This is a genomic window from Chryseobacterium jejuense (genome assembly GCF_900100075.1).
Lineage (GTDB): Bacteria > Bacteroidota > Bacteroidia > Flavobacteriales > Weeksellaceae > Chryseobacterium > Chryseobacterium jejuense.
The window spans coordinates 1-115,343 of sequence record NZ_FNEG01000005.1 but is presented as its reverse complement, the minus strand read 5'-3'; the positions used below and the strand labels follow the sequence as shown (position 1 = coordinate 115,343).

The window sequence follows — 115,343 nt, the reverse complement described above, 5'->3', positions numbered from 1 at the left end:
GGTTTTATGGTAAATATGTCCTTGATTTCGTAATTCAGATTAAGTCCCGGATTGAAGTTATAAGCTCTGCTTTTAAAGGCTTCTCCATTAATAAAACCATTATTATAAGTATAATTCATGCTGAACCTTGGAGCAATTCTCAGTTTATGATCATTCCATTTAAAAGTCTTGGTTAGTCCCGCACTGAAACTGAAGTTTTTATTTCCACTTATATTGCTGTAGGTGATAATCTGCCTTCCGGAATTATCATATTTGGAATAATTGATCACATCATTATTTCTATAAGTAAACGCAGCTGTAACATGATAGTTTAAATTCTTGACCATGTTATAACTATTGAAAGTAAGATTGGTTTCATTGATCCAAGTATTTTTAAGATCAGGATTTCCGGTATTGGTAACTAAAGGATTAGATTCATCTTTATATGGAACCAGCTTTCCAGCATCAGGAATAGTGAAACTGGAAGAGTTGGACAAGATCAATGACTTACGATCCGTAAAAGAATATCGGAAATTGGTTGAATATTTAGGAAGAACAAAATTTTTCTGAAGGTTATACAGTTGTCCGTTAAAGACTGAATTTACATTCATATCTGAAATATCAGCATTGATATTAGCCCAGATTCCGAATTTCTTTTTATAAAGATAATAAGATATCTCAGGAGTAAACTGATTAATTCTTTGATCCATACTGTTGGAAAGACGGGTGTTATATTGAGAATATTGTCCTGTAACAGGATCAAAATCATTAAAATCTCTTATCTCTCTGGTTAATTTTGAGTTGTATTGCAGACTAATACCTATTGTTGCGGAATCTGAGATAGGTTCCGTATATCTGGCCATAAAGCCATAATTATTATCCTGAGAACGGGTTTTCTGCAACTGATTACGATTGTCGCTAGTCATCCCGGATTCCTTATAAAAAGTATTTAGTGACTGATTGATATTATCATTATTAGATTCCGTAATAGAACTATTGATCATTGCCATGATTGCTCTATTCTTTTTCCTAAAGTTTTTGAAAAAATTAATATTGGGGCTGAAAGTATTGGTTTCTCCTTTGGTTTGAGTGGTGTTTTTACTTTCATTCAAAAGTTTATCATCCTTTAATGTAGAAGATATGGATTGCCCTGAACCAAATGTTTCTGATTTTGAAAATGAAGGGGCTATATAAATATTGGTCAGTGAATCCAGTTTTATACCTACTGAACTGTTAAAATTATATTGCCTTGATTCATTTTCATTACTGCTCTCAGAATCTGTTTTTAGGGTAGAATCTGGAAGAAATGTGGTCCTTGAGGCTTTCGAACGGGTTTCATTGTTAGAATTGGTATATTGTAGGCTTAAGTTGTCAAGATTGGCATCATTTCCAAGTTTGTCATTGTAATTCAGTCCAAAACTGTTGAACCTTTGAATCCCACCTCCTTGCTGGCCTGTGCTGCCACGTCCCATCGTATCAAAAATCTGATCTCCTGAACTGCTTTTTGAATTGATATTATTGGCAGATGCCAAAACACTGATTTTGGTGTCTCCTTTAAAATAATTTAAGAATACATTTCCTTCATAACGCTTATCAGAACCATAGCCTGCCAGTATTTTTGACATAAGGCCTTTGTTTTTCTTCTCATCAATATTGAAATTGATGGTGGTACTTTGAGATTTTGGAGCTCTTTTGGTTAATTCTTCTTCCTTAGTTTTGGTTGTGGTAAATTGAATGTTTTTAATAATGTCCGCAGGAAGATTTTGCAGTGCTGTTTTTCCTTCCTTATCAAAAAAAGGTTTCCCATTAACCATGATTTGATCTACGGATTTCCCATTGACCGTAATTTTTCCATCATTGCCGATTTCTACTCCCGGGATCTGTTTCAAAAGTTCATCAATTTGACTGTCAGGCCGCACTTTAAGGGCAGAAGCATTGAATTCTATAGTGTCATTTTTCACCTTCACAGGAGAAACGGTGATTTTCACCTCATCAATATCAATGATTTTCTTTTTTTCAAGCTCTATATCACCAAGAGATAATGATTGAACAATTTTATCAAGTGCCTTGGAATAAGATAATTTTTCGGCATCAATTTTTAAGAAGGAAGGTTCTTTTACCTCATCGGTCTGCAATGAAAATTTACCTTCTTTATTGGTTGCGGTATAATTGATAATAGTTGAATCTTTCGCCTTTAGCAGATATATGGTAGCATTTTCTACAGGTTTCTTTTCCGGATCCGATACTTTTCCATCAATATGCAGCCTTTGGGCATGTACAATCAGTAAATTGCATATCAAAAACAGGAATAATAAGATTTTCTTCATTGAGCTTTCAAAGCGTAAAAATAAAAAAACATCCCAATAATAGGGATGTTCCTTAAGAATATTTCAAAAATTATTTTTAATGAAATTATGCTTTCAAATATCTTGAATAAGCATATCCTTCCTGACCATCGGCAGTTTTTACTTTCCACCAATCATCAGAAGTCTGCTCAATTAAAGTAACTGCAGAACCTTTTGCTGCTTTACCTACTACAGCAGCTTCTGTAGAAGGCTCCTGTCTGATATTCAGGTTAGATTCATCGGTAGCCACAGTAAGAGAAGCTCCTGAAGCAAGACCTGCAACCTGTACATCAATATTGATATCTGAGGCAGAATACGTAGAATCAATAACTCCTAAAGCATTCCAAACTGCATCTTTTGCAGCGGTATTGGAAGCATCTCCAGAAACATATAAAATTCCATCTTGTTCCTGAACCTGTAGATTTGAAATCCCAGCAGACTGAGCTGCTGAAACTACGCTTGAATATTTATCTTGTAATGTACTCATCTTAGTTTAAATTATTTTACGGTGTAGTTAAATTTTACTTTACCAACTTTTAAAGCATCAACAGACTGCTTGATTTTTTTAGCTTGCTCTTTAGAAACATTTCCTGTAAGCGTAAGTTCGTCATTGATTACTTCCACTTTTACCGTAGGGAAATCTTTCACAGCATCCTGTACTTTTTTCTGAACAGCAGGATCTACAGCAGATTTAGTTTCAACAGGTGCTACAGCAGGAGTTACTTCAACTTTAGACATATCCATTACGTCTTTTACGCCTTTGATTGCTTTTAATTGTGTAATCATAGCATCTTTAGAGGCTTGATCCGCGAAAGTTCCGCTTAAGTGAGCTACACCTTCTTTTACTTCAACAGAAGCATTGGGATTAGAAGTTACTACAGTAGTAGCCTGAGTCTGAAGATCGGCATCAGAAACTTTCTTTTTGCAAGAAACTGCCCCGAAAGATACAGCTACAGCTAATGCAGCCATTGCGATAGTTTTTTTCATATTGTATATTTATTAATGTTGTTATACAATCAAATGTAATAATAAAATTTGTACCAAAAGAATAAAAATTCAATAAATGTTTCTTAATTTTTTTACAATATTTTATGAACCAACGATTTAATTTTTATGTTTCAAAAACTTAATAGGGCCTTAACGTGATTAGAATAAAATATTCTGTCAATTCAAAAACCATTATATTTGCGCAAATTGAACTATATATATGAAAGGACAGAATAAACTTTTTATAGCAATTATCATCGCGCTTCTCCTGGGAGTAGGAATTGGAGGAATTGTACACGTACAGTATCCGGAAAGCGCAGAACCTTTTTCCAAGAATATAAAACTATTGGGAACGGTTTTCATCAGATTGGTACAGATGATTATTGCGCCTTTGGTCTTTACTACCCTTGTGGTGGGAATTGCCAAAATGAGTGATATCAAAATGATCGGAAGAGTAGGAACAAAAGCAATGCTTTGGTTTATCTCCGCTTCTTTGATTTCTCTTTTTATCGGATTAATCCTTGTTAACTGGCTGGAGCCGGGACATGTGACTAAATTACCGATTCAGGACGTTGCTTCAGCAGACGAACTTTTGAAAAGCAGTAAAAGCTTTTCTTTAGAAGACTTTGTAAAGCATATGATTCCTAAAAGTTTATTTGAAGCCTTTGCAACCAACGAAGTATTGCAGATTGTAGTATTTGCCATTATGTTCGGAGTTGCTTTAGCTAATTTAGGAGAAGAATATTCTAAACCGGTTGTAAAACTTTTTGATATTATCGCGCATGGTATTCTTAAAATGGTAGGATATATCATGTGGTTTGCCCCTCTGGGAGTATTGGGAGCCATTGCAGCTGTGGTAGCAACCAATGGTTTTGAAATCTTTAAAGTATATGCCATCTATCTGAGAGACTTCTTCTTTGCATTGGGTGTACTTTGGCTGGTTCTTCTGTTGGTAGGATATTTTATCTTAGGAAACAGACTATTTGATTTATTAAAAAGAATCAAAGAACCATTATTGATTGCATTCTCTACAACCAGTTCAGAAGCGGTATTCCCGAAATTGGTAGAAGAGCTTGAGAAATTCGGATGCAACAGCAGAGTAGTATCTTTCATTCTGCCTTTAGGATATTCCTTTAACCTGGATGGAAGTATGATGTATATGACATTTGCTTCTATTTTTATTGCTCAGATCTACGGAATAGAAATGACAATCGGACAACAAATCACAATGCTTTTAGTATTGATGCTTACTTCAAAAGGGATTGCCGGAGTTCCGAGAGCGTCTTTGGTTATCATTGTAGCAACTTGTTCAATGTTTGGTATTCCACCGGAAGGTATTGCTTTAATCTTACCAATTGACCACTTCTGTGATATGGGAAGAAGTATGACTAACGTATTAGGAAATACACTGGCTACTTCAGCAGTATCGAAATGGGAAGGACAGCTAACCGAACCTTTAGACAAAATTTAAATAATGAGTTTAAAAGACTTATCAACATACAAAAGCCATATTGAAAAATATGGCTTTTCAGTTATTAATGAAGTATTTTCCGATGCTGAGGTGGTTGAGATCATCGATGTTCTGAACAATATAGATACTTCAAAAGAGAACTTCAGGAAATCAGAAGATCTGTTTGCTATCAGACAGTTTTTAAAAGAAGTTCCGGAAATTAAAGACTTCATCTTTAATGATAATATTAAAAAGATCATCAGAGAAATTTTTGGTGACCGATATTTTGTGGTTAAAAGCATCTATTTTGATAAACCTGAAACCTCAAATTGGTATGTAGCCTATCATCAGGACCTGACTATTTCTGTGGATAAAAAGCTGGAATTATCTGGTTTTGGCCCATGGACAACAAAACAAAATCAATTTGCTGTACAACCTCCATTGAATATTTTAGAAAATATTTATACGATCAGAATCCATTTGGATGAAACGGATGAACATAACGGAGCTTTAAAAGTTGTTCCTGAATCCCATTCTAAGGGTATTTACAGACCGGAAACCATAGACTGGACGGTAGAAACTGAAGAAACCTGTAAGGTAGATAAAGGAGGTGTAATGCTGATGAAACCTCTTACACTACATGGTTCAAACAGAACTACTAACGGAAAGAAAAGAAGAGTGATTCACATTGAATTTTCTGATAGGGAACTACCAGAAGTTTTGCAATGGGCAGAAAGAATGAATTAAGATATTCTCAGAATAAAAAATAGCCTCTTCAAAAGTGAAGAGGCTATTTTTTATTACCAGGAGTCAGATATTACTTCTCTGTTTGGAATATTAATGTTTTGTTTATTGTAGAAAAGGAGTATTAAATATTCTTTTTTCTTCGAAGTGTCTCTAAACATTGGTGTTTCAACTCTTATGTTTCTTTTCATGATCCCTTCAATTATTTTGTCTTTGCTGCCAAAGCCTATAATAGGTGACATTTCTTTAATTTTGAAAGAATCATCTAGCTTTACTTTGTATATAGCAAACGGTTGCTTAGGATTGAAATTATTAATTCTTGAAAGTTCAGATTTAGGATTATCTCCCTGTTTTTCATCGTAGTAATAAGAAAATTGAGCACCTTTAAATTTTAATTTATTTTTCTCTAAATATGAAAAAGCTTTGCTTAATTTCTCAAGTTGGGCCTCTTCATCTTTTGTAGGCTGGACATTTAGGCTGGACATAGCAGAGCAGTGTGAAACTGTGAAACTGTTGTTAGAACCATTTAGTAGGACCAAAAATCTTTGATTAGGTATTATATCTCTTTCACATGCAGCTGAAGATGATTTTCCAATTAATCCCCTCACATTTAATGTGGTGAATTTTGTCCCTTTGTATATTTTTTCAAATTCCACATCAGCTTTATAGGTTCTTTGATCAGGATTTTCATCATATACTTTCAGGATTTTTATAACCCCAACCACATTAGCTTCTAAATAGTTTTCAGCTAAAGTACCCTTGGCACAGCTGCAAGCTGATACTTTTAAAATACCTAATAGTAAGAAGAGAAATAATGATAATTTTTTCATAGTTAGTAATCGTTTTTATTTGACAGAAATTTCATCCACAAAGATATACGTTTCACCACCGGTTTTCTGATGCCATCCGGGAAGTTTTCCAACATAATAAGCCTTTACTTTAAGATATCTTGCTTCGGTAGGAAGAACTTCAGTGGTAAAATCTTTGGTTTGAACTTTTTCATCTTTGGGATCAATATCATTCTCGATTGTATCTAACAGAAAATAATCTTTAGCGTTCATAGAAGCATAGTATTCCACTTTTTTAGGCATCAGGATCAATGATTTGTTATCCTGAAGATAAGTAGAAGTGATTTGAGTGATTTGCAGAGGCGACTGAAAGTCAATTACGGTTTCGAAATTCTGTCCCAGATATCCCTGCCAGTCTCCTTTTTTCCAGTCGATATCCCCTCTTATTCCATCAATTAATGCAAATTTTCCAGTGGCTATATATTGAGGATTGACTTTTGAAAGGGTAGTGACTTCCCAATAATTAGGTCTTCTATTGAAATTTGCAGTTACCACTGAGCTTTTTTCTCTTTTTCTTTCTGTATAAGCTTGAACTTGTGTTGTTTTGCTAATGGTAAAAGGTTTTTTGTAAACAGCGAATTTCTTTTTCTTGTTGACATCACCGGCATCCAGCGTCATATAGTAGATTTTATCACCGGGATTCTGCGGAGTGATCTCAACTTTGGTAGAGAAATCAAAAATTCTGTCTGCTTTAATGATTGGAGAAGCAATGGTCTCCTGAGAAATAGGGGTATGATCTTCGGTTCCTCTCAAAGGTTCCATATGTTGAGAATGATTTTGAGCATCCATAATCTGGAGCATTAGTAAAGACAATACAAGCAGCCCTTTTTTCATGTTTGATAGTATAAGGTGAGGATAAATCAAGTACAGTACCAAATAGAGATTTTTGGGAAGAAAATTAGGGATTAGGGGCGGAGGTACTATCAGGTTATGGAGAAGTTGTAGCGAATTGATTATAGATGAATTCACAAGTTATTAAATCTGATTAAAAAATGCTATTGGTTTACCGGATTCAATAGTATCATCCATCTTCCTTTCTTTTTCAAATGTAATAAAAACAAATACCTGCTTGTCTTATATAAAACTATGATTATCAAATTACATGAAGAAGATTTTACTTTCAGCAATTATTTTGTTACCAGCCGCCCTTTTTTCTCAAACGATCACAGGGAAAATTACTAAAACAGGGAACGCTGTTTCTTATATTGAAGTGATAGCGGTTAAGGATCAGAAAAAACAAACTGTCATTTCTGATGAAAAAGGAAATTACTTTCTGAAACTTTCTGAGAACGGAAAATATAATATTAAACTGATACAGGACGGAACGGAAGTTTCTGCTACAGATGTTACCGTACAGGGTGATGTAAAGCATGATTTTTTCATTGAGGAGAAAAAGGAAAAGCAAATTGAGGGAGTAACACTCACTGCCAGAAAAAAACTGATTGAAAGAAAAGCTGACAGGTTGGTTTTCAATGTTGCCAATTCAGTGGCTTCTCAGGGAATGGATGGTGCAGATGCACTTGCCACAACACCATTAGTAAAAGTAGATGAAAATGCCGGAGTTTCTATTGCCGGAAAAAGTGGAGTATCGGTGATGATTAATGACAGGATACTCAACCTTTCTTCAACAGAGCTTGTTACCTATCTTAAGAGTCTGAGATCCGAGAATATTGAAAAAATTGAAGTTATTACGGCTCCCCCTTCAAAATATGAAGCTCAGGGGAATAGTGGACTCATCAATATTGTTCTGAAGAAAAATCAAAACCTTGGCTGGAGCGGAAGTCTTACGACGAGCTTTCAGCAGCAGACTTATTCAGGGTTTTCCAACAGTGCGACGATTAATTATCAGAATGAAAAACTACGTTCTTCTTTGAAATTAAGACAAAGCAAATACGAAAAACATTCTTTTGAAAATTATAGAATGACAGGAATAGAGGGACTTAAAAGTCATGATAACAGAAGAGATTTTGGAGATGGCCTTGGAGCGAATTTAAGTGTGGATTATCAATTGGGAAAGAAGTCTAACATAGGATTTATTTATGATTATGGATTTGGGCATTCTAATATGGACATTGAAAATACGTCGGATTATTTTCAGAATGATACTTATACCAATACTTTATCCACTTATGCCGAGCACAGAGGAAAATCCACCCAGCAGACGATAAGCGCTTATTATGATGTTAAATTTGGAAAACAGGATAATAAATTAAGTATTACAGGGAATTATTTTTCTAATCTTCCTAAGACTACTATTGATTTTACAACGATAGAAAATTCCGGAGAAGAATTTATTGTAAGATCACCATCGGTAGTGGATTATAAGATCTATTCAGGGCAGGCAGACCTTACTTTACCTTATGAGTTTGCAAAAACAGAAGCAGGAGTGAAGTTTACTAATTTTGATAATAATTCCAGTATTTTTTATCAGAATCTTGAAAATGGAAATTATGTGACGGATGCTTCAAAGAGCAACGAATTTAAATACAATGAAAAAAATTATGCGGCTTATTTCAGCCTTGAAAAATCCTTTGATGAAAAGTGGTCTGCAAAAGCCGGACTTCGCTATGAATATTCTACAGTCAATGGAAATTCTCTGACTTCCGGGCAACAGTCGGAAAGCTCTTACGGGAAATTTTTCCCAACAGCGTATGTGATGTACAAAAGCAATGAGAGTAATACTTTCAGTTTAAATTATTCCAAAAGGATCAACAGACCGGGATTTCGTGCCATCAATCCTTATCGCTGGTACATCAATGTAAATTCTTATTTCACCGGAAATCCTTTTTTACAGCCTTCCATCAATCATAATTTTGAATTTTCTCATGTGTATAAAGGGAAATTATCAACTACATTCTATTTCCAGAGAACATTGGACGGATTCGGTCAATTGGCTAGTCTATCTGGAGAGAGCAGAACCAGTACTTTTTTCAATTATTATCATCAAAACAGCATAGGGGCTACCATAAATTATTCGGATACCTTTTTCAAACGTTGGGAAACCAATTATTCTGCAGACTTATCTTATACGGATATGGGCGTTTTCACTACCGATGCTTCTTCTAAAAAAGGCTATGGTTATGATTTTGATATTCAGAATAATATATCACTCAATGACAAAAAAACAGTTCAATTCATTGCCAATTACTGGTTCCGTCTGCCGTCCAATTCAGGAAATATACGTTGGGATTTTGTAGGAAACTTTACGGCCGGGGTAAAGATGAATCTGATGGATAAAAATCTGCAGGTTAATGTCATTGTTTCAGATATTTTTAAACAGGCAAGAAGTAAGGGTGAAATATATTATACCACAGGATCTCATTATTTTAATAATTATTATGATGCCAGAAGACTTACTGTATCGGCAACCTATACCTTTGGAAATAAAAAGATAAAAGGAGTGAACCGTAATGTAAACTTTGATGAAAAAAACAGAGCAAATTAAGGCGGGAAGCTGAAAGTTAATGAATAATAGTGTAATGGCTCTATTGATTCAATTTAAATTTAACGCAAAGGTTTTTATACTATTATTGTGATATTTTGAGGAAGCAAAGAGTGGAATCAATTTCATTGATTCTTTTGAAGCGGATGCATATCCATACAGCTTCATAAGTGACTATGTCGCTGCCTTGGCTCCCTTAGAAATAATACATAATCTAAATAAGACCTTTGCGTTTAAAAAAATGTAATGTAGGATTATGTAACATTTTTATAGTCATTTAGTTAATTGAAAGGTTAAACATAACTTCCAGCTTCCTTACTCCTAAACCTCACCCTCAAACAAGTCATTAAGATATTCCACTTTATGGCTTTCCTGTCTTGCAGTTCCCAGGTATTTTTTCCATGCCTGGGACTCATGGTAAACAATGCCCATTTCCCAGATGCAGTAAGTAGGGAGGTGGGTTTTATTTCTGTCCCAGATCTCGAATTTGCCGGTTCCGTCATAATAAACACTTTCCCATAATTCGTTTTCACTTCGCCAGGTACAGACTAAAAGAAGATAATTTTCGCCACATCGATGCATAATTACAAATCCGAGATCTTCGATATTCTGAAAATTTTCTTTGGCATTTTCAATACACGTTTTAGCATTCTGAATATCTTGCGTGGAAACTTCTGCAGGATCTTTAGCCAAATCATACCATTTGAACCTGGTTTTTCCTACAATAAATATTTCTTTTGGTAATGCATATTTAGATGGGTAAGCAATAGTTTCCATAGATTTTGTTTTGGTAGCGCAGGATAGTTCATGATGAAAAAATAGGATAAACAAAATTTTTAACGATCTGATTTATCACCTGATATTATAGATTTTATTGATTCTAAATTACCAAAAAAAAACGTAAATTTGTAAACAATTTATATTTATATGTTGACGAAAGAAAAGGTTCAGGAATTCCTTAAAGAAATAGAAGTAGACGACTTGGTGAATAATCTTCAGATTGTGGGTAATGATGTTTATATTGACATGACCGCTCATTCACCAGCAATGCATGAAAAGAAAAAGCTGGAAGCTGCTATGAAGCAGGCTTTTGCTAGTGAATTTGGAGAAGAAGTTCATTTAAAACTTAAAATTGTTTCTCCGGAACCTAGTGAAATTCAGCAAAGTCAGATCAAAGGAAAACAAATTCCTGGAATTCAAAATATTATCGCTATTGCTTCCGGTAAAGGAGGAGTAGGGAAGTCTACCGTTTCTGCAAATATGGCAGTAACGTTGGCTAAAATGGGTTTTAAAGTAGGATTGCTGGATGCCGATATCTACGGACCATCAGTTCCTACCATGTTCGATACAGAAGGTGCAAAACCAATTTCTGTAGAAGTGGACGGAAAGAATATGATGAAGCCTATCGAAAATTATGGAGTGAAAATGCTTTCTATTGGGTATTTCTCAGGAGCTAACCAAGCGGTAGTTTGGAGAGGACCAATGGCTTCAAAAGCATTAAACCAAATGATTAGAGATGCTGCATGGGGTGAATTGGATTTCTTATTAATCGACCTTCCTCCAGGAACAGGTGATATTCACTTATCCATTATTCAGGAAGTGCCTGTAACAGGAGCTGTGATTGTAAGTACACCTCAGCACGTTGCTTTGGCAGATGTAAGAAAGGGGATTGCTATGTTCCAGATGGAAAGCATCAATATTCCGGTTCTTGGATTAATCGAAAATATGGCGTATTTTACACCGGATGAACTTCCTGAGAATAAATATTATATCTTTGGAAATCAGGGAGCACAATATTTGGCAGAAGATCTTGGAATTCCGGTATTGGGAGAGATTCCATTGATCCAAAGCATCAGAGAAGCAGGAGATGTAGGAAGACCGGCAGCCCTTCAGGAAAATTCTAAAATTTCAGAGATTTATACTGAAACGGCAAGAAGAATGGTAGAAAGCCTTGTAGAGAGAAATAAAAGCCTTCCTCCAACTGAGGCGGTGAAGATTTCCACTATGGCAGGTTGCTCGCCAAAAGCAAAATAATAATAACTTTCAATCACATTTGAAAAAACCGAATTGAACTGAAAAAATATGGAAACAAACATAACGCACGAAGATACAGTAACAAGAGTAATGGAAGCTCTGGAAAGCATCAGACCGTTTTTAAATAAAGACGGTGGTGACATTGAGCTTATTGATGTGAAGGATAATCAGGTTTTTGTAAAACTTCTTGGTAACTGTTCCGGATGCTCGTTGAATTTTTCAACCTTAAAATTAGGGGTGGAAAATACAATCAAGCAACATGCACCGGAAATTGAGAAAGTAGTAAACGTAGAGTAAGACTATATCTGAGATATTAAAAAGACAGGCTTTTGTATAAGGCCTGTCTTTTTTGTTTCCAGTTAAAAAAGAGCTTGATAACCCTGAGTTACCAAGCTCTAAAACAATTAATCTAAAAAATATAATTATGAATTCTGAGCGAGGAATTTGCTGTAATTCACTTTATTTACTTATTTGAGTTATATATTGTGATTTTTTAAAACGCAAAGAAAAAAATCATTTATCCTATTAATAAGGAAGCTAAGAAGGCGGCTTTGTCGCTGATGAAACCATGTAGTTATACGTCCGCTTTAAAAGAATCAATAAAATTGATTCCACTCTTTGCTCCCTTACATATATAACGGTATAAGAATAAAAACTTTGCGTTCCATTTAAATTACTTTGGTACAAACAATATTATACTAATTATTCAGCAAATAATCAGGAGAATATAATTATGAATTCTGAGCGAGAAACTTATTGTAACTCTCTTCATTTTCAAAATAAGCCACTTCTCCTTCATCACTGATCATCACAATATAAGCATCTGCTTTATCTACTGTTTTTCCACTGTACGGATCAATAGCTTCTCGGGCTGTTTTATCTGTCGGAATGCGCTTTACACACATTTCACAGCAGCCATAGTAAGTTTTACCATTGTGAGGAACCTCTATCTGTTTCTTTCCCATATACGCATTATTCACCATACAGACTGTTTCTGTGGGAACATGGCTTCCTTTTACAAACTTTCCGGAAGAGGCTGTAGGTTGAGGTTTCTGAACGGTTACAGGTTCTGGACTTTTGGGTGTTTCTTTATTACAGGCATATAAAACGGTTGCACTGAAAAGAATAATACACGTGTTTCTGAATATTGTTTTCATATTGATATTATTTAATTAAACTTCCTTCTAAGATTTCTTCACTTCCTTTTTTAATAATCTGATCACCTTCTGACAATTCTCCGAAAACTTCAATAGTATCATTGAGAATTCTTCCTTTTTTTATGGGAATGAATTTCGCCTTTCCGTTTTCTTTTTTAATGATGTAAATTCCCATATTACTTTCCACCAGGGTTGATCTGGGAATAAAAAATGTAGCTTCTTTATTTTGTAAAGGAATCATAGATTCTGCAATCATAAAAGGTTTTAATTCTCTGGAATGATTGATAAAATCCGCTTCTATTTTCTCCGAACGCAGCTTAAGGTCTAATGATCCTGACTTTCTGGATATTCTGGCTTTAAAACTTTTTTCAGGGAGTGCATGAACTCTGAATGAGATAGTATCTCCCACGTTGAGGTAAGGAACATTCGCTTCTGAAACAGATAAACTAAGTCGAAGCTTCGAGGTATTTTGAATAACCATCAAAGGAGTTCCTCCCATGGGACCTACATATGCTCCAAGATCTACATTTCTTTCTGTAATCACGCCACTAAAAGGAGCGCGGATGACTAGATAGCGATTAATATCCTGAAGTTCATGATACGCTGATCTTGCCGCATTCACCTGTGCTTCATCCGAAAGCTTGCGGGCTGTGATCTGATCCAGAGCATCTTTTGCAATAGCTCCTTTTGTTTCATTGGCTTTGTACATTCTGTTATAACTTGATTTTGTAGAGGCATAAATAGCTTCTTGCGCCTGCCACTTCGCTTTGGCATTAGCCGCTTGAGATTGAATTTCAGGAGCTTCCAACACCATAAGAACCTGTCCGGCACTCACATAAGTACCAATATCAACATTGATCTTTTTTACATAGCTCTGTACTTTAGCAAATAAAGCAGTTTCCTGATCAGGAACCAGTTCACCCGGAAGTTTGAGTTCTACTTTGGGATTACTTTTTTTAATAGTTACAGTTTCCATGCTGGCCATCATCATAGGTTTGACTTCTTGTTTGGAATCTGTTTTTTCTTTGCTGCAGGAAGCCGGGATAATAATAAGACTCAGGATGACAGCTGTATATAATATGTTTTTCATTGAATGTAAAATTTATGATTTTGAATGAGAATAATGGATGCTTTCTTCATCTTCAGGATCTAAAGAAGGAGAAATAATACTTGCATTTTTTTGCATCCATCCAAAAACTAAAGGAAGAATAACCAATACTGAGAATGTAGAGAAAATAAGTCCGCCAATTACGGCACGGCCTAATGGAGAAACCTGATCTCCACCTTCTCCAAAACCTATAGCCATTGGCAACATTCCGGCTGCCATAGCCAGCGTGGTCATAATGATGGGGCGAATACGAAGTTTAGCTGCTTCAAGAGCTGCATTTAAAGCGTCTCCGGTTGATTTTCGAATGGTTTCCGCATTGCTTATCAATAAAACGGCATTGGCGATAGACACTCCAACAGACATAATCAATCCCATATAAGACTGAAGATTCAACGTAGAACCTGTCAATTTCAATAATGTCAGTGATCCTACAATAACAAAAGGAACTGTTGTTAAAATAACCAAGGAAACACGAAACGACTGAAAAGTAGCAGCAAGCATCAGAAAAATGACAGCCACAGCAATAAGAAGTCCTGAGGAAAGGCTGCTCATAGTTTCATTTAATACAGGAGCCATTCCAGAAACTTCAATATTAACCCCTTTTGGAAGCTCACCAAGAGATTCAATGGCTTTTTTTACATCTTTGGAAGCCTGTTCCAGATCGGTTTTGTGGAGATTAGCAGTAACAGTAGTATAACCCATGGTTCCGAGATTGTAACTTTCTCCTAGTTCTTTTGCCGAACTTATGGTTGCTACATCTCCCAATACAGGTCTGTCAGAGTTTTTAGATAGCGGAATATTAGCCAGTTCCTCCTTGCTGTTAAGGATATTCTGAGGAGTCTGCACCTGTACATCATAGGCAATTCCCATCATTCCGCCTACCCAGAAATTTTTGTTGGTATAGCGGGTAGAAGCTGTAGCTGTTACCAGTGATTTGGCAATATCCTGCGCATCCAATCCTAATTGAGCAGCTTTCACTCGGTCAATATTAATCTGTAAAGCAGGATAGTTCATGGATTGTGGGATTTGCTGATCGCGCATGTATTCAATTTCTTTCAACTTGGCTAAAAGTTTCTCCGCATACATTCGGTTCATCTTTTTCATCATTCCTGAAATTCTTATCTCAACAGGAGTGTTGGTTCCCTGGCTTAATATCTTTTCAGTAAGTTCAATAGGCTCAAATGAAATTTGAATATCCGGCATTTTTTCCTTGTAATACTTTCGCAATTCATCCTTCAGTTCATCAGAATTTCCATTAAATTCTTTTAAGGCAACCTGCATTAAAGCTTCATGTGGACCTGCATTATAAAGATAAATAGGACTAACCGCGAATGTTGAGGGATGCTGACCGATGAATACAGATGAAATAGCGATATTATCTTTTCCCACCTTATTTTTAAGATGTTCCAGAAATTTTTTAACCTTTATTTCAGTAACTTCAATACGGGTTCCCTCTGCAGTCTTTATACGAACCTGAAACTGTCGGGAGTTTACGGAAGGTAATACATCTTTTCCCGTTATCTGATAAAGTCCGATTCCTAAACAGAAAACAGCTGCAAGACTTATACTTACAATGATTTTTCTACGCTTCATCAAAGAAGATAAAAATACAGTGAAACGATCACGGAAGCGGGTAAACCAATTTGGTTTATGATTTTCACACGTTTTAGGATCATGCTTCATCAGCCAGTTGGCCATCACCGGAACAAAAGTTTGTGATAATATAAAAGAAACAATCATTGAAAACCCTATGGCCATTGCTAAAGGCATAAATAAAGATCCGGGAATACCACTCATCATAAATGCAGGAGCGAATACTGCTAAAATACAAAGCATGATAAGCAGTTTCGGGAAGGCAATTTCTTTACACGCATCCCAAATGGCTTGTGCACGGCTCTTTCCCATGGCAAAATGCTGATGAATATTTTCAATGGTAACCGTACTTTCATCCACCAATATTCCTATCGCGAGAGCAAGACCGGATAAAGACATAATATTAATAGATTGTCCGAATAATTTCAGAAATAATACGCCTGAAATAATAGAAATCGGAATGGTCATAATTACAATAAGGGCTGCTCTTCGGTCATTCAGGAAAAGCATCACCATCAATCCGGTCAGTAAAGCACCCAAAATCCCTTCCACGGCTAAACTTTTCAATGCATTTGAAATATAAACGGATTGATCGAATTCATAAGAAATCTCTACATCATCCGGCATATTTCGCTGGATTTTCGGGAGAGATTCCTTTAATTTATTGACGACTTCCAGCGTAGAAGCGTTGCTGGCTTTGGCAATATTGATGTACACAGAACGTTTTCCGTCTATGAGTGCATATCCGGTAGCTATATCAGCTCCATCCTTCACTGTGGCAACATCCTTGACATAAACATTGTCAGCAGTCCCTTTAAATAGTGGAATATCTCCCAATTCTTCCACCTTTTTTACCGTATTGTTGGTGGGAGTGAGATAATTAGTCTCGCCTATATAAACATTTCCTGATGGTGAGGTGATATTATTTCTGCTGATGGCTTCTACAATCTGCTCAGGTGATAATTGATGTGCTCGTAGTTTGACAGGATCCACATTCACCTCAATGGTACGTGGACTTCCCCCAAACGGTGGAGCAGTAGTAAGCCCCGGAATGGCAATAAGAAAAGGCCGGGCATTGAAATTGGCAATATCCTGAAGTTCATTGTTTGTTTTGGTATTACTTCGGAAGACCAATTGTCCTACCGGTTGTGATGAAGAATCAAAACGGATAATGAAAGGCGGCGGTGCACCGGGCGGTAAAAATACCTGTGAACGGGTAGACAGCGCATTGATTTGTGCAATGGCTTCTCCCATATTGGTTCCTTCATAGAAATTAACCTTCATCAAGGTAAGTCCCTGGGTATTTTTAGATTCGATACTTTTAATACCATTCGTAAATAAAAGCATATTCACATACATTTTGGTAAAATATCCTTCCATCTGTTGTGGAGTATATCCATTAAAAGAATGGGCAACATACACTACAGGAAGATTCATCTCAGGAAGAATATCTACTTTTACTTCTTTAGCGGCTTTGATTCCGAAAAACAACAGCCCCAATACCAATACCATTACAGATATTGGCCTGCGTAATGCAAACTTTATAAGATTCATGTTTAAATTTTTGAATTAATGGGCAATTGCTTTGGTAATCATTGATATATCTCCCTTGGAAGCGGCCATCAATACAACAGCCTGCCAGGAATTGTTCTGGGCAATTTCATAATTGATCTCAGCCCGGTTCAGAAGATATAATGCCTGAGTAAAGTCTACGATAGTGGTCAATCCGTTTTCGTACAATGCTTTTTGTTGATTAAATGCATCGGTAGCAGCCTGTAACTGGATTTTGGATTCAGTAACTTTAGACAAAGCGTTTTTATATTTCAGATCCGAAAGATTCTGCTGATTGTGAAGTTCCTGCTGTAGGAGCTGATAATCCAGATCTAAAGTCTTTGTAATAAGCTTCTGTTCGTTGATTCTGGAACTGTTTCTGTAAAAATCGGTAAGATTCCAGCTGAGATTAAGCCCTACAATATAATTCATCCTGTCTATGCCAATACCTTTCAGATAAGAAGGGGAGTAAGCAGCATTGTCCTGCACATAATTCCAGTCGAAACCAGAGCCACGCCCTTGAAATGTCCCAAAAAGAGAAAGAGAAGGCAGGCTTGAGGTATTCAGATAATTTTCCTGTTGCTTGCTTTTATTAATTTTTTGAGCAACAAAAAGCGTAGTGGGATGGTTGTCAAAAAATGAGGTTTCCTTCATTAAAACAGGGGCGTTTTTACTGAAATAATGATCTAACTGATACTCACTAAAATTCTCTGCCAAAAGATCAGATAACTTTTGATTATAGTCCAGAACATGATCGTTTGCATTGATGATCGCAGTCTGTGCACTGGACATTTCTGCTTTTGCCAGCGATGCATCTACTTCTGGAATTAACCCACTGTTGGCTCTAGCCTGAGCAATCATATAAATAACTTCTGAACGTTTGTGGTTTTCCTGCTGTACATTTTCAAGACGTTGGCTTACAAGAAGGTTGAAATAAGTCGCGGCAGCCTTTATCTGATGTTGAAAAACTTCCTGTTTCAGATCTGCTTTTTGAAGCTCTACATCGGCAATTTCTATATTTTCTTTAGTTTTAAGTTTCCCAAAAGTATAGACATTCCAGTTGACGTTCGCGAGATACAAACTTCCAAAAGCAGCATTCCAGTTTTGTTCTGCCAAAGGCATGGAAGTAGACGAAATACCTGAACCTCCCATATTATACATTGGACCATTTTGAGCATTGATGGTTCCGAAACTCTGCTGAACAGCCAATGTCACTTCCGGCAAATAATACGTTTTCTGAAGCTTAAGTCTTTCTTGTGAAGCCTGTATCTTGATTGTTTTCTTTTGAATGGACTGATAATTCTTTTCCGCCCTGAGAAGTACTTCCTCTAAACTCGTAAACTGAGCAAAGGACAGTGCAGGGCAACTCAGCCATAAGATAAGTGCTCTGAATGATAAATTCATAGAATATTTTTAGAATTAAAATTGAAAAATAGTTGTCCCGATTGGGATCACGGAATGATTCAATGTATTCTAAATTCTATAAACACAGTGAAGAATGAAAAGGGGTGGAGAATTGAGATGGTATTTTGAAGGATCAAAATAAGAAGTATGGTTTTCAGGATCAATAGTTGATCCCAGTTCAAATACAGCGCCCAGATTGTAATACGGAATGGATGCTGATAAAAACTTTACAGGAGTATTTTTGTAAGAATGTGGAAGGTTGTCTTCTTTGCAGATTTTCTTTACTTCCAGTTTACAACATCCGTTATGATTTTTCTCTTTATTGGCCTTGCATTTCGAGCAATCCAGATCAGAGAGTTTTTTCAGACCTACATGTATTTCACTTGCATTTCCTTTACATACGTGTCTGCTTGTGGTAAATCCTGAAGAAACCACGATGTACAGAAGGATAAACAGTATGTGAAAGACTCTTTTCATTTCGTGGGATAAAATTAAAATGAATAAAAGTCTTGGTGTTATATAATTATGGAAGAAGTTTATACTTTAAGGGATATATACCTTTTCTATGGACAATAATTTTTTTTGAATACTTACAATTTTGCACTGATTCCATTATCTCCTTATACTGATTGTGTCATTCTGAATACAGACTAAAGGTCTGCGAACGTAGTTCAGGAGTGAAATGAAGAATCTAAGTTATAAATCAGATTCCTCCCTCGTCGGAATGACAATGGCATAAAATTGTATATAGAGTTAGCTTATTTTTTATTTCAATCATTAAAAAAGACTCAAAGATATCTCTGAGTCCTAATTGCTTGTTTATAATTATATAGATTAATTATTGCTTCACAACCTTATTTCCCACTCCGGTAAGAGAGGCATTAGGTTTTCCTGATTTTGTTCCTGAACTTCTGTAGTATACGGTATTGCTACCCCCTTCTATGGCAACGTTATCTACTTTATCAATGTATATTTTGTTACCGGTTCCAGATACTGAAACTTTTCTGGCACTTCCTTTAACATTTACTGTATTATCACCACCGGAAACCTCTACATTTCCGCCATTAAGAGTATAATTTAGGGTATGCCCAACACCGTCTACCTGTATTGTTTTCCCATTAGACTGTTCCACTCCTTTTATGGATTCTGTTTTTCTGGACTGAGAAAATGCTGTACCTGTCCCAAGTAACAGAATAGCTAAAATACCTGCTGTTTTAATACTTTTCATATTGAATTTGGTTTTTGTTGAGGGTAAATATAAGTACAAAATTATTTTCTCATAGTTAATCAAAAGTTAAATGATTGCTTTTTTGAAGATGAAGCAAGTCTATATTAAAAGTGGGGTCAAGGGAAGATTCTTAGAAAATATCCTTGGATATCCTTGTCAAGGTTTTAAACCTTGACAAGGATGCTATTAGATTCAACTTCTCTTCCTTAAGTTAAAATCATAAGTAAAAAAGCCCCTAAAAATAGAGGCTTCAATCAAATCGTAACATGTAGATTACTTGATAATAATTCTTTTAAGATGTCCTTCTGAAGTTTTCACAAGGTAGACCCCTGTTGAAAGATTGGATGTATTTATTGTTAAGGCATTTCTTTCTTTTCCAATCAGTTTTCCGGACATATCATATAATTCGTAGTCCTGTTTTCTATTGAAATATAAAGTGTTTCCTTTATTGACAGGGTTCGGGAATATATTGAATGTCGCTTTTTCGGATTTTACTTCATCGGTTGCCAAAGTAGGCGGTAGGGCTACTTCATACATAGATAAAGTTCCGCTGATCTCGTTGGCAATAATAACATATCCTTTATTGGTAGTGGTATTTTCAGGAGCAATATAAATGATTCCTTCAGGGCCGTTGTCTCCACCATATGCTGAGGTAGAACGGGAGTGTTTATAATCCGTAAAAGTAGGATTGTTTGGATTGGTGATGTTGTAAACCATTACACCGCCTTTTCTTTCCAGCGTAATGAAAGCGTAGGTTTGTCCGTTGATGGTTCCGAGAGCAACGCCTTCCGGTTCAGGACCTTTTGCACGGCTTCTGCTTTTAACGGCATTGGATTCATTATCTGCATTGAAGATTAATGGATGCTTAGCGGCAATATATCTTTCAAACTGATCTCCGCTGTCATACACTTGCTGTTTGGTATCTGCATTGAAAATGGAAAACGAACGGGCTCCTAACGCTGCAATTTCTTCAAAATCTGAATCGCCATCCGTATTTCCTGTAGCTGATGACACTCTGAATCTTCCCAGATTGTGAGAAGCCTTTAATATATTGGCATTAGGGAAAATTGCAGGGTCTAAAGTATAATTGTTAGCGCCTACAGTAGTTCTTTCACTGTATCCTGAAAGATCTTTTTCATCACCTTCATTAGCTGTTACAATATAGTTGGTGTTTCCTACCTTATAATTTTGTACTGCATCCGGAAGGTAATACGCTTTTACAGGCCAGTTGGCAATAAGAATTTCACCATTGTTGTCTGAAGCATCAAAGCCATTCCCCGGAAGACTCATATCTTTTTTACCCAAGCCCCAGATTCCGGTGATATTCTTAGTAGTAAGGTCAACCTCAGCAATCGCATTGTTTTCCTGAAGGGTTACCCATGCTTTTTGGCTGTCTGAGCTAATGGTGACATATTCAGGTTCCAGATCCTGAGATAAAGTATTGTTGGTTCTCACCTTTCTTAAACCTGTAGCAGTTAAAGCAGCAACTTGAGAATCAAAATTATTAAAGTTCAAAGTAGTTACATTACTTTGTACAAGATTACCAATACCTCCAGAAATATCAATGATGCTGATAGTTCCCTCAGGATCTACAGTGTAAGCATCATTAGGTTCTCCTTCATTAGCTGTAATCACTTTTGTTCCGTCTGGAGTAAAGGTTACCATATCCGGTAAAGCTCCTACCGTTACCTGTTTCAGGAAATTTCCATTAATATCAAAAAAGACTACAGAACCGTTTTGTTGTGGATTGGTATTTGGAGATGCTGCTGCAATAATTCCGTTTTTTACAGCAATGCTTGTAATTCCGCCATAAGAAGCCATATTGATGGTATTAACCACTGTTGGAATGTTAGGATTACTGAAATCAATAATATCAAAAACATCTGTAAGAGAACTGATGGTAAATAATCGTTGAGTTGCTGTATCATGAACAACAATCTCTGTTGAACTGTTGTTATTGCCGGATGGATCAAAACTTCCGATATAATTCAACTGAATTTCATTAGAAGGAACCGGTGCCGGTTTATCATTATCTACAATATAAATAGTGGCAGAGTTATCTCCCGAAATTGTTGCTCCTATTGGGTTTTCAAGACTTACCACAAAATATTCAGCCTTTTGTTCTTCCAAGGTATCATCAATAATAGGAATATTGACTGTATAGCTGGTTGTGGAAGGTGTTATATTGATGGTTTGATTGGTTAAAGTAAAATCATTGCTGTCAGCTGTACTGTAAGGCGCAGGTTTTACAACAAGATTTACGGTTGCTGCGGAAGGATTCACTATATTAATTTTAAAAGCAAGTGTTCCCGCATTTTCATCTACCTTGATGAAATTTTTCTCAAGAGAAATAGAGGTTCCGGCAGTGGTAAATGTAGAAGAAGTGACAGTGGTTACGACATTATCACTGAAATCTTCAACAGTATTGGGTTTTAGAGCCAGATAATATGTTTGGCCCGGCACCAAGCCGGAAGTTGGGAGGATGGTGATAATGTTGTTGCTGAAAGCCGTTGTAAAGGGAACCTGAGCGCCTGTAGCAGTTCCAAGACGGAATTCTACAAGATTTTGTGCATTAGAATCGTTTATCGTGGAGTTATCGGTCAATCTTACATTTTCATTAAAGGAAATAGTAGGATTAACAGTGGTTGAAGCATTATTGGTATTGTTAGCAGGAAGATAAGTGGTTGTAGGTGGAGTAGTATCAACACCGCCTGTTGGTGTTGCATCCACTGTAAAGTTATCAAAACGGTTGTTACCGCCTGTTCCACCTCCTGTTGAAGAAAATTCAACCTTTAATTTAAAGTTGGGATTATTAGATACCCCCGCCACTGCAGAAAAATCAAAATTAATTAATTGTGGGTTGGCATCCTGAGGAGTAACGGTCTGATAGGGAATAAAAGTAGTTCCGTCTGTTGTATAAGACCAGGTTTGTGTTCCTGCTCCCTGTGCTGACCTTCTCGTTGTAAATTTTATAACGACGTTATTATATCCTGTTGTTGGCAGATTAAACTGTAAGCCACCACCAATAGGATTGTTGAATCTTAAATGCGTTCCGGATGCATCTCCATTTCGGGCATTTAAATTGTCAGTATTAAAATTTTGTCCGGTACCGCCCGCAAAATCTATCACACTTGTTCCTCCAGCTATGGAGGTAAGAGAACCATTAACCAACGTAGATGAAGGCGTAGTGATAGAAGTTTGGGAAGTATTATTATTAAAATTCCAGTAATGGATAAGTGTCTGTCCGAAAAGCCCAGTCTGAAAAAAGAATGCGGCAATGACAGACCCTTTTAAAAGGTAGTTGTTGATCATTTTTGACTTCAATTAGATAAATACAAAAATGAACTTTATGTTTGGCAACTATTTTAATGGAATTTTAAGAAATGTTTAAAAAATAGGTCTGTTTCTGATAAAAGATAAAATGATGTGTTTTAAGATTCAGTTACTTTGAAGGCTTTCCGGAAAAATTTAGCATTGTTCCTGATTTAGCTCCTTCCAAAGGATGTTTTTGCATATACAAAAATCCTGAAACTGCACTCAGCAGCAAGAGTACAAAAATAACCAGAACAATTCTTTTTAACATGTCTCTCATATCGCTAAATTTTTAATATCTCGAATTTCTAAAGTTGAAGAAGGATACCCTTTTTTTACGGTATTGATCATCGCTTTCCCAACTTCATGTAAAGTTAGTGATTTTGATGGTAAAAAAATAGGAAAAATCCAAATAAAAGGTTTGAAGAACCATTTTACATTGATCTGACCATCAACAGGTTTCATAAATCCAGGTCTGAAATTATAAACCCCTTTAAAATTCATCTTTTTTAAAGTATTTTCTGTTCTGCCCTTTACCCTTGCCCACATTAGTTTTCCACTTTCTGTGCTGTCAGTACTAGCTCCGGATACATAGCTGAATACCATTTCTGGATTTTGGTGTAAAACAGCCTCTGCAAAATGAATGGTGGTATCATAAGTGATTTTGGTGTAATCCTCTTCATTCATCCCCACACTACTGATTCCGGCACAAAAGAAACAGGCATCATAGCCTTTGAGGCTTTCGTCATTACTATCGATGGATAAAAAGTCCGGAACAAGATATTCCTTTAGTTTAGGGTGCTTTTTTCCAGATGGTTTTCTGCTGATACTCAGAATTTCAGAAACATTTGGGTTTTCAAGACATTCCATTAAAACACCTTCGCCTACCATACCTGTGGCTCCTGTAAGAATTATTTTGATTGAGTTCATTGTTTTGCTATTGATAGTTGTATGACGGATGAGTGTGGAAAATTACTTTATTTCTTTTAGATAAAAGATAAAAGATAAAAGATAAAAGATAAAAGATAAAAGATAAAAGATAAAAGATAAAAGATCTTGTTGTTAAACAACTATTATCCGTACATATATCCATGCGGATATCAACATCAATAGGGGCGGGCTTTAGCCCGGCCGCTCAATAAATAAAATAATCAAAGTCCATTGGCTTTAGCCAAAACCTAGAAATGGACGGTTTTATTTGAAAATTGTTGTTTGTTGGGGTGATGAGATTGCTTCGCTGCGATCGCAATGACAGTGTGAAAAAGAAAACCGGACACTTTTTGTCCGGTTTTGAATGTAACTATTCTTTGAAAAATTATTTCTTATGCTGTAACTGGCTGTAAATATTCTGGATCAAGCCGTCTGCTACGGAAATTTTCGGAACAAAAATTTTATTGATATCCGACCAGGCCATTACATTGTTGAAAATGCTTAAAGCGTGAACCAATACATCGGCTCTGTCTTCTCTAAGACTATGTTTTGTCATTCTTTCCTCTACAGAAAGTTCATTGAACTCTTTATGTACTTTTTTCAGATGAGCTAATGACATGGGTTTCCCGTCTTTGGTTTTGCTCATGGAGAATACTTTATTGATGTTTCCTCCCGAACCAATAGCCACAATGGGTCTTTTGCTGACAATATTATTTTTGATCTCTTCCTTCATTTCTTTCCAGTTATCCAGGGTAACAAGATTGTTGAGAAGACGGATGGTTCCAATATTGAAAGATCTTTCATATACCATTTTACCATTTTCATAGAATGTAAGCTCTGTGGAACCTCCTCCTACGTCAATGTATAAATAGGCAAATTCTTTGTCAAGACCTTCAGCAACATGGTTTTCATAAATTAGGGTAGCTTCTTCATCTCCGGAAATAATCTCAATATTGATACCGGAAGCCTCCTGTACTTGTCTGATAATTTCATCACCATTAGCGGCATCACGCATGGCACTGGTTGCACAGGCTCTGTAGTGATCTACTTTGTAAATCTTCATCAGATCACTGAATATCTTCATAGAATCGATGACCATTTTTTCTCTTTCGGGACCTATTTTTCCGATGGTGAATACATCCATACCCAATCTCAGAGGGATTCTCAGAAGGTTCAGTTTGATGAATTCCGGTTTTTTATTGTTTATCTTTACTTCATTAATGAGAAGTCTGGCGGCATTACTTCCTATGTCTATTGCTGCGATCTTCATTTTTTGCTTGTTTTAGCTTTTAAATATTTATAAGTTTCTATTTGTGAACGACATTCTTTTTTATCGTTTCTGATGTATTCGTTACTCAGTTTTTTATCTAAAATTCTAGCTTTTACATTGTCTCTAAGCTGAATGTCAAGAATGTCTTTTACTTCTTTTTTAAGGTTCTTGTCAGTTATTTTGGCTGCTGCTTCAATTCTGTAATCAAGGTTTCTGGTCATCCAGTCGGCAGAGGAAATATACAGATCTTCTGCTCCTTTATTGTAGAAATACATTACTCTGGCATGTTCCAGATATTCGTCTACAATACTAATCGCCTTAATTTTTTCTTTAAATTCCTTTTGATTAACGGCACAGTAAATTCCTCTTACGATCAGTCTGATGGTTACTCCTACTGTGGCAGCATCATATAATTTTTCAATTAATAATCTGTCACTCAGTGAATTTGCTTTAACAATAATCTCTGCTTTTCTTCCTGCTTTAGCTTCTTCAATCTCCTTATCAATATGGTGAACAATCTTTTCACGCATAAATTGGGGGCAAACTAATAAATTTTTACAAGTTTTCAAAACCGGAATGTAATCATCTTTTGGTTTTTTCAGTACATTGAATACTTTATTGATGTCGGCCATAATGCCACGGTCAGAAGTCAGAAGCAGATGATCACCGTAAATTCTTGCTGTTTTTTCATTGAAGTTCCCGGTACTTACAAATCCATATTGAATGGTTTTATTATGGGCTCTCTTTTTGATAACACAAAGCTTGGCATGAACTTTTTTATTCGGAAGTCCTACCAGAACAGTAATTCCTTCCGGTTCCAGCATATCTTTCCACTCCAGGTTGGATTCTTCATCAAATCTAGCCTGAAGTTCAAGCATTATGGTTACTTCTTTACCATTTCTGGCCGCGTAGATCAATGCATTGATGATCTTTGAGTTGCTTGCCATTCTGTAAGCCGTAATCTGTATCGATTTCACATCTGGATCCATAGCAGCCTCACGCAGAAGATCAATCACCGGGTTATATTTATGATAGGGGAAAGTAAGCAGTACATCTTCCTTCATAATAACATCCGTCACCCTTTCTCCATGTTCAAAGGCTTGATGGGTGAAAGACGTTCTTTCTACAGGTCTTGCATAGGTTTCAAAAACATCAGGAAAATCCATGAAATGTTTGAAATTATGAATCTTTCCTCCCGGAATAATGCTGTCTTTCTTTGTTAGGTTCAGTTTTCTGATAAGGAGCTCCAGCAGCGCTTTATCCATATCTTTATCGAAAACAAATCGGGTAGGTTTTCCTTTTCTACGATTCTTAAGTCCTTTTTCTATTTTTTCTGCAAAGTTGGTACGGATGTCGTTATCCAGATCCAATTCTGCATCCTTGGTTACTTTAAAAGCATTGGCTGCAAATTCATCATACCCGAAATACGAGAAAATATGGGGTAAGTTGAAGGTGATTATATCTTCCAGAAGCATTACATTTTTTTCTTCCGGATCCTCAGTAGGAAGCAATAAAAATCGGCCTACAAACCGGGACGGAATTTCAATGATGGCATAGTTACTGGAATACTGCCAGTCTTTTTTCCTCATGGCAACCCCAAGATAGAGACTTTTATCTCTCAGGTAAGGCATTGGTGTATTTTCATGAAGAAGAATAGGGATTACATTAGATTCCACCACCTCATCAAAGTATTTTCTGACAAACTCTTTTTGTGGAGCTGTCAGGTTTTTAGAATTTTTGATGAAAACCTTATGGTCAGCCATTTCTTCCTGAATTTTTTTCCAGGTTTTATCGAAATTCAGCTGTTGCCTCATCACAATCTCATTGATGCGCTGGAGGATTTTGGATGGTGGCTGATAAAAGGACTCGGCAATTACCTTTTCCTTAAAATCCATGGCACGCTTTAATCCGGCAACACGCACTCGGAAGAACTCATCCAGATTGTTGGAGAATATTCCGAGGAAACGTATTCTTAAATGTAAAGGAACTTTTTCATCCATGGCTTCCTGTAAAACCCTTTCATTAAAGGCTAACCATGTAATATCTCGTGGATTAAAGTGTAATGACATTCTAAATGTGTATATTTTATCAAAAATAATAATTCGTCCAGTTTCTGCCTCTATTTCTTAGGTTAAACTTTGATTAATTTTAACAATCTTATTCTTGTAGTTTTAGTCTCCACTATTCCTATAGATTTTAATGTGGGTTTTTCTATCGGTTTGAAGGTGTTTTGACCTTTATTATATATTAAATTGTATAGAAGATTATGTCTGAAAATAATATCGAAATCAGATTTACATGAAAAAATTTCAGTATTAAAAGAATAAAAAGCCTGATTATTTCAGGGTTTTTGTCTTGTTTGTGTCATTTTGTCACAAAACGGGATATGGTACAAATGTTGTGAAATAGTGATTGTAAATTAAATATAAAAATTAGAAAAAATAAAAATATTATGAGTAAAATAATTGGAATTGACTTAGGAACAACCAACTCTTGTGTTGCTGTTATGGAGGGTAAAGACCCTGTTGTTATTCCTAACGCAGAAGGAAAAAGAACGACTCCTTCTATTGTAGCATTTACAGAAGACGGAGAAAGAAAAGTAGGAGATCCTGCAAAAAGACAGGCTGTAACGAATCCAACTAAGACAGTTTACTCTATCAAAAGATTTATCGGAACACACTTCAAAGAAGATGCTAAGGAAATTTCAAGAGTACCTTACAAAGTGGTTTCAGGTCCAAATGATACAGTAAAAGTAAAAATTGACGATAGAGAATATACTCCACAGGAAATTTCTGCAATGACTCTTCAGAAAATGAAGAAAACTGCTGAAGATTATCTTGGACAGGAAGTAACAAGAGCGGTAATTACTGTTCCTGCATACTTCAACGATGCTCAAAGACAAGCTACTAAAGAAGCTGGAGAAATCGCAGGTCTTAAAGTAGAAAGAATTATCAACGAACCTACTGCTGCAGCGTTAGCTTACGGTCTTGATAAAAACCATAAAGATCAGAAAATCGCAGTATATGACCTTGGTGGTGGTACTTTCGATATCTCTATCCTTGATTTAGGAGATGGTGTATTCGAAGTATTATCTACAAACGGTGATACTCACTTAGGAGGTGATGACTTTGATGATGTGATCATCAACTGGATGGCAGACGAGTTCAAAGCTGAAGAAGGAGTAGATTTAAAATCTGATGCAATTGCACTTCAGAGATTAAAAGAAGCTGCTGAAAAAGCAAAAATCGAGTTATCTTCTTCTCCACAGACTGAGATCAACTTACCATATATCACAGCTACAGCTACAGGTCCTAAACACTTAGTGAAGACTTTAACTAAAGCTAAATTTGAGCAATTATCTGCAGACCTAGTAAGAAGATCTATGGAGCCGGTTGCTAAAGCATTAAAAGATGCAGGTTTATCAACTTCTGATATCGATGAGGTAATCTTGGTAGGAGGTTCTACAAGAATCCCAATCATCCAGGAAGAAGTAGAAAAATTCTTCGGTAAAAAACCATCTAAAGGAGTTAACCCGGATGAGGTTGTAGCGATTGGTGCAGCTATCCAGGGAGGTGTATTAACAGGAGACGTAAAAGACGTATTACTTCTTGACGTTACGCCACTTTCTTTAGGTATCGAAACTATGGGTTCTGTGTTCACTAAATTAATTGAAGCGAATACTACAATCCCAACTAAAAAATCTGAAGTATTCTCTACAGCTTCTGACAACCAGCCAGCAGTAAGCATCAGAGTAGGACAAGGTGAAAGATCTATGTTCAACGATAACAAAGAAATCGGTAGATTTGATCTTCAGGATATCCCACCAGCACCAAGAGGAGTTCCTCAAATTGAAGTAACTTTCGATATTGATGCTAACGGTATTCTAAGTGTATCTGCTAAAGATAAAGGAACAGGTAAAGAGCAGACTATCAAAATCCAGGCTTCTTCAGGTCTTTCTGACGAAGAAATCGAAAGAATGAAGAAAGAAGCTCAGGAAAACTCTGCAGCGGATGCTAAGAGAAAAGAAGAAGTTGAAGTTTTCAACAAAGCTGACGGATTGATCTTCCAAACTGAAAAGCAATTGAAAGAATTCGGTGAAAAACTTTCTGCTGACAAAAAAGCAGCAATTGAAGCAGCTCACGCAGAATTAAAAACTGCTTTCGAAGCTAAAAATGTTGATGACGTAAAAGCTAAAACTGAAGCGTTAGATGCAGCATGGATGGCCGCTTCTGAAGAATTATATGCAGCTGGTCAACAGCCAGGTGCTGATGCAGGTGCTCAAAATGCAGGTGGAAACGCCGGAGCTGAAGATGTACAGGATGCAGACTTCGAAGAAGTAAAATAATTATTGATTAATACTAATTAATAAAACATATAAAACCGCTATAGACACCTGTCTATAGCGGTTTTTCTTTTTTGATATTTGCTGTCTTATGTTTTTATTGTTGTCTATCTACAGACAGGCTTACAACTCTTTTTTAAAAAGGTAATTCTTTCGTTTTTCAAATTATAAATTTCTAAAAGCAGTCGGTTAATAAAAATTGATAATAAATAGTATATTTGATCAGTATTTTAATAAGAAAACATACATATGAAAATAAAATTTATCTTTTTTTCTTTATTGTTGTTCAGTTTTGTGAATGCTCAGGTTATTTCTGGGAAAATTATTTCTAGTGAAAATAACCAAGTGATTCCTTATGCAAGAATTGGAGTTGAAAATGAAAATATAGGAGCACTTACAGATGAAAATGGAAATTACAGCATTGATTTATCTACTATTGATCAATCTAAAAAAATCATTGTTCAATTAGGGGGATATAATTCTTTTGAACAAAATATCAAAGACTTTATCCATTCAAATAATCATACTATTATTCTTAAAGAAAAAGTTAACGAAATTGCTGAATTAAAAATAGCTCCAAAAACTTTTGAAAGTAAAAATATCGGAGTCAAATCAAAAGCAAAGAATATGCTGTATGGGTTTAGCTCGAATGGTTCTAATCAAACAGCTTATAGGGAATTTGCAATCCCATTTTCAAATAAAAAAAGATTGAAAATTGAGAAAATACATCTTAATATAGCAAAGTTTAAAACAGATAAGCCTATAGTTCTCAACTTCAATATTTATTCTAATAAAAATAAACAACCTGGAGAGTCTATTCTTTTAGAAAATCTCACTACAGAACTCACTGCAGATAAAATCATAGACGGGACATTTACTTTTGACTTAAATGATTATTCTGTTTGGATTGATAAAGAAGATTTTTATGTATCTGTACAGGTTATGAGTGGATTTAAAGGTGATTTTGGTTTTAGCGCCGCATTATTAAGAACTGTTTTTGAAAGAACTTTTTACAGCAATTGGGAAAAAATAATTGCAGGAAGTCCAGCAATTAATATTGATGTGAAAATTGAAAAAGAAAAGCGGTCTACAACATAGTATGGTAGAAAATTGTTAGGTTATCAGTCATAGTGAACTATCTGCGACTAAAAAAAATATACACTGATATCTGATATGATTTAAATTTCTCCAGCAGTTTAAGTGATATTTTTGTATAATTGTTTACTCTAATTATAAGTAGTAAATGAAATTAAAATTATCTTGTGTTTTGATTGTATTTTTTATAATAATCAAGGCACAATCAAAAAATGATTTAAATTCTGAAGAGAAAGAATATATTTCAAAGTTTATATATCCAATAAAAACTTTTAATCCGGACGAAAGTGATACTAGTGATTTGTTGATCTTAAACAAACTCATTGGAAATTCTAACATAGTAGGATTAGGAGAATCTACTCACGGTTCGAGTGAAGTATATCAAATGAAATATAGAATAAGTGAATATTTGATTGCTAATAAAAATTTCAATGTCTTTTCGTTAGAAGCCAATATGCCTGAAAGCTTTTTAATGAATCAATATATTCAGGAAGAAAAAGGAGATCCTAAAGATATTCTAAAGGGAATGTATTTTTGGCTGTGGCAAACCCAAGAAACTTTAGCTTTTGTTGAATGGTTAAAAAAATACAATGAAAATCATAATCCAAAAGTTTTTTTTGACGGTTTCGATATGCAGTTTGCAAAAGGAGCAATAGATCAAATAAGAAAAACATATCAAGAAAATCACTTGTCTGAACAAGAGATTAATGACCTGGAAATAGCCTTAAAAGAAAACAACAGAGGCTTCAGAACGTACACTAAAAAAGGTCAAAAAATTATAGCTGAGTACCTGGTTTTAATAAAACAAAAATCTATCTCAATAAAAAATCCAGAAGAAAAATTACGCTTCCTGCAAAATGTAGATATTGTCAGACAATATAGCCAACTCAAATTTATTAGGAGAGACCCATTTATGGCGGAGAATATTAAATGGTTAAAAGAAAACTATTTGAATTCTAAAGTAATAGTCTCAGCTCATAATTATCACGTTTCAAAATTAAAATCTGATAGAATGGGGTATTGGCTCAATGAAATGTATGATAAAGATTTTGTGAATTTTGGATTTGCCTTTTATGAAGGTACTTATTCTGCAAGTATGGATGGGAAGCTTGGTACCTATAATTCAGAAAAAGCCGGTCCCAGATCATTAGAATATAAGCTTAACTCACTTAATATTCCCATTTTTATTTTGGATCTGAAAGCAATCAAAAAAGATGGCAACAAACTTGGCCATTGGATCTTGGAAGATATTCTGTTTCGAAAAACAGGATCGGGTACGGATAAAAATGAATTTACAAAAACCAATGTGGCTAACTCTTTTGATTATTTGATATTCATAAATAAGTCAACAAATTCAAAGCTTTTAAATGTTAAATCAAAATAAAGAAATGACAGTACTATAAAATAATCTTGTGGTAGACAGAGTTTACCGCGCGGGTTTATCTTTATCAGATAGTTTATTTTACAGTTATTTGTGTTAATATTAGATCGTTGAAAAAAGTAAAAGGATAACGTATGCAGAAAGATAGCTTTAATTGATATAGATTGATTATAACCATCACTACCATGAAAAAAAATCTTTTAAAAAAAGAAGCTGCAGATTTCATTATTGCGAGAGTGAAGAACTTATCAGTAACTCATCAACCCCAATGGGGAATAATGACAGCTAGTGAAATGCTCTTTCACTGCAATTCTTGTAACCGACAAATCTTAGAAGAAGGAAGGGAAAATAAAAAGACTCAGGTAAAACAATATCTGTTGAGAATTCTTGCCCTTTATATTGCTCCTAGCTTTAAAAAGAATATTCAGGGTGAGCCGGAACATCATACCAAAGGGAAAACCAATGATCTTGATTTTGCGAAATATAAAGAAGAATTTGTTGGTTTAATTAACCAATTTCCTCTTACTACTCGTTCTTTAACCCTTTCTCATCCTGCTTTTGGAAATATTTCAACTGAGGAATGGGGAATAGCAGCTTACAAACACATGGATCATCATCTGAGACAATTTGGGTTGTAAATTTCTATTTGAAAAATCAGTTTTTCACCTTTTTGCAATCATTCATTTTTACTGTATATTGTCAGTAAAAATGAATTTCTTACAAGTATTTATACAGACTTCGGATATCATAATAGGGATTGTCTTAATAGGAGCGCTGGGGTTTATCATTGGAGGCGGTATTGTTACATTGATTACCTATCTAATGACTCCGAAAACATTACCTAAGAGTAAATCTTACTATAGAAATGTATTTTTAATTGCAGGCCTAATGAGTTTTTTTCCCATTTGTATTCTAATACTATATTTTTTGAGCCTGTAGGATTAAAGAAATTTTTCATAAGAGCTATATAGGTTTGAAGAATGATGAGAGAATAATTTCTTTTTTTATTGTTTATTTGCAAAAACTATTTTGCAGATCATGAATGATACTAAGAGCAAATTCATTGCTTACTCTTCTTTACTGACCCTTTTATTAGGAATACTTACCAGTATTATTTTTTATAATTTTTATAATGGTACAACAATCAGCAGCTGGATCTCTTACTTTTATCTGCTGAAGCCTCTATCTCTGTATGTAACGCATTCAGAGGGTCCTTTTAATTTGTGGGAAACCATTATTTATTTTATTCTGTTTCTGGGAACTGTTTTTTTCCTGAAAACCAAAGGAAAAGAAAAAAGACTGCTTGGATTTGTTTTTTCAGTAGTACTGATAAATAATATCATGCTAGTGCTTTTTGGAATATTTAACTGGGTATATTTTTCTTTTAATCCTCCGTCAGGAATTGCTTTAGAAGCTCAACCCACGCCAATAACTTCAATAATGAAACTTTTGATTCAAGCATTTTATATCATAATGAGTTTCCTGGTTCTTAAAAAGATCAAACAGGAAAATGAAAAAAAAGTGACAATTGCTGCTAAGGAATTAAAATATACTGTTCAATGGCAAAGAGGGTTACATTTATTAATTGATAGCCTGGTAATCGTTGGAGTATTTACCAATTTTGCTTGGATGTTTTCTCATTCTTTACAAGGCAATCACATTTTCCAAAGTTACTTTAACAACTATTTCGGTTTAGTGATTATCATTGTTTTGATCAGATTGATTTTCTATCCTGTCTTTGAATTTTATTTCGGATCAACTCCTGCAAAATTTTTAACAGAGTCAAGAGTGGTGGATAAGCATAATAACCAGCCAGGACTTAAGACTATTTTTAAAAGAAGCCTTTATAGAAGTATCCCTTTTGATGGGCTCTCTTTCTTTGGCAAAAATGGATGGCATGATTCTCTATCTGAAACTTATGTGATAAAAGAAGAAACAGAAGGAATCCATTCAAAGCACTTTTTATGGATTTTGGTTTTTGTGGTTCCGCTTCTTTCCTATAATTATTTCATTAAGGGAGCAATAAGTGATCACCAATACTCAAAATCTTTAGAAAAAGAAGAAGGATATGATGTACAATGGTACAATAACAGCAGAATGAATATTAATACCAACCAATTTTATGTGGTTCAGGCTATTGATTATGCTCCTGATAATAATGTTTTAGGCTTAAAAGTAGAAGAAATCAAGGGAGATGCTGTAAAAGTAAAAAAGATAAAGCTGATGGGGGGCTTTAGCAATGATTTTTGGGGAGTGAAAATGGATTATGACCGTCAGATAGATAGCGCTCAGGTATATACCATATCCCGTATGAACTTGGAAAATATGTTTCCACAAAATAAGATAGAAAAGCTTCAAGGAACTCATGCGCAGGATCTTTTCAATAATGGAATAAAATATAATTTTAACAATGTGTATGAAGTAAATGTTCCCTATTTTGATCTGGGGAATACCTTTTATGATACCCAGCAGGAAACACGAAATAATAGTGGTAAATTTATTATTGGAAACAGAGGAAAAAGCGGAAAAGTGATTTCTGTGAAAAATATAAAAGGGGACATGATCTGGAAAGATCGTTTTCCTATAGTTTTTGGTGCTGCAAAAGGGAGTACTGAAGAAAAAGTTGTATTGAAGACCAATTATTCAGCAGAAATTAAAAATAATACCTCTGAAATCACTGTGGCAGATTCACTGAATAACCAGCAAAATTATATTCTGGAAATTAATGAAGGGGCTTTCAAAATATATCGAATTAAATAGTGAAACTTTAGCTTGTTTATACTTTGGTTTAACAATAATAAGAATCCAATAGTCCCGATTTTATCATATTGCTGTATATTTATCCCTTTAATTTTATCATCGGAAATACAAAATATATGAAAAATATCATTGGGATAATAGGGCTGCTGGCAGTGTTGACAGGTTGTAACAATTCTGATCGTAAAGTACAGCAAAAAGATGAACTGAAAGAACAGTCTCTATCCAAAGAAAAAGAATCTCACTCCAAAGAATCAGAAGTTTCTAAAGACAGAATTTCTAAAGAGGAAGCCGTAAAGCTGGCCATGAAACAATTTGATGCCTATTTACCTAAGATTCTTAAAACCTATGATGATGGAGTGATTGATCTTCAAGATCCTCATGTTGGAGATTTTACCGGTGATGGGATAGAAGATGTAGCTATTTACTGGAATATTGCACCCGAAGGAGGCAATGCATTGATAGGACAGGGATTATCATTATACAAAAATGATGGGCATACCGTTAAAGTGATTGCAGGATATGAACCGGATTATCTGTTTGCTTTTGATACCATCAAAAATGGGAAAATCATTGTAGAAAAACTGGAATATACGGAAGAAGATGGAAGATGCTGCCCTTCAATAAAAACTAAACATGCCCTTACCATCAAGGGAAGTAAAGTATATTAAATTGAACTAACATCTTAAAAATCTGAGCAGTCTTTCAAATTTTTAAGATGTTATTTTGTTTTTCAGAATATTTTTCCCCCATTCATTGATGTTATCCAGCAACGGAATGAATGATGTTCCCAACTCAGATAAACTGTAAACAACTTTCACAGGAGGTTTTGTTCCGAAAACAGTTCTGGTAATCAGCCCGTCTCTTTCCAATTGCCTCAACTGAAGACTTAGCGTTGTCTCCGTGATAAAAGAAAGCTCTTTTTTGAGTTCTCCAAACCGTTTATCTCCATTTTTAAGGTGACATAAAATGACACCCTTCCATCTTCCGCCAATAAGATCCATTACAAAACTTACTGCACAAGGATAGGATTTTTCACCAATATTAATATAGGAAGTTTCACATTCTTTTTCCATCTTTTTTATAGTATCTAAATTGATAGTTATTTCATGCTAATGCTGCAGAGTCTATTTTTACACAATAATAGACATAAAACAGTAAATAATAAAATGTATCAGTTAGCACAGATTAACGTAGCCAAGATGATTGGAGCGAATATTGAAGATCCGGTAATGAAAGAATTTGTAGAGCATTTTGACTCAGTGAATCAATTGGCAGAGGAAAGTAATGGCTTTGTCTGGAGATTAAAAGACGAAGATAATAATGCCACCGGTTTTAATCCGTTTAATGATGAGCAGATTATCATCAATCTCTCAGTATGGAAAGACAAAGAATCATTGGAGGACTTTACTTATAAGACCTTTCATGTTGATTTTTTAAGAAGAAGAAAAGAGTGGTTTCAAAAATATGGGAAAGCGTATTATGTGCTGTGGTGGATTAAAGACGGTCAATATCCAAGTGTAGAAGAAGCGCTGGAAAGATTAGATTATCTTCAGAAGAATGGACCCTCCGAATATGCTTTCAATTTTCAAACAGCATTTCAGAAACCAGGATTAAATATTGAATATTAAGATTCTAAATTTTGTATCTTGTCCTTTTATTACCAATCAAAAATTTTAATACGATGCATAAACTGAAGTTTCTCTTTTTAATACTAAGCTTTTCATTTTTATTTCAATCATGTCAAAGCCAGGGTTTTGATTTAGAGAAGATGGTACTTCCTGTTAAGCAGACAGAATTAAAAACATTGGGTTTGAAATCGTATGGAACCGGAGTAGGAACAGAAGCTGTTCAATATTCTATATACAAAGCGGATGTTGTTAATGATGGTAAGTTTCCTATTAATTTTGGTGGAATTAAGATTAAAGATGCTCCGGATTCAGAATTCTATACTCCGGGTATGCTTTCTTTTTATGGGAAAAATGAAGGAAGTAACTGTGAAGGATTTAAACTTAATCTTGAAAATCCTGATAATTTTCAAAAAGTATTGGACCATCTGTTGAATAAAAAAGATAAGTTCAAATTGGTTTTTGATAACGGAAAAGATACTGTGGACAGAGCCAGAGTTTTCAGTGGTAAACAGAATAATATTACGTATCTGGTTTTGTCAATGTTAAATGAGAAAGGTAAGAAAGTTGGTTATCTGGAAGCGATTAGTGCCAAAGAAACCCCTTTGCTAACTTCCAGATTGGGAGGAGTGTTCCAATATTACAATGATTATCTGGAATACCGCAAAAATAAAGCGGCTAATTTCAGTTATCTTGATTTTCTCAGGGAAACGGATGATAAATTCTATAAAGAAAATAATAATCTGAAGTAGAAAATAAATTGCTATGAGAAGTATTCTGGTTTTAATATGTGGTCTTTTATTCTCAGTATCTATCTACGGACAAGCGAAGAACTCTGCTGATGAAATCTCAGCTCAGGATAAGATTCTTTTGCAAAAATTCTGGAAAGATTTTACAGAAGCTGTTATCAAAAATGATAAAGCCAAATTAGAAACGCTCTGTGAATTTCCTTTCTATTGCAGACCCTGTATTGATTATACAGAATATAAAAATGGTAATCCTGTTACTGTGAAGGTAACCAAGCAATTATTTCATAAAAAACATTATAAAATCTTTTTTGAACAAGAACTAAAAGCTGAAGTTAAAAAACAGCAGAAGTTTAATGTAAAGTTCTTTCATCCTTATTTTAACCAGGAAGTGAAGATACATGGCATTTCGTTTTTATATACCAAAGTGCCTCCTTCGGACCATTGGGAAGGTGTTCAGGGGATGATTAGCCTGAAAAAAAAAGATGGCAAATTTAAAATAACGGGAATTGAAACTATTCCATAATTTAATCTAAGTTCTGGATAAAAATAGTTTGAAGTAAGAAACTAAAATTAGGAATTATCACGCTCCTTTTATAGCAGTCATTCATGATATAGCTAAAAGCAACTTCCAGTTTTCCTCTTCCAGCCTTCTCATAGACGATGCTGATGAGGCCAGGGCTTACCTTTTCCTGTTTCACAAAGCAATTTCAAACTTCTCAGAAACTGTCCCCAGGTATAATTGCATTCAGCAAACATAGGCGAGTAAGTATCCCAGCCTTTGTGATGAAAAATCAATAAAGTTCCGCTGTCATATACTAATTGCTCAATTTGGCCTTCCATTTCCGGATGCATTCTGCGCAAAGTTTCCTTGTCTCCCGATAAAAGATGAAAAGAAATTTCAGTTCCTATCCACTCATGAGTGCCTGAGACACAATGCCATTGAATTTCTTCAAAAGGGCTAAGCTTTACGAGTTTCATTTCCTTAAAATAATCCGGGCCAAAAGAGAATCGGGCAATACTGCCCATTTCAGCACTGGTTTTGGTTTGTGGTGTCCACCATGCAGATAATCCTGACTGGCTGCTGATGGCGTGATACACTTTTTCCCTTGAGGCTCCAATCAGTAAAGAATGATAAATATTCAGCATGTTCAATGATGAGTTATAATGGTTTGGTTTTTAATTGAATACTAAAAATACAAAATAAATATAAATCATAAGATGAAAGAAATGAAAATAAGAGGTAATAGTATTCTAATAGACTGTTTTTTGTACTTTAGTACAGATAAATAAAACGATTTTGGTTGAGGACAAAATAACCTTTGCTTCTGAATCAGAGCATTTCACACCATGTAAGCAAAATTAATGTATGAGGTATTTTTCTATTGTACTTGTTATCATTCTATTGCAGGCCTGCAATAAGAAAAAAGAGGAACAATTAACCGTGTCATCTAAAACTGAGCTGAAAGAAAGTAAGGGGAAAGTAGATTCAACGGGACATAATTCAAAAGAGATTTCAGAGGAAGTAAAAGACGGGCAGGATGATGTCATGTTGGCAGAAGACATACGGTTCAATGGTAAGACAAAAAGGATTTTTGATCTCAGAGATTTCGAAAAAGTTTTTGGAAAACCGGACAGTATCAGGCTAATGGCTGATGAGAATCCTTGTGCTTATATCTTTGATGAAGGGACTCTGGAAGACAAATACCTGTATAAAAACGGATCTTGTTTTGAAAACAGTGAAGAGAAGGTTGGTGTCAATGAATTTAGATTTCTCAACGGAAATTTTATTCTGTACAAAGGAGAAAGAATAGATGCTAAAACTACGTTGGATGATATCAGAAAGATCTTTCCCAATTCAGTACGAAATATAGAGAAACTGGAACGTCCCGGAGAAGGAGAGCTTCCGGTTATCAGATTAAGAGAGGATAAAGCGGGAATTTCTGACGGACACATTAATATATACTTTAAAAATAACAGAGTACATTCAATCTGGTGGTGGTTTCCTTGTTAAAGAATAGGATGCTATTAATCTATGGTTATACAATAAGAACCCAAACAAGTATTAAAATGAAATTAACCCAATACCTATCATTACTTTTTATAGGCTTTCATCTGATAAGCTACGGACAGAAAAAAGATAATAAAGAATTACAATCCAAAGTTGAGCAGTTTACCCAAAAAGTAATCCATCTGATTACTGAGAAAGATTATGCTGCTTTGAATCAGTTAACAACCTCAAAAGTGTATTGTTATCTATGCTTTGAAAGTGCTCCTGAGAAAAATGCATTCGTTGGGAAAGATGCTTTCTATAAGAAACATATCAGCACTATTTTCAACAAAGAATTATTAGAGAGGCTGCAGCGTAATGAAACGAAGTTTTCTTATGACGGTTCTGATCCCGGATTCAAAGACAGAGATTATATCATATTGTACACTACTCATCGCCCAAATGAATTTGGAGATGGTCATGAAGGCGCTCAATTCGTTTTTTGGCTAAAGGATGAAAAGGGAAACTTTAAACTTTCAGGAATTGAAACCATACCTTAAAGATCAGAAAACTCATGATGAATATACAGTCATTTTTTTTATTTTTTGCCATAATCATTAGTTGTAATTGGGCTAAAGCAAACAGTAATTTTGCAAATACAATTATTTCCAAAACGTATGTCAAAGAGCGTTCTCATGATACAGATACATTAAAAGTGTATCAAAATGATACTGCCGTTTTCAGAAAGGAGGAAATGATTATACAACATCCTGAAACTAAGCCAAAGCTAACTGTACGTTATGAATTGATCAATCCGAAAGATGGAGCTTACTATTTTATTTATAATGGAAAGAAACAGTTGGTGAAAGAAGGAAAATACACGGCTCAGTATAAGTATGAAGGAATTACTTATGACCAGGGTGATTTTTATAATTCAAAAACCTATTTTTATAAGGAAAATGGTAATCTTGAAACCATCCATTACCAGGAAGATGGCAGGAATCTGAAGACTGAGTTTTTTGATCGTGACAAACAATTAACCAAAATAAGATACTTCAATAAAAAGACATCAGATACCGATAAAATTGAAGTGTATAAAAAAGGAAAATTAAAAGAAACCCGCATCTATAAAGGTTTTAATACCTATAACATTGTAAAAGCAGGTGAATAGATTTGAGTTTGGATTCCATGGCGATAGGAGGGTTAAAAAATAATTGATTCTCCTAAAGTTTTTTAGGTCTTATAAGATAGTAAAGTTGGCGTTCTTCATCAATGAGCAGCATATAATTTCCGTTTTTAGGCTGGTATACAAAAAAAGAAAAAGGATCTCTTACATAATTGTCGGGATGCTCTATGAATGCATCCTGTTTGTAATGCAGTGTCTTTTTCGGCATTTTGATGGAAAAATAAGATGTTCCTGTCCATCCATTACGGCCCGAACCATTTCCGGTTCCCCAGCTTAGATTTTTTAAACTCCAGAAAGTACGGGCATTCCATACTTCTTTTTGAGTATGATCTCTTTGAATAAGCCCTGTAGATTTGTCTACCTCATAACCGGCATTACTGAAGTCAATGGCTTTTTTATTGGGAGTGTTTTTAGGGTAACCATGCCAGTCTTTTTCAGCATAGAAATAATTCCAGACATTGTCTTTAAGTACAGTCAATTTATACTTATACTCATTTCCAGGTGATTCAGAGTGAATAATATCATCATACATATAATCCCTGTTTGCAATGATGTTTTCCGTTTCTGCCACCGAAAATATTTTAGCATCATCTATATTTTTATACGGATAATGAGTTGTGTCACCATCTTTCAGCCAATTACTGTAGGTATTCTGATCTACATCCACAATATAATCATTGAAAGTCTGGTAATTATGAATGCCGTTTTCAGTGTTGTATTGATATTGAAGGCTGTCTGTTATCTGCCCTTTCAGATTTATTTTATACCATGTATAGGTATTATTGGCACCCTCTTTTTCAGAATCATGATCCCTTTTGGTAATGATGACAATCGTACTGTCGTTTTCCTGAATAACAGGCTCATGGATACCTCGGGATAGTTTAATGATTTGATAGTCATTATCTTTCAGACTGTCCAGAGTCGTGTATGATTTATACTGTTCCGGAAGTTTTTCAGATCTCAGCTTATATCGCTGATAATACATTTCGGAATCTGGTAAGAGGATCACTGCAATGATGGCAATGCTCCAGAGTATGACAGTTTTCTTTTTAATATTTATTTTCATCGTATTGGTTTTTAGTTTTTTATATCAGATTAAGCACGAGATTGTAATCCAAAAGATTAGAAAATAATGCCCAGATTTCATCCTGATTCCAATATTTTTTTGAGGGCAGGCAAAATACAATAAAATAAAGAATATTGAAAATAAAATGTTGTCTATATTAATTTAAGCAAGAGATTTTAAAAGGATATTTTGTAAAAATGCATTATTTATCGATAACAAAAGCGTAAGCTATCGTTTTGTAACAGAGAACAGTGAATTTTCTACAAAGACAAAATACGATAGACTTACGCCCGTGCCTTCATATTGGCGTGGGCTAGGTTTTTCTTGTCTTTAGGTTCTTCGCTGTGCCTCTGTTACAGGTTGACTTTAGTTCCATGCCTTTTACTTTTTCCACCAATAATTATTTGCGGATCACAGTAATAAAATACTGGTTCTACAGTCAAAAGGTAATAGTCTTATCCTTGTTTAGAAAAAAACATCCATAATTTAAAAAAAAAATTATGAAAGTATACTATTTATCAGGGTAACACCGGTTATCGTAAAAACCCTATATTAAAATCGCGTTTTCACTATTTTGAGAATTAATAATAATTTTTATATTTAAAAAAAAATTAAATGAACAATGAAAAAAAATTATCTAAATGCATTATTTCTATGCACTACTTTAGGCGTTTCAGCCCAACAAAAAGAGGTCTATTTTAAATATGACGAAGCTGGTAATCAGCGTTATCGTGGACCTGAATCCAGTGCTAAGCAGACAAGTGATACTTTATCAAAAAAAGAATCTCAAACAACTTCTCTAGCTATAGATGAAAAAGAATTCTGGAAGCAAATCCGGTTATATCCTGTTCCGGTTAATGATGTGTTAACAATTGACTGGACTGAACAAGTTGATGGACTTGTAGAATCTGTTTCATTATACCAACATAGTACGGTACACTGGAAATTTCAGCAACAGAATATTCCTGATCTTAACAGGCAACTGAAAATTAATATGACAGGCTATGAGTGGGGAGTTTATGTCATTCGTTTTACTTTAAAGGATGGAAGAATTTTTAGTAAAAACATAACCAAGAGATAATAAAAACACAATTTGAAATCATGAAATATTACAATAAGAAAATAAAATTATTTTCGACTTTTATATTGTCCTGTATTTCCATTTTAGGATTATCGCAGAGTCCTGCGTCTCAGAAGTTTCACGATACCAAAGGAAATATAGAAGTGACTCAAGCGGGACAGCTTCAATATACATTGCCTATTGACCTCCCTCCTGGTGTAAAGAATATAGCTCCCAATATCAGTCTTGTATATGGGAGTGGTGCTGGAAATGGATTGGCTGGTTATGGATGGAACATTTCGGGAATTACAGCAATATCTAGAGTTGGGAAAAACCTTGAGCAGGATGGTGAAAAAAAAGGGATAAAGTTTGATTATTCCGATTATTATAGCTTTAAGGGGCAAAGGCTGATTTTAAAATCAGGTGAATATGGTAAAGATGGCGCTGAGTATGTAACTGAAAAATATTCTAACATAAAGATCAAATCTGTTGGAGCACTTACCGGAGAAATAAAAGGACCTGAATATTGGGAAGTTACTTTTGAGGATGGATCGCAGGCCTTATATGGAGGTTTTACTTCCGGTAACAGCGATGCGAGAACTCCTATTGACTATAATATTGTAAGAACCAAAGATATAAATGGCAATGTTATTACATTTAACTATTCTTTTGAAAATAATGTTGCTGTTATCATGAATATCGGATGGGGAGCCAATTATACTCAACAGACTTCAAATTTTAATCGAATTGAATTTACATATAAATTTAGACCAATACCTGAAACTGCCTATATGGAAGGAATCGGTTTTTCACAATCTAGATTGCTTGAATCTGTTCTTGTATATACCAATGGTAAACAGGATAAAAAGTATAGTATTTCTTATAAACAAGATTGGCAACTAACTGGCTACAGGTATCTGGATAAGATAACAGTTTTAAACAGTAAAAATGAAGAGGCAAATCCTGTGACCTTTACTTATGAAAAATCTATGGATCTTCCCTTTAATTATGGATGGGAACAAACTTGGTCATTAAGGCCAAAGGAGGGTAAAGATTTGGTGGGTGATTTTGATGGTGACGGTAATCTTGATTTATTAAGATATCATTCTGCAACCTCACAGAAAATACCTGAAACTGGTTTATACTTATACAGTAATCTTTATAAAGGTGACAAGTACAATTCTATAATTCCAACTTTTTTAGGAAATATGGCTTCTTTAGTTGATATTAATGATGCGACAACTGTTAATCTGAAAAAGGATAATCTTATCCGTAACCGTCAGGGGTTTGTCATAAAAAAGAGGGTCAATAATCCTACAACTTCTAAATCTGATTTAGAATTATCATTTTATAGTATCACTGAAAGTAATCAATTGAATCTGGATTATAAAAAAGTTATTCCCTTTTCAGGTTATAGCTTAGGTCCTGGATCCTTAGGAAGAAATAACTCAATAGTGCTTGGGCTAAAAAATGTTGATTTTAATGGTGATGGTCTTAGTGAACTTGTTTTGAGGCTACTGGACGAGCGTTGTTGGCGCGATCCAAATAATTTTATTGAATGTGAATATACAAACAGATATGTTGTAGTTGATCCCGATGAGTCAATTCAAACTAATCAATGGTATTATACCATACCACTTTATAACAATACTAATGAAGAAGTATTTACAGACTATCGCGTTGGCGACTTTAATGGAGATGGTTTAATTGACTTATTAAAACTGGATGAGAATAAAAGACCGTACCTTATTACTTTTCAGAAAAACCTGCAGGGTAAGTATACTTCTGATATGATTCCTTATTCAGTAAACAATCAAACCCTTAATGGTATTTGGGAAAGTGGTGTTGTTGGAGACTATAACGGGGATGGACTTAGTGATATTATGATACCTCAATCAAATGATTCTTCCCGTTGGTATTTTTATGCTTCTACAGGGACTGGTTTTGCAGAAAATATCATCGATTTTGAAAGACCTCAAAAAGATAGGACGGTATATAAAGATAATTATCAGAATATCAAAATATCAAATCCTAAATCCTTTGTTGCTTATGACATTAATAATGATGGGAAGGCAGAGTTTATACGTCTTTCTTCATATAGAAACTATACTAAAGATAGCTTTCAGGATAGTAATACGGATGTAAGATACCATAGAGGAGCCATCTCATCGTTTAAAGTTTTTTCAATCTTCAAAGAGAACGAACAGCCGATTGAAGGTTCGAGCGGTTCATTTGGTACTTATTTATATTTAAATGAGAATAATATCAATAATGAGTTGGCAGTAAATCATATGGATTTTGTAGGTTTGCCTGTTGACCAATGGTCGGGAGCTATGTTAAGACGATTGGTATTAGTTTCAGCAGTTCCTGCTGTTGGATATGTAGAAAGTATAGAACAATTTATAGCATCCCACCCGTATTACGATATTGCGAAAGAAGCCCGCATCAAAAGTATCTCACAAGGAGGAATAGTTACTGATATTACGTACAAACAATTAGATAAAAAAGCAAATCCTTGGTTATACGATATATCTCAAACAGAAAGCTATCCATATGTCCAAATTAATCAGTCAGTAGGGATGTATGTTGTTTCCGGGATTACCCAATCTACCATGTCAGATAAAAAACTGAAACAGGATTTCAGATATAGAGGACTTACCTCTAATATTCTTGGTAGAGGAATGATAGGATTTAGGAAAACGGCTCGCAGTTCATGGTATGCTGATGGATTTGAAAGCACTAAAGTATGGTCTGGAGTTGAAATTGACCCAACAAATGATGGTATTCCCGTTAAAGAATGGACAATCAGAACGAATGATGATGCTAAAATATTTCCGGCAGATATTTCTGAAAATAATACTCAGTTATTGAGCTTTAAATCTACTACATATCAAATTGATAAACTCCTTAACGGGCAGCTTGTAACAATTGTTTCCGATGCTAATAAGTCTAAGGTAGTTACAGCAATTGTTCCAAAAACTAATAAAGGGAAAGACTTTTTAACAAGTACTATAGCTGAAAGCAAAATGATTTATGGGGAACACTATCTTCCAATGCAGAATATTTCAAAGATTAATGGCGGGTATTCTGTAAAGACTTCTACCTATGAGTATAATAATAACCCTACAGGAACAGGGGGAGATTATTATATAGGACGTTTGAAATCTAAAACAGAAGTTATTCAGGCCTATAATGATACCAAATCCGGTAAAGAAGAATATACTTATGAAAATAGTAACCTAAAAACGATAAAAAAATGGAATACTGATAATACAGGATATCTTTTAGATACTTATCATTATGATATGTTTGGTAATGTTATTCAAAAAGTGACTAGCAATAGTGTAGATTCTCAGACTCAAACTGAAAAAAGTGAATATGATCCTAAAGCAAGATTTGTCATAAAGAAAACAGATAACTTAGGTCTGGATACTCATGTGACTTATAATGATTGGGGACAGATATTAACCCAAACAGATCCAATGGGTAATGTTTTAACCAATACCTATGATGAATGGGGGAAATTGACGACTTCCAAAACCAATTTGACAGGAATGATCAGCTATATCTATGATAAAGATGGAAATTCTAATACAATTGTCACTCAAAACAAACCAGATGGTGATAGGTCGACAACTTTCACAAATAAACTGGGACAGCAATATAAAGTTTCTGCTAAAGGATCAGGACAGGGGCAGTTTATCTCTAAAGAAACACAGTATGATATCTTAGGCAGAAAAGTGAAGGAATCAGAACCCTATTTTGAAGGACAAGGTGCTAGCAAATGGAATATGATGGAATATGATGATGCTGTTTTTCCTGCTAAGGTAAAGGTTACAGCATTTACAGGTAAGCAATCTGAAACGATTGTTTCAGGTCTTACTACAACTATTACGGAGTTGAACGGAAATGGCAGAATTACATCCAAAACTATCGATGCTTTAGGTAATGTAATTTCTTCTACAGATAAAGGTGGAATAATACAGTTTTCTTATAATGCCTCTGGAGATCAGATTCAGGCAAAATATGCTGAAAATATTGTGACTACGAAATATGATTCATGGGGACAAAAATCTGAATTTAATGATCCTTCAAATGGTATCTATAAATATGAGTACACAGGATTTGGTTTACCTAAGAAAACTATAAGTCCAAAAGGAACCAAAGAATATATTTATAATACCTTGGGGCAGCTAATTTCTCAGAAAGAATTTTCTACGATAGATAATGGACAAACTACCAATAAAACTATTTCTTTTACTTATAATGAAAAAGGGCAGCTTACTAATAAATCAGGTACTCTGAAAGGACAGATATTTAACTCTGTTTTGATCTATGATCCACAAGGAAGGTTAATCTCCTCTTCAGAGAATAGTAATGGAAAAACTTATACAGAAAAGGATATTACCTTTGATAACAAAGGAAAAGTCATCTCTTTTGAAAAAGAATTACTGTCAAGAGGTTTCTCAACTAAGGTTACCATCGAAAACAGATATAACACCTGGAACGGAGCACTCTATCAGATTAAGGATAAAAATTCAGGGAGAATTCTTTGGGAGTTGAAAGAAGAAAATGCCAAAGGACAGGTTTTAAAGGCTCAACTGGGGGGAACCGAGGTTGGCAATATATATGATGCCAATGGTTTTCTTCAGGAAACTAAACAATCGTCTTCTCTACAGTCACCAATACTGAATATCCAGTATACTTTTAATGCGATCAGAAATGAATTGAGTTTCAGAAAGACCTTAGGTGATATTTATTTGGAAGAATCTTTTGATTATGACGATAATAACCGACTTATTAACTGGACAAACCCGGTAACGGGTATTAAACCATCGGCAAGCAGAAATGTATATGATATAAAAGGGAGGATTACAGAAAATGATGAGGTAGGAATGATGAAGTTTGAAAATTCAGCAAAGATCTACCAATCTACCGGAATGACTTTGAACACAGCTGGAACACAGAATTATAAAGGAGACCTGATCCAGACGGTTCTTTATAATGAAAATAATGACCCTGTGTGGATTCATGGAGAAAAAACGCGAATCAACTTTGAGTATGGATTGAACAGTATGAGACAACGGGTTGATATCCAAAGGCTAAAAAGTGCAGGAGGAGCAACTGAATTAAGAACAAATGGAGAAGGGATCTGGGACCCTAACGCACCACAATGGAAGCTGGCTTTTACTAAATTTTACAACGAAGATGGAAGCTTTGAAGTGGTAAAAGATCAAGCTACAGGCGAGGAGAAGCATATTCTATATATTGAAGGCAGCCCATATGAATCTAATATTATATATTTGAAAGACTTTGGTGAGACTACAGGTTCTTATAAATTTCTTCATAAAGACTATATAGGAAGCATTCTTGCCATTAGTGATGAAGCTGGAAATAAGGTAGAACAAAGGCATTATGATGCGTGGGGTAATCTTACTCATCTAAAATTAGGAAATGCATCTGTTACTACAGATAAAGCTGTAATTAATGGAACCTCTTTGCTTATTGATCGTGGATATACCGGGCATGAACATTTTATGGAAGTGGGTATTATCCACATGAATGGAAGGCTATATGATCCGCTTCTCAGAAGGTTTCTGAATGCTGATGAAAACATCCAGGATCCTATGAATACCCAGAATTACAATAAATATGGGTATGTAATGAATAACCCATTGATGTACAATGATCCTGACGGAGAATTTTTGTTGTGGGCAGCCGGAGCTTTATTAGGTGGATATTTAAATGGCGTAGCAGCCAATGGTGGAAACTGGAACCCAGGAAAATGGGATTGGGAAAGAACATGGAGCGCGGTATTGGGAGGAGCTATAGGAGGAGCTGCTGTATCAGGAGCATTGGGGAATATAGCGAGTAATGGCGGAGCCATTAAGAACTTTTTACCGGGAATTGTATCAGGAGGATTAAACTCTGCTTTTACCGGAGGTAATTTCTTAGGGGGAGCCATTGGTGGAATATCATACACAGGTAACTTATTTGATAATAGAATTACTTCTACAGGTAAGGAGATAAGTTATAGATCTATGAGATCTTCAGATGCTGAAAATGGAGCATTTGGAAACTACTTGGGATCAATGCATGCAGATCCATTGAGTGTTGTACTAAGTATTTATGGATTAAATCCCAATGCCCCGGCAAATATATACAGTCTTAGTATAATTGCATCAGTGTTTGCACCTAAAGATGCTTGGATTGCAGTTGGTAGTACTGATACAATGAATGAATGGGCAAAAGACTATATTAAATTCAGTATAAATAAAGATGGTCACTTGTTTGATCATAGGGATTTAAATGCAAAGCCAATACTAGGGATAACAAATCCTGTTACTGGAAGAATTATATTAGCACCGATACTTTTTAATGGAAAGAAAACAAATTATAGTTTAGGTGAAGTTGTAATACATGAAAGTAAACACTTTATTAATTGGAAAAATGGAGTATTTCAAGGAAATAACCCAATAATGAATGACTTAGATGAAATTTCTGCTTATATTACTGCAGGACAATGGACTGGAATAATAGATTCGGGAATAAAGTACTACTTAAATTCAATAACAAACTATATGTTAAACTTCAGAAGATAATGAAATGAAAAAAATCATACTAATAATAATCTGTTTCAGTTTTATTTCGTGTTCTGCACAGATGAAACTAAATAAAAGTAAAGAAATAGATATTCTTATAAATACTCCATGGAAATTTGGAGAAAATAATAACATACATTATACTATTAAAAACAAAAGTAATAAGACCTATGTTGTTGATCCATATGGCTTTTCAGGAGATTCTTATTGGCTGTTTAATAATGAGAAACTTAATCCAATTGATCGTTCAAGAGGCTATTACACGAGGCATACAGATGAAGATTGTAAGGGTGATTTAATAATAATAAAACCTAAACATAAAATCGATATAGCTTTAAGTCTAAATTATAGTGAAAAAGGTATCTATGATTTATCTAAGCCAGGAAAGTATATATGGAATATTAAATCTAATCACAGTAAGAAAAATGATATGCCATTAACCTGTAAATCATATATCATTACTTTAGAAAAGAAAGGATATATTATGTTAGAAGATAGTATTGTTGCTAAGATTCCTTTTATAAGATAAACACTTCAATAAATATATTAAGAAGCTATAGCTCTAGGTTAATGTAAACCCGAATTGAAAGTCTTTTCTAAACAAAAGTAGGCGAAATTCTACTTTTGTTTGTTCTTACATAATAATCCGAATAGTGTATTCTAGTTTGTAGCTAGCAAGGGCTTTAGTAAGGAGTATTTAAGTAATGGCTAATAGAATCCATGAAAATGGGATTGGGAAAGAACATGGAGTGCGGTACTAGGAGGAGTTATTGGAGGAGCTGCTGTGTCAGGAGCATTAGGAAATATAGCTAGTAATGGCGGTGCCATTAAGAACTTCTTACCGGGAATGGTTTCAGGAGGATTAAACTCTGCATTTAGTGGTGGTAATTTCTTGGGCGGCGCTATTGGCAGTTTATCCTATACAGGTAACTTATTTGATAATAGAATTACTTCTACTAATCTGGATTTTGCGGGATATAGATATAGTATAAGTGAAATGCTTGTGAGTGATGATAATACTTTAATTGGAGGAACGGAAGCTGAATTCAGCAGGGATACAGTACTAAAAGTAGAAAAAGCTCATTATAAAAATCAATTTATCAGAGGTAGCTGGCAGTTTGTAGATGAATCAAGTGATTTAAGTCCTTATATACGTAGCCAAGGCTATTCATTTGGAGGTAGTCGTAATAGAGATCTTTTAGTCCATGGAGAAAAAAAAGCCTGGGGAGTAACAGAAGTTCTTACACACAATAATATTCTTGTCTGGCAAAGAATATATTTGCCAAAAGGAGCATTCATAAGCTTAGAGCAATTAGACTTAACAATGGGACATGAGATTTTTCATTCTATTTTAAATAATGCCAGAATTCCTGACGTAGAGAAAATTACTGGAACTAATCAACGTGTTAGACTACACGAATATTATACTTCTAGATGGGAGCAGGAATATATTATGTTTAGAAAATGAGAAAGGCTTAATTTGAATATGGGTGCATTTAATACAGCAATCGAAACATATAATGATTTGCAGTCATTAATGAATAAAATAAAGCCAATATATAATAATTATCTTAAAAGTACATTGAAATGAGAAATGTTATGATAGTTGCGATTTTTTTCTTTTTTTTTCTTGTGAACAAAAAGAAAAAAAATCATTTAGCCTAAAATATATTAAAAGTGATAATGAATTGTCTCTTATATTTGAAAACAATACTTCTCAAAATATTGTTTTTCCCACACCTAATACACTTGAGTTTGGAGATGAAAATTTAAAAAAATTTTCTACTCAAGGTAATATGGAAGATTCTTATCCAATTACAGTCTATGCAATAATAAAGGATAACCAATCTTCAAAGTTTTATCAAGAAAAATTAGATAGTATTTATGATAGTTTCTTAACTGAAATTGGTAATTCTGATTTTATCGGAGATAAAAAAACGGGTGATGGCAATTCAGTCTTTTATTTAAAAGAAAAAGAAAAGCTGATTATAAAATATAATTTAATCATAAGGCAATTACCGTCAATGAATTATTCTTCAAAATTTAAACAAAACTATTATCCTTACGATAAAGTATTAAAAGGAAATTATCCTGAAGGAGAATACTTAAGAAGGTTTTCAAAACTAAATTTTGATAAAGCAAAATTTGTAGCACAACCTGTAATAGAGGATAGTCTGTTTTTAAATATTTCTAATAAAGATGCAAACAATTAGATAATAAAATCACTAAAACAAGAGCAGGAAAGTTCCTGCTTTTGTTGCTTATGGAATTTAATCTTATAAAATGAAAAAGATCATATTAATAATAACATGTTTTATTTTCTGCTCTACAAAAATGAAGGTCAATAAAGGTAAAAAAAAATGATATTCTTATAAAAACACCTGTAGAGCTAATTGTATATAGACCAGTAATTTATACCTTAAAAAGCAACACTATATAGACGCTTTAGAAAAAGGTTACATTATGCTAGAGGATAATATTGTTGTTAATATTTCATTTATAAAATAGTGAAGATATTATAAATTTACAAGCAGACTCTTTACAAAATCAATGAATTACGTGTTTTCACGAAGCTTATGATTTAGCAATACCAATAATTCTTTTTTTTCAATGTCCAAAGTTTCTGTATCTATCCATAGTGATTCAGGTTTAGAGGAAAAAATATTACCAATGAGTTGTAGAGGATTACCCATCCATTGGTCTTTGTATTTTTTTGGATCTTTAGAATTAATAAAAATATTTGTTGTTCTGTAAAAACCGGCTTGAAAACTTTCAATATCATTCCAGTCTATAAATACAGATTGTAATGAAGTATGGTTGGTGATTCCCTTATCATTGATTTCCAATCCGGGAATTTCTTGATTAGCTTTAACCAACTGTCTGTATTTGATGACAATAATATAGAATACAATAAAAACCCATAAAATGGAGATTATTTTTACTACAAAATACTGGGTTAGCAACAAATAAACAAAAAAGAAGAATCCCAGCAAGCAAAGAATGATGCTGATGATAATATTGCTTTTCCTGAATTTAATTTCAGCCATATGGTGTATTTTTTCTTAGATAAATGCCCTATTCAAAATAGGAAATCGGGTATCTGTTTTATTTCAAAAGTTTCAGAAGCTCTGTGTTTTTATGGGCTTTAGCCATTTGTAAGGCAGTCTTTCCGTTCACAGTACCACTATCAATTTCAAAGCTAATTCTTGATTTTTTATCAGCACCCTGAGATAGAAGATATTTTGCAATTTCAGTATCATTCTTTTCTACGGCAAGTAATAAAGCATTATATCCATCATAATTATAAAAATCCATTGGTGAATCCTTTCCTTTTAGAGGAATTTTTTTGATGAATTCTAAGTCCTTATTTTTTACAGACAGTAATAAAAGATTTCCAAGATCTTCGTAATTAATGATCTGAGGCTGGTGGTTCAGATAGAGCTCTTTGGCAATTCCAAAATTTTCATAGAAGATTGCTTTATACAATGAATTTTCAGCATAAGCTCCTTTTTTGATAAGGTAGAAAGTGATTTCCGGGCTTCCATATTCAATAGCACCATCTACTAGTTTTTTATCCGCAGTAATGTTGGCTCCTTTTTCAACCATATATTCCACCATGGGGAAGTTTTTTTTCCAGATCGCCGCCAGTACTGGTGCTGTTTGACCCGGAAGCATGGCTTTAATAGGGTATCCTTGGTCAACCATTTTTTTTACCAGTGGAAAATTATTTTCGCGGATGGCGTTATAGAAAGCATCAATCTGCTGCTTGGTTTGGGCACTTAATAATGAGGAAAGGCATATAAGAACGGATATTCCGAATTTTTTCATTCTAAATATAATTTTGATAAGGTGTAAAAGTAACTCATTTCAAGGATTACAGTGAAACAGGAAGTTTATAGGAGTTCATTTTTCCATTCCTGAGCCAGTGCCTCCACATAGTCTGTAAAATAGGTGATGTTGTGGAATGTATGAAAAGTATATTCCGGTTGATTTTCCAAAAAATCTACATTGTCAAAAGCATGATCGTGGGCAAAAAGGAAAACCTCTTTTGTTTTAGGATCATAAACTGTGGTATTTCCGTTAGCTTCAATCACAAAGCTGATGAAATTTTTGTAATCAATCGGAGGTATGTTTTCACTTTTACATAAATCTTCATAATAATCATCCCAATCATTAATTCCTAGTGAACAGTCCGATCCTATGAACATAAACTCCTGATTATTGGATAAGCTTGGATGAGGTTGATTAAAAGATTCCCGAATACCACCAATTTCGTTCTGTAACAGTTGGTGCTCATCAATAAGAGGAAGTGTTGAAGTAAAATCAGGTTCTGTTTTGTTTAGCCAACCGAAAACTTCATTGTTTTTATTCGTCCAGGAAAAAAGACGGTGTGGATGATGGTCAATGTTTAGATTCAGAACTCGTGCCTGAGATAGTAGATCTGTAAGAATAGGAAATGTATCTGTAAATTTTGGAGATAAGCTGATTTCCGCTTCTGAAATATTATCAATTAAGGAAGGATGAATCAGCCACGATAAATGTTCTTTAAAAGCTTCAAAATCTGTATTCATGATGTAATTTGATGGCCAAAGATACATTTAAAAGGATTATAATACCTAAGTTTTTGAAAGTTTTAGCTTTGTTTGACGTATTGTAGAATAGAGATTTTCATAGCTGTCATTCTTAGGTTAACCACAAAAGTCACAAAAGAATGATGACACTTAAGATATTTGAAGGAAAAATCTTCGTGTATAAGAAGCACACTTAAGTTTTTGAAAATCTTAGATTTTCCTCTTTAGTGCTCTTTTATGCAGTATTATATTGAACTTCTAAAGTTTACTAAAGTGTTTTAGAGATAAAAACCTGTTAAGGCTTAATAAGCGTTTTAAAATACCTTTGTAATGGTGTATTTTTTAGAGTGAATAAAAAGGTAAACCTATGATGAAGAATGCTTTCACCACAGGTTTTATCATAAAATGAAGGACCAGATTAAAGGATTTCCACTTCTTCCGGAACCATAAACAGAATAATACAGCCATTTTCTGATGTAACGGAATGTTTGAAGTTAGGCGGAGTATACAAATAATCTCCTTTCTCCAGATTCCCACCCGCGATGGCAGCGTCACCTTCCAGAATGAAAAGTTCTTCGCCTGCAGGATGATTGTGATAAGGATAGCTTGCTCCCGGTTCAAATTTTAAAAGAATCGTGGTAGACCGATTTTGTTCAGGATCAAATTTTAAAGACTTTACAAAAATACCTTTGTAGTGGATGCCTTTCTCAATTAAAGGCTGCCATTCTTTTTGTTCTGTTTTTACGATGTAATCGTTGATGCTAGTGCTCATGATATTAAATTTTAAATGATGATTAATGTGAAAATTGTTCTAAAGACCATAGATAACGAGGAAAAGTACTCAGTAAAAATGCTCCGGCACTGAAAACGAAGACAGAATAATCCAAAGCCTCCTTACAACCGAAAGAAATGCTCATCGTTATTGCAAAGACTAAGGTAAGAACTGATGCTGCCACAGCTGCTTTACGGATCTGAAATCCTACCAACAGTAGAATGCCAATCGTTAATTCCGTAATGGTAGATAATACAGCAAGGGTTGGAGCCCATGAAATAGGTAAAAATGAATTGACTTCAGCAGTATACTGAATAAAATTTTTCCACCCTGAAGATTGGGGTCCCCAAAGATTCAGCCTGCTGCCAACAGCAGATAGAAACCCTGCTGCCAATGCTATTCTCAATAAAAATCCTGCGATGTCCTGTCTTGTTTTCATAAGAGTAATTTTTAGGTCTTAATGACAGGTACAAAGTTCAGCGAAAGAGCTTGTCTAAAGAATAGACAATTCCGGGAAAAGGATGTAATATTTGGTTGGGTTTCGGGTTGCGAGATACGTGTCTGGAAAATATAAGCTTTGATTTCCTATTATTTTTAATACAATAAAGATGTTTGTACAGACTTCAGAAGCTTCCCGCTTCCATCCTCCCGCTTCCTTACTTATGCTAATTCTTTACTAACTTTTGATAATCTTTAGGAGAAAGGGTGGTATGTTTTTTAAAGAAGTTTGAGAAATAAAAAGGATCATTGAAACCAAGTTGGTAAGCAATTTCCTTTACACTCAGTTTTTCATAAAGCAATAATCTTTTGGCTTCGGAAACCGTAAGGCTGTAGATGACGTTTTGGGCAGTCTTATTGGTATGAAGTTTAGAAACCTCATTTAGTTTACCTTCAGTGGTTGCCAATGCATCAGCATGATAGGATACAGGATGATTATCTGAAAAACTATTTCGGACACTTTCTAAAAACTTTAAAAACAAAGCATCCGGTTTCCATATTTCATCGCCATTGGCTATTTTACTGCGGTTAATCTCCACCAATAATAATTCTACCAAAGAATGAGTGGAAATCAGATATTGATAGGGTTTTTCCTGGATTTCCTTTTCGATAAGGTTGAGTGTATCTGTAAAAAATGTAGGGTGCTGAATGGTAATCATTTCATTCATCCCAAAATGGCAGAATAATCCGTTGTGAAAAATTAATTCAATATCACTGTCACTTTTGCAGAAAAAATCCAGTGTAAATTCAAGGGCAAAAAGTTCACCTTCCACAGAGATCAGCTGGTGAAACTGCCCGGAAGTAATAGTAATGGCTTGGCTGCTTTTCAGAATAAAAATGTTCTCGTCAATGAGAATTTCAGCAGTTCCGTTATTGCACCAGAACAAAGTATATTTGATGACTCTTCTAGGTTCAGGATCTACTGCCTGATTAGTATATTTTTTTACTTCAATCATTTTTACTCATTAAAATTGAAAATAATATGAATTTACTTGAAACGAAATTACAAAAAATGATCATGTAAAATAAAGATTTTATACGGTGAATTTCAGTGGGTATCAAAGAGAAAAATTCCTACATTCGTACAGCATAAAATAAATTCAATGAAATATTCAAAAATTATTGTAGTTGTTGCGTTATTGCTGTTTCAGCTGGGTGCAGCACAGGAAAAAGCTGATATTGTATTAAATAAAGCTTCTATTGAGGCTAAAGAAAGTAAGAAAAATGTTTTATTAGTATTTCATGCTTCGTGGTGCAAATGGTGTAAGATGATGGAGAAGAATATGAACCTTCCGGAAACACAGTCTATTTTCGGGGATAGATTTGTCACCGCTTATGTGGATGTTCAGGAAAGAGGAGAGAAGAAATCTCTTGAAAATCCCGGTGGGCAGGAATTGATGAATAAATACAAAGGTGAAAATGCCGGGCTTCCGTTTTGGCTGATCTTAAATCCAAAAGGGGAGGTGCTGGCGGATTCATTTAATGCCAAAGGAGAAAATTTGGGATCACCTTCAACACCTGAAGAAGTAGCAACTTTTATCGCAAAGATTGAGAAAACCTCAAAACTGAAAAAAGAGGAAGCTCAGATCATTGAGAAGGTATTTGTGAAGAAATAAATTTCTTTACTGCGAAATTGTTCTGTTTTTATCAGATACAGAACATAGAAGGCTGTCCATATTTTTTGCCGTTGATATACAAAGAAGGCAAAGAAAGTCAAGAGAATTGAGAAATTCAATCTCTCTAGCTTTCTTTGCCTTTTAATTTAAAAGTTATTTTAGCACTAGCTATTTTCCAAAGTAAATCTGATCCTGCTTCTGCTGCTCGTTATAAATAATCTGGAAACTTACCGGCATATACTGATAAAGAAGTTTCCAATGAGCAATCTTAGCATGTTTTTTAAAGCTTTCAAAAGATCTTACAAAGATATTTTCGATCATTGTTCTTACATAGGAATTTCCATTTCTGTAAATTCCGTCCATCAATTTAATGTGATGGGCAATAATGTTGATCTTCGATTCCAGCAACAGACCTTTCAGATAATTAACGGTCGCCTGCATGATCCCTGCAAAGTTATCCTGTACAGACAACTGTATGATTTCATTGCGAAGTCGCGGATAGAAAAATTTTAAGTATTCAACAGCTATTTTTTGATTAATAGTTTGCATTTGTACTTTCATCATAATTAAGAATTTTTCAAACACTTTATATTACAGCGAAATGTATACCAAAATTTAAAGACATGCCGCAAAAATAAATACGCCTACAATTACAGCGATGTGGGTGAGTAATATCTCTGTATTGTGTCTATTAGTGGTTGTTTTCAAGGTTTTCCAGTCGGAAATTCTTCTGATTTTATTTTTCATAATCTATTGATTGTGAGTTATTTTTAAATTTGTTTAATTTAAACACTTTGTAATGAAACCGTTTAAAAATGTAATAAACACTTTATAAACCATGACTGTAAATTTGTCTCGAATAGCTGTTTTTCAGGTCAGAAGAAATGTGACTGAAGATCATTTGACGGTATTCTTTGCTGCAGAACGCAGTAAAATTGTCCAGAGAGTAAATAAAAGTGTTCTCAATAGCATTTTTTAACAGCGTGTCACCATGAATGTACATTTTGTCTATTTTTTGTAAACTTTTGAATAGCAGGTTACTGTCATTCTGGCGGATCATATTTTTAATACGTTCCATGAAAGTCCGGATCACACTGTATGAGTTAGGACTTTTTGTTTTATTCAATTCCGTTTCAAAGTCAGGAAATAGTTCTGTGATTTCCTTTACAGCCTGTAAATAGTTCATAGTATATATATATTGTGTTAAATGTGGTTTTGCTCCAACAGTTTGATGAAGGCTCCAAACATGAAAATGATTAAAAAAGCGATAAAAAGAAGATGATAAGGTTTCAGCCATTTAGGAGTTTGTGGTCCTTTGGATTTTAATCTTCTTAATTTGTCTATTCTGTTCAATGTTTTCAAGTCCATTTTTTTATGTTTTGAAAGTAATGATGCCAATGGTGTACCTTTGAAATTGGATTTTATTTAATGTGTTGAAAATGAATAAATTGATTGTTTTGTTTAGAGTTGTTAAATAAGAAAAAACATTTCAAAATGATAAGGATTTTATCAAATTGGGAGAAACAGATCTTTTAACAGCATTAGCTATTTTTGATATCAACCACAAAAGTCACAAAAGTCTAATAACACTTAAGTTATTTTAAGTGAAAAGGTTTATGTATAAGAAGTACACTTAAGTTTTGAAAATCTAAGATTTTCATCTTTAGTGGTCTTTTCTGCAGTATTATTTTTGATCTTCTAAAGTGAACTAAAGTGTTAAAAAAATCATCACAATCAATACTGTTTTTAAGTTTCATAGAAAGGATAGAATGAATATCTTTGCAGTCCAAATATTCAGAAGATGTTTTCAAAAATCATAGTACACAGAGTCGGAAATAAGATTAACGGAGATTCTTTAACGCTTTCCCAGGAGGAATTGAAGTTGGAGGAAGGAATGGCAGAAATGCTTGAGGATTACTTTTTAGGATCATTCAAGTCAGAAGAAACTTTTCATTTTTACAGTGATACCTATCTGGTGAACAACCCGATTTACAGTGCTGTATCTGAAATTTTTGAAGATAAGTCTAAGTTTATCTGGGAATCTGAGAATATTGCAAAACACCTTTTCGAAGCCGCTGAAAATCCAAGAGTTCAGAGTGGAGAATTGTTTATTGTACTTTTTGAAGACGAAAGTGACCGTCCGGACAGAGTTGACAAGATCGGGATCTTTAAAACAGAGAAAAGAGAATCATTCCTGAAAATTAATCCTGCAGAAGAAACATTTGATATTGAAAAGGATCAGGGAATCGGTTTATCCAAAATTGATAAAGCTGCTTTAATCTACAACAATAATAAGGATACAGGATATGTGCTTTCCGTAGTTGATAACAACAAAAACGGAGATATGTACTACTGGTTCGAAGATTTCTTAAAAGTAAAACAGCGTGATGATGAGTACTTCCACACACAGGAAGCTTTGATGGTTTACAAAGATTATATCACGAAACAGCTTCCACAGGAATTTGAGGTTTCAAAAGCAGATCAGGCAGATTTCTTGAATAAATCCATCAACTTCTTTAAAGAAAAAGAAGAGTTCAAACTGGATGAATTTGCCAATGAAGTATTGGGAGACGAGCATGTGATTGAAAGTTTTGTAAACTTTAAAACCGATTACGAACAGGATATGCAGGTGAATATTGCAGAAGAATTCCCAATCAGTGAAGCTGCGGTGAAAAAAACGCAAAGACACTTTAAAAGTATTATCAAACTAGATAAGAATTTCCATATTTACATCCATGGAGACCGTCAAAAACTTGAGATGGGAGAGGATGATAAAGGGAAATACTACAGATTGTATTTCGAAAAAGAAGTATAATAGAGATCAATTCATTAAATAATATCATAACTTTATTGCTGATTACAAAATAGCAGTTATGAAGTTTATGATTGTTTTTTGGGGAGCTTTCCTCTTTTTCTTCTGTGTTCCTTTCCCGATTTTCATTTATATGATGACGGAGGAGGTCATAACAGGACCGAGAAATTCATTAGCAGTAAGCTATGGATTTCTCGGTCTTTCTTTATTAATATGGGGATATATTCTCGTATTCTTTATTAATACTCTTTTTATTAAAACCTTTAAACAGAGGAGTACTATTCATTCCATTTTAAGAAACGGTATTCCCAGAGACGCAAAAGTGATGCGTTATCAGCTTTTAAAATACTCTCCGAAAACCAATATGAATGCCATTCAGATTGTTCTTTCCTTTCCTAATCTCAGGAATACCCAGATTGAGCATGAGATGATGTTTCATGATTCCAAACCCCAGGAAAAAAGGTTTGATGTGGGAAATCACGTGAAGGTATTGTTGAATCCTAATGTTTCACAGGAACCTTATTTCATTTTAAATGACCAGAAGGTTGGTTTCAATGCATCGGGAATGATGTTAAGAATTGTGTTTATTGTATTGTTAATCGCTTATATCATCGGTCTGTATACCTATTTTTATAGACGGGAATCCTTTGATTTTGGCTGGCAGTTTCTCACTTTCATGCATCCGATTATTTTCAGTGGAGTGATGACTCTTATTTATGTATTAGTTTTTCAACTGATTGTAGGGAAGTTTTTTAAGAATAAAAATGAAGAACGTATTCTCTTTGCCGGAAGAAATACGGAAGCTCATATTCTCAGTGTCAGTGAAACGGGTGTTATCATTAACGACCAACCGCAGATTATGTTTCAGGTGAGCTTCAAAGATTTCAGAGGGAATGAACATATTGCAACCTATAAAAAAATTGTAAGCCTTTTGAATCTTTCCTCTGTACCTAAAAAAGGAACTATAGAGATTATGTATGATGAAAATGATCCGAAGAAGATGATGATTCCGAAGATGTTTTAAAAAGCAGGAAGCTGGAAGGTATTTTTAGCTATCATATTACTGATAATCCGCGATGATGAACGAATAGACAGCAAAGCCGAAAAAAGAAAGAGCAAACTTGCATTTGCAAATTCGCCCTTTCACACAGTATCATTTTTAGCGTTCTTTGTTTATCTCCCTTTTTTATTGAAAAATAAGGCTCTGTTGTATTCAAAATTCATTCTGGCAATATTCAGAACAGAGATTCCTTGTGGACATTCCACTTCACAGGCTTCCGTATTGGAGCAGTGCCCGAATAGTTCAGTATCCATCTGGGAAACCATATCCAGAACACGTTTGCTTCTTTCTTCTTTACCCTGAGGCAGCAATGCCATATGAGAAATTTTTGCAGACGTAAATAAAGCAGCACTTCCGTTTTTACAGGTGGCCACACAGGCACCACATCCGATGCACGCAGCAGAATCAAAAGCTTCCTCTGCCGTCTGGTGGGTAACCGGAATAGCTGTAGCATCAGGAGCCTGGCCGGTGTTCACAGATACAAAACCACCGGAAGAGATAATTCTGTCAAAAGCAGAACGGTCTACCTTTAAATCTTTCTTCACGGGAAATGCTCCTGCACGGAAAGGTTCTATCAAGATCGTTTCCCCGTCTTTAAAAGAACGCAGGTGAAGCTGGCAGGTCGTTGTATTTTTTAAAGGACCGTGAGCAATACCGTTAATCATCATTCCACATTGTCCACAGATCCCTTCACGACAGTCGTGATCAAATTCTACAGGCTCATCTCCTTCAACGATCAGCTTTTCGTTTAAAGTATCCAGCATTTCAAGGAAAGACATGTGAGAATTTAATCCTTTAAGGTCATAATTAACCAGTTTTCCCTCACTTTGTTTGTCTTTCTGTCTCCATATCTTAAGGTGTAAATCCATAATTTTTGTTTTTTATTTGTAACTTCTTACCGTTGGCTGTATTTCTTCAAAGGTTAAAGGTTCCTTAACCAATTCAGGTTCGCCATTTTCACCTGCCCATGCCCATGCAGAGATAAACTGATATTCTGCATCATTTCTCATGGCTTCTCCATCCGGAGTCTGGTATTCTTCTCTGAAGTGGGCACCACATGATTCATTTCGGGTTAAAGCATCGTAGCACATTAGTTCTCCAATCTCAAAATAATCGGCAACACGACCTGCTTTTTCCAATTCAGCATTCATTGTATCACCCTGTCCTGAAACTCTTACATCTCTGTAGAATTCCTGCTTTAGTTTTCTGATCTCCTGAATGGCATATTTCAGTCCTTCTTCATTTCTGGCCAGTCCGCAATAATCATACAGTAATTTTCCTAATGTTTTATGGAAGTAATCAACGGTTTTGGTTCCTTTGATATTCATTAAATCCTGAATCTGGTTTTTAACAACACTTTCAGCCTGTTCAAACTCAGGAGCATCCGGTGAAATTTTTCCGGTGTGAATTTCATCAGCCAAATAATTGGCAATGGTATATGGAGCAATAAAATAACCATCAACAGAGGCTTGCAACAGTGAATTTGCTCCTAGTCTGTTAGCTCCATGATCCGCAAAATTAGCTTCTCCCAATGCAAATAATCCTGGAACGGTAGTCATCAGTTCATAATCAACCCAAAGGCCTCCCATAGAGAAGTGGGCAGAGGGGGAAATCATCATCGGTTCTTTGTAAGCATCATATCCGGTGATCTTAAGATACATATCGAATAAGTTTCCATATTTCTCTTTGATCTTATCTTTTCCCTGTTCTTTAATTGCCTTGGAAAAATCAAGATAAACAGCGTTTTTCAAAGGCCCGATTCCGAATCCTGCATCAATTCTTTCTTTAGCAGCACGGGATGAAATATCTCTTGGCGCTAAGTTCCCGAATGCCGGATATCTTCTTTCCAGATAATAATCTCTTTCATTTTCCGGAATGTCATTGGGAGCTCTGTTTTCATCCTGTTTTGCAGGCACCCAGATTCTGCCGTCATTACGCAATGATTCAGACATCAATGTTAATTTAGACTGATAATCTCCGGATTGCGGAAGAGAAGTAGGGTGAACCTGAATCCAGCTTGGAGAAGCCATTAGAGCTCCTTTTTTATGGGCTCTCCAGATGGCAGAACCATTACATCCCATCGCTAATGTAGATAGGTAATAAATTTTTCCATAACCTCCGGTTGCCAGGATGACAGCATGAGCAGCGTGTCTTTCAATTTCTCCGGTATCTAAATTTCTTACGATAATTCCTCTAGCTTTGCCATCAATAGTGACTAAATCAAGCATTTCATGTCTTGAAAATAATTGTACAGAACCCTTTCCAACCTGTCTCATTAAAGCCTGGTAAGCTCCTAAAAGCAATTGTTGTCCGGTTTGTCCTCTGGCATAGAAAGTACGGCTTACCTGAACTCCACCGAAAGACCGGTTATTAAGGTAACCGCCATATTCACGTCCAAAAGGAACGCCTTGTGCTACAGCCTGATCGATGAGGTTTAAAGAACATTCTGCCATTCGGTACACGTTGGCTTCACGGGCTCTGAAATCTCCCCCTTTTAGGGTGTCTACGAACATTCTGTAAACACTGTCACCGTCATTTTTATAATTTTTTGCTGCATTCACTCCACCTTGTGCGGCTACAGAGTGTGCTCGTCTCGGGCTGTCCTGAAAGCAGAATGCTTTCACATTATAGCCCATTTCTCCTAAAGAAGCTGCAATAGAGCTTCCCGCAAGACCTGTTCCTACAACAATCACATCAAGCTTTTTACGGTTGGCCGGGTTCACAAGCTTGGCTTTCTTTTTATAATATGCCCATTTCTGTTCCAATGGGCCTTGTGGTATTTTTGAATCTAAAATCATGATGAGGTCTTTTTAATGATAAGTAAAGTATACATAAACAGGCATCAGGGCAAAACCTAAACTGATAATGATAGAGTAGGCCGTTCCAGCGATTTTAACCCATTTCACGAATTTCGGATGGTATAATCCAAGGGTTCTTACGGAACTGTACAATCCGTGGATCAGGTGATAGCATAAAGCAATCATAGAAAGTACATAAATAACTACGTACCACCATTCTTTAAATACCGTTACTACCAAAATATATAAGTCTTTATTTCCATTCTCATCCAATGGTGGATTTCCGAATTTATAGACATACCAGAAGTTTTGAAAATGAATCACCAGGAAGATCAGGATTAAGGTTCCGAGGATACCCATATTTCTGGAAGCCCATTTGCTGGCTCTTCCACGTCTGTCATTCTGATAATCACCACCGGATTTTTTATTTTTCAGCGTGATCATAAGTCCATCTACAGCATGCAGAATAATACTGGCATACAAAACGTAAGAAACTATTTTGATAATGATATTTCCTGATAAAAAATGCGAATAGGCATTGAATTGCAGATGAGCCTGTTCCTGAGGGAGAAAAAGCTGAAGATTTCCGAGGAAATGAATTAACAGGAAGAATCCCAAAAAGAGTCCTGTAAGGCACATCAGCATTTTTCTTGACAATGTTGATAACATAGAGTTGATTTAATAATTAATAATATCCTAAAACTTTCATCCATAGGCCTCCTACAACCATATAGATAATTAAGAGTACGATTCCGATTTCAAGACCTCGTAGCCACCAGACTTTCAGATCTACATATCCACTACCGAAGAACACAGGAGCAGGGCCGTGGCCATAATGAGTAAGTACCCCATAAATAGATCCCATGAAACCTAGCATCATAGCCAACAACATAGGTGGAATTCCTAAAGAAACACCAACTCCCAAAAGAGCTGCATACATAGCAGCTACGTGAGCGGTAGCACTGGCGAAAATATAGTGACTGAAGAAATAAACGACAATAATAACCGGGAAGGCTACCTGCCAGCTCAATCCACCAATCTGAATCTTGATAAGGTTACTGAACCAGCCAATGAAGCCCAATTCATTCAAAGAACTTGCCATCATCACCAGAACAGCGAACCAAACGATGGTATCCCATGCTCCTTTTTCACTTTTTACATCTTCCCAGGTTAATACTGAGGTTAATAGCAATAAAGTTAATCCGATAAAGGCGGTAGTTGTAGCGTCAATAGAAAGCGCTCCCCCAAAAATCCAAAGGAATAAAAGGATAAAGAATGCCAATAGCATCAACCATTCATTTTTGGAAATAGGTCCCATTTCTTTTAGTTTCTGAGCAGCCATTTTCGGGGCATCTCCTGTTTTTTTCAATTCAGGCGGGTATAATTTGTATAAAACCAAAGGAACTACGAAGAATGCTACCAAACCAGGTACAAAACCTGCTGCAGCCCAAGACATCCATGTGATATCGATACCAAGGTTAGCCGCAAACTTTTGACACATCGGGTTACTTGCTGTTCCGGTTAAGAACATAGAAGAAGCGATGAGGTTCATATAGTAACTGTTCAATGTTAAAAATGAACCCAGCTTTCTATGGGTTTCCGGTTTTTCAGGAACGGAATCAAAGCTTATGGCCATAGATTTCATAATCGGGTAGATAATTCCTCCACCTCTTGCGGTATTACTTGGAATAGCCGGAGCCAGACAAACGTCTGCAAGTCCTAATCCGTAAGCAAGACCTAATGAACTTTTACCGAAAACTCTGATGAATAAAAAGGCAATACGGTTTCCAAGTCCTGTTTTGATAAACCCTCTGGCAATAAAGAATGAAATCCCGATCAGCCAGATCACTTTATCTCCAAATCCGGAAAGTGCTTTGGTAATAGATTTTCCGGCATCACCGGGAGCGACCACTTGTGTAAGCGCTGTAAATCCGATGGCCATCATACACATCGTTCCCATAGGGGCGGCTTTCAGAATAATTCCTAAAATGGTTGCTGCAAAGATGGCAAACAGATGCCATGCATTCTGAGCAACCCCTTCGGGCGCTGGAATGAACCAGATGATTAACGCAACGACAAATGTGATCGCGACGTTTTTAATATTAATTTCTTTCATAATATTCTATTTAATCCTTAAAATCTGCTTTGTACCTGCACAATAAACAGGTTGTTATTGTATTGATTGGTATTTTCTACCTGATATTTGTAGCGGTCGAACTGTACGCCCAGCTGAATTCTTGCCCCGTAGTTTTTCAGGAATTCAAGCCCAACCATTGGAGTGATGGTTTGTCTTGGGTTGGATGCCATTCTGAAGTTGGTATCCAGATATTCATATCGGCAAGACAGTTCAAAAGCACTTAGGTTTTTGTGGTTAATCTCGTATCTAAGATTTGGAAGGAAATATACCCCGCGAATCAGATATTGATCTGGATTATCAGGTCTTACTTCAGGTGCAATAGAGTTATAAAGAACGTGGTTGGTCGCTTGCTTAGCTTCCAGTTGCATATCAAGACTCCATCTCGGATCAAACTGAACCATTGAGCTGAGGTCAACCCCTACAGCATATACTTTTTTGCTGAAAACTTCACCGATACCACCATTCAGCCCCACATTGAAATTATATTTCTTGGATAGTCCGAAAAGTAAGCGGGTAGAATATTGTTTTCCGTTGTCATTGTCATTTACCTGGTTTTTTCCGTTTCCATTGACTACAGACACAGCATACTGAAGTGGGATTTCTCCTAATTTTACCTGTCCTGTGGCAGAAAGCCCGATCTGGAAGCTTGTCCAGCCCAGTTTCCCGAATTCAGAATACTGATTAGACCAGTCCAGAGATTTGATAATATCGATAGGATAAGTTTCCTCAATACCGAACCAGGGTCTGAACTGTCCTACAGTGAATGCCAACTTGGGGCTGAAAGTATATTTCAGGTAAGCATTTTCAAGAACTCTGCTTTTAGGATCATTTTTAAAATCGGCGAGGTTAGCCAATGCAACAACTTCCGTACGTTTACTGATCTGCGCTCTTACCTGAACCCTCATGTATTTCAGCATGAAATTATTGCTGGTTCCCGATCCGTCAGAATGATGCAGGCCGTTTACATCAACATCCTTGCTCATTCCTACCAGATAACGTGCCTGAAAAAGCCCTTTGATCTGAAGCTGCGGATATTTTACATTATCTTCTTCCTGTGGTTTTGGTGTGGTCTGTAGAGAATCCTGTATTTGTGCATTGGCTGTAAAACAGCCCATGAGAATACACAGAATCAGACTTCTCTTTTTTAATGAAAAAAAGGCCATATCTATTTATTTAATTTTTGCTTTTTGAAATATATGTAAGCATAAAAGTTCCTGTCTCTATCTTGAAAAGTTGAGGTAATGCACTGAACGTGCCTATACATGATAAAAACTTTTGGTGCTTAATTCCTTCCGTATGCTTCTCCAGAGGAAGGAAATGATCTTATCTCTCATCCTGACATCATTTTTCAGGATTTACTGAACTTTGGTATTCTTTCAAAGAAAAACCTAAGATTAAATCTTTATTTTAAGTCTGAATTTTTATTCTAAACCTAAGAATTTGAAAGATGGAGTTTCTTTGAAATCAGTATTTGATTTACCGTGATATGTCTGGTAATTGCTCAGATCCAGTTTCATTACTTTCCCTTTTACACTCAGATCAAAATCTTTAAGATCTACCCAGAATGTGTTTGGAGTGAAAACTGTTTCAAAATAATAAACCAGATTCTTCTGATCCGAAACAGAACGCCATCTTGTAGAAGAAATATTAGGTTCTGTGGGTGAAGAAATTCCGTACGGTACAGAGCAGTTTCTGATGACACTGAATACACTGGCTACAGCAGTGCGGGTATCGGCAGTTTTTGGAATAGCATCAATATAATAAGAAGCTCTTACAAATCGGTCTGCAGCACGGTTGGTTCCCGGCAGCATTACTGTTCCCGGAATCCCTTTCCAGTAGTTGTTAAGAGCAAGCTGCTCGTCAAAAATAGGAGAGTTGGTCATTACCGTGTAAGACGGATCATGATGAATTACTAGTTTTCCATTAATATATTCTAATACCGCATTGTCTCCTGAAGCATCAGAAAGAGAAAGGTGAATGGTGGTAAATCTTTCTGTTCCCGGAATATTGTCACTAACTACTACGAATGATTCTTTTCTCGAAAACTCCACAGCTTCTTTTACAGTTGAGAAGTTGTCAAGATAATATTGTGCCCATAGAGAGATGGCAAGTCCCTTTTTTCCTCCTTTAGGATCGAATTTTGGATATTGAGATTCTCCTAACCATAGCATATTGGCTACCAATCCTTTTTCATTCATTCCATCTGCAGAAGCGATGTCCCAGGTTGAACTGATCACACTTCCGTATTTGGAGGTCCATTTTACTGATTTAGGGCCGGTTTGGCCATTGCGGTCTATTCCTTTTGGAAAAACCCAGATATTAGCAGGAATTTCATCACGCCAATCCATAGAGCGGGCTGTAAGAATAGTGTTTTGGGGACCTTTGTAGACAATGCGGGTACACGCTTCAGACGGATTCCATAATCCTATTGAAAGGACAAGAGAAAATAAAATTAATGGGAACTTTTTCATAATAGTATTATTTGAATTTAAAATTTATATTGAATTTATTGTGAATAATTCAATTGTTTACTACTCATATTCATTATTTGGTGATATAAATTTAGTTAAAATTGTTTAAATAACATAATTATTTTGGCTGATAAGCAGTATTTCATGTTATGAATCATGGTTTAATGGTTGAAAACACTGTTATTGGAAAAAATTTCGTATATTTTAGAGATATCATATAAAAATGGGGTTAAAATGGATAATTTTTCAATGAAAAAAGTTTGTTTTGGCTGCCTATTACCTCTCAAAAGAGCCTGAAAATTAAATACCTCACAAGCTAAAACAGTTAAAAAAAAGCCCTATATTTGGTTGATAGACTGAAAGATTATATGAATTTTGTAGAATGTCATGAAGAACCTATCCATATTCCAGGCTCTATACAAAGTTTTGGTTATCTGATTGGCATTGATGCGGAATCCCGTTCCATTACTTTTTTCAGCAGGAATATATCAGATATTTTTAAAATCGGAAACCAGGATGGGTTATTCGGAAGAAAGCTTACGGATGTCCCGGAAAGTTTTCAGAACATTATTGATTCGGATATTTACACTTCTTTAGACCATTTTACCAGACGGGAAAATGAAACGTATTTTGATAAAATCTTTATTGATGAAAGAGAATATCACTTTTCTGTTTTCAGAAGCAGTGGGTATATTTTCCTTGAATTTGAAGAAGTTCTGATTAATCCGGATAAGCGGATTTCCAATAAATATGATAATTTCTATGTGATAGATGATGAACAGGAACTTTGGAATCATCTTCTGGAAACGCTTTCTAAAGTTGTAAATTATGACAGAACAATGGTCTATAAATTTATGATGGACGGCTCCGGAAAGGTAATTGCAGAGAAGAAGAATGAGGATATGGAAAGCTTCCTGGGACTTCATTATCCTGAATCTGATATTCCGAAACAGGCAAGAGAACTTTATCTTAAGAAAAGGAAAAGAATTTTCAGCAACGTCTATGAAGAGACGGTTCCTATTGTAAGCAAAACCGTTGAAAATATCGATCTGAGCCTTTCTGCATCAAGAGCTATGTCTCCTGTTCATGGACAATACCTTAAGAATTCTGGAGTTTCTTCCAGTTTCAGCGTATCGATTATTATTGATAATCATCTTTGGGGGTTGGTAACCTGTCAGAATGTGGAAGCTAAGCATATAGACCTTGAAGATAGGGTACAAGCTGGAATTTTCACGGCATTGGCAGCGAATGCATATTCCTCTTTTAAATCAAAGAATGAACTGAACTATCGCTTAGAACTGAGTGAACGAATTTCTGAGCTTAAAACTGGATTTTTAAAGCATAATAACCTCTTTGATTCTCTATGGGAGAGCAAAACAGAGATCATGAATTTACCGGAAGCAGATGGTCTTGCCATTGTGTCCGATGAAAATATAATTACTGAAGGAGCAACTCCAGAATTGGATTGTATCAGCAGCATTGTAAACTGGGCTTTGGAAAATACAAGTGACAGAATTTATGTGAACCGAAGTTTCCTTAAAAATCATAGCAAGGATCTGAAATTGTCTGAAAATGCAGCCGGAATTATTATTTATTTTATTGAAAGAGATAAAAATGAAATGTTGATCTGGTTCCGAAAAGAATTTGATGAACATATTGACTGGGCAGGAAACCCGGAAAAGAAAATTGGGGTATTTTCTCAAAATGGAGAAGAGCGACAAATGATTTCTCCAAGAACCTCATTCCGTATTTTCACAGAAAACATAAAAGGCCATTCCAAACGATGGAATTCCAGAAATATAAGTGCTGTACAGGCTGTGAGAGATCTTATTTTAGAAACTTCTCACAAGAATTATAATGCCATTAAAAGGCTGAATGATGAGCTTAAAAAAGTGAACGAAGAACTCGACAGTTTTTCCTACACGATTTCTCATGATCTGGGAACTCCTTTAACAGTTATGAAACTGAATGCACAAATGCTTCTGGGAAATCTTACGGATGGCTCTGAAAAGAGTAAAACGAAAATCAATACCATTATTGAGGAGATCGACAGTATGGCAGAAATGATGAAGGATGTCCTGCAGCTCAGTCGTGCAAAGCATAGCGAAATACAGCTTGAAACCCTGAAAACGAGCAATACCATTCAAAAGATCTCGGATAATGCTAAAATCACTTATGGAAGTCCCAAAAGTGAAATTATCATTAAGGAATGTCCTGATGTTTTGGCAGATAAAACAATGCTTCATCAGGTGTTTTTGAATATCATTAATAATGCAGTAAAATATTCTTCTCATAAAGATCAGCCTAAGGTAGAAATTGAAGGTACAGAAGATGGGCAAACCATTGTATACAGAATCTCAGACAACGGAATTGGTATTCCTGAGGAGGAAAAGCATAAGATGTTTAAAATCTTCAATAGAATGGATAATGCAAAGAAATTCAAAGGAAACGGAGTAGGACTTTCCATCGTACATCGTATTATGAAAAGAATAGGTGGAAATATAGATTATAAGAGCAATAAAGATGGTACATCGTTTATTTTAACGTTTAAAAAACCTTACATTTGAGAAACTTTTAAAATGTTATTATGGTATCAGAATATCTTAAACAAAACACAGCAGACTATCACGATGCAGCCGAGAAACTTTTTAATTCTGAAAAGATTTTTAATAAAACCTTCACGTTAGAAGATTATAAAAAGATCATCCATACCAATTATCTGATGCTTCTTCACAGTGAAGATAAAATATTCAACAGTCTTTCTGATAAGTATGCTGATAAACTTCAGCTTGCCGAAAGAAAGAAACTTCCTCTTATCGAAAAGGATCTTGCAAGTCTTTCTCTGGAAAATCAATCAGCTTCCCACCATCTTGAATTTGACAATGAACATGAAGCTTTAGGAGCAATGTATGTGATTGAAGGTTCTACATTGGGCGGAAATGTGATTGCTAAACAGCTTTCTAAAACAGAAGGTTTTGATGCGGTGACTTTTAACTTTTTCGGATGTTATCAGGAGAATACAGGACCTATGTGGAAGAATTTTAAGGAGGTTCTGGATACTGAAGTGGCAGAGGAAAAGTATGATGAAGTGCTGTCTGGCGCGAAAAAGCTATATGGTTTTTTACTGAATGTCAACTAATTCCTTTTAATTCTAATAAAATTTCTGAAAAATTGCTCATTTTTTCAGGATTTATTAAATTTGGGAAGTTTCAAAATTAAATAGTAACTAAACAAATAAATAATTAAAAAAGTAACAATATGAAAGTAACTGTAGTAGGTGCAGGCGCTGTAGGAGCAAGCTGTGCGGAATACATCGCAATGAAGAACTTCTGTTCAGAAGTAGTTTTGGTAGATATTAAAGAAGGTTTTGCTGAAGGTAAGGCAATGGATTTGATGCAAACAGCATCGCTTAACGGATTCGATACAAAAATTACCGGAACAACAGGAGATTACAGTAAAACTGCAGGTTCTCATGTAGCAGTAATTACTTCAGGGATTCCAAGAAAACCTGGAATGACAAGAGAAGAATTAATCGGTATCAACGCTGGTATCGTGAAAGAAGTTACTGAAAACTTAGTAAAACATTCTCCGGAAGTAATCATCATTGTGGTTTCTAACCCAATGGATACTATGGCTTATTTAGTACACAAAACTTCTGGTCTTCCTAAGCACAAAATCATCGGAATGGGTGGTGCATTAGACTCTGCAAGATTCAAATACAGATTGGCTGAAGCATTAGAAGCTCCAATTTCTGATGTTGACGGTATGGTGATCGCTGCTCACAGTGATACAGGGATGCTTCCATTATTGAGCAAAGCTACAAGAAATGGTGTTCCTGTAACTGAGTTCTTAGATGAAGAGCAACAAAAATATGTAATTGAAGAAACTAAAGTAGGAGGTGCTACTCTTACTAAATTACTAGGAACTTCTGCTTGGTATGCACCAGGTGCAGCTGTTTCTGTAATGGTTCAGGCCATTGCTTGTGACCAAAAGAAAATGATCCCTTGTTCATTAATGCTTGAAGGTGAATACGGTCAAAATGATATCTGCTTAGGTGTTCCTGCTATTATCGGAGCAAACGGAGTAGAATCAATTGTAAACGTAACGCTTACTGCTGAAGAACAATTGAAATTCGCTGAAGCTGCTAATGCAGTAAGAGAAGTGAATGGAGATCTTAAATTCTAATTACTGAATTTTATATAGGAAAACCGCGCCGGAAGGCGCGGTTTTTTGTTTGAATAATATTAACAGTATATTTTTTTATACCTGCATCAGTTTTTAGAACCAAATTTATTGAAAAAAAGTTCTCTTCCTGCCTTATCATAAACATAAGGGTCAACAAAATCTTTTGTCCAGTTGTTTGTGATTTGTGAAAAATCTTTTCCAGTAAATTTTTCTAGCTCTGTTTTTTTTACATCAATTTTATAGATTTTATTCTCAAAGGGTAGTATTATTTCGACCTCATTAATAAAATTATTTTTTTTCAAGATTGCTCCAGATCCTGAAATAAGTGCTTTTTGAATTGCATGTCCGGTTGACCAGTATTCTCTGAGATCATTCTCAGTTAATTTAGATTGTGGATTTAGTTGTTGGTATTCTGCATAGTTTTTTACATAGCTTATAGTTGCTTTTCCATTTTCTAATTCAACATTACTAACAGAACCTCCGCCTCTAAGTCTCGAAGCTTCGGTTTTTAATTGTTCTAAATTTGATTGTATGGGCTGAACTTCATTGGTTATTTGTGAGGGTTCAGATTTGTTTTCATTGCCACAACTTGCTAATATGCATAATGTAGCAATTAAGAATGCCTTCTTCATTTTAATAAGATTTTCAGGTTAGAATGTCAATTAATATATAATTCAGTTTAATTCTGAAATTGAGTATTCAAAAGTAGTGATCACAATGGAAAATGTATTACGGAAAACCGTAAAGGATGGTAAGTAGTTTCGGCGCGGCCAAAGGCCGCGCCGAAACTGTTTTAATAATAATATTCAATATATTTTAGTTCTATTTTTTTTATCAATCAACCCTATTAACCACCGCAATAGCCATCCCATCATGTTCTTTCGCTCCAAAAGTCTGAAGAATTGTGGCTGTCACATTTTCAGTGGTACTCAGTAATTTATTTAACCTTTGAACTCCCTGTACTTTCTCATCCTGGCTAGTGGTATTGAGAATCTTTCCTTCCCGGATTACATTATCCAATATAATCATTGTTCCGGGACGTGATAATTGAAGAGCATACTTGAAATATTCTGTGTAGGGAGGTTTATCTGCATCAATAAAAATCATATCAAATTTTTCATTGTTGCTATTTACCATTTGGAGCAAAATATCTAATGCTTTACCAATTCTAAACTCTACTTTGTCTGAGAGTCCTGCATTTTCAATGTTTTGTTGAGCAACTTTTCCATGATGCTGATCTATTTCAATGGTAATGATTTTACCTTCTTCGGGTAAAGCACGGGCCAGCCAGATTGTACTGTAGCCACCTAAAGTTCCCAGCTCCAAAACTTTTTTTGCGTTACATGCCATCGTCATGACCTGTAGAAATTTTCCTTGATTAGCAGAGACACTGTGTTGGGGAAGACCTTCTGTGTCAAGAGATGTAATCGTATCTTTTAGTGCTTGATCTTCAGGGGCAAGTAAACCACTGATGTAATGGTCAATTTCTAGAAAAAAATCTGTTTTCATAGTATAAAAATGTAAGTGAAATCAATCCTTATTGATTATAGATAGGTGAATTTTAAAATAGGAGATGATCTCAATAAAAATCATAATACAAACTCCATTCTCCGGTCTCCTTATTCTTTGCAAACATAAGGCTGCCACTATGAACCACATTCAAGTTAGCCTTACCGTCTGAGGAAACCTGAAAAACAAACTCGAAGCCTTCTCCAAAACCATCCTTAAACCCGATACCAGGCTGGCAAAATGATGGATAGCCCCCCAATTTAGTTCTGTAACTGTGCTTAATGATATCATAATAACTGTTGAAAAGCCCTTCTCTTTCAAGTTCCACAATGTCAGAGATTAAACGGTAGTCTATATCCTCAATTCCGCCACCATCCCATACAGGGGCGTCTTTAGGATATAATTCGGAGCGTAGTGGAAATGGTTTTAAATAAGAAACCGGACTTTGTAAATCCTTGATGACTATATTTTCCAAATCATCATATTCCCGGATGACCCAATGATCACCCATTTTTTCAAGCATTCCCGGAAAATACTGAGAGATAAATACGGTAATTAATTTTTTATTCTTTATCAGTTCCGGCACAAAAGGTTGGTTGGGAAGGTAAAACTGAATAAGTGGTATCATTGGATCTCCATTTTTATCCAAAGGAATCTCTTCATCTTCAGCATAGGCAAATACCCGTCCGATCCATGATTCTTCCAAAACATTCAGAGGTCTGAAGCCACCGGTAAAAAATTCTGTAGCAGGTCTTTCTATCTTATTTTTGATTTCCTGAATTCTGTTGTCCATTTTTGTGATAAGGTATTAGTCTTCTTCTTTAAAATCTTCCATCATCAAATTATGATATCCATTGTATTCAGTTTTTTCTTTATCTGTAAAAGCATCAAGTTCCAATGTCAGATTTTTGGCTTCTAAAGTAGAAATTTGTTGATTATGTTGGGTAAATGCAAAACATCCTAGAAAGGAAATTCCGCTGTCCTTTAATTCTCTTATTTTATCACTCAGTTCTTTTTTCTTCAGAGGTTTCGAGGTGAGAGCTATTTCTTTTATTTCATTGATATTCATGGTGGTTATTGGTGTTTTTTTAGAGCAAAATCATTCTGTTACTGAGAAATTCTCCGTTTCCTGATCCTGCTTAAAGTTTCCCTTGCTACTCCCAGAAATGATGCCAGTTGAGTAAGAGGAATACGTTGCAGCATTTCAGGGTGTTTTTTTTCAAGATATTCCAGTCTTTCCTGAGCGGAATATAGTTTGAAGAGATTAGAAAACTCTTCCTGCTTAGAAGCAAACTGACGAATACAGTGTCGTCCCAGTGATTCTATTTCGATGTGTTGTTCTGCAATTTTGAATAGTTTTTCTTTATCAAAAATTACAACATGCAATTCTTCACAGGCAGCCATATTAAATTCCGAAGGCTTCTCGCTTCCAAAACTGCTGATATGGGTAGCAATTTCATTTTCAAAGAAGAAGTCTGTGTTTTTTATTACGCCGTCTATTTCATAGTAAGATTTACAATATCCTTTATCAATGTAAAATAAAGATTTACATACTTCACCTTCTCTTAGGATCAATTCATTCTTTTTGTACTGCTTTTCAGTGAGAGCAGGTTGAAGTAAATTCCAGCTTTCATCTGAAAATGAGGTAAGAGAACGGATGTAGGTAAGAAGGTTTTCCATGTGAAATGTTTATCCTTTTTTAGTTCTGGGAATTTTTAAAAGAAGTATAGCAGCCCATGTTTGAAGAATGAGTTGTAAAACATTTACTATTGCTAGAATAGGATCTGTACTTAAGTGTGCTATTATTGTAGGTATTCCAAGGATGCCGATGGCAAAAAGAAAGAGGAATAGATATTTGAACATTACATTTCCCTTTCCTATCATATATCCGGTTCCAAAAACAAAAGCAATGACCGCTACAGAAATGAAGATTGCCAAGCCTGAATTTAACTGTTCTGATGTCCAGATTAAACCGGCAATTCCCATAGCTCCAGATAAGTAGATAAGATTGGAAGCTTTTGTATGATTGGGGTGTATTATGGTTTCGCTTTTACCAGTTGTAGAAATAAGGGAACTAATGTGATTCTGTTCTTCAGTTGTAAATGTTCTTCCTCTTGACTGTAATATTTCATAAGCATATTGTATAGCTTGAGGAACGAATTTACTGTTAGGTTGTATGTATTGCTCAAGTTCCCGGTCAGACATTTTTTCCAAAACATTTTTCTTAGTATTCATCTGCTGTAAGGTTATTTTTTTACGAAAATAGTGAAATTTTAATTTAAAGATTTTGTAGATAAAGTCTATTGTCTTTTTTGTAATTTCATCCAATCAAAATAAACTGCAAAAAGATTAATTGACAGATCCATTATGAGAAAAATACTCTTCACTTTGTTCTTTATTCCTGTTATATTCAATGCTCAGCAAACGGTTGCTCAGGATCCTGAAATCATCAATTATGTTTCACAGGTAAGTACAGATTCATTGAAAAGCCATATTAACTCCCTGGTAAGTTTTGGAACGAGACATACCATGAGTTCTACTACAGATCCTAAGAGAGGAATAGGAGCTGCCAGAAAATGGGTATTGAAAAAGTTCAATGACTATGCTAAAAATGCAGGGGGAAGAATGGAGGTTTTTTTGCAGAATCAAACCATTCAGCCGGATGGAAAAAGAATTGACCGACCCACCAATTTAGGAAATGCTATTGTCATTATCCATGGAACAAATCCCAATGATAAAAGATTGTTTATGATGAGCGGCCATCTGGATTCTAGAGTAAGCGATGTGATGAACAACAAAGATAATGCACCGGGAGCCAATGATGATGGAAGTGGAGTGGCAGCACTGATAGAAAGCGCAAGAATATTAAGCAAATCTAAATTTCCTGCAAGTATTGTATTGGTAGCTTTTTCCGGAGAAGAACAAGGATTGTTAGGCTCCAAAATGCTAGCTGAGAAAGCTGCCAATGAAGGCTGGCAACTGGAAGCATTGCTGAATAATGACATGATCTCCAATAATCTCAGTAGTGATACTCATTTAACCAATACCCATCAATTGAGAGTCTTTTCCGAAGGTCTTCCTCAATATGAACTGGATAAAAAAGCTCAGGATATCAGAAAATTTGGATTAGAAAATGATGGAGAACCAAGACAGCTGGCAAGATATATTAAGGAAATAGGCGAACGGTATGTTGATCATCTACAGGTTAAATTAATCTATAGAAATGACCGGTTTCTTAGAGGTGGTGATCATACTCCATTTGTTGAAAAAGGATTTTCTGCTGTACGATTGACGGAATTCAACGAAAACTTCAACCACCAGCATCAGGATATCAGAAAAGAGAATGGAGTACAATACGGAGATCTGCCGGAATTTATGGATTTTGACTATTTTAAAAAGAATGTAGGAGTGAATATTGCAGTTCTTGCCAACCTCGCAAAATCACCTTCAAAACCTGAGAATGTAAAAATAGAAGTCAGCAAGCTTACCAATTTTACAGATCTCTCCTGGGAAAAACCCAAATCAGGAGAAATAACAGGGTATTATATTCTAATGCGGGAAACTGACGCTTCTGTGTGGCAGAAAAAAATATTTACCAAAGAAAATACAATCAAGCTGCCTTATTCTAAAGACAATTATTTCTTTGCTGTACAGGCGATTAACGCTTCCGGGAATGAAAGCCTGATTGTTTTACCCAAAATCAAATAAAAGAAATTTAAACATCAATAGAAGCGGGCTATTATCTGAGCGTTGTAGAAGGAAGCCCGCTTTTATCATTTATTCAATATCCAATGTCATAAAAAGGGCAATTTCTTCAGAATGATCATACAATCTCGTATTCACTCCGGTGATATTGAATCCCATTCTTCTGTAAAACTGTATGGCAGGATAGTTCGTGTTTTGGGTTTCAAGTTCAATAACCCGGCAGTTCAGCTTTCTGGCCTCTTTGATAGCATTTTTAATCAGCATAATTCCCAATCCCAGTCTTCTGTATTTTTCATTAACGAGAATATTTTCAATGTAGAAACTGTTGTTCCAGGTTCTGTGTTCACAGATGATCCAGCCCTGAAGTTCGCCATCTGCAAAAGCTCCGAAAGAAGCCTCTTTTTCAATAATTGTATTAAGTTCATTAATATCATCGGAATCGGTTTCCCAGACTTTAGTATAGGAAAGTTTTTTTTCTCTCAGAGTAAATTCAAAAGAACCACCGAATTCTATTGCAGAAACAGAGTAGATTATATCTGTTGAATACCCGTTATGACCCCAGTTTAAACTATGATTGGAAGTTAGCTGTTGTAGTTTTTTTATTTCCACGGAAGAATTTTTATTGAATTTCAGTACAAATCTCTACTAAATAATTATCAGGATCTTTGATGTAAGCCGTTTTTTGTCCCCAAGGTTTTACGGTAATATCTTCATATAGAATTGCTCCGTTTTTTACTGCTTTTTCCACTAAGGTTTCTACATCGTCTGTCACAAAACCAAGCTCAATTCCGAAAGGTTTTTCCTCTGCTTTTGAAAGAAGAAATCCTTTTTTAATATTGGAACCGGCTAATTCAACAGAAGCAAAAGACAACGTAGTTTCTCCTGTAATCAGTTCCCCATAATCTTTTTCAGGGGTGATGAATTTGATTTCAGTATTGAAAGTGTTTTTATAGAAATTCATTGCTGATTCTACATCTTCTACATACAGAATGACATATTTAAATTTAATCATAACTATTATATTTAGAGGCGTTTTTTGAATTAAACTTGTTTTATTTTTTACTTAAAATATATTCTTCATCTATCATCAGCTCAACATTAGGACCATTTTGAGGATAATATTTTAAACCCTCAAGATGACCGAAATGAAGCGGGTATTTTTGAGTAAGCTGTCTCACTTTATCTCCAAACGAATTAAGATTGACTGTTTGAATTGAATCTTTTTTCTGGTGACCATTCGTAAAGAAAAGCATCAGATTACAATGGCTTCGGAAATCATGATCTTTATAATAAAATACGTTGAGGTTTTCTTCCTGGCAGATCCTTACTAAGTCACTAATGAAAATTTTTTTATCACATAAAGGCAGGTTACAATCAATTCTTATGGAAAGATTTTCAGCATTGTTTTTTTTGAAATCTGAACCTACAATCTGTAGAAAACGATGTTCATTATTTCCAAAATGATTTCCTTCGGGATGATAGGTTTTGGTAGAAAGTGATTTGAATGGAATACTGAAATCTAGTATGCTGGCATTTTCCCGAATCAATAATTCTTCTATTTCAAGAGCACACTGAAAATGAAAATCAAAAAGCATATGGCTTCCAATACTGATGATGAGTTGATTTCCGTTGATATTAAGATGTAAAAAAGCTTCTTTAAACCGGGTTTTAAGCTCTTCTAATTTTCCAATAAAATCCTCTGTGCTATCAACCTGAATTCTTGCTATCAATTCAGCTTCATTATCTGCATGTCCTCCATTTCCTTCGAAAAACTTAAAAAACCTGAAATGGTATAGACCTTCAGGAAATTTAAAGTACCAGTAGACTCCTAAAATCATGATGAATATTGTTGAGAATTGAATAAAGATCAAATTTAAATAAAAATTCACGTTCTAAAACATTCAAAACCCCTAAATTTGTGATCAATAAAATTTTACTTGGATGCTTAGGAACATTTCAATTGCGGCAGCTACTTTCTTGTCCGTAGTTACAATCAATGCGCAGAAGAACAGAAATTCTCAACTGGAAAGACCCAAATTGGTAGTTGGTCTGGTAGTAGACCAGATGCGTTGGGATTATTTATACCGTTTTTACAACAAATATGGAAATGACGGTTTCAAAAGACTTTTGAATACAGGATATTCTTTAAATAACGTACACATTCCTTATGTTCCTACCATTACAGCTTTGGGACATACTTGTATCTATACAGGATCGGTACCTGCCATTCACGGGATTGCCGGAAACGACTGGACAGATAAGGAAACGGGTAAAGGAGTGTATTGTACTGCGGATGACAGCGTTCAGCCGGTAGGAACAACCAATACCAAAACAGGAAGCCACTCTCCGAAAAATCTTTGGTCTACAACAGTAACGGATGAATTGAGACTGGCAACCAATTTCCAAGGGAAAGTAATCGGAGTTTCTTTAAAAGACAGAGCTTCTATTCTTCCTGCAGGTCACACACCAAACGGAGCTTTCTGGTTTGACGACAGTACTGGGAACTTTATCACAAGTACTTGGTATATGAATGATCTTCCTCAGTGGGTAAAATCATTCAACTCTCAGAATTTACCTGAGAAATTGGTAGCTAACGGTTGGAATACTTTACTTCCGATCAATCAGTATACAGAAAGTGCACCAGACAATTCTCCTTGGGAAGGATTATTAGGAAGTGCAAAAACACCTACATTCCCTTATAATGATCTTGCGAAAGATTATCAGACAAAAAAAGACAATATCCGTTATACACCTTTTGGAAATACGCTGACATTAAAGCTGGCTGAAGCTTCTGTGGAAGGTGAAAAATTGGGTGGAGATAATATTACAGACTTCTTAGCAATCAATTTGGCCTCTACGGATTATGCAGGACATAAATTTGGCCCGAACTCTATTGAAGTTGAAGACGTTTATATCAGATTAGATCAGGATTTAGCACAATTCTTCAGTTACCTGGATTCAAAAGTTGGAAAAGGAGAGTATACTGTTTTCCTTTCTGCTGACCACGGTGGGGCACATTCTGTAGGATTCTTAAAAGAACATAAGATCCCGACAGGTTTCTTTGGAGAGGGCGCTGAAAAGAACCTTAACCAAAAACTGAAAGATAAATTCGGAGCTGATAAATTAATCAATGCGATTGATAACTACCAGATTTACTTCGACAGAAAAGTATTGGCAGACAGCAAACTTGAGTTGGATGATGTAAGAAACTTCGCTGTTAAGGAGCTGGAAAAAGATCCTACTGTTTTATATGCGGTTTCTGTAGACAGAGTTGCAGAAGCAAGTATTCTGGAGCCAATTAAACAAAGAATTATCAATGGAATCAACAGACAGAGAAGTGGTGATATTCAATTGATCTCTCACGATTCTATGCTTCCACCATATTCTAAAACAGGAACCACACACAGTGTATGGAATTCTTATGACTCACACATTCCATTGATCTTTATGGGTTGGGGAGTTCAACACGGAGAAAGCAACAAGGCTTATCATATGACTGATATTGCTCCTACTGTTTCTTCATTACTGAAAATCCAGTTTCCAAGTGGAAATGTTGGAAATCCAATCACTGAAGTTATGGGTAAATAAGCTGAATAACATATATAAAAAAACATTCCATTCCGGAATGTTTTTTTTATTGTATACAAGTTATGAAGTTCTAATAACCTGTTGGATTTCTTTTTGAAACGTCTTATTCTGTTTTCTTATTTTTAAAATACAATACGACAAAACAATAATAAGAATCCCAGCGATGGCAAAGGACAAAATCTGCATATAATGATACTGAGATTTTAGTTTTTGGCTTTTTATGGAGGTGTCTTTATTGTGATTATCAATAACCTGATTAATGGAGGTTAATTCATTCTGCTTTCTTTTAAAACTCATTTCAAGATACTTCTTATGGTACAACTGATATAAACTCTGTTGTCTTATAGCGAGATAATTATCTGCCATTTCCTTGTAAATACCTTCATTTAGAATAATATCCCCTGTATTTTTACTAAGATTTTCAGCCTTTATTAACAAATTCAGGGCAGTCTGATTCTCGTGTTTCTGTTTGTGTACTTCAGACATTCCCTTTAATGCAAACGCCTCCAGACTCTTGGCATGATTTCTTTTAGCATAGATTATAGATTGCAAAAATGCTTGTTCTGCGTTGTCAATCTGGTTCAGATTAAGATAGCAATAGCCAATATTGTAATATACCACACTCATATTGGAGTAGGTAGTTTTCTTGGAAGGAACCTTTTCAAAATTATCTATTGAAATTAAAAACTTTTTCAGAGCAATTTCAGAGTTAGACTGGCTTTTATAGACCATTCCCTTGATGGCATTGCTTGTTGCGGTTTCTATATATTTTTCAGTAGTTTTTTCAGGAATTCTGGCTAAATATTGATCAGCTTCATTAAGGGTTTCAAGACTTTTGCTGAACAATTCCATCTGCTGATATTGGATGGCAACAGAAACAAGAACACTTACCTGACTTTTGGGATCATTAATTTTTTGTGAAAGCTCTTTAGCTTTTAAAATGTATTTTAAAGACTCATCAAAATTCCTTTTGGCAATATTGGAGGTAGAAAGCAACATATAAATCTTAATAGAAGTTTTAAGGTCATTGTCTTTTTTTAATAATTGTTCTCCAATGCGAATGGCTTTATCAGGATTGTCATAGATTTCCTGTTTAGCTTTCTTTATCAGGTCTGTATCCGAAGTATTCTGACCATTTATAAAAATAAAGGACAAAAAGAGAAATGATACTATTTTCAATGTTAATTTCATGGAGCTTTACTTTTACTGATTTCCTGTATATAAGCATTGGGTGACATTCCGGTTACAGATTTGAAAACAGTTGTAAATGAGCTGTGAGAAGAAAAACCGGAATATTCTGCCAGATAGCTCACTTTATAATTAAGAAACGTAGGGTTATTTCTCAATAATTGAGCAATATGATTGATTCTTAATTTATTAATATAACCGTTGAAATTTTTTTCCTTATTGTTATTGATAACCTCTGAAAGATATTTGGTATTAACCTCCATTTGAGAAGAAAGTAGGGAAAGTGACATATTTTTATTCAGATATCGTTCAGATTGCTCAAATTCCTCAAGTTTTTGAAGGATTTCTTCTTCCTTTTCTTTGGAGATTTTATTAGAGTTTTTCTCTGTATCAGAAGTTTTTTTTGTTAAAACAGTTGTGGGAGATACCACTTGTTTTTGCTGGCTGCTCTGCTTTTCAAAAAAATAAAATTGCTTTTTTAAGTCTTTATTTCTGTTTTTAATGATTAAAAAATAGATGAATAAGCTGATGATGATCACAGATAAAATAAAGGTGGAAGACCAGATGGATTTTAAATAAGTCTGTTTTTGAAATTCAATATTTTTATTTTGATTGGTTTCTACCAGTTTTACGATATAGCGTATTCCTTCTTTTGTATTTAAAGTTGTTTTGGTTTTTAAGTCATTGTAATATGTATTGTACTGATGGTATTTGAGATCATTATGGAGAGCAAAATATGTTCGGGATAATGATTCATAAATTTTAATTTTTAAATTGTTGAAAGGAAGGTTTTCTACCAATGACAATCCCAGTTCCAATTTCTTGGCTGAGGTTTTATAATCTTGTGTTAAAAAATAATACCGTGAAAGATTTTCATAAGCTAAACCGAGAAGAAATGGTTGGTTTTCTTGTTGTTCAAGGTCAGAAATTACACTTTCTATGAGTTTTTTATACTCAATGAGTTTATGTTGCTTCATCAAATAAGACGATCGGAAAATCTTGTTTTCCATTTTTAAAATTTTATTCTCTTCATTCTTGTTATTGATGTACTGATCGCTTTTGTCAAGGTTTTTTAAAGCATTTGTGTAATCTCTGTTGATTCCTAGATTCAGAGCCTGTAGTTGATAGAGTTTTGCCGTAGTTATTCTTAATTTGGGGTCATTGCTTTTGAGAAGTTTTTGATCCGATAAGAGATGGGCAATAATCTTTTTAGACTGATTATAAAGCTCCAAATTCTGATATTGATCAGCAAGATTGTAATCTCCAAAAACCTGCATGAAATAAGATAGATCTTGATTGGGGTCTTCCTTTTGAGAAAAAATATTCACAGACTGCATATAATCTCCCTTCATGGCAAAAGCTTGTGAGATAATATTCTGTAGGACAATCTTATGTTCAATATTCTGATCACTTACGAGAATTCCCTGAGTGTAACTAATGCAGTCATCAGAATTTTGATACAGCTTTTGAAATGCCTTGTCAGCTATAATATTAAAATCAGGACCGGATTGTCCATTGATAATAATAGAAAATAAGATGAATGTCAGCAGTAAAATTCTTCCATTATTTTCAAACATTGTTATGAATAATAATTGGTTTTTCATGTTTTTTTTACTGATCCTTCTGAAATCTGTCTTCAAAATAGATTTTATTTAAATTATTGATTATTAGGTTTTTAAAATTTTAAATGTTTCAAAATTCACGAATTGTGAAAGCCTATTTCTTTTGTTTGGGTAAATATAATATTAATATTGTTTCTGTTAATTTAAAATACTAAATATAATAATATATGAGAAATTTTTACAAAATGTCAATGAAAGTGTTGTTGGTTTGTTTCTTTTTGAATTTTTGGGTAGCGGATGCCCAGCTTACCGTAATGGGATATGGGAATTATAATGTAGGAGCAGTTTCTGATAAAGCGGTGGTAAGTATGCATACCACTGCCGGCGGAATATATATGTGGACGGCCAACAGTGGACTTGTACAAATTGGAAGCATATCAAACGGATATCCGGCCGCGGGAAGAACCATTGTGTCTAATGATGGAATGACGATTGCATCTTCCATAACCAATACAGCAACAGGATTTAACGAAGTTTCAACGTACAATGTGTCTTCATCTACTTGGGTAAACAGAGGCGGGCTTGTTCCCACTGGTTGGGATGGCAGTGTGAGTTCTGCATGGGGAATGTCTCCCAATGGAAATACCATTGTAGGACTTGGATGGCTTACTGCAGCAAATGCCCATGCTGTGAAATGGGATGAAACCAATGGAATGGTAGACCTTGGAAGTATGGTTACAGGACGTAGCTCAAGAGCCAACGCTATAAGCTCTACGGGAGATGTAGTTGTAGGATGGCAGGATGAACCCACAGGAACAAGAAGTGGTGCAAAATGGGTAGATGGTGTGGAAAGTTTCATCACAGATAATAACGGCAATAATGTAGGGGAAGCGGGAGCTGTTTCTGCAGATGGAAATACTATAATTGGGGCTGCAAATCCTAATCCTTATGTATGGAAAGCAGGAACCGGAGTTACTTATATCACACATCCTAATGCTTCATTCTCTTTCAAAGGAGGAGCAACCGGAGTTTCAGGGGATGGAACGAAGGTCATTGGATTTTACCGTGCATTTGGAGCACCACCCATGTCGGGGGAAGGTTTTATCTGGACTGAAGCCAATGGACGGGTTAATCTTAATGATTATGCAACAAGTTTAGGAATTAATACCAATGGAGTGATAATGGGACTTCCGTTGGCTATCTCTCAGGATGGAAGTAAGATTGCAGGAATGGGAGTCAATGCTTCCGGTCAGATGGTCGCTTTTTATCTGGATCTTACAGGAGCTTTATCTGTAAGTGATGTTGAGAAAAATAAAAATAAAAATACAATTGGTGTTTATCCTAATCCGGTAACTGATATTCTGTATTTTAAAGGAGTAGAAAAGATTGAAAAAGCAGAAGTGTATAATATGGTTGGGCAAAAAGTGAAATCACTTACCTCTGTAGAAGGTCAGCTTGATGTATCATCTTTATCTAAAGGAAATTATATACTGCAACTTTCAGAAAAAGGAGAAAAAGTACAGAGTCATAAATTCATCAAGAAGTAGAAATTAGCAAATTTTAATAATAGTTATACCATGAATGGCTGTTTTCAATATTGAGAACAGCCATTTTCTAAGTACTGAGGTGAAAGATTGAGTTGGTAAGTTTATACTTCACTATTTTCATCCTTAGGTTTCCTAGTTCCTGTTATAAAATTCATTTTTTGCCTAATACATTTAAAAAACTATCTTTGCAAAAATTTTGGTTTCCAGTATATTGGAATGAAAAGGGAATTGGGTGAAACTCCCAAACTGTCCCCGCAACTGTAAATCGCAATAAAAATTTCTGTACACAGCCACTGTATCAAACGGGAAGGCGCAGAAAGCGAAAGTCAGGAGACCTGCCAGAACAATAATCAAATAAAACATATTGCTTTCGGAGGAAAAGTAGAAGGATATGGATATAAAAAGATCTCTAGTACTGTTTTTGTCATCTTATGGCTGCTTTCTTTTCGGACAGGAGAAAGCTGTTGATACTATCTATATTTTCGACAGCCAGATGAACAAGGTGAAGCAGTTTCACCCTATAAAAGTAATTAATACTGAAGATGTTCAAAAAAATTCCGGTAATCTTTCAGAGCTGCTAAGGTTTCAATCAAACCTTTATATTAAAGAAAATGGTCGTGGTGCTGTTTCTTCACCTTCTTTTAGAGGAACATCAGCTCAACAGACAGCTTTTGTCTGGAATGGAATTAACATTAACTCAAATTTTTTAGGTCAGGGAGATATCAACAATATTGCATTGTTCGGATATGATCAAATTGGAATAAAAGCTGGCGGGGGAAGTGTTACTTATGGTTCCGGAGCTATTGGTGGGAGCATTCATCTTAATAATAACCTTGATTTTAATAAAGGTTTTCACGGATCCTTGTTTTCAGAAGTAGCATCTTTTGATACCTATAATAATTTTATTAAAGGCTCTTATAGTAATGATAAATTTAGCTTTAAAGCTTCTGCAAACTATGCTGTAAGTGCGAATGATTATGAAGTGCCGGAATTTGTAGTGGGCAGTACTTCATTTAAGAATATCAATGGAAGGTATTACAATACAACCTTTAATATTGGAGCAGCTTATAAAATTACAAAAGACCAAACGATTTCATGGCAAAACCAGGTATTTGATGCTTCACAACATTATGTAATTTATGAGGAAAACGGAAACAGAACAAAATATAAAGCCAACACTTTACGAAGCCTAATATCCTGGGATATCAATAAAACTAATTTTTCCAATAGTCTAAAAGCGGCTTATACAGAAGATAATTACCGATATTTTTCGGATATTAATTCACTTAAGTGGAGTGGAGCCGAAGGAAAGAATTATATCTTTAAAAACGATTTTAATTATTTCATAACCCCGAAGATTAATATTAATGCTATTGGAGAGTTTCAGGTCAATAAAGCTGAAGGCTACGACATTGGAAGTGTCAGCCGAAATATAGGTTCTTTAGCTGGAATGATAAGGTATTTTGTTTCTAAGGATTTACGTTTTGAAGCCGGAATAAAGAAAGACTTTGTAGAAGACATTTCATCTCCGGTTCTGTATTCTTTTTCAGGAAAATGGAATGCTTTGAAATGGTATCATATGGGAGGCAGTTTTTCAAAAAACTTCAGGTATCCTACCTTTAATGATCTTTATTGGAAGCCTGGAGGAAACTTGAGTTTACGCCCTGAGACCTCTTTTAATATCGATATGGATCATGAGTTTAATTTTGACGATTTTAAAATTATTCTTAGCCCATATTATATGGATATTAAAGATTATATTAGCTGGCTTCCTACTTCCTACGGATATTGGGCTCCTATTAACACCTATAAATCTGAGTTTTATGGAATAGAATCACAGGTTACCTGGAATAAAAGTTTTGGAAGGCACAATCTGAAGATTAATGCAGCCTATACTTATTCCAAATCTATGAATAAAGATACTCAGAAACAGATGATGTATGTTCCTTTACATAAAGCTACCGGCTCTATAGATTATAAATTTAATTTTCTTAAGGTATATGCTCAGGGGCTTATGAATGGGCTTACTTATACTACAGCAGATGAGAAAAGATCTGTGGCACTAGAACCTTATTTTATTTTAAATGCAGGAATTTCTGCAGATTTTTTAAAAAAATATACACTGGGCTTTAAAGTGAATAATCTTACAGATACTGTGTATCAGACAGTATTTGATTATCCCATGCCGAAAAGGAATTATAGTATTTACGGAACAATTAATTTTTAAATAATATGAAACTTAACAAATTTTTACATCTTTTTTTTGCTTTTGTGCTTCTTTTAGGTGTTGCATCATGTAGTACAGATAGTAATGATGAGTTACAACCTAGAATTGATTATGGAAATGGATTTCTGATTGCAAACGAAGGAAAGTATGGAACTCCAAATGCAGAAGTAACTTTTGTTACCCCAGATTTAAGCCTTAAGCAGGATAATATTTTTTCATTTAATAATGGAGGGAAATTAGGTGATGTTTTGCAGATGATTGCCTTCAATAATAACAATGCGTATTTATTATTAAATAACTCAAATAGAATTCAGATTGTAAACCGTTACAACTTTAAAGCAACTGGCGAAATTACAAAAGAACTTAATACACCCCGTTACATGGCATTTGCAAACAATAATATTTATGTAACGAATGATAAATATATGGGGGATAAGTTTGTAAGTATTTACAAAGTTTCGGATAATTCTTTTATCAAAAAAATTCCTTTTACGGAAGCTGTTGAAAGAGTGGTAGAAGCTGGAAATAATATTTTTGTGCAGAATGCTTCATTTGGATATGGAAATAAGATTACCCTTATTAATACAACAACTAATGAAATTAATAAAACAATTTCATTACCTAATGGAAATATCAATAAAATCATTTCAAATAACCAGAATGTTTATGCTATAGCAGCTGGAACTACGGATTCTTATATCTATCAGATCTCAAGTACCGGTGATGTTGTAAAAACAACTACTCTAACAGGAATTACGGATGCTAAAAATCTTGAGATTTCAAATGGTAAATTCTATTTCAGTTCAGATAAAAGTGTGTATGCTATGGATATCAAGTTAGGAGTAGTACCTACTTCACCATTATTTACTGTGGCTAGTAGCTCTGAACCTTATTCTGATCTTTATGGATTTAGTGTGGTAAAGGATCTGATCTTTACTTCTGATGCAAACGGATTTAAGCAGGATAGTAAGATTGTTGTTTATAATACCTCGGGAGCTATTATTAAAACTTTCTCTGCTGGTATAGCTTCTAATTCAGTATACTGGAACTAAAAATATATTGCGCTTCGGCGTATATAATATAATTTTTTATTTTTTCATCATTTGTGTTTTTTTCCGGGCGGGCTCTTAGAGCTCGCCCGGCTTTGGTATATACTTCGTTGGATCATAAAAAAAGCTGGATATTTTTATCCAGCTTTAAATATTTTTATTGAGTGAAAATTAGTTCACTTTCAATCCCAGCTTTTCGGCTTCAGCAATGACAAATTGTGTTGCTTCTTCTTTTTCATTAGCGATTTCACCTTCAAGGATCGCTTCTTTTACCTTTTCTTTTAAAATACCGATTTCACGGCCTGGCTGAAGATTAAACATGGTCATGATCTCTTCCCCGGTAATAGGAGGCTGAAAGTTTCTTACCTGATCCTTTTCCTCTACCTCTTTGATTTTCACCGCTACATATTCAAAGTTTTTCTTGAATTTTTCCTGCTTTTTAGAATTCTTAGTGGTGATATCTGCTTTACAAAGGGTAAAAAGTTCTTCAAGATTTTCTCCGGCATCAAATAAAAGCCTTCTTAAGGCAGAATCTGAAGCATCATCTGTAATCAGGGCAATAGGTCTGGAAGAAAGCTTTACCATCTTCTGAACATACTTCATATCGCTTCCCAATGGCAGTTTCAATCTCTGGAACAATGTTTTTGTCATTTTGGATCCTAGGAACTCGTGACCATGAAACGTCCATCCTGTGCCTTCTACAAATTTTTTCGTAGGTGCTTTTCCAATATCGTGAAGCAGTGCAGCCCAACGCAACCAAAGGTTATCAGTATTGATGGAAATATTATCTACTACTTCAAGAGTGTGGTAGAAGTTATCTTTGTGAGTTTGTCCTTCTACTTCTTCAACTCCTTTCAGTTCGATCAATTCTGGAATAATAAGCTTTAAAAGGCCTGTTTGTTCCATTAATTTCAAGCCAACAGAAGGTTTTTCAGATAACATGATCTTATTGAATTCCACCATGATTCTTTCCATAGAAACAATCTTGATTCTTTCCGCTTCTTGTTTAATAGCTTCTAAAGAATTTTCTTCAATAGTAAAATGTAGAGTAGAAGCAAATCGTACAGCTCTCATCATTCTCAATGGATCATCAGAATAGGTTTGAGCAGGCTCTAGCGGAGTTCTTAAAATCTCTTTTTCTAAATCTTCAATTCCGTTAAAAGGATCAATAAGTTCCCCGAAATTATCTTTATTCAGAGAAATAGCCATTGCGTTGATTGTAAAATCTCTTCTTTTCTGATCGTCTTCCAATGTTCCGCCTTCTACTTCAGGTTTTCGGCTGTTTTCCGTATAGCTTTCCTTTCTAGCTCCTACAAATTCCAGCTCAAGATCTTTATATTTTATCATGGCTGTTCCATAGGTTTTGAATACAGAAACCTTTAATTTAGGATCAATATCCAGGGCTACATTCTGAGCCAGTTCAATACCGCTCTGTTCTGTTACAAAGTCGATATCTGTGGAAGCTTTTCTCTTCATCAGAAGATCACGAACATATCCACCAACAATGTATACAGATTGGTTATTTCTTTCCGCAGCTTCAGAAATTATTTTAAAAAGTTTTAAATTCTTATTTTGAGTAAGATTAATTTTCATCGTTTATAATAGCGTCAATTTCTACCAATGTCGATCATTAGTCATAATGAGCGTACATTCTACTTATTTTTCCTTCTTCATTGAAAAACATCACTTCTACAGCGTGTTTGTCCATGATAGACTTATAAAACAATGCTACAGAATCTACTCCTGCTGTGGAGTGAATCAGATCAAAATGCAGATCCGGAAATTTATCCAGTGCTTTTTTCCAGTATTCACGAACGGCTTCTTTTCCTTTTAAAGAACTTTCCTTTCCTCCGGTAGCCATAACAATCATAGGAGTGGTTATCTCAATATCATCAGAATAGTGGGTGAGGATATCCTCTAAATCATGAGAGTTCCAGGTATTTACCCATATTTGTGCAAATTCATGATGATTCATAGCATGTATTTTACGAGTTGGATTTTGCAAAGATAGAATTAAAAAAAAGAAATCCTGCCGATATATACAGACAAGACTCTAAAAAAATAAATAGGATAATACTGGATTTTTTATTCTCTAAGAACTTTTATCCTGTTATCACCCCATATTTTAATAACGGAAGATCCTGAGTATTTTGAAACTTTATCTCTGTCTTCTTCCACAGCATAATCCACAAGACTGATGATTTCCGAAGAAATATCCGAAAATTTCAACGGACTTTTATCACCACTGAAATTAGCAGAAGTAGAAACCAAAGGCTTATTCAGCTTAGTGATAAGCTTCTTACAAAAATCATTTTTTACCAATCTGATTCCGATGCTGCCATCTTCCGCAAGCAATTCTTTAGGTAAACCTTTTGGGTTTTCATAAACAATGGTTACGGGTTTTTCACTTAAATCAATAATTTCCCAAGCCATTTCAGGGACGTCCACCAGATCCTGAAGTCTTTTTTCAGACTCTACCAGAATAATCATGGATTTGTTTTTCTCACGTTTTTTGATGTCAAAAATCTTATTGACAGCTTCTATATTGGTAGCATCACAACCAATTCCCCAAATGGTATCTGTAGGGTAAAGAATAGTTCCGCCGGATTTTAATATTTCAATAATAGGTTCCATATTTTATGTACATTCAAAACAATGGATAAAGGTAGAGAATCTATGAATTTTGAACAAAAATTTGAGGATAAAAAGGATGGTTTATCGGGATGTTTTTTTAAGTTTTGACTAAAGCCAATGGATTGGGTATACAATTAAAAGACGGGCTAAAGCCCGTCCCTAATGATGTTTTTATTTATGTTACTGTTGTCTATAATGAAAAAATAGGATATTGTGTAAAATTATAATGTCGTTTTAAATAATTTTCCGCTATTTATCAAATTCAATAGGAATGGGCTTTAGCCCATTCAACAATAAATTAAACTCCATCTGGCTTTAGCCAAAACCTACATTTTTAAATTATATTTTTCAATAAATTCCTGATATTCCTCTGTAAAGCTTTTTTTCTGATGATGTTTTTCCTGATTTTTAATATAATTCCTCACTGCATCTAATTTGGTTTCCGAAACAGAAACTGCAAAGTATTCATCCTGCCATGCAAATTTATCTTTGGTAAGCTGATTTTTATTGATCCAATAAGATGATTCTCCCTTCAATAATTGTACAACTTTTTCTATATTTTGATCGGATCCTAGGGAAATCAGACAATGACAATGGTCTGAATATCCATTAATCATGTCTAAGAATATTTCTTTTTCTGAGGCGTACTCTTTGATGTGCTTCCATATCTTTATTCTCAGATCAAATGTATTGAGATAGGGAATTCTGTTTCTTGTTGAGAAAACTATGTGAACGTAAATTTTGATAAAGGACATTTGTGTTGTTTTTATCAAAAATAATGTTTTTTAAATAAGTTTTGGCTAAAGCCAATGGATTGGAGTGTAAAATTAGAAGACGGGCTAAAGCCCGTCCCTATTGATATTTTTTATGTGTGTAAATTATAAATGCATTATTGTTTATGGATGAAAAAATACGTGTCTGACCTTATTGTTTAAAATAAATTTTACGATATTTTATCAAATTCAATAGAAACGGGCTTTAGCCCGTTTAACAAAAAACAATACATTCCATTGGCTTTAGCCAAAACTTACTATTTCATTACATCCATCCCAATTTAGATAGGTATCTCTCTTCAATAATATTCAGATGATGGTAATTATGTCCAATAATCAATTTTGCTATGGTTTCCACTGAAATTTCATGTCCATTAGCTGTACCAATATTTTGTAACGCTTTAGGATTCATGGTTTCGATTAGAATTTGAGAAGATTTTCTTACGAGTTTGTATTCATCTAATAAAGATTCCAATGATCTTTCACTGGCGAAAGACTGATCTGCATATTCATTTTCATCAAATCCCGGAAGATTATTTTTATCACCTCTTGCAAAGGCTAATATTCTGTATTGGAAAACTCTTTCCGTATCGGATAAATGAAGAAGTAATCCTTTCAGTGTCCATTTGCCTTCAGCGTAAGCAAATTTTGATTGCTCTTCAGTAAGATTAGAGTAAATTCCTACTGTTTTATCTTCTGATATTTTTAACTCAGGGAACCAATCTTCTGATGGAATCTGATCTAAATATCTTTGAATATATTTTTGAAAATCTGTCATGTTATTTTGAGGTTATAAGTTAAGATGCGTGGTTCGAAATACATGTTAATAAGGTTCGAGGTAATAAATATGAGTTACAATACTTTATTACTCATTCCCCATTGCTTATTACTCATGAATTGCTCCACTCGTAGAAATTCACAGAGTCATAAAGTTCAAAACCGCAGGAAGGGTAGAGTTGGTTACCTACATCATTACCTTTTCCTGTTTCAAGCAGAATTCCGCAGGCATTTGAAGTTCTGCACAGTTCTTTTGCTTTTTCAATAAGTTCTTTGGAGTAGCCTTTTCCTCTATGGTTGGCATTAACGTACAAATCGTTTAGTAGCCAGTAACGCTGCATTCTGGTAGAAGAAAATATAGGGTATAATTGTACAAAACCAGTCAGGATTCCGTTTTCTTCTGCAACAAAAATTTCAGAGTCTTTATTTTCAATTCTTTCGTGAAGAAAATCTGAAGCAGCAGGAATATCAGATGATTTGTGATAGAATATTCTGTATTGATCGAACAGTTCAGCCAGTTGGTATAAATCTGCAAGGGCGGCTTTTCTTGTGTTTTTCATAGAGGTATTAGTGATGATTATAGCTTAGAACACGCTTAAGTTTCCATTGGTTATTTTCTAAAATCCACAAATGGGTAAACTTTGCCTGTCCTGCTTTTTTCCATAGTCCATCTTCCATAAAAAAGAAATCGTGATTTCCTTCCTGTATCAATCCATAAAGTGTTTTATCTTTATGTAAAGGATATACTTTCATGCTGTTTGCAACCAACTCCCGTTTCAACTTATTCTTGGAACCGCAAATATTATTTTTAGCAGATGTAATAAATGCTTTCTTACCTAAAGTAACTCCTCCAATGTCATGATAAAATTCAAGATCGTCACTTATGATAGAATCATAATGAGAATGATCACATTTATTAAATCCTACATCAAATATTAGGCTGTCCAGCTTTTTTGCCGTTTTATATAATTCATCGGTTTCTTGTACCTGGGAATATGTAAATTGACTCAAAACTAATAACAATAAAATATGAATCTTTCTCATTATGTTTTATTTTTTTATGCTAAGAAAATGCTTTCTCCAGATCTGCAATAAGATCATCTGCATCTTCAATACCAACGCTTAAACGTACAAGGTCATCAGTGATTCCCAATTCAGCACGTTTTTCAGCCGGGATAGAAGCATGGGTCATTAAAGCAGGGTGGTTCGCTAAAGATTCTACACCACCTAAAGATTCAGCTAAAGTGAATACTCTTACTTTTTCAAGGAACTTAATGGCATCTTCTTTCTTTCCGGATTTGAAAGTGAATGAAACCATTCCTCCTGATTCCTTCATCTGAGATTTTGCAAGCTCAAACTGAGGGTGAGACTCTAATCCAGGATAAATTACTTTGTCAACTGCTGGGTGAGTTTCAAGGTATTTTGCTACAGCAAGTCCGTTATCAGAATGTCTCTGCATTCTTAATGCCAATGTTTTGATTCCTCTTAATACAAGGTAAGAATCGTGAGGTCCTAAAATACCACCACTTGCAAACTGAATGAAGTGAAGCTTTTCACCTAATTCTGCATCTTTAGCAATAAGAGCACCTGCAATAACGTCTGAGTGTCCACCTAAATATTTAGTAGCCGAGTGCATTACAATATCAGCTCCCAGATCAATTGGTCTTTGGATATAAGGGGTTGCAAAAGTATTGTCTACAGCAACTAAAATATCTTTTCCTTTAGCAATGTCTACTACAGCTTTGATATCTACCAATTTCATCAATGGGTTAGTTGGAGTTTCTACCCAGATTAGCTTAGTTTTATCTGTGATTACATCTGCAATTTTAGAAACATCATCAAAATTCACAAACGTGAACTTCAGCTGATATTTTTCAAAAAGTCTGGTAAACATTCTGTAAGTACCACCATAAAGGTCATCCACCGCAATTACTTCATCACCAGGGTTTAATAACTTCAAAACGCAGTCGATAGCCGCAAGACCGGAACCGAAAGCTAAACCTCTTGCTCCGTTTTCAATACTAGCTAAAGAATCTTCTAACGCCTGTCTTGTAGGGTTAGCTGCTCTTGAATATTCATATCCGGAGTGTACTCCAGGGCTTTTTTGTGCAAACGTAGAGGTTAAAAATACAGGAACGTTTACAGATCCCGTTGCAGACTCATGATGCTGCCCTCCGTGAATTACTTTGGTATTAAAATTCATAATATTTTATAATTTATCAATCTAACAGTGTACCAATTTACCAATGTTTTAGAATTGTTACACTGTTAAATTGTTTCATTGTTACATTTTTATTGTGAACGTTTTTACTTTATAGCTGATTTTACAGCAAACTCTTCCGCAATTTCTTCCAACCATTGTGCCACATCTTCCTCTCCGGTTGCTCTTTGGTAAGTATTTCCCAAGGAAACTAAAATCTGGTGGATAAACATCTTCATTTGATCTACAGGCATTTCTTTTGTCCAAAGATCTATTTTTAGAGCTTCCATAGTTTTATCATCCCATACAGAGATCATGGTAGCTTTTGTTTCCTCCTTTTCAATACCTCCATCCTGAGCATTCCATGTAATGTTTTCCGGAACATGGTTTTCATCTAACTCTACATCTATCGTAATCTGAGTTTTTCTCATATCAATCTAAAATTTTTTAGCAAAGTTAATACTTCTTCAGCTTATCCAAAATTTCTACGAAATTATCTTCATCAGGAAATGGACTGTTTAGGTTAAAAACTTTACCCACAGGATCAATAATAATAAACCTTGGAATGGATTGAATTTTATATTTGCTCATAAATTCAACAGCGTCAGACAGCCAGAACTGAGGAATTTTTGAAGGTTTTGTCTTTAAATAATTCTGCCATTTAGATTGACTTTCATCCAGGCTGATCGAGATAAACTGAATATTATCATAATAACGGTACTGGTGGCTTCTGGTATCAAATACCGGACGGATCTGCTTACAGGGTCCACACCAGGTAGCCCACAGATCAATAACCACATATTTGCCTCTGTATTGCGAGAGAAGATGAGATTTTCCCTGCGCATCAAGGAATTTTAAATCCGGAAATTGAGCTCCTTTTTGAGACATATTAAGCTGTTCAAGTTTGGATGCTGCTAATTTTTTATAATCAGTATTGTTCAGCAACTTAAATTCTCTGTCAAAAAGCTGATTTCTGGAAATGCTGTCAGATTCAAGTTCCATGCTTTTTACAAGATGTTTAGTCAATAGACGGTCCTTATTAAGGGTGTTGGGTAAAGTATTTAGCTTAACGAAAAGAATACTGTCCGGATTAGATAATCTTTCTTTATCTGTAAGCATCTGATCTAGTTTATACTGAAGGTAATCATCATTTTTGCTTAACAGAATAGTTGGATTGGTAATTCTAGCATTCAGTTCGTTTAAAAATGCCTTTGGAGCAGCGAATTTAGGATCGTCCCAAGAGGTCATTTTTCTGTAATTATTAATCTCATTCAAATACTGAATCGCCAATAGTTGTTTTCTGTATCCTAAGTATTCATCAGATAATGCATTGTTTTCACTGTCTGTGTAATGGCTGAGTCTGTCTATATTCTTTTCCCAGTCAGCCTGTGCCAGCTCATAAAATTTTGTAGGATTATCATTGTATTTTTGCTGTTCAATAGAGTAGGAAAGCTCATATCCAAATCCATCTTCTTTATTTTTATATTCCTGTTCCGCAGATCGATTAGTCGTAAGGAAATACTCTATATTAGCTGCATTGTACCGGATGTTAAAATCAAAATGATCGCCATTTCCCATCATAAAATCAATCTTTTTAGTACCAAACTCAAGGCTGTACTGATCGAATGGAAGCTGTTGGTTGGTTTGCCATAAAAAGATTCCGTTTTTGACAGCAGCACTTCCTATTTCTTTATGGAAATCTTTAGAGAAGATTTTTACAGAATCTATTTTCAGATCAGTTTCAATTTTCCCCTGAACCAATACACCGGTTCCTTCACTTGTATAAGACTTAGGTTTCTGTAAAATAAAATAGGCTCCTGCTGTTATAAGGATAAATGCAGATGAATAAAAGATCTGTTTTTTAGGGTTTAAAAAAGCAGTCTTAAACCCTTTTCCTTTATACCAGAAATACCCAACAATCAGAAATACAATAGCCCAGAATATGCTTAAATATTCACTGTAGGTAATGAAATGATTCAAACTTTTAATATTAGAAGCTTTGGAGAGAATATAGAGCGAATTATAAGGACAAAATGGAAGTGTGATTTTCTGAACCAAAGAAAATATATTGGCAATAAGCCCTAGAATTCCTATAAGAAAAGCCCAGATAAATCCAGGAAAAGCAACAGACACACATAACTGGAGAGCTGCAATTCCCAGTATGGCAACGCAAAGCCTTATGAATGTTTTTAAAGTCCAGACTGTATCAAAAGTGAGCAGTTTTACCTCACTAGGATGAAGATAATAATCTAATAATGAAAAAAGAATCGTAAACCCTATGTAGGCTGCAATACAAAGAAAGGTTAGGGCTAATACCACCAGATATTTTGAAAAATAAAGCTGAAATTTACTGATGGGCTGTGTTTCCATCAGCTGCCAGCCATTATTTTTATGATCGGTTTGAGCAATTCTGTTGGCCGCAATCACAATATAAAGCAGGAGCAGGAACATAGAAAATGCTTTAAGATTTCCGGTGATAGCATCTTCAAAAACAGAAAAAGGAAGATCTTCTGATGTAAAGAAACTGGGATTATTGATTTGAAATAAAAATCCTGTTACAGGAATTAAAAGTCCCATAACTAATGCCAGATATACCAAACCCAATCCTTTTATTTTCAGCCATTCGGTATTAACTAATGTTATTAATTTTTTCATTGGTGTTAATTTTTAGTGATTTCCATGAACCAGTCTTCCAATCCTGCACTGTTTCTGATCTCAAAAATTTCAGCATCTTTAAGAACCAGGATTTTAGTAAGCTTAGCAATATCCTCTTTGGACTGAACCGATACTTCTATTGTATGGTCGTCGATGATTTGTGGCGTATAATTCTCCGGAATATATTGCAGAAAGGCAGAAGGCTCATGTAAGCCTACTCTTACCCGGTTATGTCTATAATAAGTATTGAGCTCTTCAACACTTCCTGAAAATTTAATCGAACCATGGGAGATGATGGCCAAATGAGTGACCATTTTCTCTACTTCCTGTAATAAATGGCTTGAAATAAATATGGTGATTCCCTGTTCTTTATTCAGTTTCAACAATAACTCACGGATTTCCAGCATTCCGTTTGGGTCGAGACCGTTTACAGGTTCATCAAGAATTAAAAGCTCCGGAGATCCCAGAAGTGTCATAGCAATGGCAAGCCTTTGTTTCATTCCTAAAGAATATCTTTTCATCTTTACATTTCTGTTCTCCCAAAGATCAACGAGATGCAAAACCCTTTCACATTCCGAATCGGGAAGTTCTCTTAATCTGGAAAGAATAACAAGATTATCCCAGCCTGATAAATGATCGTAGAAAGCAGGACTGTCTATTAGACTTCCGATTTTTTGAAATCCATCAGGATAAAGTGAAGTAAGATTTTGATTAAAGATCTCAATGGCGTTATTCTCATCAGGAAGATTTCCCAACATTACTTTCATGGTGGTAGATTTTCCAGCTCCGTTAGCTCCCAGAAATCCAAAAATACTTCCCTTCGGAACAGAAAGACTTACATTTTTGAGAATGAGTTTATTTTGAGTGAATCCATAGCTTAGATCCTGTATGCTAATTAGGTTTTCCATAGACATTGTGTGATTGGTGTAAATAAAAAAAGACTTTCTGTAGTTACAAAAAGTCTTAGATAGGTATGAAATAACGGTTACTTTGTTACACTTGGCTTATAACCGGATTCGTTAAAAATTTGAGTAGCGTCCATTTTCAGGAAAGCTGTAAGTTTCGTGTCAGGCTTTTCCTTGAGATAGGCTTTACAGATCTGCCATCCTGTAAAAATTCCGATTTGTGGGGAAGATTCATTGTCTATTTCAGTATAGAACTTTGAGAAGGGCCCTGGAGCAATAAAACGCTCTCCTAATCTTGGATCATCGCCAAATAACAGGTTACTTTCCACAAAATAATTCCAGATATTGGCTTCATTGTACGTAGCCCATTCATATTGTTTTTTGGTATAATTCATTTTCAGATAATCTGGGAAATCGGGAAGGAATGCATCCTGAAGAATCATAACTTTTCCGTTAAGAATTACCTGGTCTATGAATTTTTGATGATCCGGAGATTCTGTAACAATATTTTCAGCATAAAGTTGAGAAACTTTCGGAACAATATTTTGTGGGTTCATCGATTTCTGGAAATATAGCTCCAACCCTTTGTAGTGAGCATTGCCATCCCCCATAAAACCAGTAATATCTATGAATAAAAAATTTCCTTTTTCATCATAAAAAATGGGGTCTTGAACCATTTGTAATGCTGATGAAAACAGATATACCTTTGGACTTTTAAACTGTGGAAAATAATGTTTGATATGTGAAAATAATCCCTGAAGATCTTTTTGCAATTTAGCTTGATCTATCTTTCCAATAGCTTCCTTATAGATCTTAATTTCTTCCGCATCAGCTCTTCTTTTAGAGAAATCCGCATCAGAAACGGTTCCCTGGAACCATGGAAACTGAGCTTTAAACTGATTTAATGGAGTATTTGGATTGTAAAACTCTTTGGAAATATCCGTCATTTCGATTTTTTCGGCGGTGTCTTTTACCTCTATTTTCCATTGGTTTTCAGGTTCTTTTTTGCAGGAGTTTAACCCCATAATTAAAACAGAAGAAACGGCAATATATCTGAAAATCTTCATTATTTTTACATTAAGTTTACAAAAGTAAGGATTAAATGGACATTTCATGATGAAATTTAAAATATTTACCGTTCTCATGGGGATTTTCGGTTTAGCTCTTTTACAGGGCCAGAAGCTTGAGTTTAAAGATAAAAATCTTGAAAAGGCAGTCATAGAAAATTGTGATGTAAATAAAGATGGAATCATCAGTCAGGCTGAAGCAGAAGCGGTTAACAATCTGTTTTTGGTTCAAAAAGGAATTACTTCCGTAGAGGACCTCCATTTCTTTAAAAATGTAAAAATGATTATGCTGGATGATAATGCCATACCTTCCATTGTTTTGAAAGATATGGATACACTGAACCTTTTTTCATGTACAGGATGTAAAGTAACATCATTTAAAGCGGAAAATCTGAAAAACCTTACTTCTTTGTATATAGATAATAACCTTTTGGAGGCTATTTCCCTGAAGGCAGTACCAAAAATTGACCAATTAACATTATCTTTAAATCAACTAAAAACGATTGATCTGTCTCAGCTGAAAAATCTAAGGAGACTGAATGTAGAACACAATAAAATCCAGCACATAGATATTTCAGGAAACCCAGCCCTACAGACTTTAAATGTAGACGGAAATAAAATGAAGGAAGCAGATATTAAGAAAGGATTAAAGACAGATGTTACCATTTTTGGAACTGATGAATAAAACTAATAATATGAAAATAGAAACCCAAAGACTGATTTTAAGAGAATTTGAAGATGCAGATTTTGAGCAGGTATTCCTTATGGATTCTGATCCTGAAGTGATGAAATATATTGGTGTACCGGTATCTACGGACATCAATGAATCTAAAAATGTTATTAAACTGATCCAAAAGCAATATGAAGAAAACGGAGTGGGAAGACTTGCCGTTGTTGAAAAAGAAAATGGAAAGGTTATTGGATGGAGCGGATTGAAATTATTAACCAAAGAAACAAATGGGCATAAGAATGTTCTGGAACTGGGATATCGTTTTCTACCCGAATCGTGGGGTAAAGGATATGCTGTGGAAGCGGGAATTGCTTCTCTGGATTACGGGTTTAATGAATTGAATGCAGAGACAATTTATGCATGTGCACATTCTGAACATGATGTTTCCAATCATATTTTAAGAAAACTTGGATTTGAGAAAACAGGTGAGTTTGAAGAGCCAGACGGCATTTGCTTTTGGTATGAATTAAAAAGAGAGAAAAAATAATTGAAATGATAATAGAAACAGAAAGACTGATTTTAAGAAAACTTGAAGAGACTGATGATGAACGCATGTTTCTTATGGATTCTGATCCTGAAGTGATGAAATACCTTGAAGCTCCTGTAAAAAGCAAGGAGGAATCAATGAAAGTAATCAAAATGATTCAGAAACAATATGAAGAAAATGGAGTAGGAAGACTGGCTGTAATCGAAAAAGAAAGCGGATTGTTAATAGGATGGTGCGGATTAAAACTATTAAAAAAAACTATCAACGGACATGTTGAAACCTTAGATCTGGGTTATCGTTTTATCCCTGAGTTTTGGGGGAAAGGATATGCGTGGGAAGCCGCAAATGCCACACTGGATTATGGTTTTAACGAATTGAAAGCAAATACGATATACGCTTATGCTGATTCAGGAAACACTGGGTCCAAGTATATCTTAACCAAATTGGGTTTTGAAAATACAGGAGAATTTGAAGACTCAGGGGTCAAGTGTTCTTGGTATGAACTTAAACGTGAAAAATATATGTAATGATAACAATAAGACAGGAAGAGGAAAAAGATTATGAGAAGGTTTTTATACTTACAGAAGAAGCCTTCAAAGATATGGAGCATAGTGACCATCAGGAACATTTTCTTGTTGAAAAATTAAGACAATCTGAGACATTTGTTCCTGAGTTGTCATTAGTTGCTGAGGAAGAAAATGGAGCAATTGCCGGACATATTTTGTTTACAAAACTGATCATTGAAAATGGTCCGGAAACCTTTGAATCCCTTGCTTTGGCTCCTGTTTCTGTAAAACCGGAGTTTCAGAATCAGGGAATTGGCGGGCAATTGATTCGGGAAGGTCATCTTATTGCTCAAAAATTAGGATACCAATCGGTAATACTGATTGGGCATGAAGATTATTATCCTAGGTTTGGTTACGAAAAAACAAGTAATTTTGGGATCTCATTTCCGTTTGAAATTCCGGAAGTTAACGGAATGGCTATTGAGCTGGTAAAAGACGGATTAAAAAATAAAAAAGGGATGGTGAAATATCCTAAAGAATTTGGAATAGACTAAAAAAATATAAACGATGCAGACACAAAAAGTGATAGATCATATCGTTGGCTGGTTAAAAGATTATGCCACAAAAGCCAAAGTAAACGGATATGTATTAGGAGTTTCAGGAGGAGTGGATTCAGGAGTGGTTTCTACATTGGCCGCAATGACAGGATTAAAAACATTACTGATCGAAATGCCGATCCGCCAGAAAGCTGACCAGGTAGACCGCGCACAAGACCATATGAACGACCTGAAATCCAGATTTCCAAACGTGGAGATTATGTCTGTCAATTTAACCCCAGCTTTTGAAGAGCTTTACAAAACTTTTGATGTACATGATGATCTGTATCCAAACGAAAAACTGGCATTTGCCAATACAAGATCCCGTTTGAGAATGCTTACCTTGTACTACTACGGTCAGATTAACGGACTTTTAGTGTGCGGAACCGGAAATAAAGTGGAAGACTTTGGAATTGGGTTTTATACAAAATATGGTGATGGTGGAGTAGACGTTTCGCCAATCGGAGATCTTTATAAAACCGAAGTTTATGCATTGGCAAAAGGATTAAATCTGATTAAAAGTATTCAGGAAGCTATTCCTACAGATGGGCTTTGGGATGTAGACCGTACCGATGAGCAGCAGATTGGCGCCACGTATCCTGAGTTGGAAAAAATTCAGAAAGAATACGGAACCAAAACAGCTGAGGAGTATGAAGGAAGAGATAAGGAAGTGTTCCAGATCTTTGACAGAATGCATAAGGTTGCAAAACATAAAATGGATCCTATTCCGGTTTGTGATATTCCTGAAGACTGGAGAGAATCATAAATAGGTGTACTCTTTTAGCAATGTAACAGCTTATAGTAATTGTTACATTGCTAAAATGATACATTGTTACATTAAACAATTATTATTATGAACAGTAAAATAAGATCTGTATTTTTTATCTGTCTTGGGCTTCTCTTCGGGATGTCTGTGATGTATATCTATAATAATTTTATTAAAAGTAAAGACCATGCAACTTCGGCTAAAACAGAGGCAGTAAGTTATGGAAATGCTTCTACAGAAGATCAGTACAATGCAGGAAGTTCATCAGCTCAGGTTTCTATTGAAAAACTGACTGAAGAAAAAACGGTTATTAACTATGTAAAACAAAACCATAAGCTTCCAGATTACTATATCACTAAAAGAGAGGCAAGAAACCAGGGCTGGAATCCTTCCAAGGGAAACCTTTGTGAAATACTTCCCGGAAGAGCTATTGGCGGAGATAAATTTGGTAACAGAGAAGGAAGACTTCCGGATGGAAATCAATATTTTGAAGCTGATGTCAACTATGATTGTGGCGGAAGAAATGCAGACCGTATTATCTATACTAAAAACGGAGACGTTTACCTTACCAAAAACCATTATAAGAGTTTTGAAAAGCAGTAATCGTCATTGCGAGGAGCAAGGCGACGAAGCAATCTTTTCATTACAATAAATTCTATAGGTTGATGAAAGCAGGTTTTATTTACATAATGACCAATAAAAATCATACAACTCTTTATACCGGAATTATCTCAAACCTGCTTAAACGTGTTCAACAACATAAGGAAGCCTATTATTCTCAAAGTTTTACATCAAGATATAAATTGTATATACTTGTGTATTGGGAAGCTTTTCAGGAAATAGGAGATGCCATTGCCAGAGAAAAACAAATAAAAGCAGGATCAAGACAGAAGAAGCTTAACTTAATTAATAGTATAAATCCTGAATGGGACGACCTAACAAACACTATTCAGGATATTATGGATGTTTTTTGAGATTGCTTCGTCACTTCGTTCCTCGCAATGACAAAACCCGAAGTATAAAAAGTAGAAGAGTATAATTTGCATTTAAATCAGGATAAGTAGTAATTTTGAAAAATAAAAGTTTTGTGTATGCACTGTGTTTATTTCTGATGTTCTCATGCTCAGAAAAGAAACCAACAGTGAAAGAGTCGGAACAAAAATCTGTGATAACCATACTGATTCAGCCATTCAGAGATATAAAACCTGAAAAAGTGAAAACAGTTGCCGAAGGAATAAAAAAAATATACCCTAATAGTAAAGTGCTTGAAGCCATAGACTTTCCGGAAAATGCTTATTATAAGGAAAGAAACCGTTACAGAGCAGATTCAACGATTAAGTTTTTAAATAATAGGACAAAAGAAGGTTTTGTTACCATTGGACTTACATCAAAGGATATTAGTGCAACCAAAAGAAAGATAAAGGATTTTGGAATCATGGGTTTAGGATATAGACCGGGGAAAGCTTGCATAGCTTCAGATTTCAGGTTAAATAAAGAGAACTCAGATGAGCAGTTTTATAAAATTGCTATTCATGAGCTTGGCCATACCCAAGGGTTGCCACATTGTCCCGAAAAAATGTGCTTTATGAGAGATGCAGAAGGTAAAAATCCTACCAATGAGGAAACAGACTTCTGCAAGAAATGCAAAACTTTTTTAATCAGTAAAAATTGGAAATTTAGTTCAATATGAAGACAGTATATATAGATTTTACAGACATAGGCGATTATGAGGATTTCTATGCTCAATTAAAAGAAAAAGTTCAGCTTCCTGAACATTTCGGAGATAACCTTGATGCGCTTTTCGATACCATTACCGGAGACCTTGAAATGCCGCTTCACATTGAATTCGTGAATATGACGGTAGATCAGCTTGAAATCTTTGAAGATCTTTTAACCACATTGGAAGATGCAGAGGAAGAAGTGGAAGATTTCACTTTCAGCTACTACCTGGAGCAATATGAAGATGATGAAGACGAAGAGGAAACAGAAGACTAATTGGTAATGTAAAAAATAAAAAGGTTGTTTTAGAAATAAAGCAGCCTTTTTTATTTCTTATACTTTTCAAAGATCTGCTTCATCAGAATAATCTGCGAGAGCTTAAAATTATATATAGAATATTTTCTCGCAGATTTAGGAGATTTCGCAGATTTTTATCTTATACTGATTGTTGGAAAATGCAATGATGCAAAATGAAGAATCTTAGTAATGATTCAGATTCCTCCTTCGTCGGAATGACAGTTTGGTGAAAATTGTCTAATCTAAAATAATTCGTGGCAATATTCAGCGGTATACAATTTTATCGAAGATAAAATCCTTGCGCCTTTATAAAGCGTTAAATGGAAAAAAAATAGCGTCTTTGCGTTTTCCAACCATACAACCACAGTATCAAAATAAAAAAACCAACAGAACTTCTGTTGGTTTAATCAGATAGAACTTATCAGAAAATGTAAGTCCATATTATTTTAAATACCACAGCAAAAACTGAATATTTATTTTAGAATCATGAATTGAAATTCTAAAAATTCGTCTTATAAAAATGACGAATCAAAATAGAAAGGCAACAAATCTTTCACCGCATGTACTTTTACAACTTCCTCATTCATACTCGAAAAATAAAGGTCGATATTTTCGTGCTGCTTGGTTTCATATTCTATTAAACTCTGGCGGCAGGCTCCACAAGGAGGAATCGGAGGATTTTTCTCATGAAATTCCTTAGGACCACCCACAACGAAGATCTTTTTTACCTTTACATCAGGAAAGTTGGCGGCAACCCAAAAAAGGGTAGTTCTTTCAGCACAAAGTCCTGACGGAAACGCTGCATTCTCCTGGTTATTTCCGGAATATATTTCTCCGTTCTCCAGTAATACAGCACATCCCACAAAAAACAGTGAGTAGGGTGCATAAGCATTTTCGCGGGCCGCTTTGGCTCTTTCGAATAATTGTTTTTCTATATCGTTCAGTTCGCTGCTATTTTTAAAATATTCGTAACTGATCTGTATGTCTTTTTTCATATATTGTACAGTAAAAAAGGGGGGTAAAATTAGTTCTTTTTAATGAGGTGGGCAATATTTTATTCTTCCGGTAAAAAAGTTCAATTTTTTAAGACTATAAAATGTTATATACTCCAATACAATTCAGGAATGTAGAATTAAAAAACCGCTGGGTAATGTCTCCAATGTGTATGTATTCATGCGAAAACGGAATGGCTAATGATTTCCATTTTGTGCATTACGGAAGCAGAGCACAGGGCGGAACAGGTTTGCTTATTGTGGAAGCCACAGGAGTAGAACCGAGAGGCAGAATTACCAATCACTGCATGGGAATCTGGAATGATGAACAGGCAGAGAAATTACAGCGAATTGTAGAATTTGTTCATCAAAATTCGGACAGTAAAATAGGAATCCAACTGGCTCATGCAGGAAGAAAAGGCTCTACATGGAATAATCTGCAGATCCCTGTTGAAGAAGGCTGGGAAACCATTGCACCAAGTTCTATTCCTTATCATCCTTCGGAAAGAATTCCGCATGCATTAAGTACAGATGAGGTAAAAGAACAGGTTCAGAATTTTAAAGAAGCAGCCCGAAGAGCCGTAAAAGCTGGATTTGATGTCATTGAAATTCATGGAGCACATGGATACTTGATTCATCAGTTTCTTTCACCGTTATCTAATATCAGGACCGATGAATATGGCGGAAGTTTTGAGAACAGAATCCGTTTTCTTATTGAAATTGTAGATGCTGTAATTGAAGAACTGAATGACAATACAGCCCTTTTTGTAAGAATTTCCGGAACCGAGTATGCGGAAAACGGTTGGGATATCGAGGACAGTGTCGCTTTGGCGAAAGTATTGAAAGAGCATTCTGTGGATCTTGTAGACGTATCAAGCGGTGGAAATATCCATGGCGCAAAAATTCCAGTTTTCAATGGATATCAGGTTCCTTTTTCTTCTCAGATAAGAAGCGAAGCGAATGTGAAAACCGGAGCTGTAGGTTTAATTACAAAAGTAGAACAGGCTGAGGAAATCCTTCAAAATGGAGAAGCCGATTTGATCTTTGTAGCAAGAGAAATTTTAAGAAATCCATACATTGCAGTTCAGGGAAGTTTTGAAATGAAAGAAAACTGCTTCTTCCCTCACCAATATACCAGAGCTAAGATCTCTTCATAATAATTTAAACTATATAATTCCACGGAAATGAAAATAGAAGACTTTATGCTGACCTGCCCCAGTAAGAAATTTCTGGGTGTGGAATGTTTGGGATGTGGTGCCCAGCGGGCCATTGTTCTGGTCTTTGAAGGAAAGTTTTCAGAAGCATTTAAAATGTACCCCGCGGTATACACTGTATTATTGTTTTTTTTCATTCTGGGAGTAAGTTTTATAGATAAGAAAAGAAAATATTCATCTGTTATAATGACGCTGATTGTTATCAATCTTGTGATTATGGTGGTTTCCTATGTTTACAAACATTTCTGATTATAGGGTAGAGAAGCTTAAAAGGCAAAGTCCTTTTTTGAAGACTCTATAATTTTGAAAACAGTAAAGTAGTAGAATTACTACAATTTTTGAAACAGTGACCTTAAAACTTTTTAGATTAGAACATGAAGTCTATCTTTGTTTTAGAAAATCCTTTAAACAGGGCTATCATTAATGATTTAAATTTAAGAATATGGCAGGAAATTCAAGAGGAATCTTAAAATTCAATGGAGGTGAAGGTCAGAAGTTATTAAAACTTAATTACAGCGTTTCAAGAGCTACAGATGTTTCAGGACGTGTAGCATCAGATCCGTCAAATGCATTGATTAAAGTAACCATCGAAGCAACAGAGAAATCTGATGTATTGGAAAGTATACTGAACAGCAAATATAAGCCTACAAGCGGAGAAATCAATTTCAATAAATCTCACGAAGAAGGAACGTTAATTACTTTGAAATGGGAAAATGGATATGTAATTCAACATGAAGTTGACTTTGATGCAATAGACAGCAATAATATGCTGGTTAGCTTTGTAGTAAGCGCGGAAACTATTACTTATGGTAATTCTGAATATGCAGGACTTTGGCCAAGCAGCTAAGTCTTCATCACTTAAAATAAAAAGACTGTCCTTGTAAGGCAGTCTTTTTTATCATAACACCTTTAATTATAAAAAACGAATACAATGAAAATCAATATAAACTATAAACTTTTTACGGCAATGAGTACCATGTGCTTCAGTTTGTCATTTGCACAAAAAGTAGAATTTACCGTACCTAAAAGTATTGATATCCTTGAAAATATCATTTTTGATTTTAAAAATGACTACACAAAGGAAATTGCAGCAGACGCCGCTGCCATGGAGGATAACTTTTCAACCACTGTTGATCTTTTTAACCTGAAATATGATGGTGGAGATAAAAATCCTTACCTGAATCTTGCGCTAAATAAAGGCGCAAAATCCAAGCAATTCATTGAGCGGGCAAGCTGGATGGTGAGCTTTAAGAAGATCTCCAAAAAAAGTACAAAAGTTACTATTGATATTGAATCTATTGTTCCTGATCGTTGGTCAAAGAAGGATGTAGATGTAAAGCTTACTAAATCAACAGGAAAAGTAGAAAACGAAATCAAAGAATTCCTGTTAACCTATAAGAGACCAAATTTTTCTTCCGTACAGGCTACAGCAGATGCGGCAGCAGAACCTACGGAAGAACAGATGGCCGCAGCAGAAGCACAGGCTACAGCTCAAATGGAGGAGCTTGACAATAGAAGGCTAATACAACAAACCACATCTAAGAAGTTACAGGCATTATTCGGCAAGAAACAATTGATTACGTTGCCAACAACAGCTGATACCTTTACAAAACTTTTGGAAATACAGCCAAGTGAGCCGGAATGTGAGACCTGCAAAGGTGGAAAATACTCAAGCTGGGATATCGATGAGGTTTTCAATCTGATCTACGCCAAAATGAATGATGGGGAAGAATATTATGCCCTTCAGTATTATGGAGATCAAAAAGTTGCTGGTTTACCTTATGGATTGGTATTCAATGAAAGCTCAGCTTCAGAATGTAAAACCAAGTTTGCAAGATATAAAGCACAGCTGTATCAGACTACGGTAGACGTTGATGCCAATACTTCAAGCGCTTTAACGGTAGTTACTTTTAAAATGGATAATCGCTTTGTTCGTCTTGAGTTTGGCAACCAATACCTGACCAGACTTCTAGTATCCAATAGAGAACAATAAATTCGATACTCATTATTTATCAAAATAAAATATGACCTTTTTAGGATACTTCTTTTTAATCGTATGCTTATTTTCTTGCTATATCGCTTATAGGATTTTTGATAAAATTCTAAAAAAGAGAAGTGTCGTAAAAGGGAAATCAGGAATTTTAGAAAAGGGATTTATATTGTTTTTTATAAGTCTGTTAATCATTTCTCTCAATTCTATAACGATGGTTTTATCTTATAGTTTTTTTTGGGAGAAAGCATACAGAACCCTTTCGGAAAAACAATATGAAGCTGTTGTTATCGGGTATAAAAAAGAAAATATTGCTACCAAAAATTTCCCTACTTCCGGACGTTACAATAAACCAGTATATTTTCCTAGAGTAAAATACACCAACTTCAAGGGAGAAGAAGTCATAAAAACATTGGATATTACCGATGATCATCCGCCTGCAATAGGGCAGACCCTGAGAATTACAGACAGTGAAGCCAATGAAGATGCCAACAGCATTGAACTCGATTGGATAATGCTCATATTGGGATGTGTTTTTACCGGATTAGCAGCCTTTTTTACATGTTTAGTCAGCACGTATATTAAAAATGAAACCTTTAAAAAGCGGATCACTCTTTCTTTATATGGAGCTCTCGTAATTATTGGATTGAATGTAGGATGTATATTGCTGATGATACTTAAACACTGATGCAAGCCCATTAAAAGAAAAAGCAGAATGATTCTGAAATAAAAATGTATTTTTGAGATAACACTAATTGAAAAAAGATTTCAAACACAAAATATATGGAGAATAAGAAAAAAATGTCACCCACAGGCTATGCCATTTTAGGAATAGTTTTGTTCTGCTTTCTCTATTATATATTATGGCTTATTTTTAAAGAAAAAATGCCGCTGCATGCATACCTTTCAGATATAAATACCAACTATGATGAGTATGCAGGCCTTGTTTTGCATTGTATTCCTCTGGGAATTTTTATCCTGATCTTTTTTACCATTCTGAAGCCTTCCGGAGCCAAACGGTTTTTAAGATTACAGGCTTCACTGCCTACGTCTAAAATAGCTTCACTGGCCAAAGGACTTGTTGAAGTAGAAGGAACGTTAATAATGGAAACTCCTTTGCGCTCACCGGTGAATAATGAAGAATGTATCGGATATTATTACACCATTGAAGACGTTGATAAAGACTCAGATGGAAAGTATACCTATACAACGGTTCACAGGGAGACCCAATGCAATACTTTCCAAATGAAAGATGCTACAGGAACTATTGGTGTCCAGCCCGAAGGAATTGAATTGGTTCTATTGGGAGAAACCAATATCAGCAGTACATATAATAAAAGATATAAAGAAACTCTTTTAAAAAACGGTCAACAGATGCTGTTGGTAGGTTATGCCGATTCAAAAAACGGAGTTCCGTTCATCAGAAAAGATGAACACCGTAAAGTTCTTGGGATTACTTCATCATCAGGAATTTCTGTGTGGAATAAATACCAGCCGTTGTTAAGATCATTTCTTTTCACCTGTTCAATCATTTTATTAATCATCATTTATATACTCATACAATAATGAATCAAACCGTAGCCATCATATTACTTGCCCTGCTTGCTGTAGCAGTGATAAGCTTTCTGATTAATCTATATAACAAATTAGTATTGCTCAAATTCAATGTGGATAAAGCATACAGCAATATTGATGTTGTTCTGAAGCAGAGAGCAGATGAAATTCCCAATCTGGTAAGCGTAGCCAAAAATTTCATGAACTACGAAAAAGACATTCTTACTAAGCTGACGGAACTGAGAACCGTTTACACTACCACCACAGATTCAGATAAGAAAACAGCGTTGGCAAATGAGACCTCAAAAGCTTTATCTTCATTCTTTGCCGTATCTGAAAATTATCCGGAACTGAGATCCAATAATAACTTTCTTGAACTTCAGAAAAGAATCTCGGAACTGGAAAATAAAATCTCCGACAGAAGAGAGTTTTTCAATGACAGTGTTAACCTTTACAACATAGGAATTCATGAGTTCCCGAATGTGATATTGGCAAAAATGCTTGGGTATAAAGATAAAATCCTGCTAGAAGTAACAGAACAGGAAAAACAATACCATGGAGTACAGTTTTAACACCTTTTTCGGTTTCGAGAAAGACCTGATGGCTCATCCCGAAATGCTGATTTTTGCAGCACTTCTTACTCCAATACTGCTGGCGCTTCCCATCGCTTTGGTAGGCTGGGTTTTTAGAAAAATAAAGCTGAATATGTATATCATCAATGTATTATTATATACGTTGATGTTTACCTTTTTATTGGGAATTCTTACCATTTTCGTTCTCTATTTTATTACAGATAGGAATGGAATTAAATTAGCATATTGTTGGTTAACCGTTTTTGCAGGAATGTTCTTTTTCTGCCTGATGAATGAGAAAACCATTACCAAAATGTTTACCGACTGGTCTAAAATAATTGAAGAAAAAGATAAGCTTAGTAAGTAAGGAAGCTGGGGGTTGGTAGCTGGAAGTTTCTAAAGTCTGATAAATAAAGGAGTTCATTGAAACAGATTAACAAAGATAATTTGAATCAACAATTTTATCGCAGATAAAATCTTTGTGCCTTACTCTCCAAAAATATAAATAAATCCTTGCGTCACTCAACATCAGAGTTCTGTCTTTTGCTTCATCAAATCAACTTGCTGATTAAATTCTTTACTCATTAAAATAAAGAACTCCAAAAATAAAAACTTTACGTCTGAACATAACATTCAGAAAAATCTGCGAAATCAGCAAGATCTGCGAGAACAAAAATGGCTGGCCTTACAAGAAGACCAGCCATTTTTTATGATGAATATTTTTGAATTATTTAACTAAAAACTGCATCGTAGTTCCATCCAGTTTTAAAATATAAACTCCTTGATTAAGCGTTTCTGTTCTGATTACATTACCATTTCTGAAAGGTCTGTCAATTGTTTGCAGAACTTTTCCTTGTAAGGTATAGATCTCAGCTTTTTTGATATTCTGAACATCACCTTTTACAGTGATTTCCTGATTCGTGATCGGGTTAGGGGTAATTTTAAAGCTTTGTGTAGCCTCTGGGGTAACACTTTGAGCTTGTCTGACAGAAGTTCCGGAATAACATGTCCATTTCAGATCATCAATAGCCACTCTGTTGCTGGTTGATTTATTCACAAGGCTTACCGTTACATTTCCGGAAACATTAATATTGTTGATAGTCGTTGTTGTTGCTGTAGTACTGTAAGGAATTGTTCCTACTGTAGTTCCGTTTACTTTCACATCAAAAGCATCATTATTTCCTGAGAATTTCAACTGTGTAGTTACTGTTAAAGAACCAATACCATTAGCAGAACTTCCTGATGTTAATGATCCGTTTCTTACTGTAATTGCTTTATTATTGATCGTTTGGTCAGTTCTCGAATCTGTAGCGGTCCATGAAATTCCACCATTGCTCCATGTTTTGGTAGAATAGGTAGAACTTGCAGCTGGAATTGATTCAAAATTTTCATTGGCACAATCTGTGGATGGATTAGGATTGGTTGTTCCTGCATTTGTTGTTCCTGAAACGGAAGAACTGTTAGAAGATGAATTTCCTGCAGCATCTTTGGCTACAATATAGAAACTATAAGTTGTAGATGGTGTTAATCCTGAAATTGTAGTAGAAGTTGAACTTACCGTAGTTTGCAGACTTCCATTCATATAAACATTGTAGGCAGAAACTCCCACGTTGTCTGTAGCAGCATTCCATGTAAGAGAAATACTGTTAGATGTTTTGGCAGATACGGCTAAACTTGTAGCAGTTGTTGGAGACTGGGTGTCACTGGTTGGTTGTTGAGAACCCCAGATAAGATTTACATAGCTTGGATTATCAATAAAAGGGTTTCTATTTCCTTGATAAGTGTAAGAAGCATTATTTCTCTTGATTTCAGCCTGAGAAACAGGATCCTGATTATGCCATGCTAAAAGAACATTCAGTTCCCAGGTCTGAAGCCCCGGAAATGTAGAACTTCCCAACATATTTCCAGAAGAAAAAGAAGAAAGTTTACTCTGATAACGCGTTACAAAATAGAAGATCATACGGGCAACATCCCCTTTAAACTCATCAATCGGCTCAAAAACGGTCCCTGAATATCCAGAAGAAGCAGAATTACCCAATTTTGATCCATTTTGGGAAGTAAAAGTAGCACTCCCAACCTTTCCGAATGGATAATTACTTCTCATTCCATTTACTTTACCATCTGTAGCTCTGATGAAGTGAATATCCGCCACCATTGGTGAAGCCTGACTAAATAAGCTTTGAGGAACAATATGCTCTCTGTTATAGCAATTTCCTTCCGTAGAATAAGTACCACACTGGTTAGATCCTGGTGTATATTTATAAGGATCGGTACCTACAGGTTTCTCTGAATAAATATCAAGAATAGATCCATCATTTTCGTAGTCTTTATCAATGTCAGTGGTCTTATAGGCTGTCCATAATCCATTGTAGCCTTTATCCTGATGTCCGCTGGTGATAATGCTGCTTAAAGCAGTTTTTAAGGCTGCACCACTCAATCCGTTGGCAGAGTTATAGTATCCCGAAGGAGCCTGAGCATAGGCAAGCCCCGAGAATACAGAGAATAAGATGATTTTTTTCATATTAATATAATTTTCCACAAGATTACTACATTTTTGTGAATAAAAAATTACATTATTATTAATTTTGAATGTACCGCATTTTGCTTTCACCAAAGAAGGATAAATGATGATTGATGAACGATAATTGATACCCAATGAAGAAATAAAGTTGGCGAAAATGATTGTGAAAACTTAGCTTATTTATCCATCTTTGTCATTCCGTGAGAATCTAAATTTCGGTATTCATATTGTAGGCTAAACTGAATAAGAAAAGAAATTTAGTAGCTTTAATTTTCCAACTTGCGCCTTGCATCACGTACCTGTATCTCAAAAATAAGCATTCATAAAAACAAAAAAGCCAGTACAAAAGTACCGGCCTATATAATAATAGCTATCAATCTTATTTTCTTTGTGGCGGATAATTTTTCATAATCTCAGCCATGATTTCAGGAATCTGTCTCTGTTTAGACTTTGGAGAATCTACAGAAATTCCGCTTCCGATACCCTGCCATACCAGTTTATTGGATTTTGAATCAATAAGGTCAACAATAAGCGCTCCTTCATTATAATTGCTTGTCCATGTTCTGTTCATTCCAACACCCCATCCGAATGGGCCGCCCCAGCCCCACATTCCGTAAGGAGAAGAACTTTGTATATCTGTAACCTTCTTATGATTTGCTTTTACGTTGACAATAAGATCAGGGTTCTCTCCGGACTGAAGTCCTTTGGTCTGAAGCTGTCTTGAAAGCTCATTCAGAACTCTGTCTTTATCAATATCATTCAATTTAAGATCATCAATTCTTATTTTATATGTTTTGTAAGAATTGAAATTGGCGGTTTCAGCATAATCTGAACGTACCTGAAACGGGCTACAAGAAGTTAAACCTAATGTAGCTGCTGCCAACAAAATAAAAATATATTTTTTCATTTTATTTATTTTTTTTTGTCAATTTTAATGAATGTATCAGTCTTTTTATCGTACCCGTAAGGACAGTGCCTGCAGCCGCTTTTACAGCAATACCCTCTTTTCAGATGGAATTTCTCTGTAAAAACTTTATATCCCTGTTCATTATAATAAAAGTCTTCACCTTCTTTGATGTCATAATGGGCCATAAGTTAAATGCAAGTCAAAAAACTTTTTATATTTGTTAGTATGATAATTGTATGCCAAAAGCCATTAAAAAAACTAAAAATTAACGGCATTGCTCTCTTTCCCTTTATCTTCATTAGGAAATCCGAAGATAAGGAAAATTATACACTTATCAATCATGAGAAAATCCATTTGAGACAACAGCTGGAGATGCTTATCATATTTTTCTATATTTTCTATGTTATTGAATATTATTACTGGTTTTTTAAGCTAAAAGACGGTTATCAGGCATACAGAAGAATCTCATTTGAAAGAGAAGCCTATGCCAATGAACATAATTTGAATTACCTTAAAAAAAGAAGGTTCTGGAACTTTAGGAAGTATTTATAGGAGATAAAAGATAAAAGATAAAAGATAAAAGATAAAAGATAAAAGATAAAAGATAAAAGATAAAAGATAAAAGATAAAAGATAAAAGATAAAAGATCTTGTCGTTAAACAACTATTTTTCTCCTTGTATATCCACACGGATATCAATATCAATAGGGGCGGGCTTTAGCCCGGCCAGACAAATAAATCATAATTTCATTGGCTTTAGCCAAAACCTAAAAATAAAACACAAACATCACAAATAATGTCCCAAATTACACAACCATACGAGAAGGTATTAAAATGTAATAATCTGTGTCAATCCATGTATTCTAAGACATATGCAAATTATATCGTACTAAATTTACAAAAGGTTGTTCTCTTTTTACTACAGCAAACATTCTATACACGAGCTTACAAC

Annotated in this window: 114 protein-coding genes and 1 riboswitch (1 of these 115 running past the window's edge); of the genes, 51 read left to right on the top strand and 63 right to left on the bottom strand. The window is 35.0% G+C overall.

Annotated features, from left to right (window positions below; genetic code table 11):
- The 3 genes from BLS98_RS15655 to BLS98_RS15645 form a co-directional block, all read right to left on the bottom strand.
- Positions 1–2,306 carry the 5' portion of a TonB-dependent receptor gene (locus BLS98_RS15655; protein ID WP_089737458.1) on the bottom strand. It extends 403 nt beyond the left edge of the window, so only the first 2,306 of its 2,709 coding nucleotides appear in the window; its start codon is at positions 2,304–2,306; its stop codon lies beyond the left edge, outside the window.
- An 85-nt stretch (positions 2,307–2,391) separates the two neighbouring features.
- Positions 2,392–2,811 (bottom strand): SH3 domain-containing protein, encoded by a 420-nt coding sequence (locus BLS98_RS15650; protein ID WP_089737457.1) that lies wholly within the window; start codon positions 2,809–2,811, stop codon positions 2,392–2,394.
- A gap of 11 nt (positions 2,812–2,822) precedes the next feature.
- The gene (locus tag BLS98_RS15645) at positions 2,823–3,311 is read right to left on the bottom strand and encodes a BON domain-containing protein (protein WP_089737456.1); all 489 of its coding nucleotides are present in this window, start codon (positions 3,309–3,311) and stop codon (positions 2,823–2,825) included.
- A gap of 220 nt (positions 3,312–3,531) precedes the next feature.
- On the opposite strand from BLS98_RS15645, the gene BLS98_RS15640 reads away from it, so the two are divergent.
- Together BLS98_RS15640 and BLS98_RS15635 are read left to right on the top strand one after the other, a co-directional pair.
- Entirely contained in the window at positions 3,532–4,782 is a 1,251-nt protein-coding gene (locus BLS98_RS15640) for a dicarboxylate/amino acid:cation symporter (RefSeq protein ID WP_089737455.1), read from the top strand.
- A 3-nt stretch (positions 4,783–4,785) separates the two neighbouring features.
- Positions 4,786–5,508, top strand: coding sequence for a phytanoyl-CoA dioxygenase family protein (locus BLS98_RS15635; RefSeq protein WP_089737454.1), 723 nt, complete (start codon positions 4,786–4,788; stop codon positions 5,506–5,508).
- Between the two features lie 53 nt (positions 5,509–5,561).
- Here BLS98_RS15635 and BLS98_RS15630 read toward each other — a convergent pair whose 3' ends face one another.
- Together BLS98_RS15630 and BLS98_RS15625 are read right to left on the bottom strand one after the other, a co-directional pair.
- The gene (locus BLS98_RS15630; protein WP_089737453.1) at positions 5,562–6,335 is read right to left on the bottom strand and encodes a hypothetical protein; all 774 of its coding nucleotides are present in this window, start codon (positions 6,333–6,335) and stop codon (positions 5,562–5,564) included.
- 15 nt (positions 6,336–6,350) lie between these two features.
- A complete protein-coding gene (locus tag BLS98_RS15625) occupies positions 6,351–7,187 on the bottom strand; it encodes a chitobiase/beta-hexosaminidase C-terminal domain-containing protein (RefSeq protein ID WP_089737452.1) in 837 nt (278 codons plus the stop codon).
- A gap of 268 nt (positions 7,188–7,455) precedes the next feature.
- On the opposite strand from BLS98_RS15625, the gene BLS98_RS15620 reads away from it, so the two are divergent.
- Positions 7,456–9,798 carry an outer membrane beta-barrel family protein gene (locus BLS98_RS15620; RefSeq protein WP_089737451.1) on the top strand — a complete coding sequence of 781 codons (2,343 nt, stop codon included), beginning with the start codon at positions 7,456–7,458 and terminating at the stop codon, positions 9,796–9,798.
- Positions 9,799–10,116: 318 nt separating this feature from the next.
- On the opposite strand, the gene BLS98_RS15615 is transcribed toward BLS98_RS15620, so the two are convergent.
- Positions 10,117–10,572, bottom strand: coding sequence for a hypothetical protein (locus BLS98_RS15615; protein WP_089737450.1), 456 nt, complete (start codon positions 10,570–10,572; stop codon positions 10,117–10,119).
- Positions 10,573–10,722: 150 nt separating this feature from the next.
- Between BLS98_RS15615 and BLS98_RS15610 the strand changes: the two genes are divergently transcribed.
- Both BLS98_RS15610 and BLS98_RS15605 read left to right on the top strand, forming a co-directional pair.
- Positions 10,723–11,829: an Mrp/NBP35 family ATP-binding protein gene (locus BLS98_RS15610; RefSeq protein ID WP_089737449.1), complete on the top strand. Its 1,107-nt coding sequence runs from the start codon at positions 10,723–10,725 to the stop codon at positions 11,827–11,829.
- Positions 11,830–11,877: 48 nt separating this feature from the next.
- Positions 11,878–12,126, top strand: coding sequence for a NifU family protein (locus BLS98_RS15605; protein ID WP_045500144.1), 249 nt, complete (start codon positions 11,878–11,880; stop codon positions 12,124–12,126).
- A 434-nt stretch (positions 12,127–12,560) separates the two neighbouring features.
- Here BLS98_RS15605 and BLS98_RS15600 read toward each other — a convergent pair whose 3' ends face one another.
- The 11 genes from BLS98_RS15600 to ppk1 form a co-directional block, all read right to left on the bottom strand.
- Entirely contained in the window at positions 12,561–12,986 is a 426-nt protein-coding gene (locus tag BLS98_RS15600) for a hypothetical protein (protein WP_089737448.1), read from the bottom strand.
- 7 nt (positions 12,987–12,993) lie between these two features.
- Positions 12,994–14,076, bottom strand: coding sequence for an efflux RND transporter periplasmic adaptor subunit (locus BLS98_RS15595; RefSeq protein ID WP_089737447.1), 1,083 nt, complete (start codon positions 14,074–14,076; stop codon positions 12,994–12,996).
- Positions 14,077–14,088: 12 nt separating this feature from the next.
- Positions 14,089–17,241: an efflux RND transporter permease subunit gene (locus BLS98_RS15590; RefSeq protein WP_089737446.1), complete on the bottom strand. Its 3,153-nt coding sequence runs from the start codon at positions 17,239–17,241 to the stop codon at positions 14,089–14,091.
- A 15-nt stretch (positions 17,242–17,256) separates the two neighbouring features.
- Positions 17,257–18,642 (bottom strand): TolC family protein, encoded by a 1,386-nt coding sequence (locus tag BLS98_RS15585; protein ID WP_089737445.1) that lies wholly within the window; start codon positions 18,640–18,642, stop codon positions 17,257–17,259.
- 69 nt (positions 18,643–18,711) lie between these two features.
- Complete coding sequence (locus BLS98_RS15580; RefSeq protein WP_089737444.1) at positions 18,712–19,119, bottom strand: HYC_CC_PP family protein; 408 nt, start codon at positions 19,117–19,119, stop codon at positions 18,712–18,714.
- 361 nt (positions 19,120–19,480) lie between these two features.
- Positions 19,481–19,870, bottom strand: coding sequence for a DUF3060 domain-containing protein (locus BLS98_RS15575; RefSeq protein ID WP_089737443.1), 390 nt, complete (start codon positions 19,868–19,870; stop codon positions 19,481–19,483).
- A 273-nt stretch (positions 19,871–20,143) separates the two neighbouring features.
- Positions 20,144–23,182, bottom strand: a complete 3,039-nt coding sequence (locus tag BLS98_RS15570) for a choice-of-anchor I family protein (RefSeq protein ID WP_089737442.1) — start codon at positions 23,180–23,182, stop codon at positions 20,144–20,146.
- Between the two features lie 130 nt (positions 23,183–23,312).
- The gene (locus BLS98_RS23390; protein ID WP_167356242.1) at positions 23,313–23,462 is read right to left on the bottom strand and encodes a hypothetical protein; all 150 of its coding nucleotides are present in this window, start codon (positions 23,460–23,462) and stop codon (positions 23,313–23,315) included.
- Entirely contained in the window at positions 23,459–24,112 is a 654-nt protein-coding gene (locus tag BLS98_RS15565; protein ID WP_089737441.1) for an NAD-dependent epimerase/dehydratase family protein, read from the bottom strand. Before BLS98_RS15565 ends, BLS98_RS23390 begins: the two co-directional genes overlap by 4 nt.
- A 385-nt stretch (positions 24,113–24,497) precedes the next feature.
- A complete protein-coding gene (locus tag BLS98_RS15560) occupies positions 24,498–25,382 on the bottom strand; it encodes a Ppx/GppA phosphatase family protein (protein ID WP_089737440.1) in 885 nt (294 codons plus the stop codon).
- On the bottom strand, positions 25,379–27,451 hold the full coding sequence (gene ppk1 / locus BLS98_RS15555) for a polyphosphate kinase 1 (RefSeq protein ID WP_089737439.1): 2,073 nt from the start codon (positions 27,449–27,451) through the stop codon (positions 25,379–25,381). Before ppk1 ends, BLS98_RS15560 begins: the two co-directional genes overlap by 4 nt.
- 383 nt (positions 27,452–27,834) lie before the next feature.
- Between ppk1 and dnaK the strand changes: the two genes are divergently transcribed.
- The 6 genes from dnaK (at position 27,835) to BLS98_RS15520 (ending at position 35,628) form a co-directional block, all read left to right on the top strand.
- Positions 27,835–29,727 (top strand): molecular chaperone DnaK, encoded by a 1,893-nt coding sequence (dnaK, locus tag BLS98_RS15550; RefSeq protein WP_089737438.1) that lies wholly within the window; start codon positions 27,835–27,837, stop codon positions 29,725–29,727.
- 246 nt (positions 29,728–29,973) lie between these two features.
- A complete protein-coding gene (locus BLS98_RS15545) occupies positions 29,974–30,822 on the top strand; it encodes a carboxypeptidase-like regulatory domain-containing protein (protein WP_089737437.1) in 849 nt (282 codons plus the stop codon).
- Positions 30,823–30,967: 145 nt separating this feature from the next.
- The gene (locus BLS98_RS15540) at positions 30,968–32,203 is read left to right on the top strand and encodes an erythromycin esterase family protein (protein ID WP_089737436.1); all 1,236 of its coding nucleotides are present in this window, start codon (positions 30,968–30,970) and stop codon (positions 32,201–32,203) included.
- A gap of 182 nt (positions 32,204–32,385) precedes the next feature.
- Positions 32,386–32,838, top strand: a complete 453-nt coding sequence (locus BLS98_RS15535) for a DUF1569 domain-containing protein (protein WP_089737435.1) — start codon at positions 32,386–32,388, stop codon at positions 32,836–32,838.
- Positions 32,839–33,238: 400 nt separating this feature from the next.
- A complete protein-coding gene (locus BLS98_RS15525; RefSeq protein ID WP_089737433.1) occupies positions 33,239–34,960 on the top strand; it encodes an RDD family protein in 1,722 nt (573 codons plus the stop codon).
- Positions 34,961–35,076: 116 nt separating this feature from the next.
- Positions 35,077–35,628: a hypothetical protein gene (locus BLS98_RS15520; protein WP_089737432.1), complete on the top strand. Its 552-nt coding sequence runs from the start codon at positions 35,077–35,079 to the stop codon at positions 35,626–35,628.
- A gap of 42 nt (positions 35,629–35,670) precedes the next feature.
- Here BLS98_RS15520 and BLS98_RS15515 read toward each other — a convergent pair whose 3' ends face one another.
- Complete coding sequence (locus BLS98_RS15515; protein WP_089737431.1) at positions 35,671–36,033, bottom strand: winged helix-turn-helix transcriptional regulator; 363 nt, start codon at positions 36,031–36,033, stop codon at positions 35,671–35,673.
- A gap of 93 nt (positions 36,034–36,126) precedes the next feature.
- On the opposite strand from BLS98_RS15515, the gene BLS98_RS15510 reads away from it, so the two are divergent.
- The 3 genes from BLS98_RS15510 to BLS98_RS15500 all read left to right on the top strand — a co-directional run bounded on the left by BLS98_RS15510 (position 36,127) and on the right by BLS98_RS15500 (position 37,857).
- The gene (locus BLS98_RS15510; protein ID WP_089737430.1) at positions 36,127–36,588 is read left to right on the top strand and encodes a DUF3291 domain-containing protein; all 462 of its coding nucleotides are present in this window, start codon (positions 36,127–36,129) and stop codon (positions 36,586–36,588) included.
- 140 nt (positions 36,589–36,728) lie between these two features.
- Complete coding sequence (locus BLS98_RS15505) at positions 36,729–37,337, top strand: hypothetical protein (RefSeq protein WP_089737429.1); 609 nt, start codon at positions 36,729–36,731, stop codon at positions 37,335–37,337.
- 13 nt (positions 37,338–37,350) lie between these two features.
- Positions 37,351–37,857: a hypothetical protein gene (locus BLS98_RS15500; protein WP_089737428.1), complete on the top strand. Its 507-nt coding sequence runs from the start codon at positions 37,351–37,353 to the stop codon at positions 37,855–37,857.
- A gap of 128 nt (positions 37,858–37,985) precedes the next feature.
- Here the strand turns inward: BLS98_RS15500 and BLS98_RS15495 are convergent, their stop codons facing one another.
- Entirely contained in the window at positions 37,986–38,480 is a 495-nt protein-coding gene (locus BLS98_RS15495) for an SRPBCC family protein (RefSeq protein WP_228425333.1), read from the bottom strand.
- A 220-nt stretch (positions 38,481–38,700) separates the two neighbouring features.
- Here BLS98_RS15495 and BLS98_RS15490 point away from each other — a divergent pair, with 220 nt between their 5' ends.
- Genes BLS98_RS15490 through BLS98_RS15480 form a run of 3 tightly spaced genes read left to right on the top strand, consistent with a single transcriptional unit; the run spans position 38,701 to position 40,492 of the window.
- Entirely contained in the window at positions 38,701–39,345 is a 645-nt protein-coding gene (locus BLS98_RS15490) for a hypothetical protein (protein ID WP_089737426.1), read from the top strand.
- Positions 39,346–39,401: 56 nt separating this feature from the next.
- Positions 39,402–39,881 carry a hypothetical protein gene (locus tag BLS98_RS15485; protein WP_139166138.1) on the top strand — a complete coding sequence of 160 codons (480 nt, stop codon included), beginning with the start codon at positions 39,402–39,404 and terminating at the stop codon, positions 39,879–39,881.
- A gap of 14 nt (positions 39,882–39,895) precedes the next feature.
- Positions 39,896–40,492, top strand: coding sequence for a hypothetical protein (locus tag BLS98_RS15480; protein ID WP_089737424.1), 597 nt, complete (start codon positions 39,896–39,898; stop codon positions 40,490–40,492).
- Positions 40,493–40,544: 52 nt separating this feature from the next.
- On the opposite strand, the gene BLS98_RS15475 is transcribed toward BLS98_RS15480, so the two are convergent.
- Positions 40,545–41,573, bottom strand: a complete 1,029-nt coding sequence (locus BLS98_RS15475; RefSeq protein ID WP_089737423.1) for a hypothetical protein — start codon at positions 41,571–41,573, stop codon at positions 40,545–40,547.
- Between the two features lie 622 nt (positions 41,574–42,195).
- On the opposite strand from BLS98_RS15475, the gene BLS98_RS15470 reads away from it, so the two are divergent.
- The 5 genes from BLS98_RS15470 (at position 42,196) to BLS98_RS15450 (ending at position 51,448) form a co-directional block, all read left to right on the top strand.
- Positions 42,196–42,654, top strand: a complete 459-nt coding sequence (locus BLS98_RS15470) for a hypothetical protein (protein WP_089737422.1) — start codon at positions 42,196–42,198, stop codon at positions 42,652–42,654.
- A 20-nt stretch (positions 42,655–42,674) separates the two neighbouring features.
- Positions 42,675–49,235: an RHS repeat-associated core domain-containing protein gene (locus tag BLS98_RS15465; protein WP_111994808.1), complete on the top strand. Its 6,561-nt coding sequence runs from the start codon at positions 42,675–42,677 to the stop codon at positions 49,233–49,235.
- Between the two features lie 4 nt (positions 49,236–49,239).
- Positions 49,240–49,764, top strand: a complete 525-nt coding sequence (locus tag BLS98_RS15460) for a hypothetical protein (protein WP_139166137.1) — start codon at positions 49,240–49,242, stop codon at positions 49,762–49,764.
- A 255-nt stretch (positions 49,765–50,019) separates the two neighbouring features.
- The gene (locus BLS98_RS15455) at positions 50,020–50,703 is read left to right on the top strand and encodes a hypothetical protein (protein ID WP_089737420.1); all 684 of its coding nucleotides are present in this window, start codon (positions 50,020–50,022) and stop codon (positions 50,701–50,703) included.
- A 220-nt stretch (positions 50,704–50,923) separates the two neighbouring features.
- Positions 50,924–51,448 (top strand): hypothetical protein, encoded by a 525-nt coding sequence (locus tag BLS98_RS15450; protein ID WP_089737419.1) that lies wholly within the window; start codon positions 50,924–50,926, stop codon positions 51,446–51,448.
- Between the two features lie 342 nt (positions 51,449–51,790).
- Here BLS98_RS15450 and BLS98_RS15445 read toward each other — a convergent pair whose 3' ends face one another.
- The 6 genes from BLS98_RS15445 to BLS98_RS15420 all read right to left on the bottom strand — a co-directional run bounded on the left by BLS98_RS15445 (position 51,791) and on the right by BLS98_RS15420 (position 56,032).
- Entirely contained in the window at positions 51,791–52,282 is a 492-nt protein-coding gene (locus tag BLS98_RS15445) for an STM3941 family protein (RefSeq protein ID WP_089737418.1), read from the bottom strand.
- A 58-nt stretch (positions 52,283–52,340) separates the two neighbouring features.
- On the bottom strand, positions 52,341–53,063 hold the full coding sequence (locus tag BLS98_RS15440; protein WP_089737417.1) for an ankyrin repeat domain-containing protein: 723 nt from the start codon (positions 53,061–53,063) through the stop codon (positions 52,341–52,343).
- A gap of 65 nt (positions 53,064–53,128) precedes the next feature.
- Complete coding sequence (locus BLS98_RS15435) at positions 53,129–53,806, bottom strand: hypothetical protein (protein WP_089737416.1); 678 nt, start codon at positions 53,804–53,806, stop codon at positions 53,129–53,131.
- 418 nt (positions 53,807–54,224) lie between these two features.
- Positions 54,225–54,578: a cupin domain-containing protein gene (locus BLS98_RS15430; RefSeq protein WP_089737415.1), complete on the bottom strand. Its 354-nt coding sequence runs from the start codon at positions 54,576–54,578 to the stop codon at positions 54,225–54,227.
- 22 nt (positions 54,579–54,600) lie between these two features.
- On the bottom strand, positions 54,601–55,017 hold the full coding sequence (locus BLS98_RS15425; protein WP_089737414.1) for a DoxX family protein: 417 nt from the start codon (positions 55,015–55,017) through the stop codon (positions 54,601–54,603).
- 226 nt (positions 55,018–55,243) lie between these two features.
- Positions 55,244–56,032: a helix-turn-helix domain-containing protein gene (locus BLS98_RS15420; RefSeq protein ID WP_089737413.1), complete on the bottom strand. Its 789-nt coding sequence runs from the start codon at positions 56,030–56,032 to the stop codon at positions 55,244–55,246.
- 147 nt (positions 56,033–56,179) lie between these two features.
- Between BLS98_RS15420 and BLS98_RS15415 the strand changes: the two genes are divergently transcribed.
- The gene (locus tag BLS98_RS15415) at positions 56,180–56,692 is read left to right on the top strand and encodes a thioredoxin family protein (RefSeq protein WP_089737412.1); all 513 of its coding nucleotides are present in this window, start codon (positions 56,180–56,182) and stop codon (positions 56,690–56,692) included.
- 168 nt (positions 56,693–56,860) lie between these two features.
- Here BLS98_RS15415 and BLS98_RS15410 read toward each other — a convergent pair whose 3' ends face one another.
- The 4 genes from BLS98_RS15410 to BLS98_RS23385 all read right to left on the bottom strand — a co-directional run bounded on the left by BLS98_RS15410 (position 56,861) and on the right by BLS98_RS23385 (position 58,060).
- Positions 56,861–57,256, bottom strand: coding sequence for a DUF7674 family protein (locus BLS98_RS15410; RefSeq protein WP_089737411.1), 396 nt, complete (start codon positions 57,254–57,256; stop codon positions 56,861–56,863).
- Positions 57,257–57,307: 51 nt separating this feature from the next.
- Positions 57,308–57,439 (bottom strand): hypothetical protein, encoded by a 132-nt coding sequence (locus BLS98_RS23680; RefSeq protein WP_262487356.1) that lies wholly within the window; start codon positions 57,437–57,439, stop codon positions 57,308–57,310.
- 82 nt (positions 57,440–57,521) lie between these two features.
- The gene (locus tag BLS98_RS15405; protein ID WP_089737410.1) at positions 57,522–57,878 is read right to left on the bottom strand and encodes a DUF7674 family protein; all 357 of its coding nucleotides are present in this window, start codon (positions 57,876–57,878) and stop codon (positions 57,522–57,524) included.
- Between the two features lie 17 nt (positions 57,879–57,895).
- Positions 57,896–58,060 (bottom strand): hypothetical protein, encoded by a 165-nt coding sequence (locus BLS98_RS23385; RefSeq protein WP_167356241.1) that lies wholly within the window; start codon positions 58,058–58,060, stop codon positions 57,896–57,898.
- A gap of 433 nt (positions 58,061–58,493) precedes the next feature.
- Between BLS98_RS23385 and BLS98_RS15400 the strand changes: the two genes are divergently transcribed.
- Positions 58,494–59,507: a nucleoid-associated protein gene (locus BLS98_RS15400; protein ID WP_089737409.1), complete on the top strand. Its 1,014-nt coding sequence runs from the start codon at positions 58,494–58,496 to the stop codon at positions 59,505–59,507.
- Positions 59,508–59,565: 58 nt separating this feature from the next.
- Complete coding sequence (locus BLS98_RS15395) at positions 59,566–60,528, top strand: hypothetical protein (RefSeq protein WP_089737408.1); 963 nt, start codon at positions 59,566–59,568, stop codon at positions 60,526–60,528.
- 149 nt (positions 60,529–60,677) lie between these two features.
- On the opposite strand, the gene BLS98_RS15390 is transcribed toward BLS98_RS15395, so the two are convergent.
- The 6 genes from BLS98_RS15390 to BLS98_RS15365 form a co-directional block, all read right to left on the bottom strand.
- Entirely contained in the window at positions 60,678–61,433 is a 756-nt protein-coding gene (locus BLS98_RS15390; RefSeq protein ID WP_089737407.1) for a succinate dehydrogenase/fumarate reductase iron-sulfur subunit, read from the bottom strand.
- Positions 61,434–61,445: 12 nt separating this feature from the next.
- A complete protein-coding gene (locus BLS98_RS15385) occupies positions 61,446–63,362 on the bottom strand; it encodes a fumarate reductase/succinate dehydrogenase flavoprotein subunit (protein ID WP_089737406.1) in 1,917 nt (638 codons plus the stop codon).
- Between the two features lie 12 nt (positions 63,363–63,374).
- Positions 63,375–64,031, bottom strand: coding sequence for a succinate dehydrogenase cytochrome b subunit (locus tag BLS98_RS15380; protein ID WP_089737405.1), 657 nt, complete (start codon positions 64,029–64,031; stop codon positions 63,375–63,377).
- Positions 64,032–64,047: 16 nt separating this feature from the next.
- Positions 64,048–65,478 carry an anion permease gene (locus tag BLS98_RS15375; protein WP_089737404.1) on the bottom strand — a complete coding sequence of 477 codons (1,431 nt, stop codon included), beginning with the start codon at positions 65,476–65,478 and terminating at the stop codon, positions 64,048–64,050.
- Between the two features lie 17 nt (positions 65,479–65,495).
- Positions 65,496–66,662, bottom strand: coding sequence for a porin (locus tag BLS98_RS15370; protein WP_089737403.1), 1,167 nt, complete (start codon positions 66,660–66,662; stop codon positions 65,496–65,498).
- Between the two features lie 258 nt (positions 66,663–66,920).
- A complete protein-coding gene (locus tag BLS98_RS15365) occupies positions 66,921–67,970 on the bottom strand; it encodes a linear amide C-N hydrolase (protein ID WP_089737402.1) in 1,050 nt (349 codons plus the stop codon).
- Between the two features lie 368 nt (positions 67,971–68,338).
- On the opposite strand from BLS98_RS15365, the gene BLS98_RS15360 reads away from it, so the two are divergent.
- From BLS98_RS15360 to BLS98_RS15350, 3 genes are all read left to right on the top strand, one after another.
- Entirely contained in the window at positions 68,339–70,537 is a 2,199-nt protein-coding gene (locus BLS98_RS15360; protein ID WP_089737401.1) for an ATP-binding protein, read from the top strand.
- A gap of 20 nt (positions 70,538–70,557) precedes the next feature.
- A complete protein-coding gene (locus BLS98_RS15355) occupies positions 70,558–71,109 on the top strand; it encodes a biliverdin-producing heme oxygenase (RefSeq protein ID WP_089737400.1) in 552 nt (183 codons plus the stop codon).
- 119 nt (positions 71,110–71,228) lie between these two features.
- The gene (locus tag BLS98_RS15350; RefSeq protein WP_089737399.1) at positions 71,229–72,155 is read left to right on the top strand and encodes a malate dehydrogenase; all 927 of its coding nucleotides are present in this window, start codon (positions 71,229–71,231) and stop codon (positions 72,153–72,155) included.
- Between the two features lie 86 nt (positions 72,156–72,241).
- On the opposite strand, the gene BLS98_RS15345 is transcribed toward BLS98_RS15350, so the two are convergent.
- The 6 genes from BLS98_RS15345 to BLS98_RS15320 form a co-directional block, all read right to left on the bottom strand.
- On the bottom strand, positions 72,242–72,787 hold the full coding sequence (locus tag BLS98_RS15345) for a hypothetical protein (RefSeq protein ID WP_089737398.1): 546 nt from the start codon (positions 72,785–72,787) through the stop codon (positions 72,242–72,244).
- 202 nt (positions 72,788–72,989) lie between these two features.
- The gene (locus tag BLS98_RS15340; RefSeq protein WP_089737397.1) at positions 72,990–73,664 is read right to left on the bottom strand and encodes an O-methyltransferase; all 675 of its coding nucleotides are present in this window, start codon (positions 73,662–73,664) and stop codon (positions 72,990–72,992) included.
- A gap of 70 nt (positions 73,665–73,734) precedes the next feature.
- Positions 73,735–74,457: a YwqG family protein gene (locus BLS98_RS15335; protein ID WP_089737396.1), complete on the bottom strand. Its 723-nt coding sequence runs from the start codon at positions 74,455–74,457 to the stop codon at positions 73,735–73,737.
- 15 nt (positions 74,458–74,472) lie between these two features.
- Positions 74,473–74,733, bottom strand: a complete 261-nt coding sequence (locus tag BLS98_RS15330) for a hypothetical protein (protein ID WP_089737395.1) — start codon at positions 74,731–74,733, stop codon at positions 74,473–74,475.
- Positions 74,734–74,771: 38 nt separating this feature from the next.
- On the bottom strand, positions 74,772–75,344 hold the full coding sequence (locus BLS98_RS15325; RefSeq protein ID WP_089737394.1) for a Crp/Fnr family transcriptional regulator: 573 nt from the start codon (positions 75,342–75,344) through the stop codon (positions 74,772–74,774).
- Positions 75,345–75,353: 9 nt separating this feature from the next.
- The gene (locus BLS98_RS15320; protein ID WP_139166136.1) at positions 75,354–75,899 is read right to left on the bottom strand and encodes a hypothetical protein; all 546 of its coding nucleotides are present in this window, start codon (positions 75,897–75,899) and stop codon (positions 75,354–75,356) included.
- Positions 75,900–76,031: 132 nt separating this feature from the next.
- Between BLS98_RS15320 and BLS98_RS15315 the strand changes: the two genes are divergently transcribed.
- Positions 76,032–77,372: a M28 family metallopeptidase gene (locus BLS98_RS15315; RefSeq protein ID WP_089737392.1), complete on the top strand. Its 1,341-nt coding sequence runs from the start codon at positions 76,032–76,034 to the stop codon at positions 77,370–77,372.
- A 69-nt stretch (positions 77,373–77,441) separates the two neighbouring features.
- Here BLS98_RS15315 and BLS98_RS15310 read toward each other — a convergent pair whose 3' ends face one another.
- Genes BLS98_RS15310 through BLS98_RS15300 form a run of 3 tightly spaced genes read right to left on the bottom strand, consistent with a single transcriptional unit; the run spans position 77,442 to position 79,207 of the window.
- Positions 77,442–77,978 (bottom strand): GNAT family N-acetyltransferase, encoded by a 537-nt coding sequence (locus BLS98_RS15310; protein WP_089737391.1) that lies wholly within the window; start codon positions 77,976–77,978, stop codon positions 77,442–77,444.
- Positions 77,979–77,988: 10 nt separating this feature from the next.
- Positions 77,989–78,381: a VOC family protein gene (locus BLS98_RS15305; protein WP_089737390.1), complete on the bottom strand. Its 393-nt coding sequence runs from the start codon at positions 78,379–78,381 to the stop codon at positions 77,989–77,991.
- Positions 78,382–78,421: 40 nt separating this feature from the next.
- On the bottom strand, positions 78,422–79,207 hold the full coding sequence (locus BLS98_RS15300) for a hypothetical protein (RefSeq protein ID WP_089737389.1): 786 nt from the start codon (positions 79,205–79,207) through the stop codon (positions 78,422–78,424).
- Between the two features lie 103 nt (positions 79,208–79,310).
- On the opposite strand from BLS98_RS15300, the gene pafA reads away from it, so the two are divergent.
- Positions 79,311–80,957 (top strand): alkaline phosphatase PafA, encoded by a 1,647-nt coding sequence (gene pafA / locus BLS98_RS15295; RefSeq protein ID WP_089737388.1) that lies wholly within the window; start codon positions 79,311–79,313, stop codon positions 80,955–80,957.
- 60 nt (positions 80,958–81,017) lie between these two features.
- On the opposite strand, the gene BLS98_RS15290 is transcribed toward pafA, so the two are convergent.
- On the bottom strand, positions 81,018–82,148 hold the full coding sequence (locus BLS98_RS15290) for a tetratricopeptide repeat protein (protein ID WP_089737387.1): 1,131 nt from the start codon (positions 82,146–82,148) through the stop codon (positions 81,018–81,020).
- On the bottom strand, positions 82,145–83,749 hold the full coding sequence (locus tag BLS98_RS15285; protein ID WP_089737386.1) for a helix-turn-helix domain-containing protein: 1,605 nt from the start codon (positions 83,747–83,749) through the stop codon (positions 82,145–82,147). The genes BLS98_RS15290 and BLS98_RS15285 overlap by 4 nt, the downstream gene beginning before the upstream one ends.
- 185 nt (positions 83,750–83,934) lie before the next feature.
- Here BLS98_RS15285 and BLS98_RS15280 point away from each other — a divergent pair, with 185 nt between their 5' ends.
- The 3 genes from BLS98_RS15280 (at position 83,935) to BLS98_RS15270 (ending at position 88,533) form a co-directional block, all read left to right on the top strand.
- Positions 83,935–85,254, top strand: coding sequence for a T9SS type A sorting domain-containing protein (locus BLS98_RS15280; protein WP_089737385.1), 1,320 nt, complete (start codon positions 83,935–83,937; stop codon positions 85,252–85,254).
- Between the two features lie 180 nt (positions 85,255–85,434).
- Positions 85,435–85,611, top strand: a riboswitch (cobalamin riboswitch).
- A gap of 34 nt (positions 85,612–85,645) precedes the next feature.
- Entirely contained in the window at positions 85,646–87,481 is a 1,836-nt protein-coding gene (locus tag BLS98_RS15275) for a TonB-dependent receptor plug domain-containing protein (RefSeq protein WP_089737384.1), read from the top strand.
- A gap of 5 nt (positions 87,482–87,486) precedes the next feature.
- Positions 87,487–88,533, top strand: a complete 1,047-nt coding sequence (locus tag BLS98_RS15270; RefSeq protein WP_089737383.1) for a DUF5074 domain-containing protein — start codon at positions 87,487–87,489, stop codon at positions 88,531–88,533.
- 168 nt (positions 88,534–88,701) lie between these two features.
- On the opposite strand, the gene BLS98_RS15265 is transcribed toward BLS98_RS15270, so the two are convergent.
- The 12 genes from BLS98_RS15265 to gldB all read right to left on the bottom strand — a co-directional run bounded on the left by BLS98_RS15265 (position 88,702) and on the right by gldB (position 99,541).
- Positions 88,702–90,123: a CCA tRNA nucleotidyltransferase gene (locus BLS98_RS15265; protein ID WP_089737382.1), complete on the bottom strand. Its 1,422-nt coding sequence runs from the start codon at positions 90,121–90,123 to the stop codon at positions 88,702–88,704.
- Positions 90,124–90,160: 37 nt separating this feature from the next.
- Positions 90,161–90,505 carry a nuclear transport factor 2 family protein gene (locus BLS98_RS15260; RefSeq protein WP_089737381.1) on the bottom strand — a complete coding sequence of 115 codons (345 nt, stop codon included), beginning with the start codon at positions 90,503–90,505 and terminating at the stop codon, positions 90,161–90,163.
- 110 nt (positions 90,506–90,615) lie between these two features.
- Positions 90,616–91,164, bottom strand: coding sequence for an L-threonylcarbamoyladenylate synthase (locus tag BLS98_RS15255; RefSeq protein WP_089737380.1), 549 nt, complete (start codon positions 91,162–91,164; stop codon positions 90,616–90,618).
- A gap of 326 nt (positions 91,165–91,490) precedes the next feature.
- Positions 91,491–91,919, bottom strand: coding sequence for an IS200/IS605 family transposase (gene tnpA, locus BLS98_RS15250; RefSeq protein WP_089737379.1), 429 nt, complete (start codon positions 91,917–91,919; stop codon positions 91,491–91,493).
- A 283-nt stretch (positions 91,920–92,202) separates the two neighbouring features.
- Positions 92,203–92,715 (bottom strand): DinB family protein, encoded by a 513-nt coding sequence (locus BLS98_RS15245; RefSeq protein WP_089737378.1) that lies wholly within the window; start codon positions 92,713–92,715, stop codon positions 92,203–92,205.
- Positions 92,716–92,827: 112 nt separating this feature from the next.
- Positions 92,828–93,274, bottom strand: coding sequence for a GNAT family N-acetyltransferase (locus tag BLS98_RS15240; RefSeq protein ID WP_089737377.1), 447 nt, complete (start codon positions 93,272–93,274; stop codon positions 92,828–92,830).
- Positions 93,275–93,281: 7 nt separating this feature from the next.
- Entirely contained in the window at positions 93,282–93,758 is a 477-nt protein-coding gene (locus tag BLS98_RS15235) for a nuclear transport factor 2 family protein (RefSeq protein WP_089737376.1), read from the bottom strand.
- Between the two features lie 19 nt (positions 93,759–93,777).
- On the bottom strand, positions 93,778–94,917 hold the full coding sequence (locus tag BLS98_RS15230; protein ID WP_089737375.1) for a cystathionine gamma-synthase: 1,140 nt from the start codon (positions 94,915–94,917) through the stop codon (positions 93,778–93,780).
- 104 nt (positions 94,918–95,021) lie between these two features.
- On the bottom strand, positions 95,022–95,345 hold the full coding sequence (gene gldC / locus BLS98_RS15225) for a gliding motility protein GldC (RefSeq protein WP_089737374.1): 324 nt from the start codon (positions 95,343–95,345) through the stop codon (positions 95,022–95,024).
- Positions 95,346–95,370: 25 nt separating this feature from the next.
- Positions 95,371–97,569 (bottom strand): thioredoxin-like domain-containing protein, encoded by a 2,199-nt coding sequence (locus BLS98_RS15220; protein ID WP_089737373.1) that lies wholly within the window; start codon positions 97,567–97,569, stop codon positions 95,371–95,373.
- Positions 97,570–97,574: 5 nt separating this feature from the next.
- On the bottom strand, positions 97,575–98,477 hold the full coding sequence (locus tag BLS98_RS15215) for an ABC transporter ATP-binding protein (protein ID WP_089737833.1): 903 nt from the start codon (positions 98,475–98,477) through the stop codon (positions 97,575–97,577).
- Between the two features lie 77 nt (positions 98,478–98,554).
- Entirely contained in the window at positions 98,555–99,541 is a 987-nt protein-coding gene (gldB, locus tag BLS98_RS15210; RefSeq protein ID WP_181575090.1) for a gliding motility lipoprotein GldB, read from the bottom strand.
- Positions 99,542–99,587: 46 nt separating this feature from the next.
- Here gldB and BLS98_RS15205 point away from each other — a divergent pair, with 46 nt between their 5' ends.
- From BLS98_RS15205 to BLS98_RS15165, 9 genes are all read left to right on the top strand, one after another.
- Positions 99,588–100,226 carry a leucine-rich repeat domain-containing protein gene (locus BLS98_RS15205; protein WP_089737372.1) on the top strand — a complete coding sequence of 213 codons (639 nt, stop codon included), beginning with the start codon at positions 99,588–99,590 and terminating at the stop codon, positions 100,224–100,226.
- A gap of 10 nt (positions 100,227–100,236) precedes the next feature.
- The gene (locus BLS98_RS15200) at positions 100,237–100,758 is read left to right on the top strand and encodes a GNAT family N-acetyltransferase (RefSeq protein ID WP_089737830.1); all 522 of its coding nucleotides are present in this window, start codon (positions 100,237–100,239) and stop codon (positions 100,756–100,758) included.
- A gap of 5 nt (positions 100,759–100,763) precedes the next feature.
- The gene (locus BLS98_RS15195) at positions 100,764–101,285 is read left to right on the top strand and encodes a GNAT family N-acetyltransferase (RefSeq protein ID WP_089737371.1); all 522 of its coding nucleotides are present in this window, start codon (positions 100,764–100,766) and stop codon (positions 101,283–101,285) included.
- Complete coding sequence (locus BLS98_RS15190) at positions 101,285–101,818, top strand: GNAT family N-acetyltransferase (protein WP_089737370.1); 534 nt, start codon at positions 101,285–101,287, stop codon at positions 101,816–101,818. The genes BLS98_RS15195 and BLS98_RS15190 overlap by 1 nt, the downstream gene beginning before the upstream one ends.
- A gap of 13 nt (positions 101,819–101,831) precedes the next feature.
- Positions 101,832–102,626, top strand: a complete 795-nt coding sequence (nadE, locus tag BLS98_RS15185; RefSeq protein ID WP_089737369.1) for an NAD(+) synthase — start codon at positions 101,832–101,834, stop codon at positions 102,624–102,626.
- 87 nt (positions 102,627–102,713) lie between these two features.
- Positions 102,714–103,229, top strand: a complete 516-nt coding sequence (locus tag BLS98_RS15180; protein ID WP_089737368.1) for a ribonuclease domain-containing protein — start codon at positions 102,714–102,716, stop codon at positions 103,227–103,229.
- A gap of 62 nt (positions 103,230–103,291) precedes the next feature.
- Entirely contained in the window at positions 103,292–103,600 is a 309-nt protein-coding gene (locus BLS98_RS15175) for a GIY-YIG nuclease family protein (protein ID WP_089737367.1), read from the top strand.
- Between the two features lie 167 nt (positions 103,601–103,767).
- Positions 103,768–104,316 carry a Zn-dependent protease gene (locus tag BLS98_RS15170; RefSeq protein WP_167356240.1) on the top strand — a complete coding sequence of 183 codons (549 nt, stop codon included), beginning with the start codon at positions 103,768–103,770 and terminating at the stop codon, positions 104,314–104,316.
- Positions 104,313–104,621 (top strand): barstar family protein, encoded by a 309-nt coding sequence (locus BLS98_RS15165; protein ID WP_045499946.1) that lies wholly within the window; start codon positions 104,313–104,315, stop codon positions 104,619–104,621. The genes BLS98_RS15170 and BLS98_RS15165 overlap by 4 nt, the downstream gene beginning before the upstream one ends.
- 533 nt (positions 104,622–105,154) lie before the next feature.
- On the opposite strand, the gene BLS98_RS15160 is transcribed toward BLS98_RS15165, so the two are convergent.
- A complete protein-coding gene (locus BLS98_RS15160; RefSeq protein WP_089737365.1) occupies positions 105,155–105,637 on the bottom strand; it encodes a cytidine deaminase in 483 nt (160 codons plus the stop codon).
- A 101-nt stretch (positions 105,638–105,738) separates the two neighbouring features.
- Here BLS98_RS15160 and namA point away from each other — a divergent pair, with 101 nt between their 5' ends.
- The 8 genes from namA to BLS98_RS15120 all read left to right on the top strand — a co-directional run bounded on the left by namA (position 105,739) and on the right by BLS98_RS15120 (position 111,331).
- Positions 105,739–106,791 carry an NADPH dehydrogenase NamA gene (namA, locus tag BLS98_RS15155; protein WP_089737364.1) on the top strand — a complete coding sequence of 351 codons (1,053 nt, stop codon included), beginning with the start codon at positions 105,739–105,741 and terminating at the stop codon, positions 106,789–106,791.
- A 27-nt stretch (positions 106,792–106,818) separates the two neighbouring features.
- On the top strand, positions 106,819–107,097 hold the full coding sequence (locus tag BLS98_RS15150) for a DUF2752 domain-containing protein (protein ID WP_089737363.1): 279 nt from the start codon (positions 106,819–106,821) through the stop codon (positions 107,095–107,097).
- Between the two features lie 193 nt (positions 107,098–107,290).
- A complete protein-coding gene (gene tssD / locus BLS98_RS15145) occupies positions 107,291–107,695 on the top strand; it encodes a type VI secretion system tube protein TssD (protein ID WP_089737362.1) in 405 nt (134 codons plus the stop codon).
- A gap of 84 nt (positions 107,696–107,779) precedes the next feature.
- Positions 107,780–108,841 (top strand): hypothetical protein, encoded by a 1,062-nt coding sequence (locus tag BLS98_RS15140; protein WP_089737361.1) that lies wholly within the window; start codon positions 107,780–107,782, stop codon positions 108,839–108,841.
- A gap of 211 nt (positions 108,842–109,052) precedes the next feature.
- Positions 109,053–109,526 carry a hypothetical protein gene (locus BLS98_RS15135; RefSeq protein WP_089737360.1) on the top strand — a complete coding sequence of 158 codons (474 nt, stop codon included), beginning with the start codon at positions 109,053–109,055 and terminating at the stop codon, positions 109,524–109,526.
- Between the two features lie 95 nt (positions 109,527–109,621).
- The gene (locus BLS98_RS15130) at positions 109,622–110,404 is read left to right on the top strand and encodes a hypothetical protein (protein ID WP_089737359.1); all 783 of its coding nucleotides are present in this window, start codon (positions 109,622–109,624) and stop codon (positions 110,402–110,404) included.
- Complete coding sequence (locus tag BLS98_RS15125) at positions 110,404–110,964, top strand: LemA family protein (RefSeq protein ID WP_089737358.1); 561 nt, start codon at positions 110,404–110,406, stop codon at positions 110,962–110,964. The genes BLS98_RS15130 and BLS98_RS15125 overlap by 1 nt, the downstream gene beginning before the upstream one ends.
- Entirely contained in the window at positions 110,948–111,331 is a 384-nt protein-coding gene (locus BLS98_RS15120; RefSeq protein WP_111994780.1) for a hypothetical protein, read from the top strand. The genes BLS98_RS15125 and BLS98_RS15120 overlap by 17 nt, the downstream gene beginning before the upstream one ends.
- A 360-nt stretch (positions 111,332–111,691) precedes the next feature.
- Here BLS98_RS15120 and BLS98_RS15115 read toward each other — a convergent pair whose 3' ends face one another.
- The 3 genes from BLS98_RS15115 to BLS98_RS15105 all read right to left on the bottom strand — a co-directional run bounded on the left by BLS98_RS15115 (position 111,692) and on the right by BLS98_RS15105 (position 114,577).
- Entirely contained in the window at positions 111,692–113,485 is a 1,794-nt protein-coding gene (locus BLS98_RS15115; protein ID WP_089737828.1) for an endonuclease, read from the bottom strand.
- A 379-nt stretch (positions 113,486–113,864) separates the two neighbouring features.
- The gene (locus tag BLS98_RS15110) at positions 113,865–114,392 is read right to left on the bottom strand and encodes a DUF4136 domain-containing protein (protein ID WP_089737356.1); all 528 of its coding nucleotides are present in this window, start codon (positions 114,390–114,392) and stop codon (positions 113,865–113,867) included.
- Between the two features lie 5 nt (positions 114,393–114,397).
- Positions 114,398–114,577 carry a DUF5522 domain-containing protein gene (locus BLS98_RS15105; RefSeq protein WP_089737355.1) on the bottom strand — a complete coding sequence of 60 codons (180 nt, stop codon included), beginning with the start codon at positions 114,575–114,577 and terminating at the stop codon, positions 114,398–114,400.
- 40 nt (positions 114,578–114,617) lie between these two features.
- Here BLS98_RS15105 and BLS98_RS23605 point away from each other — a divergent pair, with 40 nt between their 5' ends.
- The gene (locus BLS98_RS23605) at positions 114,618–114,944 is read left to right on the top strand and encodes a hypothetical protein (RefSeq protein ID WP_089737354.1); all 327 of its coding nucleotides are present in this window, start codon (positions 114,618–114,620) and stop codon (positions 114,942–114,944) included.
- Positions 114,945–115,343 lie beyond the last annotated feature (399 nt).

Excerpts from the sequence above, each read along its gene's own strand:
- BLS98_RS15140 (WP_089737361.1), top strand. The coding sequence starts at position 107,780 with ATGAAAATCAATATAAACTATAAACTTTTTACGGCAATGAGTACCATG.
- BLS98_RS15290 (WP_089737387.1), bottom strand. The coding sequence starts at position 82,148 with ATGAAATTAACATTGAAAATAGTATCATTTCTCTTTTTGTCCTTTATT.
- BLS98_RS15240 (WP_089737377.1), bottom strand. The coding sequence starts at position 93,274 with ATGAAAAACACAAGAAAAGCCGCCCTTGCAGATTTATACCAACTGGCT.
- BLS98_RS15365 (WP_089737402.1), bottom strand. The coding sequence starts at position 67,970 with ATGAAAAAGTTCCCATTAATTTTATTTTCTCTTGTCCTTTCAATAGGA.
- BLS98_RS15330 (WP_089737395.1), bottom strand. The coding sequence starts at position 74,733 with ATGAATATCAATGAAATAAAAGAAATAGCTCTCACCTCGAAACCTCTG.
- BLS98_RS15265 (WP_089737382.1), bottom strand. The coding sequence starts at position 90,123 with ATGAAAATTAATCTTACTCAAAATAAGAATTTAAAACTTTTTAAAATA.
- BLS98_RS15275 (WP_089737384.1), top strand. The coding sequence starts at position 85,646 with ATGGATATAAAAAGATCTCTAGTACTGTTTTTGTCATCTTATGGCTGC.
- BLS98_RS15395 (WP_089737408.1), top strand. The coding sequence starts at position 59,566 with ATGAAGTTTATGATTGTTTTTTGGGGAGCTTTCCTCTTTTTCTTCTGT.
- BLS98_RS15525 (WP_089737433.1), top strand. The coding sequence starts at position 33,239 with ATGAATGATACTAAGAGCAAATTCATTGCTTACTCTTCTTTACTGACC.
- BLS98_RS15105 (WP_089737355.1), bottom strand. The coding sequence starts at position 114,577 with ATGGCCCATTATGACATCAAAGAAGGTGAAGACTTTTATTATAATGAA.
- BLS98_RS15110 (WP_089737356.1), bottom strand. The coding sequence starts at position 114,392 with ATGAAAAAATATATTTTTATTTTGTTGGCAGCAGCTACATTAGGTTTA.
- BLS98_RS15280 (WP_089737385.1), top strand. The coding sequence starts at position 83,935 with ATGAGAAATTTTTACAAAATGTCAATGAAAGTGTTGTTGGTTTGTTTC.
- BLS98_RS15545 (WP_089737437.1), top strand. The coding sequence starts at position 29,974 with ATGAAAATAAAATTTATCTTTTTTTCTTTATTGTTGTTCAGTTTTGTG.
- BLS98_RS15510 (WP_089737430.1), top strand. The coding sequence starts at position 36,127 with ATGTATCAGTTAGCACAGATTAACGTAGCCAAGATGATTGGAGCGAAT.
- BLS98_RS15175 (WP_089737367.1), top strand. The coding sequence starts at position 103,292 with ATGAAAGCAGGTTTTATTTACATAATGACCAATAAAAATCATACAACT.
- BLS98_RS15605 (WP_045500144.1), top strand. The coding sequence starts at position 11,878 with ATGGAAACAAACATAACGCACGAAGATACAGTAACAAGAGTAATGGAA.
- nadE (WP_089737369.1), top strand. The coding sequence starts at position 101,832 with ATGCAGACACAAAAAGTGATAGATCATATCGTTGGCTGGTTAAAAGAT.
- BLS98_RS15380 (WP_089737405.1), bottom strand. The coding sequence starts at position 64,031 with ATGTTATCAACATTGTCAAGAAAAATGCTGATGTGCCTTACAGGACTC.
- BLS98_RS15360 (WP_089737401.1), top strand. The coding sequence starts at position 68,339 with ATGAATTTTGTAGAATGTCATGAAGAACCTATCCATATTCCAGGCTCT.
- BLS98_RS15440 (WP_089737417.1), bottom strand. The coding sequence starts at position 53,063 with ATGAAAAAATTCGGAATATCCGTTCTTATATGCCTTTCCTCATTATTA.
- BLS98_RS15215 (WP_089737833.1), bottom strand. The coding sequence starts at position 98,477 with ATGGAAAACCTAATTAGCATACAGGATCTAAGCTATGGATTCACTCAA.
- BLS98_RS15485 (WP_139166138.1), top strand. The coding sequence starts at position 39,402 with ATGAAATTAACCCAATACCTATCATTACTTTTTATAGGCTTTCATCTG.
- gldB (WP_181575090.1), bottom strand. The coding sequence starts at position 99,541 with ATGAAGATTTTCAGATATATTGCCGTTTCTTCTGTTTTAATTATGGGG.
- BLS98_RS15405 (WP_089737410.1), bottom strand. The coding sequence starts at position 57,878 with ATGAACTATTTACAGGCTGTAAAGGAAATCACAGAACTATTTCCTGAC.
- BLS98_RS15520 (WP_089737432.1), top strand. The coding sequence starts at position 35,077 with ATGAAAAATATCATTGGGATAATAGGGCTGCTGGCAGTGTTGACAGGT.
- namA (WP_089737364.1), top strand. The coding sequence starts at position 105,739 with ATGTTATATACTCCAATACAATTCAGGAATGTAGAATTAAAAAACCGC.
- BLS98_RS15500 (WP_089737428.1), top strand. The coding sequence starts at position 37,351 with ATGAGAAGTATTCTGGTTTTAATATGTGGTCTTTTATTCTCAGTATCT.
- BLS98_RS15230 (WP_089737375.1), bottom strand. The coding sequence starts at position 94,917 with ATGAATTTTAATACCAAAGTAATTCACGGAGGGCAGCATCATGAGTCT.
- BLS98_RS15650 (WP_089737457.1), bottom strand. The coding sequence starts at position 2,811 with ATGAGTACATTACAAGATAAATATTCAAGCGTAGTTTCAGCAGCTCAG.
- BLS98_RS15460 (WP_139166137.1), top strand. The coding sequence starts at position 49,240 with ATGAAAAAAATCATACTAATAATAATCTGTTTCAGTTTTATTTCGTGT.
- BLS98_RS15400 (WP_089737409.1), top strand. The coding sequence starts at position 58,494 with ATGTTTTCAAAAATCATAGTACACAGAGTCGGAAATAAGATTAACGGA.
- BLS98_RS15235 (WP_089737376.1), bottom strand. The coding sequence starts at position 93,758 with ATGAGAAAGATTCATATTTTATTGTTATTAGTTTTGAGTCAATTTACA.
- BLS98_RS15125 (WP_089737358.1), top strand. The coding sequence starts at position 110,404 with ATGAATCAAACCGTAGCCATCATATTACTTGCCCTGCTTGCTGTAGCA.
- BLS98_RS15435 (WP_089737416.1), bottom strand. The coding sequence starts at position 53,806 with ATGAATACAGATTTTGAAGCTTTTAAAGAACATTTATCGTGGCTGATT.
- BLS98_RS15355 (WP_089737400.1), top strand. The coding sequence starts at position 70,558 with ATGGTATCAGAATATCTTAAACAAAACACAGCAGACTATCACGATGCA.
- gldC (WP_089737374.1), bottom strand. The coding sequence starts at position 95,345 with ATGAGAAAAACTCAGATTACGATAGATGTAGAGTTAGATGAAAACCAT.
- BLS98_RS15165 (WP_045499946.1), top strand. The coding sequence starts at position 104,313 with ATGAAGACAGTATATATAGATTTTACAGACATAGGCGATTATGAGGAT.
- BLS98_RS15445 (WP_089737418.1), bottom strand. The coding sequence starts at position 52,282 with ATGGCTGAAATTAAATTCAGGAAAAGCAATATTATCATCAGCATCATT.
- BLS98_RS15465 (WP_111994808.1), top strand. The coding sequence starts at position 42,675 with ATGAAATATTACAATAAGAAAATAAAATTATTTTCGACTTTTATATTG.
- BLS98_RS15205 (WP_089737372.1), top strand. The coding sequence starts at position 99,588 with ATGATGAAATTTAAAATATTTACCGTTCTCATGGGGATTTTCGGTTTA.
- BLS98_RS15535 (WP_089737435.1), top strand. The coding sequence starts at position 32,386 with ATGAAAAAAAATCTTTTAAAAAAAGAAGCTGCAGATTTCATTATTGCG.
- BLS98_RS15320 (WP_139166136.1), bottom strand. The coding sequence starts at position 75,899 with ATGAATACTAAGAAAAATGTTTTGGAAAAAATGTCTGACCGGGAACTT.
- BLS98_RS15150 (WP_089737363.1), top strand. The coding sequence starts at position 106,819 with ATGAAAATAGAAGACTTTATGCTGACCTGCCCCAGTAAGAAATTTCTG.
- BLS98_RS15610 (WP_089737449.1), top strand. The coding sequence starts at position 10,723 with ATGTTGACGAAAGAAAAGGTTCAGGAATTCCTTAAAGAAATAGAAGTA.
- BLS98_RS15190 (WP_089737370.1), top strand. The coding sequence starts at position 101,285 with ATGATAACAATAAGACAGGAAGAGGAAAAAGATTATGAGAAGGTTTTT.
- BLS98_RS15580 (WP_089737444.1), bottom strand. The coding sequence starts at position 19,119 with ATGAAAAGAGTCTTTCACATACTGTTTATCCTTCTGTACATCGTGGTT.
- BLS98_RS15315 (WP_089737392.1), top strand. The coding sequence starts at position 76,032 with ATGAGAAAAATACTCTTCACTTTGTTCTTTATTCCTGTTATATTCAAT.
- BLS98_RS15425 (WP_089737414.1), bottom strand. The coding sequence starts at position 55,017 with ATGAAAACAAGACAGGACATCGCAGGATTTTTATTGAGAATAGCATTG.
- BLS98_RS15505 (WP_089737429.1), top strand. The coding sequence starts at position 36,729 with ATGGTACTTCCTGTTAAGCAGACAGAATTAAAAACATTGGGTTTGAAA.
- BLS98_RS15600 (WP_089737448.1), bottom strand. The coding sequence starts at position 12,986 with ATGAAAACAATATTCAGAAACACGTGTATTATTCTTTTCAGTGCAACC.
- BLS98_RS15130 (WP_089737359.1), top strand. The coding sequence starts at position 109,622 with ATGGAGAATAAGAAAAAAATGTCACCCACAGGCTATGCCATTTTAGGA.
- BLS98_RS15270 (WP_089737383.1), top strand. The coding sequence starts at position 87,487 with ATGAAACTTAACAAATTTTTACATCTTTTTTTTGCTTTTGTGCTTCTT.
- BLS98_RS15590 (WP_089737446.1), bottom strand. The coding sequence starts at position 17,241 with ATGAATCTTATAAAGTTTGCATTACGCAGGCCAATATCTGTAATGGTA.
- BLS98_RS23680 (WP_262487356.1), bottom strand. The coding sequence starts at position 57,439 with ATGAAAAATAAAATCAGAAGAATTTCCGACTGGAAAACCTTGAAAACA.
- BLS98_RS15120 (WP_111994780.1), top strand. The coding sequence starts at position 110,948 with ATGGAGTACAGTTTTAACACCTTTTTCGGTTTCGAGAAAGACCTGATG.
- dnaK (WP_089737438.1), top strand. The coding sequence starts at position 27,835 with ATGAGTAAAATAATTGGAATTGACTTAGGAACAACCAACTCTTGTGTT.
- BLS98_RS15305 (WP_089737390.1), bottom strand. The coding sequence starts at position 78,381 with ATGATTAAATTTAAATATGTCATTCTGTATGTAGAAGATGTAGAATCA.
- BLS98_RS23390 (WP_167356242.1), bottom strand. The coding sequence starts at position 23,462 with ATGAGAGACATGTTAAAAAGAATTGTTCTGGTTATTTTTGTACTCTTG.
- BLS98_RS15540 (WP_089737436.1), top strand. The coding sequence starts at position 30,968 with ATGAAATTAAAATTATCTTGTGTTTTGATTGTATTTTTTATAATAATC.
- tnpA (WP_089737379.1), bottom strand. The coding sequence starts at position 91,919 with ATGTCCTTTATCAAAATTTACGTTCACATAGTTTTCTCAACAAGAAAC.
- BLS98_RS15245 (WP_089737378.1), bottom strand. The coding sequence starts at position 92,715 with ATGACAGATTTTCAAAAATATATTCAAAGATATTTAGATCAGATTCCA.
- BLS98_RS15595 (WP_089737447.1), bottom strand. The coding sequence starts at position 14,076 with ATGAAAAACATATTATATACAGCTGTCATCCTGAGTCTTATTATTATC.
- BLS98_RS15620 (WP_089737451.1), top strand. The coding sequence starts at position 7,456 with ATGAAGAAGATTTTACTTTCAGCAATTATTTTGTTACCAGCCGCCCTT.
- BLS98_RS15565 (WP_089737441.1), bottom strand. The coding sequence starts at position 24,112 with ATGAACTCAATCAAAATAATTCTTACAGGAGCCACAGGTATGGTAGGC.
- BLS98_RS15615 (WP_089737450.1), bottom strand. The coding sequence starts at position 10,572 with ATGGAAACTATTGCTTACCCATCTAAATATGCATTACCAAAAGAAATA.
- BLS98_RS15350 (WP_089737399.1), top strand. The coding sequence starts at position 71,229 with ATGAAAGTAACTGTAGTAGGTGCAGGCGCTGTAGGAGCAAGCTGTGCG.
- BLS98_RS15415 (WP_089737412.1), top strand. The coding sequence starts at position 56,180 with ATGAAATATTCAAAAATTATTGTAGTTGTTGCGTTATTGCTGTTTCAG.
- BLS98_RS15255 (WP_089737380.1), bottom strand. The coding sequence starts at position 91,164 with ATGGAACCTATTATTGAAATATTAAAATCCGGCGGAACTATTCTTTAC.
- BLS98_RS15410 (WP_089737411.1), bottom strand. The coding sequence starts at position 57,256 with ATGATGAAAGTACAAATGCAAACTATTAATCAAAAAATAGCTGTTGAA.
- BLS98_RS15430 (WP_089737415.1), bottom strand. The coding sequence starts at position 54,578 with ATGAGCACTAGCATCAACGATTACATCGTAAAAACAGAACAAAAAGAA.
- BLS98_RS15560 (WP_089737440.1), bottom strand. The coding sequence starts at position 25,382 with ATGAAGATCGCAGCAATAGACATAGGAAGTAATGCCGCCAGACTTCTC.
- BLS98_RS15495 (WP_228425333.1), bottom strand. The coding sequence starts at position 38,480 with ATGCTGAATATTTATCATTCTTTACTGATTGGAGCCTCAAGGGAAAAA.
- BLS98_RS15575 (WP_089737443.1), bottom strand. The coding sequence starts at position 19,870 with ATGAAAAGTATTAAAACAGCAGGTATTTTAGCTATTCTGTTACTTGGG.
- BLS98_RS15570 (WP_089737442.1), bottom strand. The coding sequence starts at position 23,182 with ATGATCAACAACTACCTTTTAAAAGGGTCTGTCATTGCCGCATTCTTT.
- BLS98_RS15515 (WP_089737431.1), bottom strand. The coding sequence starts at position 36,033 with ATGGAAAAAGAATGTGAAACTTCCTATATTAATATTGGTGAAAAATCC.
- BLS98_RS15480 (WP_089737424.1), top strand. The coding sequence starts at position 39,896 with ATGATGAATATACAGTCATTTTTTTTATTTTTTGCCATAATCATTAGT.
- BLS98_RS15385 (WP_089737406.1), bottom strand. The coding sequence starts at position 63,362 with ATGATTTTAGATTCAAAAATACCACAAGGCCCATTGGAACAGAAATGG.
- BLS98_RS23605 (WP_089737354.1), top strand. The coding sequence starts at position 114,618 with ATGATAATTGTATGCCAAAAGCCATTAAAAAAACTAAAAATTAACGGC.
- ppk1 (WP_089737439.1), bottom strand. The coding sequence starts at position 27,451 with ATGTCATTACACTTTAATCCACGAGATATTACATGGTTAGCCTTTAAT.
- BLS98_RS15285 (WP_089737386.1), bottom strand. The coding sequence starts at position 83,749 with ATGAAAAACCAATTATTATTCATAACAATGTTTGAAAATAATGGAAGA.
- BLS98_RS15335 (WP_089737396.1), bottom strand. The coding sequence starts at position 74,457 with ATGGACAACAGAATTCAGGAAATCAAAAATAAGATAGAAAGACCTGCT.
- BLS98_RS15640 (WP_089737455.1), top strand. The coding sequence starts at position 3,532 with ATGAAAGGACAGAATAAACTTTTTATAGCAATTATCATCGCGCTTCTC.
- pafA (WP_089737388.1), top strand. The coding sequence starts at position 79,311 with ATGCTTAGGAACATTTCAATTGCGGCAGCTACTTTCTTGTCCGTAGTT.
- BLS98_RS15475 (WP_089737423.1), bottom strand. The coding sequence starts at position 41,573 with ATGAAAATAAATATTAAAAAGAAAACTGTCATACTCTGGAGCATTGCC.
- BLS98_RS23385 (WP_167356241.1), bottom strand. The coding sequence starts at position 58,060 with ATGGACTTGAAAACATTGAACAGAATAGACAAATTAAGAAGATTAAAA.
- BLS98_RS15180 (WP_089737368.1), top strand. The coding sequence starts at position 102,714 with ATGAACAGTAAAATAAGATCTGTATTTTTTATCTGTCTTGGGCTTCTC.
- BLS98_RS15195 (WP_089737371.1), top strand. The coding sequence starts at position 100,764 with ATGATAATAGAAACAGAAAGACTGATTTTAAGAAAACTTGAAGAGACT.
- BLS98_RS15390 (WP_089737407.1), bottom strand. The coding sequence starts at position 61,433 with ATGGATTTACACCTTAAGATATGGAGACAGAAAGACAAACAAAGTGAG.
- tssD (WP_089737362.1), top strand. The coding sequence starts at position 107,291 with ATGGCAGGAAATTCAAGAGGAATCTTAAAATTCAATGGAGGTGAAGGT.
- BLS98_RS15260 (WP_089737381.1), bottom strand. The coding sequence starts at position 90,505 with ATGAATCATCATGAATTTGCACAAATATGGGTAAATACCTGGAACTCT.
- BLS98_RS15300 (WP_089737389.1), bottom strand. The coding sequence starts at position 79,207 with ATGATTTTAGGAGTCTACTGGTACTTTAAATTTCCTGAAGGTCTATAC.
- BLS98_RS15370 (WP_089737403.1), bottom strand. The coding sequence starts at position 66,662 with ATGGCCTTTTTTTCATTAAAAAAGAGAAGTCTGATTCTGTGTATTCTC.
- BLS98_RS15115 (WP_089737828.1), bottom strand. The coding sequence starts at position 113,485 with ATGAAAAAAATCATCTTATTCTCTGTATTCTCGGGGCTTGCCTATGCT.
- BLS98_RS15420 (WP_089737413.1), bottom strand. The coding sequence starts at position 56,032 with ATGATTGAAGTAAAAAAATATACTAATCAGGCAGTAGATCCTGAACCT.
- BLS98_RS15470 (WP_089737422.1), top strand. The coding sequence starts at position 42,196 with ATGAAAAAAAATTATCTAAATGCATTATTTCTATGCACTACTTTAGGC.
- BLS98_RS15625 (WP_089737452.1), bottom strand. The coding sequence starts at position 7,187 with ATGAAAAAAGGGCTGCTTGTATTGTCTTTACTAATGCTCCAGATTATG.
- BLS98_RS15160 (WP_089737365.1), bottom strand. The coding sequence starts at position 105,637 with ATGAAAAAAGACATACAGATCAGTTACGAATATTTTAAAAATAGCAGC.
- BLS98_RS15345 (WP_089737398.1), bottom strand. The coding sequence starts at position 72,787 with ATGAAGAAGGCATTCTTAATTGCTACATTATGCATATTAGCAAGTTGT.
- BLS98_RS15490 (WP_089737426.1), top strand. The coding sequence starts at position 38,701 with ATGAGGTATTTTTCTATTGTACTTGTTATCATTCTATTGCAGGCCTGC.
- BLS98_RS15135 (WP_089737360.1), top strand. The coding sequence starts at position 109,053 with ATGGTTTTATCTTATAGTTTTTTTTGGGAGAAAGCATACAGAACCCTT.
- BLS98_RS15635 (WP_089737454.1), top strand. The coding sequence starts at position 4,786 with ATGAGTTTAAAAGACTTATCAACATACAAAAGCCATATTGAAAAATAT.
- BLS98_RS15375 (WP_089737404.1), bottom strand. The coding sequence starts at position 65,478 with ATGAAAGAAATTAATATTAAAAACGTCGCGATCACATTTGTCGTTGCG.
- BLS98_RS15585 (WP_089737445.1), bottom strand. The coding sequence starts at position 18,642 with ATGAATTTATCATTCAGAGCACTTATCTTATGGCTGAGTTGCCCTGCA.
- BLS98_RS15630 (WP_089737453.1), bottom strand. The coding sequence starts at position 6,335 with ATGAAAAAATTATCATTATTTCTCTTCTTACTATTAGGTATTTTAAAA.
- BLS98_RS15645 (WP_089737456.1), bottom strand. The coding sequence starts at position 3,311 with ATGAAAAAAACTATCGCAATGGCTGCATTAGCTGTAGCTGTATCTTTC.
- BLS98_RS15340 (WP_089737397.1), bottom strand. The coding sequence starts at position 73,664 with ATGAAAACAGATTTTTTTCTAGAAATTGACCATTACATCAGTGGTTTA.
- BLS98_RS15220 (WP_089737373.1), bottom strand. The coding sequence starts at position 97,569 with ATGAAAAAATTAATAACATTAGTTAATACCGAATGGCTGAAAATAAAA.
- BLS98_RS15325 (WP_089737394.1), bottom strand. The coding sequence starts at position 75,344 with ATGGAAAACCTTCTTACCTACATCCGTTCTCTTACCTCATTTTCAGAT.
- BLS98_RS15200 (WP_089737830.1), top strand. The coding sequence starts at position 100,237 with ATGAAAATAGAAACCCAAAGACTGATTTTAAGAGAATTTGAAGATGCA.